The organism is Streptomyces sp. NPDC048106 (genome assembly GCF_040706415.1).
Lineage (GTDB): Bacteria > Actinomycetota > Actinomycetes > Streptomycetales > Streptomycetaceae > Streptomyces.
This window is the reverse complement of sequence record NZ_JBEZND010000020.1, coordinates 56108-144696: the sequence shown is the minus strand read 5'-3', so window position 1 is coordinate 144696 and position 88589 is coordinate 56108. Positions and strand designations below refer to the sequence as shown.

Sequence of the window (88589 nt, the reverse complement as noted above, 5' to 3'; positions counted from 1 at the left end):
CTGCTCATACGCCTCCGCCGTGACATTGGCGTGTGCGGCCAGGTCGGCGGGGGGCGCGAACCTGCGTTCTTCCTTCAGCAGGTTGGCCAGGCTCTCATTGCTCACGACATCCGCCTTTCGAGGGTGTCCGAAGTGTCCCCACGTCACAGCTCATCAGACGTGAGGGGCCGGTGACAAGGGTCGTCCGGGAAATTGGTTTAGACCTGTGTGTGGACGGGGTGCGGGGTCGGTGTAACGCCCCGTAAAGGATCAGTAATGCCACGTAAAGATCCTTCATGGCTTTTCAGGGCGAATGGCCCATCCGATCCCTCGCAGTGGTGAATAAATCATTTGATCGGCTTGTCGTATCTCATTCCTTCTCGGCTCCATGTGATCTTGGGCGGCACCGCCGGATCAAACCCGGCGGATCACCACAAAAGGCACTCATCGGCGTTCGCCTGAGAGAAGGAAGAAGGTGGGCGGAACATGGCCGCCACCCAGAGGATCGCCGCCACTCAGAGGATCACCGCCCCCCGGAGAATCGCCGTCGGCGTGGCAGCCGCGGCTTGTGCCGTGTCGCTCGCGGCGTGCGGGACCGGCCCCGACGGTGCGCAGGAAGGGACGTCCGGCCCGCGGAAGGGGGCGCCCGCGGCGCCCGCGCCCAAGAGCGTGCTCCGGCTGATCGGCGACGGATCGACCGCGTACACCGGTGCGCAGCCCCATCTGCCCCGGCCCGAGCGGCTGAAGCCCGGGCAGCGGCCCCCGCAGTTCGTCGTCTTCTCCTGGGACGGCGCGGGCGAGGACAGCCAGAAGCTGTTCTCGCACTTCCGCAAGGTCGCCAAGGAGAACAACGCCAACATGACCTTCTTCCTCAGCGGCGTCTATCTGCTGCCGGAGGACAAACGCGGCCTCTACAAGCCGCCGCAGCACACGCCGGGCAGCTCCGACATCGGCTTCAACGACCAGCAGGGGATCAGCGACACCGTCAAGCAGGCGCGGCTCGCCTGGCTGGAGGGCAACGAGATCGGCACCCACTTCAACGGCCACTTCTGCGGGCCCGACGGCGGGGTCGGCACCTGGTCGGTGGACGAGTGGAAGAGCGAGATCGCCCAGGCCAAGCAGTTCGTGGAGAACTGGAAGACGAACTCCGGCATGAAGAACGCCGCCCCGCTGCCCTTCGACTACGACAAGGAGCTGATCGGTGGCCGCACCCCCTGCCTGGAGGGCCGCGAGAACTTCGTGAAGGCGGCCCGCCAGCTGGGCTTCCGCTACGACTCCAGCGGGATCGACAACCAGCTCTGGCCGAAGAAGAAGGACGGCCTGTGGGACCTGTCGATGCAACTGGTCCCCTTCCCCGGGCACGACTACGAGCAGCTGACCATGGACTACAACTTCATGACCAGCCAGTCCGGCACCCAGACCCAGGGCGATCCCGACATGTTCGACTCCTGGGGCGACCAGGTGCGCGACGGCCTCCTCCAGGGCTTCGACCGGGCCTACGACGGCAACCGCGCGCCCCTGGTCATCGGCAACCACTTCGAGTCCTGGAACGGCGGCACCTACATGCGCGCCATCGAGGACGTGGTGAAGAAGGTCTGCGACAAGCCCGAGGTGCGCTGCGTCTCCTTCCACGAGCTGGCCGACTGGCTGGACGCCCAGGACCCCAAGACCCTGGAGAAACTGCGGAGCCTGAAGGTGGGCGAGGCGCCCAGGCAGGGCTGGGCGTCCCTCCTCTCCGGGCACCCGGCCCCGGCGCCCAAGGGGGTCCCCGGGGCGCCGGCCGTCAAGGGGTAGACGGACGCGGGGCGGGAGCCGTCCCGCGGGAGAAGCGCACAGGAGCCCTCACGCGGGCGTCGACACGCCCGCCTCGGCATCCGCTTCGACGCCCTCGCCGAGGACGAAGCCGGGGTCGACCTGCCCCGCGAGGTCGGCCCCGGTGCGCTCGTTGCCCCACGACTCGGCGTTCTTCAGGTGGAAGTGCACCATCTGGCGCATGTACCGCTCCGGGTCCCGCCGCTCGTACGTCGCGTCCGCCGTGGTCCGCAGGGTCGCGAGCGCACGCGCGTTGGCCTCTTCCAGGAGGTCGAACCGGGGCGGACGGCCCTTTTCCATGGCCCGCACCCAGTCCGAGCGCCCGACCGTGACGAGCAGGTCGTCCCCGACCTCGGCGCGCAGGAAGTCGATGTCGTCCTGCTCCTGGATCTTGTTGCCGACGACCTTCAGGGCGATGCCGAAGTCCCGGGCGTACTCCTTGTACTGACGGTAGACGGCGACCCCCTTACGGGTCGGCTCGGCGACGAGGAACGTCATGTCGAAGCGGGTGAACATGCCGGAGGCGAAGGAGTCCGAGCCCGCGGTCATGTCGACCACCACGTAGTCGTCGGGGCCGTCGACGAGGTGGTTCAGATACAGCTCCACCGCTCCCGTCTTGGAGTGGTAGCAGGCCACGCCCAGGTCGGCGTCGGTGAAGGGGCCGGTGACCATCAAACGGACGGCGCCGCCGTCGAGTTCCACCGGACGCGCGCAGGCGTCGTAGACCGGGTTGGGCTCGCGGACCCGCACCAGCCGCGAGCCCCGGCCCGGCGGGGTCGTCTTGATCATGGTGGCGGCGGAGGCGATGCGCGGGTTGCTGCCGCGCAGATAGTCCTTGATCAGCGGAAGCCGCTCGCCCATCGCGGGCAGCGCGGCCGCCTCGGTCTCGGCCAGGCCGAGCGCGGGGCCGAGGTGCTGGTTGATGTCCGCGTCGATCGCGACGACGGCGGCCCCGGCCGCGGCGAGATGGCGGATGAAGAGGGAGGAGAGAGTGGTCTTGCCGCTCCCGCCCTTCCCGACGAAAGCAATTTTCATGTTCACCAAGCGTAGTCGTGCGATAGCTTTCGGTGGCATGGCCGAGTGAAGAAGACCACTCCTTCGTGGGGTCTGCCGCTCGGGTGCGTAGGGTCGTACTCATGAGTACGACAGGCGCGACCGCCGATCCGCTCGCGGCCCTGGGCGCACTGCCCGGCGTGGCCGAGTCCGTGGAGTCCGTGCGCAAGGCCGTGGACCGGGTCTACGGACACCGGATCATGCGGCGCCGCAGCAACGCGATCACCTCCGAGGCGGCCCTGCGCGCCGCCCGTGGCTCGGCGGCGCTCTCCGGTGCCGACTGGGCGCTGGAGGAGGTGCGGCGGCGCACCGACTTCGGCACCGAGGACGAGGCGCGGGTCATGGGCGCGGCCCTCCGGCTGACGGCCGAGGCGGGCCAGTTGCTGTCCATCTGGCGGCAGTCGCCGCTGCGGGTGCTGGCCAGGCTGCACCTGGTGGCCGCGGCGAGCGACGAGGGCCAGGTCGGCAGGCCGCGCCAGGCCGGCGAGACGGTGGACGAGCCGCTGGTCGAGCTGCCGCTGCCCGACGCGCGGGAGGTCTCCGGCCGGCTGGACGGCCTCGCGGACCTGATCATCGCGGGAACCTCCGCCCCGGCCCTGGTGACGGCGGCCGTGGTGCACGGCGAACTGCTCGCGCTGCGCCCCTTCACCTCGCACAACGGGCTGGTCGCGCGCGCCGCCGAGCGGATCGTGCTGATCGGCAGCGGCCTGGATCCCAAGGCGATCTGCCCGGCCGAGGTCGGCCACGCCGAACAGGGGCGCGCCCAGTACCTGGCGGCCCTGGAGGGCTATGTCTCGGGCACCCCCGAGGGCATGGCGGCCTGGATCGCGCACTGCGGGCGCTCGGTCGAGCTCGGGGTGCGGGAGTCGACGGCGGTGTGCGAGGCGCTGCAGCGCGGCGCGGCCTGAGACACCGGGGCCGGGGGGGGGGCCTCAGGGGCCCGGACAGGGTTGCGGCGGTACGAGTTCTCGTACCGCCGCTGGCATGAACACCGGGTTACCAGGCGTCCTCGAGAACTCGCCCATCAGGTCGGGGACTTTGCCCGTACCTGGTGCGGCTGGCCCGTAATCGACGGGTCGACGTCGCGTGGGTGCCCCATGTTCATGCGGTGGTCCGTGGGCCAATGCGTCGTGATCGGAGATCCTCTCGGATGTCCTTGGTCGCGCGGGCCGCTGACTTCTTTGTACCCCGCGCCGGGGACAAGCGGAACCCCTGCCCGCACTTCTTTGCATTCGGGTGCGAACAGGGGTGAAACAGGCGTCACCGGGTGGGTGTCGCCGGGTGGATGGCGTCGGGCTCAGGCGGTGCTCCGGCGCCGGTTGGCGTACCAGACCAGGCCCGCCGTCGCGGCCGCCGCTCCCACGGCCGCCGCCGCGACCAGCGCCGGGCGCGGCGGCACGGAGAGGGTGGGCAGCCGCTTCTTGAGCGGGACGGGGCGGCGGAACGCCAGCACCGGCCAGCCCCGCGCGACGGCCTCGCGGCGCAGCGCCCGGTCCGGGTTGACGGCGTGCGGGTGCCCGACCGCCTGGAGCATCGGCAGGTCGGTCGCCGAGTCGCTGTAGGCGTAGCAGCGGTCCAGGTCGTAGCCCTCGGAGGCGGCCAGCTCGCGGATCGCCTCGGCCTTGGTGGGGCCGTAGGCGTAGTACTCCACCTCGCCGGTGAAGCAGCCGTCCTCGCCGACGACCATGCGGGTGGCCACCACCCGGTCCGCGCCCAGGAGCTCACCGACCGGCTCGACCACCTCGGCGCCCGAGGTGGACACGATCACCACGTCCCGGCCGGCCGTGTGGTGCTCCTCGATGAGCGAGGCGGCCTCGTCGTAGATGATCGGATCGATCAGGTCGTGCAGGGTCTCGGCGACGATCTCCCGCACCTGCTGCTGGTTCCAGCCCCGGACCATGTCCGACAGATAGGCGCGCATGCGCTCCATCTGGTCGTGGTCCATGCCGCCGACCAGGAACACGAACTGGGCATAGGCGGTGCGCAACGCGGCCCTGCGGTTGATCAGCCCGCCTTGGTAGAAGGACTTGCTGAAGGTGAGTGTGCTGGACTTCGCAATGACCGTCTTGTCCAGGTCGAAGAAGGCAGCCGCGCGGGGCAAGGAGTGGTTTTCCACGTCCCCGAGCATAGGCGCCCACCATTCGGCGTAAGGTGGGGCGCGTGGGTTTGCCTGAGAAGGCTCTCGGGTACACCATGGAAGTCACGGATCGTTCGCGACCGTGCTAACCCGGTCCGGCTCCTCCCCCCCCGAGTCGGCCGTGGGGACGACCCCCGCTCTCCCCCCCGGCGGGGGTCGTCGCATGTCCGGACGTGTTTTTCCGGCCCTCTTCCTCCCTCGTACGGCCGAGCGGCCGGCGCTTCCGCGTCGCGACCGCCGCTTCCGTGTGCCCGTGATCTGTTACTCCGGGTAATCGCAGGGCTGCGCTGTGGATGTCGTGCGGGGTCGGTACACGGGTCACCGGTTCGGGTGACGGAGTTATTCACAGGGCCTGAGTTGTCCCCGGTTTTCCACCAAGATCCACAAGATTTCACCGATCGCTGCACCGTGATTCCCGCGTGCTCCGTGGCGGCGAGTTCCTGGCCGTTCCGTTTGCGGGACGCGTATGGCCGATTCCCGTCGGCCGTTCATATGGAGGTCGCTCGCCGGCTCTCCAGATGCCGGGAAATCGCGTGGTCGCGGGGCCGCGCGGACCACGCAGCGAAGGGGGAACCCCGTGTCCGGAACCATCACCCATGACCCGCCGCCCGCCCGCGGAGGCAGTCCGCTCATCGTCACCGAGGACGCCGCGCTCCTGGACGACCTGCTGCGCCTGTGCGCGGCCGCCGGCGCGACACCCGAGGTGCGCCACGGCGTTCCCGACCACGGCGGCACCTGGGCCGCGGCCCCGCTCGTCCTGGTCGGGGACGACGCCGCACACCGGCTGCGCGGGGCCGCGCGCCGGCGCCAGGTGGTGCTGATCGGCCGGGACCGGGACGACCCGGACGTGTGGAGACGCGCCATGGAGATCGGCGCCGACCACGTCCTGATGCTCCCCGACGGCGAGCAGTGGCTGGTCGACCGGCTCGCCGACGTCGCCGAGGGGGTCGGCCGCCCGGCCCTCACGGTCGGCGTGATCGGCGGCCGGGGCGGGGCCGGTGCGTCCACCCTGTCCTGCGCGCTCGCCGTCACCTCCGCCCGCGAGGGCCTGCGCACCCTGCTCGTGGACGCCGATCCGCTCGGCGGCGGGCTCGACGTGCTGCTCGGCGGCGAGGCCACCGAAGGTCTGCGCTGGCCGGCCTTCGCGGCCTCCCGGGGCCGGGTCGGCGGCGGCGCCCTGGAGGAGTCGCTGCCCGCGCTGCACTCCCTGCGGGTGCTCAGCTGGGACCGGGGCGACTGCGTCGCCGTGCCGCCCCAGGCCGTGCGCGCGGTGCTCGCCGCCGCCCGGCGCCGCGGCGGCACCGTCGTGGTCGACCTGCCCCGCCGCCTGGACGACGGGGTCGGCGAGGTGCTCGCCCAGCTCGACCTCGCCCTCCTCGTCGTCCCCGCCGAACTGCGGGCGGTCGCCGCGGCCGGACGGGTCGCCCGCGCCCTCGGCCTGGTCGTCCGTGATCTGCGCGTCGCGGTGCGCGGGCCCTACGCGCCCGGCCTGGACGACCAGGAGGTGGCGCGCCTGCTCGGCCTGCCGCTGGCGGGAGAGGTGCCGGTGGAGCCCGCGCTGCTGCGGCCGAGGGGCGGCGGGAGACCGCCGGGCGCGAGCGGGCGCGGTCCGCTGGCCCGGTTCTGCGCGGAGTTCTGGGCGCGGGCGCTGGCGGAGACGGGAGGCGCGCGGTGAGCTTCCAAGGGCTTGACCAGGCCGCCCTGCTCGACGGTGTGCGCCGGCGGCTCGCCGAGAGCGGGGCCGAGCCCACCCCGGCGCGCGTCGCGCAGGCGCTGCGCGAACAGGGGCGGGTGCTCGGGGACGCCGAGATCCTCGGGGTGGCCGAGCGGCTGCGCTCCGAACTCGTCGGCACCGGGCCCCTGGAGCCGTTGCTCGCGGATCCCGAGGTCACCGACGTCCTGGTGTCGGCGCCGGACCGGGTGTGGGTGGACCGGGGCGGCGGCCTGGAGCTGACGCCGGTGACCTTCCCCGACGCGGCGGCGGTACGACGCCTCGCGCAGCGGCTGGCCGCGGTGGCCGGACGCCGGCTGGACGACGCCCGGCCGTGGGCGGACGCCCGGCTCCCCGACGGCACCCGGCTGCACGCCGTGCTGCCTCCGGTCGCCGTCGGCTGCACCTGCCTGGCCCTGCGGGTGGTACGGCCCCGGGCCTTCACCCTCGGCGAGCTGGTGGCGGCCGGCACCGTGCCGCCCGGCGGCGACCGGATCCTGCGCGCCCTGCTGGCCGCCCGGCTGTCCTTCCTGGTCAGCGGCGGCACCGGCAGCGGTAAGACCACGCTCCTCAGCGCCCTTCTGGGCCTGGTCGGCGCCGGTGAACGGATCGTGCTCGCCGAGGACTCCGCCGAGCTGAGACCCGACCACCCGCATGTCGTCCGGCTGGAGACCCGGCCCGCCAACCAGGAGGGCGCGGGGCTGGTCACCCTGGAGGACCTGGTGCGCCAGGCCCTGCGGATGCGGCCGGACCGGCTGGTGGTCGGAGAGGTGCGCGGCCCCGAGGTCGTCCATCTGCTCGCCGCGCTCAACACGGGCCATGAGGGCGGGTGTTGCACGGTCCACGCCAACACCGCCGGGGACGTCCCGGCCCGGCTGGAGGCGCTGGCCACGGCCGCCGGCCTCGACCGTGCCGCCCTCCACAGCCAGTTGGCGGCCGCCCTCTCCGTGGTGCTGCACCTGGTGCGGGACCGGTCCGGCCGGCGCCGGATCGCGGAGGTGCACGTCCTGGAGCGGGATGCCACCGGGCTGGTGCGCACGGTGCCCGCGCTGCGGTGGGGCGAGCGGGCGTTCGCGCGGGAGAAGGGCTGGGGGCGGCTGGCGCGGCTGCTGGAGGGATCGGGCGGGTTCCCGGACGGATTCGGGGGTGGCGAAGGTGATGGGTGAGATGTCGGCGGGTGCCGCGCTGATCTGCCTCGGCGCGCTGGGGTGGCTGCTGTGCGAGCGGCACCAGGGGACCCGGCGGGCGCGGCTGCTGCTGGCCGGGGCTGGAAGCACGGGGGCCGGGCCGTCGGCCCAGGACCGGCTCGTGTCGGTGGTACGGCGGTTGCGTGCCCGCTGGGGAGCCGAGTGGTGGGCCTTGGCCGCCGGGCTGCTGCTCGCCCTGCCGGGTGCCTCGGTGATCCCGGTCGTCGCGGGGGCGGCCGGGGTGCCGGTGCTGCGCCGGGTGCGGCTGGCCGGCGAGGCGAGACGCGCCCGGGAACGCCGGGTGGACCGGGTGATCGCCCTGTGCGGAGCGCTCGCAGGTGAGGTGCGGGCCGGACGGCAGCCCGGCGAGGCGCTGCTGCGGGCCGCGCGGGACTCGGGCGGGCTCGGCGACACACAGGCGGCCGTGGTGGCGGCGGCCCGCTTCGGCGGGGACGTGCCCGGTGCCCTCGCCGTGGCGGCCCGGCGGCCGGGCGCCGAGGGGCTGCTGGGGCTGGCCGCGTGCTGGCGGGTGGCCGTCGACCAGGGCGCGGGACTCGCGGCCGGTCTGGACCGGCTTGACGGCGCCCTGCGCGCCGAACGGGACCAGCGTGCCGATCTGCGCGCCCAGTTGGCGGGCGCCAGAGCCACCGCGGTACTGCTCGCCGCCCTCCCCGCCCTCGGCCTCCTCCTCGGCGCGGCCATGGGCGCCGCCCCGCTGCGGGTCCTCCTGCACAGCGGCCCCGGGCTCGGCTGCCTGCTGATCGGCGCGGCGTTCGAGACGGCCGGTCTGTGGTGGTCGGCGCGGATCGTGCGGGGAGCGGGGGCGGTGTGAGAAGGCGACGTGAGAAGGCGACGGACAGGCCGGTACGGGATGCGGAAGGAGACGTGAGGGTGTGAGCGGGGACGTTGTGCACAGGCTGGGGACAGTCGTGGCCGTGGCGGTGGCGCTCGGCTGGGGCGGCCGGCTGGCGGTGTCGGTCCAGCGGGGTCGGCGGGCACGGCAGCGGGCGGCCGGACTGCTGCGGCCCAAGGCGGTCGCGGGCAGGCCGAAGTCGGGGCTCACGGAGGCGATACGGCGTTGGCTTTCGCCCGTGGGCGCGGCGGGCGGGGTGTGGGTGATGGTCGGCGGTGTGGTCGGGGCGCTGCTCGGGCTCGGTGTCGGTGCCGTGCTCTGGCGGTGGCGGGCCCGCCAGACGGCCTCGGGCGGGACGGAGGCCGTCGATGCCGCCGGGGCCGCGCGTCAACTGCCGCTCGCCGCCGATCTGCTGGCGGCCTGCATCGCGGCCGGCGCCGGGCCGGTGGTCGCCGCGCAGGCGGTGGGGGAGGCCCTGGGCGGCCCCGTCGGACAGGCGCTGGCGCGGGGCGCGGCGGAGATACGGCTCGGCGGCACACCGACTGACGCCTGGCGCGGGCTGGCCGCGCTGCCCGGCGCCGGCGCCCTGGCGCGGCTGCTGGAACGGGCCGACGAGTCGGGACTGCCCGCGGCCGCTCCGGTGGCACGCATCGCCTCGGACACCCGCGCGGACTGGGGCCGCACCGCGACGGCACGGGCCCGGCGGGCGGCCGTACTGATCTCCGCACCGGTGGGGCTGTGCTTCCTGCCCGCCTTCGTCGCGATCGGCGTGCTGCCCGTGGTGATCGGGCTGGCGGGCGGGGTGATGGCGGGGAGGTGAGGAGACCGGGAAGACCGGCGAGACCGCGGTCGGCTGAGCACGACCGCTGAGCAGGAAATCACGCGAACATACCGAGACCTCATGGTGGTTGAAGTGAACAGGAAGATCGTCAAAGCGCTGGCGGGGCTGCGGCGGGTATGCCGCCGGGACGCCGGAATGGTGACCTCCGAGTACGCGATGGGCATCATCGCGGCCGTCGGATTCGCCCTGCTGCTCTACGAGGTCGTCACCAGCGGCCAGGTCCGGGCGGAGCTGCAGTCCATCGTGAAGAAGGCCCTCAGTGCCCGGATGTGAACGGGGGTCGGACCGCGGGTTCGTGACGGCGGAGGCGGCCATGGTGCTGTGCGTGCTGGTGGCGTTCACGATGGCGCTGGTCTGGGGCCTGCTCTTGGTGGCGGCGCAGATCCGGTGCGTGGGCGCGGCCCGCGCGGGCGCCCGGGCCGCCGCCCGTCAGGACCCGCCCGGCGCGGTGCTGTCGGTGACCCGTCAGGCGGCGCCGCGTGGAGCCCGGGTGACGGTCGGGCGAGAGGGCGACCAGGTCCGGGTGACGGTGGTGGCGAGAGCGCCGGTGCTCAGCGGGCTGCCCTTCGAACTCCGCGAGGACGCCGTGGCGTTGGCGGAGGAGACGGTCGGGGAGCAGGGGGTTGGGCGGTGAGGGGGCAGTTGGCGCCGGTGCGGGCGGGGGTTCGGGCTCAGGCTCAGGTTCGTGCTCGGGTGCGGGTTCCGATTCGGCGAGCGGCGGATCGGTTCGGCTCCGACCGGGGCTCCGCCTCCGTCTGGAGTCTCGGGGCGATAGCCGTGCTCTGCGTGGTGTTCGGCGCGGTGCTGGCGCTCGGGCAGGCCGTCACCGTCCGGCACCGGGCGGCCGGCGGCGCGGACTTGGCGGCGCTCGCGGCCGCGGACCATTGGGCCGAGGGCGGCGCGGCGGCCTGCGATCGGGCCGCTCGCGTGGCGGCGGCCCAGGGGGTACGGCTGGCGCGGTGCGCGGTCGAGGGCGAGATCGCGGACGTGACGGCGGCCTCGGGAAGCGGCCCGTTCACGGCGGAGGTCCGGTCCAGAGCGGGCCCACCGGATGCGGCGGCACCCGGCCTGCCGTCGCCGGGACTGTCATCTTCCGGCCTGGCGTCGCCCGGCCTGCCCTCCCCCGGCCCGGCGTCGCCCGGCTACTCGGGGTCAGGCCCGCCCTAACCCGCTTTCAGACCGGTGGTGTCCGCCCCTGCCCCTTCCTCCGGCTGGTCGCCCGCCGCCTCCTCCTTTTCCTCCGGCGGCGGTTCCGGTGCCCCGCGCAGCAGGACCGTGAGGAGGCGGACCGCGCCGCGTTTGTGCAGGGGGTCGTTGCCGTTGCCGCACTTGGGGGACTGGATGCAGGAGGGGCAGCCGGCCTCGCACTCGCAGGAGGCGATGGCCTCGCGGGTGGCGCTGAGCCAGGCGCGGGCGGTGTGGAAGGCGCGCTCGGCGAAGCCCGCGCCGCCCGGGTGGCCGTCGTACACGAAGACCGTCGGGAGGAGGGTGTCGGGATGCAGCGGGACGGAGACGCCGCCGATGTCCCAGCGGTCGCAGGTCGCGAAGAGCGGCAGCATGCCGATGGAGGCGTGCTCGGCGGCGTGCAGGGAGCCGCCGAGGATCTCCGGGGTGATCCGGGCCTCGTCCAACTGGTCCTCGGTGACCGTCCACCACACCGCGCGGGTGCGCAGCGTACGGGGAGGGAGGTCGAGTTTCGTCTCGCCCAGCACCTCTCCGGTGATCAGGCGCCGGCGCAGGAAGGAGACCACCTGGTTGGTGACCTCGACGGAGCCGTAGCAGAGCCGGCCCGCGCCCCAGGGGATCTCGGTGTCGGTCTCCAGGACGGAGATGGCGGTGGTGTCGCGGGCGACTGTCGAGTACGGCGGGTCGGCCTGCTCGACCAGGGCGACCGAGTCCTCCAGGTCGAGGGAGCGCACCAGATAGGTGCGGCCCTGGTGGAGGTGGACCGCGCCCTCGTGGACGGTGGAGTGCGCGGCGGCCTCGTCGACGGTGCCGAGCAGGCGTCCGGTGCCGGATTCCACGATCTGCACCGGCCGGCCGCCCGCACCGCGGATGTCGGTGAGGTCGGCGGCCCGTTCCCGGCGGGTCCAGTGCCAGGCCCGGGTCCGCCGGCGCAGCAGCTTCGCGGCCTCCAACTGCGGCAGCACGTCCGCGCACGCGGGACCGAACAGGCCGAGGTCCTCCTCGGTCAGCGGAAGTTCCGCGGCGGCGGCGCACAGGTGCGGCGCGAGGACGTAGGGGTTGTCGGGATCGAGGACGGTCGACTCCACCGGCTGGGCGAACAGGGCCTGCGGATGATGGACGAGGAAGGTGTCCAGCGGGTCGTCCCGGGCGACGAGGACCGCGAGGGCGCCCTGCCCGGAGCGGCCCGCGCGGCCCGCCTGCTGCCACAGGGAGGCCCGGGTGCCCGGGTAGCCGGAGATCACCACCGCGTCCAGCCCGGAGACGTCCACGCCCAGCTCCAGGGCCGTGGTGGCGGCGAGCCCGAGGAGTTCCCCCGAGTGCAGGGCGCGCTCCAGGGCGCGGCGCTCCTCGGGGAGGTAGCCGCCGCGGTAGGCCGCGACCCGCCGGACCAGGGAGCGGTCGACCTCGGCCAGTTTCTCCTGGGCGATCACCGAGATCAGCTCGGCGCCGCGCCGGGAGCGCACGAAGGCGACCGAGCGCACGCCCTGCACGGTCAGGTCGGTCAGCAGGTCGGCGGTCTCGGCGGTGGCGGTACGCCGCACGGGCGCGCCCTTCTCGCCGTGCAGGTCGGTGAGCGGGGGCTCCCACAGGGCGAAGACCAGTTCGCCGCGCGGAGAGGCGTCGTCGGCGACCTCCACCACCGGCAGTCCGGTCAGCCGGCGGGCGGCGACGGCGGGCTCGGCGGCGGTCGCGGAGGCCAGCAGGAAGACGGGGGAGGAGCCGTAGTGGGCGCAGACGCGGCGCAGCCGGCGCAGCACCTGGGCGACGTGCGAGCCGAAGACGCCCCGGTAGGTGTGGCACTCGTCGATGACGACGTACTTCAGCGACTTCAGGAAGGACGACCAGCGGGGGTGGGAGGGCAGTATGCCGCGGTGCAGCATGTCGGGGTTGGTGAGGACGTAGTTGGCGTACTGGCGGACCCACTCGCGTTCTTCGTACGGGGTGTCGCCGTCGTACACGGCTGGGCGTACCGCGGTGCCGAGAGGTTGTGAAAGTTCCTTCACCGATCGGCACTGATCCGCCGCGAGCGCCTTGGTGGGGGAGAGGTAGAGCGCGGTGGCCCCCCGGCCGCCCGTCCGCAGCCCACCGCCACTCGGCGCAATCGCTTCGCGCCGCTGTGCCCGCGGGGCGGGTGCCCCGGCGCCGTCCAGCAGGGTGGACAGCACGGGGACCAGATAGGCGAGGGACTTTCCGGACGCGGTGCCGGTGGCGACGATCACCGAGTCGCCGTCCAGGGCGTGCTCGGCGGCCAGCGCCTGGTGCGCCCAGGGATGCTCGATGCCGCACTCCTGTACGGCCGCGATCACTTCCGAGCGAATCCGATCAGGCCAGACGGCATGGCGGCCCGCGCGCGGGGGCAAGTGCTCCGTATGAGTGATGCGCGCGGCCCGGCTCGGTCCGGAGGCGAGTCGGCCCAGGACAGCGCCTGGCGACGGGCGGGACGCCGGGTCCGGCACGGGTCGATCGGATCGGTGATTCTTGGCCATCGGCACCGAGTGTGTCACTGACGTGACGGACAATGGAGTCAAGGCGTCGTGCACGCCCGCCGGTAAGTGATTGAATGCCATCGCGGCTGGCGTTGCGTCCCGGGGGCCGCAAGACGAGGTGCCCGAGGGACGACCGCTCGATAGCAAGGTGCTGGAGGATCCGTGGACCTGTCCCTGTCGACCCGTACCGTCGGCGATCGTACGGTCGTCGAGGTCGGTGGCGAAATCGATGTATACACCGCGCCCAAGCTGCGCGAGCAGCTGGTCGAGCTGGTGAACGACGGCAATTTCCACCTCGTCGTCGACATGGAGGGCGTGGACTTCCTCGACTCCACCGGTCTCGGCGTGCTGGTCGGCGGTCTGAAGCGAGTGCGGGCCCATGAGGGCTCGCTGCGCCTGGTCTGCAACCAGGAGCGCATTCTCAAGATCTTCCGCATCACCGGCCTCACCAAGGTGTTCCCCATCCACACCTCGGTCGACGAGGCGGTGGCGGCCACCGACTGATCCTGGCCGGCCGGTCCTGCCGTGGGTGCGTGCCTGGGGCAGGACCGGCCGGGGGGTTCCGTGTGGTTCCGGTCGGCCCGCCCCTCATGAGGCGTAGCGGGCCGTGCCGGGTGTGCCCGGGTGGATCCGGGTATCGAAGAGATGAGGGGCCGGCCCGGCGAGCCCGCCCGACCGCAGTCCCGTAGTCGTGAGGGGGATGCATGGCCACCGTCGAACTCCGCTTCAGCGCGCTGCCCGAGCACGTCCGGACCGCCCGGCTGGTGGCGGCCGCGGTGGCACGCAGGGCCGGAGTGGACGAGGCCGTCCTGGACGAGGTGCGGCTCGCCGTGGGCGAGGCCTGCTCCCGTGCCGTGGGGCTCCACCAGACCGGCGGCATCAGCGCACCCGTGAAGGTGGCGCTGATCGAAGAGGAGAAACAGTTCTCCATCGAGGTCGGCGACGAGGCCCCGCACGCGGTACCCGCCGAGCGGGTGTCCCGGGGTGCCGCCGCGGACGCGGACGTGGAGGCCGAGGAGGACGAGATGGGCCTCGCGGTCATCAGCGGCCTCGTGGACGACGTCGAGGTCACCACCGGGGAGAACGGCGGTCTGATCCGCATGACCTGGCCCGCCGCCCCGCCGGCCGTCACCGTCGGCTGAGACCGCCCGGCGTCGGCTGAAGCCGTCACCCGAAGAACACGAACGCACGATCAGGGCCCTGCCGAGCAGGGCCCTGATCGCGTTTCCGGCAGGTCTTTTCCAGCGGTCCCCGGAAATAGTGAAGGAATTCACGATCAATAGCCCGATCATTCGATCAAGATTCAATGAGATCGACGGTGGTCGTCAATGCCTTTGAGGCATTACCTCTTTCGGGTTCGCTGATCATAGCGTGCGGGCCAATTCTGTTTACCGTGCTCTTTTGGCATCACTCAGGGGTACCTACAATCCGTCCACATCTTGAGCTCAGCCCAAGCGTCAAGGAGGACGAATGGCGGGGCTTTCTTACCCCTCTGAGTTGGACCACCCCACATACCTCGCAGCCGCGGTGCTCACCAACGGCAACAGGGCCATCGTGGCCGTCATCGCGGCGGTAGCCCTCGCCGCGCTGGTGGTCGCGGGGATCCTGGTGCGCCAGGTACTCGCCGCGGGCGAGGGCACCGACAGCATGAAGAAGATCGCCGAAGCGGTACAGGAAGGCGCCAAGGCGTATCTCGCCCGGCAGTTGCGCACGCTCGGCGTATTCGCCGTCGTCGTCTTCTTCCTGCTTCTGCTGCTGCCCGCGGACGACTGGAATCAGCGTGCCGGGCGTTCGGTGTTCTTCCTGATCGGCGCGGTGTTCTCGGCCGCCACCGGTTATATCGGCATGTGGCTCGCCGTACGGAGCAATGTGCGGGTCGCAGCCGCGGCCCGGGAAGCGACCCCGGCCAAGGGCGAACCGGAAAAGGATCTCACCACCGTCTCGCACACCGCGATGAAGATCGCATTTCGCACGGGCGGCGTCGTCGGCATGTTCACGGTGGGCCTCGGCCTGCTGGGCGCCTCCTGTGTGGTGCTGGTCTACGCCGCCGACGCGCCGAAGGTCCTCGAGGGCTTCGGCCTCGGCGCAGCCCTGATCGCCATGTTCATGCGTGTCGGCGGAGGCATCTTCACCAAGGCCGCCGACGTCGGCGCCGACCTGGTCGGCAAGGTCGAGCAGGGCATTCCGGAGGACGACCCGCGCAATGCCGCCACCATCGCCGACAACGTGGGCGACAACGTCGGCGACTGCGCGGGCATGGCGGCCGACCTCTTCGAGTCGTACGCCGTCACCCTGGTGGCCGCGCTGATCCTCGGCAAGGCCGCCTTCGGCGACTCCGGGCTCGCCTTCCCGCTGCTGGTGCCCGCCATCGGCGTGATCACCGCGATGATCGGCATCTTCGCGGTCGCCCCCCGGCGCAGCGACCGCAGCGGCATGACCGCGATCAACCGCGGCTTCTTCGTCTCCGCGGTGATCTCCCTCGTGCTGGTCGCGATCGCGGTCTTCGTCTACCTGCCGTCGAGCTACGCCGGCCTCGGCGGGGTGACGGACACGGCGATCAAGGCCAAGAGCGGCGACCCGCGGATCCTCGCCCTGATCGCGGTGGCCATCGGCATCCTGCTGGCCGCCGTCATCCAGCAGTTGACCGGCTACTTCACCGAGACCACCCGGCGCCCGGTCCGCGACATCGGCAAGACGTCGCTCACCGGCCCCGCCACCGTCGTGCTCTCCGGCATCTCGGTCGGCCTGGAGTCCGCCGTCTACACCGCGCTGCTCATCGGGCTCGGCGTGTACGGCGCGTTCCTGCTCGGCGGCACGTCGATCATGCTCGCGCTGTTCGCGGTCGCGCTGGCCGGCACCGGCCTGCTGACCACGGTCGGCGTGATCGTCGCCATGGACACCTTCGGGCCGGTCTCCGACAACGCGCAGGGCATCGCCGAGATGTCCGGCGACGTGCAGGGCGCGGGCGCGCAGGTGCTCACCAACCTGGACGCCGTCGGCAACACCACCAAGGCGATCACCAAGGGCATCGCGATCGCCACCGCCGTGCTCGCGGCGTCGGCGCTCTTCGGGTCGTACCGCGACGCGATCACCACCAACGTGCAGGACGTCGGGGAGAAGCTCACCGGGCCCGGCGCGCCGCTGAGCCTGTCCCTGGACATCTCGCAGCCCAACAACCTGGTCGGCCTCATCGCGGGCGCCGCGGTCGTCTTCCTCTTCTCCGGACTGGCCATCAACGCCGTGTCGCGGTCGGCGGGATCGGTGGTGTTCGAGGTGCGGCGGCAGTTCCGCGAGAAGCCCGGGATCATGGACTTCACGGAGAAGCCCGAGTACGGCAAGGTCGTCGACATCTGCACCAAGGACGCCCTGCGGGAGCTGGCCACGCCCGGTCTGCTCGCGGTGATGGCGCCGATCTTCGTCGGGTTCACGCTCGGCGTCGGCTCGCTCGGTTCCTACCTCGCCGGCGCGATCGGCGCGGGCACGCTGATGGCGGTGTTCCTCGCCAACTCCGGCGGCGCCTGGGACAACGCCAAGAAGCTGGTGGAGGACGGCCATCACGGCGGCAAGGGCAGCGAGGCCCACGCGGCCACGGTGATCGGCGACACGGTCGGCGACCCCTTCAAGGACACCGCGGGACCGGCGATCAACCCGCTGCTGAAGGTCATGAACCTGGTCTCGCTGCTCATCGCGCCCGCGGTGATCAAGTTCTCCTACGGCCAGGACAAGAACCTCGGCGTGCGGATCGGGGTCGCGATCCTCGCCCTGCTGGTGATCGGCACGGCCGTGTACGTCTCCAAGCGGCGCGGCATCGCCGTCGGTGACGACGAGGAGAGCGCCGACCGGGTCGCCAACTCGGCTGACGCGGCGGTCGTTTCGTAGGTTTCGGGAGCCGCTTCGCGCGAAGGGCGGGCGGGCGGCGCGTCCGGGAGACGCGCCGCCCGCCCGTTCGCGTGTGCGGGGTACGGCCCAGTCGTGAGCCTTCTCTCGCGCAAAAGTAATAAAAGGTACCTACGGGGCGATCGGTGTGGGGAGGGTGTGCGTCCGCCGTGTAGGGTCCGGGGCCCGAGAGCCATGGAAGGGACCAATCCGGTGAACAAGAAGCTCGCGGCCGCACTGTCCGGCGGTGCGGTACTGGTGGTGGCGCTGTCGGGATGCAGCAGCAACAGCGCCCCCAAGGGGCCCGACCCCAAGCTGGTCGCGTGGGCCAAGTCGGTGTGCGACGCCGTGCCCGCGCAGGACGCGAAGATCAAGGCGGCGAACGCGGCGATCTCCACGACGGCCGCCGACACCGCCAAGCCCGAGACGCTCCAGAAGACCGACTCCAAGGCCTTCCAGGACATGGCCGACGGCTACAAGGCGATCGCGACCGCCGTCAACGAGGCCGGCGCGCCCCCCGGGGTCTCCGGCGGCGCCAAGCGGCTCAGCGATGTCGTGAAGAGCTTCAACAGCCTCTCGACCTCCTACGCCGACCTGAAGAAGCAGGTCGACGACCTGAACACCAAGGACCAGGCGAAGTTCGCCTCCGGGCTGCACGACGTCGCCCAGCAGATGACCGAGCTGGAGAAGAAGCACCAGAGCGGCACCGAGTCCCTGAAGAACCTCCAGCAGGGCGAGGTCCAGGACGCCATCGCCCAGCAGCCCAGCTGCAAGAAGGTCGCCTCCTCGGCGTCGTCGTCGCCGTCCGCGGGTTCCGCGGCGGGCTGACCAGCGCCTGACGCGTGACGGGGGCGGCTGTGTGCGGCCGTCCCCTGCGGCCCGTCCGGGACACAATGGGACAGTGACTGACTCCGGACCCGCGCCCCTGCCCGCCGCCGACCGTCCCGAGGCCGCCGCGCGGCTGCGGGACGCGCTGCTGGCCGCCTCCTTCACCGCCGACGGCCTGCTCGAACTGCTCGGCGCCCCCGCGTACGCGGCGCTGGCCCGCAGCGAGACCGTGCCCGCGCTGCGGGCGACCCGTGGCGACACGCCGCTGGAGACCCTCGTACGGCTCTTCCTGCTCCAGCAGCCCGTGCCGCGCGCGCGGGTGGCCGCCGTGCTCCCGGCCGAGGAGGCCGTCGAGGCCGGGTGGCTCGTGCGGGTGGGCGGCGACGAGGTGGCCGCCACCGTGGACGTACGGCCGTACGGCGGTCCCGGCGGCGAGGACTGGTTCATCGTGTCCGACCTGGGGTGCGCGGTCGGCGGCGCGGGCGGCATCGGCCAGCGCGCCGAGGGCGTCGTGCTGGGCGTCGGCGGCGCCTCCACCACGCTCGCCGGCATCACCGTGCGCACCCCCGTCGCCGCCGCCCTGGACCTCGGCACCGGCTCCGGCATCCAGGCGCTGCACGCCTCCCGGCACGCCACGCGCGTGACGGCGACCGACCTCAACCCCCGCGCGCTGCACATCACCGCGCTCACGCTGGCCCTCTCCGGCGCGCCCGCCGCCGAGCTGCGCGAGGGCTCGCTGTTCGAACCGGTGCGCGACGACGAGAAGTTCGACCTGATCGTCTCCAACCCGCCCTTCGTGATCTCTCCCGGCGCCCGGCTCACCTACCGCGACGGCGGCATGGGCGGGGACGATCTGTGCCGCTCGCTCGTTCAGCAGGCGGGGGAACGGCTGACCGAGGGCGGGTTCGCGCAGTTCCTCGCCAACTGGCAGCACGTGGCAGGGGAGGACTGGCAGGACAGACTCAGGTCGTGGGTGCCGCGCGGGTGCGATGCCTGGATCGTGCAGCGCGAGGTGCAGGACGTCACGCAGTACGCCGAGCTGTGGCTGAGGGACGCCGGGGACCACCGCGGGGACCCGGCGGAGTACCAGGCGCGGTACGACGCCTGGCTCGACGAGTTCGAGGCGCGCAAGGTCAAGGCGGTCGGCTTCGGCTGGATCACCCTGCGCCGGACGGGCTCCACCGAGCCCTCCATCACGGTGGAGGAGTGGCCGCACCCGGTCGAGCAGCCCCTCGGGGACACCATCCGGGCGCACTTCGAGCGCCTCGACTACCTCCGCGAGCACGACGACGCGGCGCTGCTCGGCCACCACTTCCGGCTGGTCGGCGAGGTGGTGCAGGAACAGGTCGGGCTGCCCGGCGCCGAGGACCCGGAGCACGTGGTGCTGCGCCAGCACCGCGGCATGCGCCGGGCCACCAAGGTGGACACGGTCGGCGCCGGGTTCGCGGGCGTGTGCGACGGCACGCTGAGCGCGGGCCGCATCCTGGACGCCATCGCCCAGCTGATGGGCGAGGACTCGGTACGCCTGCGCGACCAGACCCCCGCCCAGATCCGGCTGCTGGTGGAACAGGGCTTCCTGGAGCCGGTGGGCTGAGGAACGGGAGCGCCTGCGGACGCGGGGCGGGTGGCCGGGGCCTCCCCCAGCCACCCCCGATCGTTGCCCCGCCACACTTCCGCGCCCCCCGTATCGCAAAACGGCCGGAAAAATATGTGGACCGGTTCTTGGGCTGCCCGAGGCAGGGCCCCGCTTGCCTCGCCCGCGCCGGTCGCCGGGCCCCGGGGCTCTCGTTCATCTCGATGTCGTCCGGGCGTCGCCCGTGCGTGTCACTCTCGCCGCGCTGGGTGGAGCCGGAAGGGGCGGGGGACGATGGAACGAGGGCCGACGATCTTCGTGGGGGTGGTGTTCGCCCTGTTCGGAGGGGCCCTTCCGGGGTGGAATGGGACCCGGCTGCGGCGCGGCGCGGCGGTGGCCCTCGGTGTGAACCGGGTCGCATCGGCCACCCTCGCGAGCCTGGCCGAAGCCCTCGCGCCGGCCCTCGGCGGCTGCTGCCTCACCCGCCTCTGACGTCGGCGGGCGTCCTTTTGCGGGAGGGCCGCCGGAGTAAGAGGAGCACCGCGCTCCGGACAGCCCCGTAAGGGGTACCCGGTACTCCGGGCGGCAGGAATGCCGGTAGTCGGGTTACCGTTCGAGTGGCCGTTGTGGGCTTTTCCCGTTTGACACGGGGGCGGGATGTACCGTCACACTCCGCAGCGTCACACGTGCCAGCAGTACGCCTGCGACCCCGGGACCAAGGCCTGGGGAGGCCATAGCGTCGACCGGAGAGAAGAGCGAAGTTGTCCCCGACCAGCGAGACCGCACAGGGCGGCCGCCGACTCGTCATCGTCGAGTCGCCTGCCAAGGCGAAGACGATCAAGGGCTACCTCGGCCCCGGCTACGTAGTCGAAGCGAGCGTCGGGCACATCCGTGACCTTCCCAACGGCGCCGCCGAGGTGCCCGAGAAGTACACCGGCGAGGTGCGCCGCCTCGGCGTGGACGTCGAACACGACTTCCAGCCCGTCTACGTGGTCAACGCGGACAAGAAGGCACAGGTCAAGAAGCTCAAGGACCTGCTGAAGGACTCCGACGAACTCTTCCTGGCCACCGATGAGGACCGGGAGGGCGAGGCCATCGCCTGGCACCTCCAGGAGGTCCTGAAGCCGAAGATCCCGGTCAAGCGGATGGTCTTCCACGAGATCACCAAGGACGCGATCCGCGAGGCCGTCGCCAACCCGCGCCAGCTCAACCAGAAGCTGGTCGACGCCCAGGAGACCCGCCGCATCCTCGACCGCCTCTACGGCTACGAGGTCTCCCCGGTGCTGTGGAAGAAGGTCATGCCCCGGCTGTCGGCCGGCCGCGTGCAGTCCGTCGCGACCCGGCTCGTGGTCGAGCGGGAACGCGAGCGCATCGCCTTCCGCTCCGCCGAGTACTGGGACCTCACCGGCACCTTCGGCACCGGCCGCGCGGGCGACCCCTCGGACCCCTCCACGCTGGTCGCGCGCCTCCAGACCGTCGACGGACGGCGCGTCGCACAGGGCCGTGACTTCGACTCCCTGGGGCAGCCGAAGACCGCGAACATCCTGCACCTGGACGAGGCGACCGCCCGCGCGCTCGCCGCCGCCCTGGAGAACACCCGCTTCTCCGTCCGCTCGGTGGAGTCGAAGCCGTACCGCCGCTCGCCGTACGCGCCGTTCCGTACGACGACGCTCCAGCAGGAGGCCAGCCGCAAGCTCGGCTTCGGCGCCAAGGCGACCATGCAGATCGCCCAGAAGCTGTACGAGAACGGCTACATCACGTACATGCGTACGGACTCCACGACGCTGAGCGAGACCGCCATCACGGCCGCCCGCGCCCAGGTCACGCAGCTGTACGGCGCCGACTACCTGCCCCCGCAGCCGCGTACGTACGCGGCGAAGGTGAAGAACGCGCAGGAGGCGCACGAGGCGATCCGGCCCTCGGGTGACCGTTTCCGCACGCCCGCGGAGACCGGCCTGACCGGCGATCAGTTCAGGCTGTACGAGCTGATCTGGAAGCGGACCGTCGCCTCCCAGATGAAGGACGCGACCGGCAACAGCGTGACCGTGAAGATCGGCGGCGCCGCCGCCGACGGCCGGGACGTGGAGTTCAGCGCCTCCGGCAAGACGATCACCTTCCACGGCTTCCTCAAGGCCTACGTCGAGGGCGCCGACGACCCGAACGCCGAGCTGGACGACCGCGAGCGCCGGCTGCCGCAGGTCGCCGAGGGCGACGCGCTGTCCGCCGAGGAGATCACGGTCGACGGCCACGCCACCAAGCCGCCGGCCCGTTACACCGAGGCCTCCCTGGTCAAGGAGCTGGAAGAGCGCGAGATCGGCCGCCCGTCGACCTATGCGTCGATCATCGGCACCATCCTCGATCGCGGGTATGTCTTCAAGAAGGGCACGGCGCTCGTGCCGTCCTTCCTGTCCTTCGCCGTCGTAAACCTTCTGGAGAAGCACTTCGGCCGGCTGGTCGACTACGACTTCACCGCCAAGATGGAGGACGACCTCGACCGCATCGCCCGCGGCGAGGCCCAGGCCGTGCCGTGGCTGAAGCGCTTCTACTTCGGCGAGGGCAGCGTCACCGGCGCGGCGGCCGACGCGGGCAACGGCGACGGGGACCACCTCGGCGGCCTGAAGGAACTGGTCACCGACCTCGGCGCGATCGACGCCCGCGAGGTGTCCTCGTTCCCGGTGGGCGACGGCATCGTGCTGCGCGTCGGCCGCTACGGGCCGTACATCGAGCGCGGCGAGAAGGACAGCGAGCAGCACCAGCGCGCCGACATCCCGGAGGACCTGGCGCCGGACGAGCTGTCCGTCGAGCTGGCCGAGGAACTGCTGGCCAGGCCGAGCGGCGACTTCGAGCTGGGCACCGACCCGCAGAGCGGCCACCCCATCGTGGCCAAGGACGGCCGCTACGGCCCCTACGTCACCGAGATCCTCCCCGAGGGCACCCCGAAGACCGGCAAGAACGCGGTCAAGCCGCGCACCGCCTCCCTCTTCAAGTCCATGGCGCTGGACACGGTGACGCTGGAGGACGCGCTGAAGCTGATGTCCCTGCCGCGTGTCGTCGGCACCGACGCCGACGGCCAGGAGATCACCGCGCAGAACGGCCGGTACGGCCCGTACCTGAAGAAGGGCACGGACTCGCGCTCGCTCCAGGCCGAGGACCAGATCTTCACGATCACGCTGGAGGAGGCCCAGGCGATCTACGCCCAGCCGAAGCAGCGTGGGCGGGCCGCCGCCAAGCCGCCGCTGAAGGAACTGGGCGAGGACCCGGTCTCCCAGAAGCCGGTCGTGGTCAAGGACGGCCGCTTCGGGCCGTACGTCACCGACGGCGAGACCAACGCGACCCTGCGCTCCGGCGACAGTGTCGAGACGATCACCCCGGAGCGCGGCTTCGAGCTCCTCGCCGAGAAGCGCGCGAAGGCTCCGGCCAAGAAGACCGCGAAGAAGGCGGCGGCCAAGAAGACCGCCCCGGCCAAGAAGACCGCCGCCAAGAAGACCGCGGCGAAGAAGACGACGGCGAGCGCCGCCAAGAAGACGACGGCCAAGAAGACGACCGCCAAGAAGGCGACGGCGGCCAAGTCGGAGGACTGACGGCCGCCAGCCTTCGCGGAGAGCGCCACGCCACTCCCTTGCGCCCCACGCACGCCCCGGCATCACTTTGGTGTCGGGGCGTGCGCATGCCAGGAGTGCGGGGTGTGGTGTCGGTGGCTGCGGATAGGCTGAACGCATGACGCGAGCCGAGCAGCCAACGGCCCACACTCCAGAACCGGACGACGCCCTGGTCGCGGACTCCCGCGAGCGCGCCGTACGTTCCCTGTTGCGCCGACCGCAGTTGCGGCGCCTGTGGAGCGCGCAGCTGGTGAGCGGTGTCGGCGACACCCTCGCCCTCCTGGTCCTGGTCGTACTCGTCCTCCAGGCGGCGATCGCCCAGGGAGCGTTCGGCGGCGGCTACCGGGGCGTGGCGTTCGCGGTCGCGACGGTCTTCGCGGCCCGGGGCCTCGCCGCGCTGCTCTTCGGCGCGGTCCTGCTCGGCCCGCTGAACACGCTCACCGCCCCGGAGGGCCCGCTCGACCGCCGCTGGACCATGGTCGGCGCCGACGGTCTGCGTGCCGCGCTGCTGATCGTGGCCCCCCTGTGGATCGACTGGTCGCCGGCGAACGCGCCGGCCGTGCTGCTGGTCACCGCCTTCGTCACCGGTGTCGCCGAGCGGCTGTGGACGGTGTGCCGCGAGAGCGCCGCCCCGGCCCTGCTGCCCGCCCCGCCGCCGGAGGGCGCGACCGTGCGGCCGCTGCCGGACCACATGGACGCGCTGCGCCGCCTCGCGCTGCGCACCGGCTTCCTCGCCGTACCGCTGGCGGCCGCCGCCCTGGTCGTCGCCGCCCTGCTCAACAACCTGCTGGGCACCGGCGTGCCCTGGTTCGACCAGCACCACGCGGCCCTCGCGTCGTACGTGGCGGCGGGCCTGTTCGCCGCCTCGCTCTCCCTGCTGACCTTCCTGGAGCTGCCCGACACGCGCACCCCGCGCGCGCGGTCCCCGCTGGAGGGCCTGCGCCGCCCGCGCACCGGCGCCGGTGTCGACAAGGGGCGCACGGGCGCGATCCCGCTGCTCGTCCCCGCCTGCGCCGCCGTGGCCGGCGCCATCGCGGCCGCCGTCTCCGTGTGCGTGCTGCACGCGACCGACCTGGGCGGCGGCCCGGCCCTGTACGGCCTGCTGGTCCTGGGCCTGACCGGCGGCGTCGCCGTCGGCATCCGCACGGCCCCCGCGCTGCTGCCCTCGCTGTCCCGGCGCCGGCTGCTGTCCCTGGCGATCGCCTTCACCGGCGTCGCGCTGCTGGCCGCCGGGCTGGTCCCGGACGTCACCACGGTGCTGCTGATCGTCACCCTGGCGGGTCTCGCCGCGGGCATCGCGGCCAACACCGGGCACGCCCTGCTGGACCAGGAGACCGAGGACTACCGCAGGGCCCGCGTCACCGAGCACCTCCAGGCCGTCGTCCGCGTCTTCATAGCGTTCGGCGCGGTGATCGCCCCGGTGGTCGCCGGCCTCATCGGCCGGCACCGGCTGGAGAACGGCCGGTTCGTGTTCGCGCACGGCGGCGCCTCGTTCACGCTGATGCTGGTCGGCGCGCTGCTGCTGCCGGTGGCCGCGCTGGTGCTCGCCAAGGTCGACGACCGTTCCGGCATCCCGCTGCGCCAGGACCTCAAGGACGCGCTGCTCGGCGGCGACGACCCGGTCGAGACACCGGCCGCGAGCGGTTTCTTCATCGCCCTGGAGGGCGGCGACGGCGCCGGCAAGTCCACCCAGGCCGAGGCCCTCGCCGAGTGGATCCGCGCCAAGGGCCACGAGGTCGTGCTCACCCGCGAGCCGGGGGCCACCCCCGTGGGCAAGCGGCTGCGCTCGATCCTGCTGGACGTCTCCTCGGCGGGCCTGTCCCACCGCGCGGAGGCGCTGCTGTACGCCGCGGACCGCGCCGAGCACGTCGACACCGTCGTCCGCCCCGCCCTGGAGCGCGGCGCGGTGGTGATCTCCGACCGCTACATCGACTCCTCCGTCGCCTACCAGGGCGCGGGGCGCGATCTGTCCCCGACCGAGATCGCCCGCATCAACCGCTGGGCGACCGACGGGCTGGTGCCGCACCTCACCGTGCTGCTGGACGTCTCCCCGGAGGCCGCCCGCGAGCGGTTCACCGAGGCGCCGGACCGGCTCGAGTCGGAGCCCGCGGAGTTCCACGCGCGCGTGCGGGCCGGTTTCCTCACCCTCGCCGCCGCCGACCCCGGCCGCTACCTGGTGGTTGACGCCGGGCAGGAGCCCGAGGCCGTCACCACCGTCATCCGGCACCGCCTCGACACCGTGCTGCCGCTGTCCCAGGCCGAGATCGAGGCCCGGGAGGAGGCGCGCAGGAAGGCCGAGGAGGAGGCCCGCCGCAAGGCCGAGGAAGAGGCCGCGCGCAAGGCCGAGGAGGAGCGCCTGGAGCGCGAGCGCCAGGAGGAGCTGGCCCGGCTGCGCGCCGAGGAGGAGGAGCGCAAGCGCCGCGAGCTGGAGGAGGCGCAGCGCCGCGAGGCCGAGCGGCAGGCAGAGGAGGCCCGGCAGCGGGCGGCCGAGGCAGCCCGGCGCGCGGAGGAGGAGCGGCAGCGGCTGCTCGCCGAGGAGAAGGCCCGCGCCGAGGAGGAGGCGCGCCGCAAGGCCGAGGAGGAGCGCCGCCGCAAGCAGGCCGAGGAAGAGGCCCGGCTCCGCGCGGAGGAGGAGGCCCGCCAGGCCCGGCTCCGCGCCGAGGAGGAGGCCCGGCAGGCCAAGGCGCGGGCCGAGGAGGAGGCCCGGCGTCTGGAGGCGCAGCGCAAGGCGGAGGAGGCGCTGCTCCGTGCCGAGGAGGCCCGCCGTCAGGCGGCGGAGGCCGCGGCCGCGGCCGACGTGGCGGCCCGCAGGTCCGGCAGCCCCCAGCCGAAGGCCCCGGGTGTGACCTCGGACGCGGTCACCGTGGCCACTCCGGTGGTGTCGCCGGGGCCGGGTGCGGAGGAGACGGTGCCCACGCCGATCGTCTCGCCGGACCGGGACGAGCCGTCCGGCTGGGACACCCGGGACACCCGGGAACCCCAGGACGACCGCGACGCCCAGGACACCCGGGACGCCCGGGACACCCGGGACGCCCGGGACACCCGGAACTCCGTCTCCGAGGCCGAGACGACCGCCGAGCTGCCTCAGCCGCCCGCCGTCGCGGGCGCCGCGGACGAGACGGCGGTGCTGCCACAGGTGCCCTCCGGCGCCGCCGACGAGACCGCCGTACTGCCGCAGTTGAGCATGGACGAGACGGCCGTGCTGCCGCCCGTGCGCGACGAGGCCCCGGCGGACCGGATGCCGCGCGGCTTCTTCCGCGACGAGCGGACCGCGGGCCCCGACGGCTCCGAGGACCGCACCCGTGAGATGCCCCGGCCCGGCACCGACGGCGCCCGCCGCCGCCCGCGCCCGGACTGGGCGGAGGAGACCCCGCTGGACGACCTGCCGTCGCTGGCGGACGAACTGCTGGGGTCGTACGACGACGAGGACGGGCCCCGCGGAGGCCGCCGGGGCTGATCCCGGGTCCGTCCAGAGCGGCGCTCGCGTCCTGCCGGAGCAGGGACGGGCGCCGTTCGGCTTCGGGGGAGGCGTGGGGGTGGCGCTGGGGGAGGCGTGGGCGTGGCACCGGGGGTGGCGGCGGCGGCGGATGCCCCCGTTGTCGGACCCCACCCGCACAATGGAGGCCGGGACGCGGAATGTGACGGAAGGGCGGCGTGACCCATGAGCGTGTGGGACGACCTCGTCGGGCAGGAGAAGGTGAGCGCGGTGCTGGACGCCGCCGCCCGGGACGCCGACGCCCAGGTCACCGCCGCCGCGGCGGACGAACCGCTGCCGGAGGCGTCCCGGATGACGCACGCGTGGCTGTTCACCGGCCCGCCCGGCGCGGGCCGCAACCAGGCGGCGCGGTCCTTCGCCGCCGCCCTGCAGTGCGTGAGCCCCGACCGCGCCCTCGGCGGCGCTCCCGGCTGCGGATTCTGCGACGGCTGCCACACCGCGCTGCTCGGCACCCACGCGGACGTCACCACGGTCGCCGCGGTCGGCGCCGAGATCCTGGTGAAGGACATGCGCGACACGGTCCGCAAGTCGTACACCGCCCCGGCCACCGGCCGCTGGCAGATCATCCTGGTCGAGGACGCCGAGCGGCTGAACGAGAAGTCGGCGAACGCCGTGCTCAAGGCCGTCGAGGAGCCCGCCCCCCGCACGGTCTGGCTGCTGTGCGCCCCCTCCGTCGAGGACGTCCTGCCGACCATCCGCTCCCGCTGCCGCCACCTGAACCTGCGCACGCCCTCGGTGGAGGCGGTCGCCGACATGCTCGTACGACGCGACGGCGTCGAACCCGAGGCCGCGGCCGCCGCCGCCCGCGCCACCCAGGGGCACGTGGACCGTGCCCGGCGCCTGGCCACCGACCCGGCGGCGCGCGAGCGCCGCGCCGCCGTCCTGAAGCTCCCGCTGCGCCTGGACGAGGTCGGTGCCTGCCTCAAGGCCGCCCAGGACCTGGTCGACGCGGCCGCCGAGGACGCCAAGCAGCTCGCCGAGGAGATGGACGGCAGGGAGGCCGAGGAGCTGAAGGCGGCGCTCGGCGCGGTCCAGGGCGGCCGGCTGCCGCGCGGCACGGCGGGCGTGATGAAGGACCTGGAGGACATGCAGAAGCGCCGCAGGACCCGTACCCAGCGCGACAGCCTGGACGTGGCCCTCGGCGACCTCACCACCTTCTACCGCGACGTCCTCGCCCTCCAGCTCGGCTCCCGCGTGGCGATCGCCAACGCCGACGCGCAGGACGCGCTGGACCGGCTGGCCCGCGGCAGCTCCCCGGAGTCCACCCTGCGCCGCATCGAGGCGATCGCCGCGTGCCGCGAGGCCCTGGACCGCAACGTGGCGCCGCTGCTGGCGGTGGAGGCGATGACGATGGCGCTGCGGGCGGGCTGAGATGCCCTTCCGGACGCCGGTTCCCCGGCGCGTACCTCGTACGGGGCGACAATCCGAACTCGCCGCGTCCGGCGCGTCGCCCACCGTTACCCTCGCCTGATGCAGACCAGGACCTCTCCCTCCCGGCCCGGCGGCGGGCGCCCCGCGGCCCGCTCCCGGCTCGCGGCCGCCGCCCTGGTGACCGCAGCCCTCCTCGTGGCCGCGTGCTCCCCCGGCGGCTCGGCCGGTCCGTCGCCGGCGGCGTCGACGCGGACCGACGCGGCGGCCGCCCCCGTCCTGGCCCCGCTGCCGCGCGCGACCCCGGCGGCGCTGGCGCCGTACTACACGCAGCGGCTGACGTGGCGCGACTGCGGCGTACCGGGCTTCCAGTGCGCCACCATGAAGGCGCCACTGGACTACGACCGGCCGGGCGCGGGCGACGTACGGCTCGCGGTGACCCGCAAGGCCGCCACCGGCAGCGGCAAGCCGCTCGGTTCGCTGCTGGTCAACCCGGGCGGTCCGGGCGGCTCGGCGGTGGGCTACCTCCAGCAGTACGCCGGTGTCGGCTACCCCGCCGAGGTCCGCGCCCGCTACGACATGGTGGCGATGGACCCGCGCGGCGTCGCCCGCAGCGAGCCCGTCGAGTGCCTCGACGACGGCCTGATGGACACGTACACGGGGACCGACGTGACCCCGGACGACCAGGCCGAGCAGGACGCGGCGGTCGCGGCGGACAAGAAGTTCGCGCAGGCATGCGGGGCGCACTCGGCGCGGCTGCTGCGGCACGTCTCCACCGTCGAGGTGGCCCGGGACATGGACATCCTCCGCGCGGCGCTCGGCGACCCGAAGCTGAACTACGTGGGGGCCTCGTACGGCACCTTCCTCGGGGCGACCTACGCCGGCCTCTTCCCGGGCCGGGTGGGCCGCATGGTTTTGGACGGCGCCCTGGACCCCTCCCTGGACTCCCGCACGGTGAACCTGGAGCAGGCCGAGGGCTTCGAGACGGCGTTCCAGGCGTTCACCGCGGACTGCCTGCGCCGCGCGGACTGCCCGCTCGGCGGCAGGGGTACGACGCCGGGGCAGGCCGCCGGTCACCTCGAAGCCTTCTTCCACCGGCTGGACGGCCACCCCGTCCCGACGGGCGGCGACCGCGAACTGGGCGAGGCGCTGGCCACCACCGGGGTGATCGCGGCGATGTACGACGAGGGCGCCTGGGGCCGGCTGCGCGCGGCGCTGGCCGCGGCGATGAAGGGCGACGGCGCGGCGCTGCTCGCCCTCTCCGACAGCTACTACGAGCGCGACGCGAACGGCCACTACAGCAACCTGATGATGGCCAACAACGCCGTGAACTGCCTGGACCTGCCGCCCGCCTTCACCGGCCCCCGGCAGTTGCGGCAGGCGCAGCCCGCGTTCGAGAAGGCGTCCCCGGTCTTCGGCGAGGCCCTGGCCTGGACCTCGCTGAACTGCGCGTACTGGCCGGTGCGGGCCACGGGCGAGCCCCACCGCATCACGGCCCAGGGCGCGGCCCCGATCGTGGTCGTCGGCACCACCCGCGACCCGGCCACCCCCTACCGCTGGGCCCAGTCCCTGGCCCGCCAGCTCTCCTCCGGCCACCTGCTGACCTACGCCGGCGACGGCCACACCGCCTACCTCCGCGGCAGCACCTGCGTCGACTCCACCATCGACACCTACCTCCTCCACGGCACCCCACCGCCCGCCGGCAAGCGCTGCTCGTAGCCCCCTGCTTCGGTTCCGGCCCCCCTCCCCGGGGCCGGTACGAAGCACCCCCGGAAACTGTGTAGACTTACCGACGTTGCCGACCGCACCCTAGGTGCACGCAGCACGCCGCTTTAGCTCAGATGGCCAGAGCAACGCACTCGTAATGCGTAGGTCTCGGGTTCGAATCCCGAAAGCGGCTCAGCGAAACCCCAGGTCACATTGCCCGTGACCTGGGGTTTTCTGTTGCTCGGGGCGTGGCGGGGTACGTGGCTGGGGTGCCGTGACTTTGCTTGCGTGAGCGATGCGTGAGCGGAGCCGCTCGGGGACCTACCTCTTGGGCGCCCGGCGCTTGGCCTTCTTGTCCGCCTTGGCCTGGGCTTTCGCCTTGTCCGTCGGCTTGCGTCCCTTAGCCTTGCCGGAGTTCTTGGCTGTGGCCTTCTTGGCCTTCTCTTTCTTCGCCGCCTTGCGTGCGGCCTTTTCCGCCTCGGCCTTGCGCTGAAGGGGGACCAGCTTCGCGGTCGCCTCGGCGGCGCTCCTGCCGACCTGTGGCAGGACGCTCTGGTAGATGTCCCGCGTGATCCGGGTGTCGCTGTGCCCGAGCGTGTCCGACACGATCTTGATGTCGATGTCGGCAGCGAGCATGAGGGTGGCCGCGCCGTGGCGCAGATCGTGCAGGCGGATCGGCGGGAGGCCGGAGGCGGCGACAAGGCGCTCGAAGAGGTCGGTCACCTTGCCGGGGTGGAGCCAGGAGCCGTTTTCCTGTGTGAAGACGTGGCCGGTGTCCACCCAGGCCGAACCCCACTCCTCGCGGGCTGCGGTCTGGCGTTCACGGTGGCGCTTCAGGACGTTGACGGTGTCGTCGTCGAGCGCGACCACGCGGTAGCCGCTGTCGGTCTTGGGATCGGATGCCTCGATCTCCCAGCCGTCCTGAACGAGTTGGGATGAGACGGTGAGCGAGTGGGTGTCGAGGTTCGTCTCCGACCACGGCTGCCCGCACGCCTCGCCACGGCGCAGGCCGCGGAAGGCGATCAGGTGCCACATCGCGTACAGCCGGTCTTCGGCGACGAAGTCGAGGAAGGCACCGGCCTGCTGCGGCGTCCAGACCATCACGGGCGACGGTTTCTCGCCCGTCTGCTCCCACTTGGCGACCCGCTCGTCCGTCCACACGAGCGCCTTCGGCTTGCGCACGGGGTCGATCTCGACATGGGCGGCGGGGTTGAAGGTGATGACCTGCTGACCGATCGCGTCGTTCAGGGCCGCGCGAAGGGTCGCCTTGACGTGCTGACGAGTGGCGGGGCCGGTGATGCGCCGGAAGGGCGGCATCTCGTCGATCGCGGCCTTCATCGCCTTGCGTCGGGCTCGGTTCTCGACGCCCTTCCACGGCACGGTCGCCAACTCGTCGATCGCGGCTCGCCGCTGGGCGTTGTCCTCCAGGATCTGGGCGTTGGCGTCGCTGATGTCCGTGAACATCTCGCTGAGGTGGCTGACGCGCAGCCGGTCCAGACGCCGGTTGCCGATGCGCGGCTTCAGGTGGACGCGGATGTCGGTCTCGTAGCGGTTGAGGCCGGACTTGCGTATGCGCTTGCCGGACAGCCACCGATCGAGCCATTCGGCCACGGTCAGGCTGCCAATGAGGTCCTGGCCGGCGTTGAGACGCCGCCGCGTCTCTTCGACATCGGGCAGGGGCGAGCGTTCGCGGCTGACCTCGGCCAGCATCTCGGCGAGGAGTTCAGTGCCCTCAGGGTCGTCCGAGTCGGCGAGCCCGAGCAGGGCGCGTACGTGGTCAAGGTCGGCCTGGGCCGCCTTGAGGCTGCCGTACCCGCCCCGGGCGAAGGAGCGGCGGCTGCCGTCCTCTCGCGGTGAGAGCTCCTGGCGTATGGAGTAGGTGCAGTGGTTCCTGCTGTTGCGCTTGGGGCAGGAGGTGCCGAGTTCCTTGCCGGTTTTCGGGTCGCGGCAGGAGCAGCGGCGGTAGGTGGAGCCCTTCAAAGATCATTCTCCTCGGTCGTGTCGGGATCGCTCCCGGGCATTTCGACAGCGCTGACCACGTCGGGCCAGAGGAACGGGGGCGTGACGCCCTCTTCCTGGATGAAGGCGCGGATTCTGTGCAGGCGACTCTTGGCCTCGTCGGCCGCCTCGGCGGCGCGCGCTTGGGCGCGGAGGGCCTCGGCCTTCCGGCCGGTGTTCGGGGCGGTTGCGGCGTCGTAGCGGGCACGCTCCTCGTCGATCTGCGCGCTGCGCAGTCGCTCCTGGGCAGCGTGGTGGGCGCGGAAGTAGTGGAGCATGTCGTCGTCCGCTCCGAGGTCGGTCTCCTCCCCGGTGAACCGGCGCAGCGCGTCCAGCGACGTGGTGGGGTGCTGGAGCGGGAGTCGCTGCACGTCGTCGACGTAGCCGACGGGATAGACGAGGCAGATGGGCGGGGTGTTCAGTGCTTCGGCTAGCACGATGACGTCGACCAAGGGCAGGTTGGAGCGGCGTCCTGACTCCATATTGGCGATGACATTGCGAGGGATCGGGTGGCCGATCTCCTCGCACTTGTCGGCCAAGTCCTGTGCGCTCCAACCAAGTTCCTTCCGTCGTCTGCGGACCTCGCCGGCCACGGTGGACATGACCTGGTCCACCCACTCCGGGACGTCGTCCTCGTCGTCGGCCTTCTTTGATCCATGGTGACTACGGGGCTGTGTCATAGAGACACATTAGCTCGCTTAGGGTTGATTCCAAGACCTGGAGACGGGCGCGGAGGTCGCGTTCGCCGTGGGCTCAGTCATGGATGGAGTGCGCATGCGCGAGAACGAAGAGGCGGGCCGAGCGAAGGGGATGAGCCGCGAGGAGCTTCTGAGGCTCCCTGCTGCTGTTGACCTGGAGACCGGCAACCGGGCGCTGGGGCTCGGCCGGAGCAAGGGGTACGACCTGGCCAAGCGCGGCCAGTACCCGTGCAAGGTACTTCGGCTCGGGAATGCCTACCGGGTAGTGACCACAGACCTGTTGGCCCTGCTGGGCCTGGCAGCGTAAAGCGTCTGACGTACCGCAGGCGCTTCTGCGCTGAGCTGACACAGAAACGCTGGACTGTGGCACGGCGTGGACGTACTGTCCGTGGTCGCTCGCGGTGCCGAAACCCCCGTGAGAAGAGGGAGAGCCTCCGGCGGTGCAACGCCGGAGGCCCCGAGACTCCCCAGCAATCCCATGAGAACCGACCCGGCGGCAGGGGCGTGCAAGCCCGACACCGCCAGACGAGGAGCCGCCCAGTGCAACCCGAGAACCCCGACTTCTATTCCGCCCCTGCCCGAGCGGCCTGGCCCGCCACAGCCATCCCCGGCCAGCCCGGTACCTACCTGCGCACCGCGCGAGCCGACGGTGCCATAGCGGACCTGGACGACGGTACGGCCGACGGCAGGGGCAGCGAGGCAGATCCGGCGAGGGGCCTGGAGTCCATCCCCGACGCGGAGCCGACACCGGGCTCGGAGCTGCTGGGCGAACTTCGCGCCCAGATTGCCCAGTTCGTGATCCCGCCCTCATCCGAGGCGCTGGACGCGATCACCCTGTGGGTGGCGGCAACGCAGCTCCAGCCCTCGTGGCAGCACGCCCCACGGCTGGCAGTGGTGGGGCCTGCGAAGAGGTGCGGGAAGTCGCGGCTCCTGGACGTGCTGACCGAGACGGTCCACGAGCCGATGCTCACCATCAACACCACACCAGCGGCCATCTTCCGCTCGATCAACGAGGAAGAGCCGCCGACGCTGCTGGTGGACGAGGCCGACACCATCTTCGGCCCCAAGGTCGCGGAGAAGAACGAGGAGACACGTGGTCTCCTCAACGCCGGACACCAGCGCGGCCGGTACGTCACCCGGGTCGTGGGCAACGACCACACCCCGCACAAGTTCGCCACCTTCGCCATGGCGGCCATCGCGGGCATCGGAGACCTGCCGGACACGGTCATGGACCGGTCGGTCGTCATCCGCATGCGCCGCAGGGCCGAGGGTGAGAAGGTCAAACCCTTCCGCTCGCGACGCGACATCCCAGCCCTGCACGAGCTGCGCGACCGCATCCGTACCTGGGCCCTCCCGCTGCTGGAGGACGCCGCGAGCCTGGAGCCGGACATGCCGGTCGAGGACCGAGCTGCCGACACATGGGAACCCCTGGTGATCGTCGCCGACCTGGCAGGCGGTCGCTGGCCGCGGCTTGCGCGGATCGCGTGCGCGCGAATGGTCGACGCCGAGGTGGCGGCCGAGGGCGAGCACCCCAGCGGGGCGCGCATCCTCGCCGACATCCGACGGGTCTTCTTCGCCCAGCGGGAGGCGGACAGCCTCTCCACCGAGGACCTCCTGCACTACCTGAACGCCGACGCCGAAGCCCCGTGGGGAGAGCGGGGGCGCTACGGCCTGACCTCCCGGGAACTCAGCGGGATGCTGCGCGACTACGGCATCCGGCCCGGCAACGTGCGCATGGCCGACCGGTCGCAGCGCAAGGGCTACATGCGCAACAAGTTCCTCGACGCGTGGCGACGGTACTGCCCCACCGTCCACCCAGTCGACGCCCGTCGTGGCGAAGGCTGACCCCCACCTCCCAGGTTTGCCGTACTTGCCGTCCCTGCCGTGATCTCGCAGGTCAGGGCACACGCCGGCAAGACGGCAGCCGAGGGCAAGACGGCAACGCACGCGTCTCCGCACGTGTAGCCAGCCAAGGGGGCGGCGTCCAGATCCGTCTTGCCCCGTCCCTAGCGTCCTCGCCGTATCACCGCAGGTCACAGTCCTGCTCGCCGGGACGCTACCGCAACGCAGCCGTCCCGGCAGGTGCAGCCCCCACCGGACAGAACCGGACCGGAAGCTGCCGCTTCCCTGTCCCGAGTCGGGACAAGACGCTGGTGCTGCCCGCCGAGACGGCACTTCCCAAGCGTTGCCGTCCCGCGCTGACCTGCACGTGCAACGGCCGAGACGGCAAAGACGCCACATACAGCTACCCCCAGGAGCTTCCCGCTTGACCGCCCCGCACCTCACCACGCCATCACCGCAGCTACGAGATGACGCTCGCACCGAAGGGCAGCCGAAGAAACGTGTTGACGCCGAGCAGCTCGCACTCGGCCTGGCCGGCACCGTCATCGTCGCCCTGACAGCCGGAGCATTCTGGCTGTCCTACACGCACCTCGCCGACGTCGCCGGCCAGCACGGGCTCGGCGCATCCCCCATCCGCCGGTGGGCCTGGCCCGCCACACTGGACGCGTTCATCGTCGCGGGCGAACTCCTCATGCTTCGCGCTGCGCTGCGGCGTACAACCGACCTCTGGGCGATCGCCGTCACCGCTGCCGGATCGATCGGCTCCATCACATCGAACGTCGCCGGGGTCAGCGGCACGGACAACGCACGCAGCGTCCCGCTCCTCGACTACGTGGTCGCTGCCGTTCCTCCGGCCGCCGCGATGGTCGCCTTCGGCGTCCTGATGCGACAGATACACCAGCTCGTCGCACCGGCCGACGACTCAGCGGACACCGGTTCCGGACACGCGCGGAACCGGCCGGTCGGTGACGTCAGTGCCGGCCTATGGCAGGACGCCGCTGCCGACGACCCGCAAGCCTCCGGAGACGAGCGGACGGAACCCACGTCCCAGGTGCCCAAATCCAAACCGACCGGTGGCCGTCCGCCGAAAGCCACCATCGCCGAACTGGCGGACATCGGACGGGCCACCGGTCACCAGCACGGCAAACTCACGCGCGGCCTGCTCCGAGCGGCCGTGAAGGACCGAGACCTGACGATCGGCAGCGAGCGGCAGACCGAAGTGATGGAGCTGCTTCGGCCGGAGCTCGAAGCCACCGGCATCGAAGTCTCCAAGCGCTGACGCCGGGCCTGCTCGGGTGACCGGAACCCTTCCGGTCACCCGAGCACCCGCCAACCGCCCCGCAGATTTCCACACCTGTGGACAACGTGATGGCCGCGTTACGTAGACGCCGTAACCCTGTTCGCCGAGTCGTACCTGGAGCATCTTCCTTGCAGCACAGCCAGCCCCTACCTGACGACACCCCTGCTGCACCACCTGTCTCGCCGCAGTCCCCTACGCTGCTGTCACGTCTGCGGCGGGCGTTCGGACGGACGGCCCCTGGCGGAGCCAGTAGTACCCCGAGTCCGACTCAAGGCCGGTCCTCGGGGATCTCCGCCCCGGGGGTGGCGGAGACGGCCCAGCGCCAGGGGGCGCCGGACCGGGAGGTCGGAGCCGAGGGCGGCCCCGACTCGGACAAGCTTCACGCCGTACGGCAACAGATCCTCCGCCCCGCATCTGCCGTCGAGCCGACGGCTGGCGAGGGAGCGGTGCAGAGCGTGCAGCCGGCGATCCGCCGTTTCACCGGTACCAAGCGGACCGTCCGCGTCGGCCCGCTGCGCTTCACCGGCGACGAGAACGCCGCGCTCCAGGAGGCTGCCGCCGAACACGGCTACAAAGGGGAATCCGGCTTCGCCGCCGACATCGTTCTCGCCTTCATCGCCGGCAGGTTCACCGCCAACCTGCCGCTGTCCGAGGACCGCCGCCGCACCCACATGTTCCGCGCCCAGGTCCTGCGCGAACTCAACCGGATCGGTGTCAACGTCAACCAGATCGCCCGTGCCCTCAACAGCGACCTCACCCCGCCCGACATACGTGACCGTCTTGACGAGCTGCACCACCTGCTGGAGCTGATCGCCGAGGCCCTGCGCGAACCCGCAGAATTCAGGAAGGACCAGGCCGCGTGATCGCCGCCATCAAACCGGCCGGAGCCAACACCCGCGGGCTGCTCGCATACCTCTACGGCCCCGGCCGTCATGACGAACATCTCGACCCGCACATCGTCGCGGGCTTCGCCATGCTCGGCATGCCCGACCCCGGCCGCGACCCTGATGCCACCCTCACCCAGCTTGCCCGCCACCTCGACGAGCCCGTTCACCTTCGGAACAGCGAGTTCGGAAGGCAGGTCACCGACCACGTCTGGCACTGCCCCGTTCGCGCAGCCCCCGAGGACCGGCACCTCTCCGATGCCGAGTGGGCCGACATCGCCCAGCGGATCGTCGAAGCCGCTGGCATCGCCCCGCCCGGCGACGACCTGGCTTGCCGGTGGGTCGCCGTGCGCCACGCGGACGACCACATACACATCCTCGCCACCACCGTCCGTGAGGACGGCCGACGGCCCAAACTCCACGACAGCGGCATCCGGGTCGGCGACGCCTGCCGCCAGATCGAGACCGATTACGGCCTACGCCAACTGAAGAAGGGCGACCGCACCGCTGGACGCCGCCCCACTCAAGCGGAGATGCACAAGGCCGAACGCCTCGGCTGGAAGGAGACCAGCCGCGACTGGCTCCAGGACCGTATCCGCGCCGCCATCCCTCACACCGGCAGTGCCGAGGAACTCCTCGCCTATCTCGAAGCTGACGGCATCGCGGTCAAGCCGCGCCGCGGACCGTCCGGAGATCTCCTCGGCTACGCCGTCGGCCGCCCAGGCGACCTCAACAAGGACGGCGAACAGATCTTCCACCCCGGCGGAAAGATCGCTCCCGACCTCACCCTCCGCAAGCTCAAGGCCCGCCTGGAAACCACCGCGCCAGAGGAACACCCCACTGCCCGCCGAGAGAGGCCAACCACCCCCTGGCACCAGGCCACCGAAGCTCTCGACACCCTCCACTCCGACATGGCCGACGACACCCACGCCCAGGCCCACATCACGGCGCTCGGCGAACTCATCGAGGCCACCGCCCAGAAGGTCCCTGACCACTTCCGTGCCGACCTACGAGCCGCTTCACGGGCATTCGCCCGCGCGCAGCGCTCCCAGATTCGGGCCGGGAACCAGGTCGCCCACACCCTGCGTCGGGCGGCCCGCGACATCGCTCACACGGCCACCGGCCCCGACGGCAGTGCCTTGGCCGCTCTGCTCGCCGCTCTTGTCTGGGCCACGATTGTCGCCGCCCGTTGGCACGAGGCGAGGAGCCATGCCCACCAGGCCGAAGCCGCCCGCCAGACCCTCCACCACCTCCAGAACGCCGCCGATCACGCCCTCGCGCCTGTCGTCGACAAGCTCACCAGCCGCCACCCCACCGAACAGGCCCGACGGACCCTTGCCCATGACGTACGCGCCGCTGTCCCCGACCACGCCGACCGCATCCTCACCGACCCCGCCTGGCCAGCCCTCGCCACCGTCCTCGCCGACGCCGAAGCCGGCGGCTACAAACCCCTTCAGCTCCTGCGGGAAACCGCCGCCCAACGCGAACTGACCACCGCCCGCCAACCCGCCCGTGTCTTGCTCACCCGCATCCAGCACACCAGCCGCAACCCGGCCCCCAACCTTCGCGCCGAAGCCGCCCGCCGCCGCTCGACGCTGCTGAGTGGCTTGGAAAGCAGCCCCAGCTCCGTCGGGGGTATCTCAGCGGGTCCTGCGGCTCGCCGAGCGGGCCGCCCAGGGCGTTAGCGCATCGACCAAGCGTGAGCACCGGACTGTCTCCAGACCAAGCGACTGTCAGAGGCCGTCGATATCGTCGCCTTCGTGTACGGCTGGCAGCTGACGGGAGGCATGAAGTGATTGATGAGGGAGGGCCGACGTGAACACAGTCAACGCTCGGGTTTGGCGATTTGCACCGCGGTCAAGTGGACAAGGAGCTGCATGGATCGTCGGTCGTGGTCAACTGCCGGTTGGATTGGCTCGGCTGGTCCACATCAACGCACTGGCCTGCGACCTGCAAAGCGTCGTGGACCTTCAGACCAAGGAGCTCGAAGCCCGCCTTCTTCTCAGCTACGTCGATGCTCCAGCAGGGAGCCCCCTCCAGCTCGATCACCAGTCACTCATAGCGAGTTCTCGCCACATACGCAGCTTCGTCAGCGAATGCGCGGGCCTTGGGCTGCTGACCGCAGCAAGTGAAGCCTTGTTCTCGTGGACGGACGGAACCCACGAGCTGAATAGCTTTGATGCTCTTCCGCGACCTCTGTCGAAGTCGTATCAAAGCAGTGGCGTACGCCCTGATCTGCTGTTCCATGTGCCAGAGGGGCCAATCGCAGGAGAGGCTCGTGGACGGTATCGCAAGCAGAAGGCGCTGTTGCCCAAGCGCCTTCTCGCAGAACAACGACGGCGACTCGCGCAGCTCACGACCTGGTCTGCTGCGCACGGCGACCACTCCTATTTCATGAGCTGGGTCTACGTCGGTCCGGCGGGGGTGGCTGTGGACATCTTCATCCCCGAAGCCAGCGGATCGGGAGACACATGGCTGACCGACTGGGCAGACACGGAGGACGGGAACAGCCAGGAGCAGCCCTTCGGCGAGTCAGGAGCGGATGCAGCCTCTGGCCCAGGCGCTCTCCCGACGAATCAGAAGTCCCCGACGGGAGCGATGGCCAGCGGTGTTGCAGGCGAGGAGATCACGGGGCTCAAACCACTTGGGCTCATGGTGGAAGAACCCACACGGCCTCCACAGGAAATCGCGGAGGAAGCGATGAGCAGACTCTACGAGACCGCCCCCGAACCAACACAAGAGGCCACTCTCGCGGGAATCTCAGTACGTGGCCGATGGGTACCAGCGGATGCCTTGGGGGCCGCGAAGCACGAAGTCATGGTTGGAGTACTTGCTGAGAGGCCGCCCCGACAGGTGGCGATGCGAGAGAGAATGGCACGGTCGGAAGGACGGTTTGACGTGTGTCTCGACGGACGACTTCTCACTGTCGTACGACCAGTTGCTGCACCAAAGCCGGAGTGGCACCAGCTGGAGCGAACGCTGTTCGACCCGCGCTAGTGAGGTAGTGCTGGCGGAGCCAGTTCGTCCAGCTCCTCGGTGTCTGTGACGAGAGCGGTACCGCCCAGCATCTGACAGGCGGTGTGGTACATAAGGCTGCCCGTCTTCGGGTGAACGCGCTCGCCGAGCAGCTTCATCGCCGCCACGGTCGGCCCTGTCTCTTCCCGGGCCTCCCGTACGGCGGCGCCTCACGTTCCCCACCTGGCCCGACCTCTCTGGCTGGGAACTGCCGAGAGAGCTGGCCCCTCGCTGACCCGGCGGAGAACCATGAGCACACAGCCCTCGTGAACGACGGTGACGGCGGCGATGCTTGGCTGCTCACCCGTGTTCTTTTGCGTCACTGCTGTTCCTCCAGTATGGCCAGGATGGGCGGGAAGATCGTATCGACGGAGATGAAGCGGGCCGCCGCGTCTCTGGAGACTTCTCCCGTCTCCCCCGGGCGAACCGGAAGAGGTTAGGACGGACCGCACAGAGGGGGCCCGCTGCTACGGTCGCCTCATGACGCTCTCGGTTCCCACCGGTCATTCCGTCGATCTGCGAGTCCAGCCTGTCGACGACGCTCTTGATCATGTTGAGCGGTCGCTTCAGACGCACTTCGACCGGAATACCGTGGTACGCAAGCGCCGTTCCGTGGGTGCCCGGACGGACCGTGACACCTGGGTGCGGATCGAGCGCCGACTGCTGAGCAAGATCAGTGACCAGGGCTGGAACGGCACCGAGTGCGCCGCACGTCTGATGGGCGTCGCCCAACCCGTATGGCAGGGAAGCGTGGTGTGGCGGGACGCAGGCGAGCCGGCCATGTGGCGTGCCGACGAGACAGAGATCCTGCCCGGAAACCCCATCGGTACCGCCGTGCTGAGCGAGGACCCCAAGCTCCCGGACGAATGGTGGCGCGCGTTCAACTCCTCGCTGGACGCTCTCGCCGCACAGAGCACGAGCCGCGTCGCCTCACCGGACACCGAGTCCGTCACGCAGGCCCTCGTCACCGAGGCCATCCACAGCGCATTTCCCCGCTCCTTCGACACGACCATTGAGCAGTGGGTGCCTGCTCATGCCGATCTGAACTGGGCCAACATGAGTGCGCCGAGTTTCTGTCTCTTCGATTGGGAGGACTGGGGGAACGCGCCGCGTGGGTTGGATTCCGCATCGCTGTGGGCTAGTTCGCTCGCCGTCCCCGCTTTGGCAGACCGCGTGCTGCGAGAACGGCGCGCAGACTTCGCGAGCCGGGACGGCAAGCTGATGACGCTCTTCGTGTGCTCGAAGATCCTTGGCCCGGACGCTCACCCGCAGGACCCCCGGCTGGAGCCTGCGCGGCACATGGCGGAACAGATCGTCCAAGACCTTCAGACGGACTGAGTGCGCGGGCGGTCACGGAGCAGCGTGCGGTACTCGGCGACTGCCTGTTCGTCGGGGGTGGCGGCCAGGGCGCCGACGAGTTCTCCGAGGTGCGCGGGTTCGTCCGTCCCAACGGCTACGGCGCTGACGTTCGGCAGCTGGTAGGCCATCCGGAAGGCCGCTTGTGCACGGGAGTACCCGCTGCCGTCGCGGAGGAAGACGCGGGCGTCGGCCCGAGCCCACACCGGTGCCTTGGTGCTGCCGCCGAAAGGACTCATCCCCCACATCGCGCCCATGCTCAGGCCCCACGCTTCCATCAGGGCCTCGGCGGCATCGAGTGTTGCGGCACCCACCAGCAAGCCAGCCCGCACCATGAGCGTGGAGGGGGTCGGCGCGGATGCGTCGACCAGAGGTGGCAGCGCCGTAGGGTTCCAGGTCGCGATGCCCCACGCGCCACACAGCCCGCGTGATGTCGCACTGGCGAGGGCTGTGCACGCCTCGGCCAGGGCCTCGCGCGACCAGTCAGTGCCCGGCGTGAGCGAGTGTTCCGGGTTGTGCAGGAACACCAGGTCCGGCTCCCGCCCGAGAGCACGGGCCGCTTCCTCCACCGAGCTGTGCAGTCGTTCGGGGGCGAGGGAGTGTTCGGCCCCGCTGATGCCCGGGAAGTAGCCCACCTTGGTGGAGAGATGGAACTTCGGCAGCAGGTCGCCGGCGACCCGTGCCAGAACCTCGTGCGAACGGAAGCGGAGATAGTTGGTGCTGGTGTCGAGCGCGGTCAGACCGAGGTCCAACGCGCCGATCAAGATCCGACGTTCATGACGAGACCGGTGTAGCCCGAGGACAATTCGGGGGTCAGTGTCGCGCACAGTTCCTCCTTCACCAGGATCTCCGCCACTTCCGCCACCTCGGCCCCGACGAGGGCCGCCGCGCGCTCCAGGGAGACGGGTCGGCCGCTGAGCAGCAGCCGCAGCGCGGCCACGGCCTTGGCCGCGAGGGTGAGCCGCTTGCCCGAAGCCACGACAGTGACGGTCTCCCCGCTCTCGTGGATCTGGGGCGGGAAGTGGGTGGTGCACACCACGGTGTCGAGCGGGGCCAGGATGTCGAGATACGGGACGTGTCGGGGGAGCGTCGTCGCCTGCTCGTACGCGGCCAGGTAGTCGGCAGGGGAGCGCTCGCCGATCAGTCGGGTGGCGGCTTCGAGCAGGGCTTGGCCGCCGACCTGGTCTCGGCGGTCCAGGTCGTGCCGGAAGATCTCCTGCTCGCGGCACCAGTCACCCAGCCACGCCAGCCAGCTCGCTCCGGTGCGTTTGGTGATGCCGAACGTCACGTGGAGGCTCTTTCCCGAGCCGTTACCGGTCCGGGTCGCCTGATGCCAGTGGCCCCGCGGGATGTGCATGACGTCGCCGGTCCTCATCACGCCGGACCAGACGATCTCTTCGGTCGGCGTGCTGTTGGGGTCGGCGTCCCGGTACATCGGCGCCGGGCGAGAGGTGCCTCGCACCTCCCACTCCTTCTCGCCCGCGAGCTGGACGATCACCACGTCGTGATCGTCCCAGTGCAGAGGGAAGCCTGCCGCATCGTTCGTCGTCAGGTACGCGTTGACCTGAACCCGCTCGTGTGACCACCACTGCAACGCCCGGCAGGCGACCTCCATCGTCGGGTCGAAGACGTTGGCCTGGTCAAGGATGAGCGTCGCGCCTTCGTCCAGCAGTCGGCCCAGGCTGCGCATGTTGACCATGGGGATGCTCTGGCCACGGGGGCTGACGCTGTCGGTGTAGTAGACGGCGGGATGGACTTCGTCCCCCTTCTGGAAGCACCGGAACTGCGGGCGGCTGAGGCTCCTGCGCATGGCGATGTCGAGCAGGCGGTTCGGGGTGAGGATGCGGGAGACGAGGGCAGGGTCGCCCATGTTCCCGCGCGCGAAGCCCTTGCCGATCTCTTCCGGGCCACTCCATCCCAGTGCTCTCTCGATGGCGCTGATCAGTTGGTGTTCCATCACTGCCTCCTTGAGTGCGGTTACGTGAACGTGGACGCGGCGGGGGCGACACGAAAGGCCCTGTCGCCCCCGCCGCCTGGGTGCTACTCGGTGTCGGTCAGGTTTCCGTCACCGCCCGGCCACGGCGAGTCGCCGGAGCTTCCCTGGTTGTCGGACCGGAGGCTGTCGTACCGGTCGTGGACGGCAGTCAGTTCCTCCACCGCCACCAGGAGGCCACTCGGGGCCGGCGGCGTTGTCGTCGTACTCTGTGCCACCTCGTGCTCCTTCCTCTTCGGTTCTCCCGCCGGGGTTCCGGCGGGAAGTCCTTTTGGATCGCGCAGGCTCCGTCGGTGCCTGCGCGATGGCAAACGTGCGTACTGCAAGCCGTCCCCACGGCCGCAGGGGAACGGAGATGCGGGGACCGCGGAATCGTGAGGGGTGCTCTCAGCGCGAAGGTCTCGGTCCGTCAACCTGGGGGAGAGCAAGGTCCTGGCGCATGTTGGCTTGCAGGACGCGCTGGTCCAGCTCGTACAGGCAGGCGCGGCAGGAGTAGAGGGCCGCGTGCATGCCGCTGGAGAGGACAGGCCCGATCCACGTCACCTCGACGCCGTGACGTCCGCACCAGAGCCAGCACTCGCCGCTCGGCTCCCAGCTGTGGCGGTCCCAGAGCGCGTACGCAGTGAGCTCACCTGTGGCTGGGTCGATATCCCGACGCGTCGGCCTGAATACGACATCCGGTTCAGTCATCGTCGCCAGGCGTAACGTATGCCGCCCCATCAGGCGATAGCCAAAGCGAGCGACGACGGCACGGTTCGGCCGCGAGAACTCGGTGATCGAGCCCCAGAGAACTGGCTCAGGGCGGCAGCTTCATCGGCAGGATCCGACTTCGGAAGAGCGATCTCGGCCCACACGTGCTTCCCGCCTTGGACGCGCTTCCAACCCGACCGAGCCGCGAGGAAGTCCACCAGGACCAGACCACGACCACCCTCGTCCTCCGCCTCCAAGCAACCCGACTTCGGCACCTTGGAGTTGGTGTCGAGCACGTCGATCACCAAGCTGCCCGAACTGTGGGACAAGGTGACTGTGATAGGCCCGCTGCCATGGACCATGGCGTTGGTGATGAGCTCGGAGGCGACGAGGCGAATTGCGTCGGCTGTCTCGTCATCCAGAGGGACGCCCCATTCACGCACCTTGGCAACGATCCTGCGGCGAGCGGGCGATACCTCTTCCTTCGTGCCCGTGAGGGCCAAGTGAGACACGAGCGTGAGCATGGCGGACGCCTCCGAAGAGCTGGAGAGCGGCTCCATCCCCGATGGGGGGACACAGAGATGGAGCCGCCGATCTGAGGTGACCGTCCGGAACGGGCGCCGACGCGCTGCTCCTGAGCGGCTGATCTCAGTCAACGGCCGGAGCGGACAAGCCGGGAACGTTTCTAGGGGGTTTCTCTTGGGGACGCCCTTCCACGCACGTGCGTGGCGAGTAGCCTCCGAGCGACGCCGCAAGGGGATGACGGGAGAGCTGATGTGCCTGGTGAGCCCTTAGCAGTCCACCCACTGGCTTACGTCCGTCAGTCGCGTGGTTGGGGGAAGGCCGAGTTCGCGCGACTCATGCAGGCTCAGGGGAAGTCGCTCGGCGTCCCGCTCGCGACCAACCGCACCACCGTGTGGAAATGGGAGCAGGGCCAGGAGCCGGACGCCGATGCGCGACACGTCCTCGCCGACCTGTTGCGTGTGCCGCACGAAAGGGCGCAGGCTACGGCTTGGCCATACTGGCTTCCGGTATGGGAAGTGACCGGGCTCAGCACTCCTTGGAACGAGGCCGGGACCGTCGAGGCACTGACAGATCTGGTGGGGAGTGGATGCTTGGACCGCCGAGGCTTTCTCACGATCACCGGCGTCGCCCTGACGGGACTGGCGGCAAGTTGGGCCGAGGCCCCCTCCGCCTTCGCCTCGGCGCTCAACGGAGATCGCGTCACCAACACGATGGTCTCGACGATCGAGCAGCGCATCAGCACCCTCCGCGCGCTCGACGACGAACTCGGCGGAGCTCGGCTCCTGGAGCAAGCGCGGGGCGACCTCGCCCTGATCACGGGTCTCCTTGACGCTGGACGGTACACGGACACGATCCGCCTCCGTCTCTACGCACTAGCCGCCCGCGTGTCACATCTGACCGGCTGGATGGCCTATGACGCTGGGCTGCGCTCCGCAGGACAGCGGTATTACATCGGAGCCCTGCGCAGCGCCCGTACCGCTGGGGACGACGCCTTCGGCGCCTTCGTCCTGGCCGAGATGGGGGTCCAGGTCTCGGAGGCTGGCCGGACTGCCGAGCGGGTGGACCTCATCTCCACCGCCATCGACAACGCACCGCGAACGTTGTCGCCCTACACCCAGTCCTTCCTCTACTTGCACAAGGCCGAAGCGCTGTCCCGCGATGGCGACCACCAGAGAGCCGGCGTGGCGCTGAACCGCGCTACGTCTCACTGGGGGCGTCACACAGAAGGAGAAGGCCCCGACTGGCTTGACTGGTTCGGCGAGGCTCAGCTCAAGTCAACCGAGGGCAAGGTCTTGCTGCGCGCGGGCCAGGTGGAACGCGCGACGAGTGCATTGGAGACGTCTGTCAACAGGGCCGCACCCCGCGACATGGCCGTACGGACTGCGCGCCTGGCTGAAGCCCGGCTCGCCGGCAACGACCTGGAGGGGGCGCTCGAAGCGGCGAACCGCGGAGCGGAACTCCTGGAAGACAAGGTCAGCTCCATGCGAGCGCTGGGCCGCCTGAATGAGTTCTCCGCACGGCTTGAACCGAACACGTCTGTCCCAGCCGTTCGCGAGTTCCGCGAGCGTCTGAAGGCGCTGCCCATCGCTTCCTGACGCTGGTACGGCCCCGTACGCCGAGAGCCGGGCCGCCCACGGAAGCAGGCGTCGGGAGTGTCACGATGGACGGCATGACGGTGATCGGCGGTGAGGTCGCGGCCGGTTTCGAACCGGTGCGTGAGGCGTTCGCGGAGAACTTCGCCAGGCACGGAGACATCGGCGCGGCAGTGTGCGTGTACCGGGATGGCCACCCGGTAGTGGATTTGTGGGGCGGCATCGCAGACCCCCGCACCGGCCGACCATGGACGCGCGACACCCTGCAACTCGTCTACTCGGCGACCAAGGGAGTGACCGCGACCGTCGTACACCTGCTGGCCCAGCGAGACGAGCTGGACCTGGACGCTCCCGTCGCCACGTACTGGCCGGAGTTCGCCGCCAGCGGCAAGGCAGATATCCCGGTGCGCTGGCTCCTGTCCCACCAGGCTGGCCTGGTCGCTCTGGATCAACCGGTCCCGTTGAACGACGCGTTGGCCTGGCACCCGATGGCAGCGGCTCTGGCAGCGCAACAACCTGTGTGGACTCCGGGTACCGCTCATGGGTATCACGGCCGCACCTGGGGCTGGCTTGTCGGTGAGGTGATCCGCCGAGTCTCCGGCCGCACGCCGGGCCGCTTCCTCGCTGACGAAATCGCTGCCCCGCTGGGCCTCGACTTCTTCATCGGGCTGCCGCCGCATGAACGCGAACGGGTCAGTCACATGGTGCATAGCAAGCCTGCCGTGGACCTCACGACTGTGGCTCCGGAGCTTGTCCCCGAGGAACTACGTGATCAGGTCGCCGCCTGGAGCGACCCGGACTCGTTCAGCAACAGGGCGTACATGGTGACCGACCCTGCCGCGATCGACTTCAACTCACCCGAGGTGCAGGCCGCGGAACTCCCGGCTTCCAATGGCATCGGCACCGCGTGCGGGCTGGCCCGTATGTACGCCGCCTTGATCGGCGAGGTGGACGGCGCCCGTCTGCTCACGCCCGAAACCCTCGCTCTGGCGACCAAGGAGCAGGCAGCCGGAATGGATCAGGTGCTGGTGGCGCCAAGCCGGTTCAGCTCCGGATATCAACTGCCCACCGAAGACAACCCCCTGACGGGGCCGAGCGCCTTTGGCCACAACGGCCGAGGCGGCTCCCTCGGCTTCGCCGACCCGGAACAGGGCATCGCCTTCGGCTACGCCATGAATCACATCATCAGCGGCTCAGACGATGTCCGTGCAGTGTCGCTCGTCGACGCGGTGCGCCGGTCACTGACGTGATGGCTCCCTTCCCAGTGGTCAGTGCACAGATCCCACCCGGCATGTAGAAGTCACTCCTCGCTCGGAGTCTTCATCCTGCGGCTTCTGCGCTCATAGACTTGCGTCAGCTCGACACAAGAGCGTGCGTGGTTGGGAACGGCAGGATGCGGAGCGGGTGGGGGACATGGACGAGCGACTGCAGAAACTGGCTAAGTCTTCTCCGAACTTCGGCGTCCTCTACCCGCTGAAGCCCCTGCTGTCGCTCTACGGCGCCCAGGCCGAGGCCACGGTCTTCACGAACCCGAACTCCTCGCTCGTCCAGGCGGGCCAGTTCGGCGAAGTCCTCGCAGAGGAGCTCATCACTCGAATCGGCATGCGAGTGGAGGGTAACCGGCAGATCGACCGGCTGACCGCCCTGACTCGAGCTGGCGTCCTGATCCCTGAGACGCGTCAAGACTTTGACCAGCTGCGGGTAGACCGCAACAAGGCTGCCCATGCCCACCTGTTCGATACGGCACGCGCGCTGGACGCCGTCCGCGTCTGCCACAAGCTCGGCCTGTGGTTCCACGACGCGATCTCCGGGCGCCGCACGGTCGTGGAGTTCGTGCCGCCGACGGATCCGCAGGCGGTCGAGCGCCTCTCGGATCCAGACGAGGCCGCGGAACTGAATGAGGCTCTGGACGGCCACCGCCAGGCCCTGACCGATGCGCGTACGCGCCTCACGGAGTCCACGAGCGAGCTGGATGCGGAGCGGAAGGCCCGGGCCGAGGCGGAACGCCTCATCGCCAGTGCCAGCGCAAACAACGCGGAGCTCCTCGCCCAGATCGAGCAGTTGGCAGCGCAGGTTGCCGAGATGCGTGTTGCTCAGACGGCCGCCTACGAAGAGGCCCGCCAAGCCCCGCGCAAGGTCGATCCGGCGGCCCGTGACTTGATCATCCATCGTGCGCAGCGGCGTGCTCCGCTTAACGAGATCGAAGCCCGCAAGGAGATCGACAAGCTGCTGCGCGCCGCCGGCTGGGTAGTGCAGGACCGCAGCGAGGTCAACCCGATGGCTGGCCGGGGCGTGGCCGTGCGTGAGTTCACGCTCGCCACGGGACGAGCCGACTACGTCCTGTACGTGGACGGGCAGATCGCCGGCGTCATCGAGGCTAAGCGTGAGGGTACGCACCTGGCCAGCGCGGTCGCGCAGAACGACCGATACGCGGGCGGGGTGCTCAAAGAGCACCGGCTTGCCGTATGGCGTGAGGACGAGCCGTTCGCCTTCCGATATGCGACCACGGGGACCGAGACGTACTTCATCAACCGCTTGGACCCCGAGGCGCGCTCCCGTGAGGTGTTCGCCTTCCACAAGCCGGAGACCATCGCCGACTGGATGCGGCGTGCCGAGGAGCACCCGGCGGCCCTGACCTTCCGCGCCGCCTTGCGAAGGGTTCCGGAGCTGCACCGCAACGGTCTTCGTCCGGCGCAGATCGAGGCGATCAAGGGTCTAGAGAGCTCGCTCGCTCTGGACAAGCCGCGGGCACTGATTCAGATGGCGACCGGCGCGGGCAAGACCTACACCGCTGTCTCCCAGACGTACCGGCTGCTCAAGCACGCCCGCGCTCGCCGCGTGCTGTTCCTGGTGGACCGAAACAACCTCGGTAAGCAGGCGCTGGACGAGTTCCGGAAGTTCACGACCCCGGATGATGGCCGCAAATTCTCCGACATCTACAACGTCGAGCGCCTGGGTGCCGCAGGACTGCAGGACAGCAGCTCGGTGGTGATCTGCACGATCCAGAAGATGTACCGCCTGCTGACTGGCGAGCAGCTTGTCGATGACGACCCGGTAGACGAGGCGAGCGACGACACGGCGTACGAAGAGTCCTACGCTGCCGAGCGACCCATCGAGGTGGGCTACAACCCGGCCGTGCCGATTGAGTCCTTCGACCTGATCATCGTGGATGAGTGCCACCGCTCCATCTACGGCCTGTGGCGCGCGGTGCTGGAGTACTTCGATGCCCACCTCGTCGGGCTGACAGCCACTCCGACCCTGCAGACCCTCGGCTTCTTCGGCCGGAACCTGGTCTCCGAGTACACGTACCCCCAGGCTGTAGCCGACGGCGTCAACGTCGACTTCGACGTCATCCGCATCCATACAGATTTGCGGGAGAACGGCGGCGCGACCATAGAAGAGGGCACGACGGTCAAGATCCGTGACCGGAAGACCCGCTACCAGCGTTACGAGCAGTTGGCGGACGACTTCACCTACACCACTCGTCAGATCGGACGCTCGGTGGTGGCCGTCGATGAGATACGAGCTGTTCTCACCGCATATCGGGACAACTGGCAGCGGTGGTTCCCCGGCCGCAACGAAGTTCCCAAGACGCTGATCTTCGCGGTCGGTGAGGACCACGCCGAGGACGTTCTTGCTCAAGCCAAGGAGGTCTTCGGGCGAGGCGACGAGTTCGCCAAGAAGATCACGTACAAGAGCCGCAAGGCTGGCGAGGACCCTGACGAGCTGATCCGTGCCCTGCGAACGTCCCCGCGCATGCGGATCGCCGTGACCGTCGACATGATCGCGACCGGCACGGACGTGAAGGCGCTGGAGTGCGTGATCTTCCTGCGGGAGGTGCGCAGCGCGGTCCTCTTCGAGCAGATGAAGGGACGAGGCGCCCGCACGATCGACGCCACTGAGTTGCGGGAGGTGACCCCTGGCGGGGATGAGCGAGTGCGTAAGGAGCGCTTCGTCCTCGTGGACGCAGTCGGCGTTACCGACTCTCCACTCGTGGACGCACGGCCGCTCGTTCCGGCAGGGGAGCGCCAGGTCTCCCTGGCCAAGCTCCTCGACAAGGCCGGTACCAAGTCGATCAGCGCCTCGGAGGCGGAGATCCTTGCCGGTCGTCTCGCCCGCCTGAACCAGCAGCTCAACGATGGCGAGCGCGATCAGCTCACCAGGACTGCTGGCGGGCTTACCCTCTCGGATATCGCGGGCAAGATCGTCCAGGCTGCCGACCCCGACAGGCAGGACCGAGCCATGGCGGAGGGCGGCGAGAAGGCAGCCCACGCACTGATCGTTTCTGCCGTCGCCCCTCTCACCGCCAGCCCCGACCTACGCCGGCTGATCATCGAGATCCGCCGGGACAAGGACTACGTGATGGACGAGACCACTGCGGTCGCCGTCACCAACGTTCACGCGATTCCCCGCGAGGAGCGGGCACGCGAGCAGGTCGACCGCTGGAGCCGCTTGCTGGAGGACGAGCGCGACAAGATCGCCGCGATCTCTATCGCGCTCTCCAGCCCTCGCTCGGTCGGGCCGGCAGAGGCGTACGGAGCGCTCAAGGAGCTAGCCGACAAGATTCGGCGCCCCGACTTCGCCTGGACCCCGCAGGTCCTGTGGACGTACTACGAGGACCTCGGCCGCGCCACCGAGCAGCCGCGCAGGGAGGCCGGCGTGCCGGACCTCATCTCGCTTATCCGGTTCGAGCTCGGCGTGGATTCGGAGCTGAAGCCGTACCGTGAGACGGTAGAAGTGCGTTTCGAAGGCTGGCTGCTCCGGCAGCGGCAGGCCGGTGTGGAGTTCACGGAGGACCAGATGTGGTGGCTGGAGGCCATCCGCGACGTCGTTGCCAGCGACGTCGGCATCACTCCGCCGGATTTCCGAGCCGAACCGTTCATCAGCCGCGGCGGCGGTAGGGGCTTGGCCTTGGCTTTTCCGGGGCGCAACCCGCACGACTTCCTGAATGAGCTGAATCGAGAACTGGCTTGAGCAAGACGGAACTTCCGCCGGGTTGGTGCTCCGTACGCCTGGAGGAAATCGCCGAGGTGCGACTCGGGCGCCAGCGGTCTCCCAAGAACCACTCTGGCGAGCAGATGCGCCCTTACCTGCGTGCAGCCAATGTCGATTGGAATGGTCTCAAGCTCGACGATGTGAAGGAGATGAACTTCACCGACGCCGAACTTGAAACGTATCGGCTGCTCCCGGGGGATATCGTCTTGGGTGAGGCATCGGGATCTCCAAGAGAAGTGGGTAAGCCAGCGCTCTGGAACGGTCAGATCGACGATTGCTGCTTCCAAAACACCTTGATCCGCGTTCGGCCAGAGCCCGGAATCGATCCTCAATATCTGCTGCTGCTCCTGCGCTACGAAGCGCTGAGTGGGGCTTTTGCGAGAGGTGCCCGAGGGGTCGGAATTCATCACCTTGGTTCGGCGAAGCTCGCTTCTTGGTCGATTCCCTTGCCTCCGCTTGCCGAGCAGCGTCGAATTGTTGAGGTGCTTGACGATGTGATCTCCCGCCTCGACGCTGCGGAGAAAAGTATCAGTCGGAACATGAAGCGTTCCGGTCATGCCTGGTCATCTGTGCTAAATGCTGTGGCGCGCGGCGACCTTAATGGGCGGAGCGTCCAGGCGGACCTTCGCTTGGTCTCTGAAGTCGCCGAGGTGAGCGGCGGAATCCAGAAGCAGCAGAAACGTCGACCGGTAGATAATTCCTTCCCGTTCCTTCGCGTGGCGAACGTTGCCCGTGGAAAACTGCAGCTTGATGAGATTCACCAGATCGAACTGTTCGCTGGCGAGTTGGAGCGGCACAGGCTTGAGTGTGGCGACCTTCTTGTCGTTGAGGGTAACGGCAGTCCTGACCAGATTGGGAGGGCGGCCACATGGCGCGGAGAGGTTGACAATTCCGTTCACCAGAACCACCTGATTAGGGTTCGCCCCGGCGGGGAGATCCTGCCTCGCTACCTGGAGCTGGTCTGGAATTCTCCGCTTGTTGTCGACCAGTTGCGTGAGGTCGCGAGGTCGACGAGCGGGCTATATACCCTCAGCACGGCCAAGGTGAAGTCGGTTAAGATTCCCGTTCCGTCGATGTCCGATCAAAAATCTCTCGTAGAGGACGCCGACGCTTGGGAAACGTCCGTCGATTCTGTGCGGGATACTCTGCGAGCGGCCAAATTGCGCAGTCATCTCCTTCGGCAATCTATCCTTAGGCGAGCCTTCTCCGGTAGTCTAATTTCGCAAGATCCTGTCGACGAGCCAGCCAGCTCGATCCGAGAGAGGATTAGAAGTGCGCGCGAGCAGGCCGGTAAGCGCAAATCCAGTCGTGTTCGTCGCGTGCGAACAGTGAGGGAGAGTGCTGGCGTTATGCCTGCACCTTCATCCGCCATCGAATCAATCCCCAGCAATGCCATCCAGCAGGAGTTCGAGCTCTGATGAGCACCATTGAGACCGCTTCGACCGCCCCTGCCAAGGCTGCGGAAACCAACGCGCTCGTTGCCAAGCTGTGGAACTACTGCAACGTCCTGCGTGACAATGGCCTATCGACCATTGAGTACGTCGAACAGCTCTCATTCCTGCTCTTCCTCAAGATGGCCGACGAGCTGGCCGCTGATCCCTTCGCGGAGGAGACGGCAACCCCCATCGTTCCGTCCGCATTGGACTGGCAGTCGCTTGCCTCCAAGCGCGGTGAGGAGTTGGAGGCCCACTACCGCAAGGTGCTCACCGATCTTGGCAGGCGCCCCGGAACAACGCTCGGCACCGTCTTTGCCAAGGCTCAGAACCGGATCACGGAGCCCGCTCTCCTCGAAAAGCTGGTCGTTGAGCTGATCGGCAAGACAGACTGGGTGCTGGAGGGTACTGACCTCAAGGGCGACGCGTACGAGGGCTTGCTGGCCAAGGGGGCCGAAGACACCAAGACCGGTGCTGGCCAGTACTTCACACCGCGCCCTCTGATCGATGCCATGGTCCAGGTGATGCGGCCGGGCCCCCAGGACAAGATTACGGACCCGGCCTGCGGCACTGCGGGCTTCCTGATCGCGGCGCACAGCTACATCCGCGAGCGCCACCTCAAGGGCCTTTCCCGAGAGCAGCGCCTTGCGCTCGGACAAGGCACCATCTGGGGAAACGAGCTGGTTCCTGGTACCGCTCGCCTCGCTGCGATGAACATGTTGCTGCACGGCATTGGTGAGGCTGGAGGGAAGTCCCTCATCACCACTGGTGATGCGCTTGCCGATGCTCCCACCGAGCGGGCATCCCTCGTTCTCGCCAACCCGCCGTTCGGTAAGAAGTCGGCGATCACTGTGGTGGGGACGGACGGCAAGACTGACCGCGAGGACATCACGTACGACCGGTCTGACTTCCGGGCGACGACGACCAACAAGCAGCTGAACTTCCTGCAGCACATCATGTCGCTGCTGGAGATGGACGGTCGCGCGGCAGTTGTTTTGCCCGACAACGTCCTGTTTGAGGGTGGGGCTGGCGAGAAGATCCGGCGGCGCCTCCTCCAGGAGTTCAACCTGCACACGATCCTGCGCCTGCCCACGGGCATCTTCTATGCCGGCGGTGTGAAGGCGAACGTCCTGTTCTTCGAGAAGAAGCCCCCGCGGGCCGACGACGTACCCAACACGTCCGAGGTCTGGGTTTACGACTTCCGGACTGGGATGCACTTCACGCTCAAGCAGCGTCCCCTCCGCCTGGCCGACCTGACCGACTTCATCGAGGCGTACAAGGCGGACGACCGGTCTGCGCGCGAGGAGACCGAGGACGGCCGCTTCAAGCGGTTCACGTACGAGGAGCTCGTTGCCCGTGACAAGGTCAACCTCGACATCGCCTGGCTGAAGGACCCGGCGCTCGACGACGCCGACAGCCTGCTTCCTCCCGAGGTCATCGCCCAGGAGATCGTGGAGGACCTTCAGGCAGCCCTCGCCGAGTTCGAGGCGATCGCCGAGGCACTGGGTGGCGAGGTCAAGCCGGACGTCACAGCTGAGGAAGTCATCGCGGAGGCGTAGGTCCGGGGATCTTTCGCCTGTGCCGGTCTCGCCCAAGGCGCGAGGCCGGCACCAGCTCGGATTGGGTGCGCCTCGTGTGGGGGTTCCCGATTCTCCTCAGCGGGCTCCCCAGCCGCGGTGCGCTTCGGGGCCATGTGGGCTCCAGCCGTTCAGGTAGGGCGCGAGCTCCTCGGGCTTCGGTTCGCGAGTGGTGGGCATGTCGGGTAGAGGGGTCAGTGGGTCGAGGCTCTGAACGTATCCGCGTGCCCAGGCCAACCACCCGTGCGCCGAGGCCACCGCCGCCTCATCTTCCCCAGCCGCCTCTTCCAGTCGGCGCTCCAGGGCGTTGCAGTACGCGCTTAGGTCCGCTGCTTCCTGCCACTGGCGGGCCTGCGCGCGGAGTACCTCGGCATATTGCTCCTGGGCGGCCAGGTCTTTCGCCTTCTTCATGGCCGCCCGCCAGCGAACCTCGCGCTCGGCCTTCGCCCGCTCCTCGTCCGCCTTCCGCTGGGCGTCCTCTGCAGCGCGGGTCTCGATCTCCCGGAGCACGGCTCCCAGGATGTCCTCCAGCACCCAGCGCTTGCGATCAGCCCAGCGGGACTGCCGCCTGGCTTGGCTGTAGCCCAGTTCGATCACGAGGCTCTTGGAGCGCTCTGGTTCGGTGGACTGGGGAAACTCCTGCTGGATCGTGACGGTGTAGGTGAATCCGTCCACGACTAGGTCCAGTTCGCCCTCGCGGCGGGAGTAGCTGGAGGGGTAGTGCCGCCCGTTGTACGTGTAGGCATGGCTGCGGTGTCGGGAGGGGACTTCGTGCTCTTTTGCCTTGTGCCCGCGGCGTACTGCCTCGGCGGCGAGGCCCTGGAGAAGCAGCAACGATCGGCGGCGCAGTGGGGCGGGCATGACGAGGCGGCCCTCGTCGTCTCTCAATGCCGCCACTACCGGATGCGGAGAGCGCAACTGAGTGGGTACGTGGACAGGCGGTGCCTCATCCGGCCTCTGCCTCAGTGAGTTGGGGTGGGGCCCCTCGACCAGAGAGATCTGCAGGTCGCGATTCCACATGCGGAGGCTTTCGATGCGTTTGCCCTCAGGGACGAGGCTGTGGCGCTTCGCATAGTCGATCACGCGTCGCCACTCCGTCACCGTCGTGTCATTGGGCTCGGAGATGGTGACCCGCCTGTCCGTGGCGAGTCGCTCGATGAGTTCCTTCGCCTTGGTGCGACGGGCGAGTGCGACTGGCCTATCGGCGTAGCCCGCCGAGCGGGTGCTGTCTACCCCCTTCCCCTTGGCGGTCTGTTTTTCCCCGGCGTGTGCGGGGTCGTCCGGGTGGTGGCCGTGCTCGATGTAGAAGGTGCCTGCCTCGGTGGCCTGGGCATCCACCTCACTCCCGTTGCGCTTGATCGTCACGAGCCCTCGGTCGCGCAGCGCGTAGGCAGTACGGAACTCGCCGGGATCCCAGGGCTCCTCGGACTGCTCGCCGTCCGCGAGCCGGCCGAGCAGGGCGAGCTGTCGTTCATTCAGGGGAGACCAGCGATGCATGGAAACAGCTCACCCCGGAGCCGGGCCTGGGGCAATGACTCGTACGGGTGGTCGCTTCCGACAGCACCGGAGACCTGCGGGTTTGCGGTTGTCGGACGACCTGTTTGCGTGAGCGCTGCGTGAGCGGACTGGGCGGCACGGGGGTGGACCAGCTGTCACGACGATCGCGCCTATAAGTCCCTGATCAGCGAAAACGGGATTCTGCGACATCGTCTAGCACCACCCGGGATGATCTTGCAGGCCCTCGTAATGCGTAGGTCTCGGGTTCGAATCCCGAAAGCGGCTCCATTGGAACCCCAGGTCAGATATTCGCTGACCTGGGGTTTTCTCGTTCGGCGAAGACAAAGGGCGGGGCGCACGCCGCGAGGCGCCTCGTGTTCGTACAACCTTCGCCCGCCGTTGGCGATCTGAGTGGGCGATCGGACTACCGGTCCGCCGCAACGCGAATCCGCCGAAGGAACACCGTGCCGAGACCCCTGCCCCGCAACGCCCTCCGGGCCAGTGCCACCGCCCTCGCGGCGGGCCTGCTGACCTTGGGCGCGTCCTTCCCCGGCCAGGCCGCGGAGAGCGCGCAGACACTGGAGTTCACCGTCTCCGAGGGCGGTAACCCGCTACAGGTGGAGCCGTACCAGGGTGACTACGCCTCCGCCTACCTGCACGCGCGCAACACCGGGTCGCAGCAGCTGACGGACTTCACGGTGACAGTCGATGCCACGGCCGTCAAAGGCCAGATGAGCCTGATCCCTCCTGACGCCTGCGTCGAGAAGCAGCAGCTCCTGTACGTGTGCGACGGCGAGAAGCTGAACTACGGCAAACCGCTTCAGCCGGGCGGTGTCCTGGATAACCTCACCCTGCAATTCCGGGACCTCTCGACCGCGCGACCCGGTTTCACGGGCGATGTCCGGATCTCCGCCGAAGCCGGTGACACCACGCTCGGCGGGACGACGTTCAAGGCGGAGGTGCCGGACAAGGGCCCGCTCCTCGACCGGAGCACCCCCCGCGACACCTGGCAGAAGACCGGCGAGACGGTGCGTCCCGAACTCGGCTTCACGAACTTCAGTGCCAGGCCATTGAACGGCGTCTACATCGCCCTGCGGGTCAGCCAGGGCCTCTCGTTCGGCGAGGAGTTCGGCAACTGCGAGTACGGCCGCATCGGAGACGCCGGCGTCGGGGCTCGCTGCTACGTCGAGACCCCGGTCGCGGCGGGCGGCGCCTATGACCTCGACGGCTTCTCGGTGAAGGTCCGCAGCACCGCGCTGCGCGAATCGTGGTCCGTGGCCGTGTACGGCACGGCCGACGGATACGACTACAAGCACCTGAACCTGACCGACGTCCACCGCGGCACCGGGCGTGCGCTGGCCGTCACCCCCCGGGCCGACGGCCCCAAGCCGTTCGACCGGGACTACGGGACCGGCTGGGTCCTCACGGACAACCCCTTCGACCTCGAAGCGCTGGGCACCACCGTCCACGGCACGGCCGGCCAGGTGGTGGAGGCGAAGCTGGGCGTCCGGAACAACGGGCCCGCCTCCATCGAGCAGTACGACCGCGCCGAGGGTCCCGGCGACGGGCCGTCCTCCGAGGCCCACGTGACGATCCCGCCCGGCACGACGGCGGTGAAGGTCCCGAAGCTCTGCCGCTCGGACGACGACTGGAAGCAGGGCGAGCCCGGCGCCAGGCATTACACCTGTTTCCAGGACGAGAACGACGCGTACTTCGACGCCGGACAGCTCACGCCGTTCGTGTTCGGCCTCCGCATCGACAAGCCCGCCGACCTCGCACCCGGTTCCATCAAGGTGACGCTGCCGTCCCAGGACAGCAACGCCAAGGACAACACCGCGGCGATCACGGTGACCGCCGACGGCTCCCAGGGCCACGGCTCCGGCTCCTCCTCCGGGGGCGACTCCGCCGGCGGCTCCGGGGGCGGCTCCGGAGCCGGCGGCGGCTCGGCCTCCGGCGGGACCTCCGGCTCCGCCTCGGCCGGCTCCGGCACCGCGGCTTCGGGCGGTACCGGGCAGGGTTCGATGGCCGACACGGGCACCGGCGCGCTGCCCTGGTACGCGGCCGGGGCGGCCCTGGTCGCCCTGATCACGGGCGGCACCCTGTTCGCCGTCGCGCGGCGCCGCGGGAACTGAGTCGAGGGCGGGGCCCGGACTCCAGTGGAGTCCGGGCCGCCGCTGCCGCCGAGTCGTTCGAGTCGTTGCGGGATCGGACGGAAGAGGTCCGATGCATTGACAGTGCACGGCCAAAGTAGTTGTCATGTGTGGGAGCGCTCCCACGTTTTGGCCGCGGTATCCCTCCCAACCCCCGTATCGGAGGCACCATGCGCACACTCGTCACACGATTACGGCACCGGCCCTGGGTGGTGGCGGCCCTGGCGGCCTTCTCGGTCGTCGGGCTGCTGCTGTCCGCCTTCATCGCGGCACCCCCCAGCAGCGCCGCGGACTCCGGCTGTCGGGTCGACTACACCGTCAACCAGTGGTCCGGCGGATACACCGCGGCGATCAAGGTCACCAACCTCGGCCCGGCGATCACCAGTTGGCGTCTGACCTGGACGTACGGCGGCGACCAGCAGGTGACGTCGGCCTGGAACGCCACCGTCTCCCAGAGCGGCAAGGCCGTCACCGCCACGGACGCCGGGTGGAACGGCGGCCTGGCGACGGGCGGTTCCGCCGACTTCGGCGTCCAGGGCACCTACCAGTCCGCCAACCCCACGCCGACCGACTTCGCGGTCAACGGCGTGGCCTGCGGCGGCACCACGACGCCGACCGATCCGGGCACCCCGACCACGCCGCCCCCGACCACCCCGCCCCCGACGGACCCGCCGTCCAGTGGTGACTGCGGCGGCGCCGTGGTGTGCTCCGGGTTCGAGGACCAGAGCGGTGCCACGCCCTCCGGCGCCTGGCAGTTCGTGGCGCCCGACTGCCAGGGCTCCGGCACGGTCACGGTCGACACCTCCGTCGCGCACACCGGAGCCAAGTCGATGCGGGTGGACGGCAAGGCCGGTTACTGCAACCACGCCTTCGTCGGCACGACGGCGAACCTGTCGTCGGTGAGTCCCGTGTACATCCGCATGTGGGTACGGCACACCACCGCGCTCCCCGCCGGGCACGTCGCCTTCGTCTCCATGCCCGACACCTCCCAGGGCGGCAAGGCCCTGCGCATCGGCGGCCAGAACGGCGCCCTCCAGTGGAACCGGGAGATCGACGACGCCACCCTGCCCGCGCAGAGCCCGGCCGGCGTGGCGCAGAGCAGACCGCTGCCGACCGGGAGCTGGCAGTGCCTGCGATTCATGATCAACACGTCGAACGGCAACCTCGACACCTGGCTGGGCGACGAGCAGGTGCCCGGCCTGCACGCGGACGGGGTCCCCACCGCGGACATCGACCAGCAGTGGCTGTCCCGCACCACCGCACCGCGCCCCACCGCCCTGCGCCTCGGCTGGGAGAGCTACGGCGGCGGTGACGACACCCTGTGGTTCGACGACGTGGCTGTCGGCTCCTCGCCGATCGGCTGCTGACCCAGGGCAGTACCGACAGCAGCACACCCGTGCCGCCCGCCGGGTCCCGACCGGGACACGGCGGGCGGCATCGTGTTTCCGCACGCCCCGCCCGGCGAGCCGCCCCCCCCCACCAGGCGACGCCGATGGCGCCGATGACACCGGTGACGCCAGTGACCCAGTGCCGCGGCGTCGCACGGTGATCCCGCGGTCGGCGCGAACGCTCCGCGCGCCGCGCGACAAGTACAGGGTGAGACCGCCGTCGGGCGGTCGGAGACGGAGACTCCGTGGAACCGGATCACGAGCATCAGAGCGGATGTGACCATGACGCTCTGCTGACGCGCGCCGCCGGCGACCCGGCCGCGTTCGCACCCCTGGTGGAACAGTTCTCGACCGCCCTGCACGGCTACTTCGCCCGGCGAGCGCCCGGCGCGGCCGACGACCTGCTGGCCGACGCCTGGCTCCAGGCCTTCTCGGCGCGGCGCACCTTCGACGCCGCGCGCGGGTCGGCCCGGGGCTGGCTGTTCGGGGTGGCCCGCAACGTCCTGGCCGGGCACATCCGGCGGGCCGAGCGGAACATGACCCTGCCCGAAGCCACCGCCGTCGACCCGTGGCAGGCCGTGGACCAGCGGCTGGACGCCGCCGCCCTGGCCCCCCGGCTGCGCCGGGCGCTGGCCGAACTACCTGCCGAGGAACGGGAGTTGCTGCTGCTGGTGTCCTGGGAGCAGCTGACTCCGACGGAGGCCGCCGCCGTGGTGGGAGTCCCGGCCGGCACGGCTCGTTCCCGCCTGCATCGCGCCCGCGGCCGGCTGCGCGCCTGCCTCGCCCCCGGACACCCCCTGACAGCGGCGCGAACCGCTCCGGCACGTATGGACCGAAAGGAACCGGCATGACCCAGCGACAGGACTTCCTCGACTTCCCGGGCGCCGAGGCGCTCCAGGACGCGGGCCGCGTCGAACCCCCGGCCCCGCGGGTCCTCGCCCACGCGCTGGCGGCCGTCGACGCCGCCGCACGCCAGGAGACCGCGCGGCACCCGGTGGAGGTCCCCCGCCGGCGGCGCTCCTTCGCCCACGGCCGGCGGATCCTCGCGACGGCGGTGGCGGCCGCCGCCGTCGCGGCCGGCGTGGTGGCGTACGGCTCCACGGGCGGCGGGCCGGGCACGGGCCACCCCGCGCCGTCGGCGCGGCAGCCCGTCACCGCCGCCGCCTTCCTGGACCACACCGCCGACGTGGCCTACGCCAGTTCGGTCTCCTCCGGCGCGCGGTACTGGAAGGTGCGCGAGAAGGTCGGCCACACGGGAGCGAAGCCGAATCCCGCGTACGACCTCTACTACGCGCGCTCGATGGACGCCGTCTACATCGTCGCGGACGGCCGGCAGTACAAGAAGTCCGGTCTCTTCGGCTGGCGCCTCGGCCCCAAGGAGCTGAACAACTGGAGTGACCTGGACCGGCTGCCCACCGACCCGGCGAAGCTGGCCGCGTTGATGAACGGCTCCAAGGAGTACGGCGGCCAGTCCGCCTTCCTCCAGGCCGGCTCCCTCCTCGGCGCGTCCCCCGCGAGCCCCGGACTGCGCGCCGGGCTCTACCGGGCGCTCTCCCGCCTGCACGGGGTCAAGCTCGTCGGCACGGTGAAGGACAGCGCCGGCCGCACCGGCACCGAGCTGGTCTTCGACGGCGTCGCCAGCAGCGACCGCATGGTGATCGATCCCAAGACCAGCATGCTGTTGGAGACGACCAGCGTCAGCACGAAGGGCAGCGACCGCGGCACCGCCACGCACGTCACCTATCTGGCCGTCGGCCCCGTCGACAAGATCGGCTGACCGGCACCCCGTCGTGCCGTGAACGGACGCCCCGGGGCCCTGACGGCCCACGGGGCGCCGTCCCGCCGGCCGGTACGGGAACGTTCGTTCGTAGAATCTCGGCCATGACGGAATCCCCCCTGCGATGGGGCATTCTCGGCACCGGATGGATAGCCCAGCGGTTCACCGAGGATCTCCTCCTTCTCCCCGGCCACACGGTCTCCGCCGTCGGCTCCCGTGAACGGCGAACCGCCGAGACCTTCGCCCGGCAGTACGGCGTCGAGCGGGCATGGGACTCGTACGAGCGGCTCGTCGCCGACGACGAGGTCGACGTGGTCTACGTGGCGACGCCGCACACCTACCACCTCGCCCACGCGACCCTCGCGCTCGAAGCCGGCCGGGCGGTGCTGGTGGAGAAGCCGTTCACCGGGAACGCCGCCGACGCACGACGGCTGGTCGAACTCGCGCGCGCCCGGAACCTGTTCGCCATGGAGGCGATGTGGACCCGGTTCAACCCGCTGATCGGCAGGCTGCGGGAGCTGGTGGCCGACGGGGCGATCGGTGACGTCACCGCCGTCCAGGCCGACTTCGGGACCAGCTCGCCGTACGACCCGGCGCACCGCCTGTGGTCCCCCGAACTGGGCGGCGGCGCCCTGCTCGACCTCGGCGTCTACCCGCTGTACTTCGCCTGGATGCTGCTCGGCGCGCCCGCGTCGGTCCAGGCGACCGCCGCCGTCGCGCCGAGCGGCGTCGACGCCAACACCGGGATGCTGCTCGGGTACGACTCCGGTGCCGTCGCGCTGCTGCACTGCGCGCTCACGTCTCAGTCGTCGTGGACCGCGATGGTGACCGGGACCAAGGGCCGCATCGAGGTGCCCTCGCCGTTCTTCGCGCCGCACACCCTGGTGCTGCACCGCGCGGGCGAGGAGCCGGAGACCTTCCGCGCCGACCTGCGCGGCAACGGCTACGTCTACCAGGCGGAGGAGGTCGCCCGTTGTCTGCGGGCCGGTGAGCGGGAGTCGCCGCTGATGCCGCTCGACGAGACCCTCGCCATCCACGGCACCCTCGACACGGTCTTCGCCCAGCTCGCACGGCAGTCCGCGACACCGATCCCCACCCCCAGGTGACAGAGGGCGGTGGGGTCCGTCGAGGACGCCGGACCCCACCGCCCGGGGAACGGGGAAGGGGAGGGCGAACGAACCCGCGGACCTGAGGCAACATCGTGGTGAACGATGGGCGGCGCGCGGTCAGGTCGCGCCGCCGCCGGCCGGATGGGGTGAGGGACGTGGCGGAGCCGAGGATCGCCGTTGCCGTGGTGACGATGGGCAATCGGCCCGCGGAGGTCGACGCCCTGCTGGAGTCCGTGGCCAAGCAGGACCTCGCCCCCGCCCGGATCGTGATCGTCGGCAATGGCTGCCGGCTCCCCGAGTTCGCCCGTCGCCTCTCCCTGCCCGGCGAGGTCACCGCCATCGACGTGGCGGAGAACCTGGGCTGTCCGGGCGGCCGCAACGTCGCCCTCGCCCGGCTGCGCGAGTTCGGGGACGTCGACGTCGTCGTGGAACTGGACGACGACGGGCTGCTTGTCGACGCCGACGTGCTGCGCCGGGTACGGGACCTGTACGCCGCCGACCCGCGCCTCGGCATCGTCGGCTTCCGCATCGCCGACGAACACGGCGAGACGCAGCAGCGGCACGTGCCGAGGATCGGCAAATCCGATCCGATGCGCGGCGGGTACGTCACCGGGTTCCTGGGCGGCGGCCACGCCCTGCGCATGGCCATGCTGGCCGAGACCGGGGACTGGCCGGCCGAGTTCTTCTTCGCGCACGAGGAGACCGACCTCGCCTGGCGGGCCGCCGACGCCGGCTGGAAGATCCGTTACGTGCCCGAACTGCTGCTCCAGCACCCCAAGACCTCCCCGGCCCGGCACGCCATCTACTACCGCGTCAACGCCCGCAATCGCGTCTGGCTCGTCCGGCGCCGGCTGCCGCTCGCGCTCATCCCGGTGCACCTCGGGGTGTGGACGCTGCTCACCCTCGCCCGCGTCCGTTCCGCGGCCGGGCTCAGGGCGTGGTTCGGCGGGTTCGTGGAGGGGGTGCGGGAGCCGGCCGGTGAGCGCCGCGCGATGCGCTGGCGGACGGTGCTGCGTCTCACGAGGCTGGGGCGCCCGCCCGTGCTCTGACGGGCGCGCGGGCCGGCGTGCGAAGGCGGGACGGGGCCCCGGCCGTTCACCTCCGCCGACCGGGACCACCCACGTCCCCGGATCCGACCTGCGGCGACACTCCCCCGAGTTACGCGTTTGACGCGCGCGCCGTCGGGCCGGTTCCGATGGAATGATCACATCAACTCTCACCAACGGATCGCTAACATGTGGCCAATGGTTCCTCGGCGGGCCACGGTCCAGATGGCCGGAACTCGCCAGGTGACAGCGGCAGCAGAAGGAAGGGCGGTCCGCCAACTGGTCCTCCGACCAGCAGTTGACCAGGACCGGCCGCCACGTGGACGGCAGTAGGGCCGGTCACGGAAGGTGGCGGGAAATCGTCAGCCGCGGGATGGATTTCCGCCAGAGTACGGCGGGCGTGCGCCCGCCGCGGAGCACGGTCGGCCCCGACCGCGCGGGAAGGCAGTGGAGCGGCGTGAAAGGGCGGCGCGAGCTGCGGTTCGGACTGCTGGGTCCGCCGGTCCTCTATGACTTCCCGTCGTACGGCGACCCGGCCGACCCGCGCGGGACCCGGCCGCACGAGATGTCCTACGACGCCCTCGACGGCGCGGTCCGTGCCATCGGCAGCCCCAAGATGCGCGTCCTGCTCACCGTGCTGCTGCTGGAGCCCGGCCGGGTCGTGTCGGTCGAGTCGCTGAAGGACGCGCTGTGGGGCGGGGCGCCGCCGGCCTCCGCGCAGGCGTCCCTGCACAACCACGTCACCCGGCTGCGCCGGCTGCTGGACGACCCCGACCGGCTCAGATCCGTACCGCCGGGCTATCTGCTGCGCGTCGACCAGGGCGAGTTGGACGTGCACGTGTTCGATGCCCTGGTCGCCGACGCCCGCGTCGCGCACGCCCGGCGCGACTGGCCGAGTGTCGTGAAGGCCTGCACGAGCGCGCTCGCCCTGTGGCGCGGCACCCCGCTCAGCGGACTGCCCGACCTCAGCGGCCGCATCCTGGTGTCGCGCCTACAGGAGGCGCGGCTGCTGCTGTTGGAATGGCGCTACGACGCCGAACTCGCCCTCGGCGGTGCGCGACCGGCGGCGCTCGTCCCCGAGCTGGCGGCCCTCGTCGCCGAGCATCCGCTCCGCGAGCGGTACCACCGCCAGCTGATGCTCGCCCTGCACCGCACCGGCCGCCAGGCCGAGGCCCTCGCCGTCCACCGCGATCTGCGCGCCCGCCTGATCGAGGAACTCGGCGTCGAACCCGGCCCCGCCATCCGCGAGGCGCACGTCGAGGTGCTGCGGGGGAGCGGCGAGCGGCCCTCGGGCGACGAGACCGGGAAGCCGTGGGAACCGGCCGGGGAGGACGCGGCCACTGCCGTGGTTTCACGCGAGGACGAGCGCGAAGGCGACCGCGGGTGCGCGCACAAGGACGAGCGTGGCTGCGCGTACAAGGACGACCTCGGGCGTGCGGACAAGGGTGACCACGACGGCGGCCACCAGGACGAACACGACAGCGAGCACGAAGGCGAACACGACCGCGAACACCCCCGCGACGGCGAACACGATGGCCGCGACCGCGACGGCGAACACCATGGCCGCGATCGCGATCGCGATCGCGACCGGGACCGCGACCGGGACCGCGACCGGGACCGCGAAGGTGACGCGGCCCCACCGCAGCCCCCGCACACCCCCCACCTCCCCCCGCCCCCCGCGCAACTGCCGTCCCCGCCCGCCCACTTCACCGGTCGTGCCGACGCCCACCGCGCCCTGCGGCACGCGCTGACCGAGTCGGCCGGGTCGGCGCCGGCCGTCGCCGTGGTCTCCGGCATGGCGGGCGTCGGCAAGAGCGCGCTCGCCCTCCAGGTCGCCCATGAGCTGCGGGGACGCTTTCCAGGCGGCCAGCTCTACGTCAACCTCCACGGCGCCACGCCCGGCATGCCCCCGCTGAGCCCCGCGCACGCGCTCGCCACGCTGCTGCGGGATCTCGGGGTCGAGCCCCGCAACGTGCCCGAACACCCGGACGCGGCCGCCGCCCTGCTCCGCTCCCTGCTCGCCCCCGCCCGCATCCTGCTGGTCCTGGACGACGCGGCCGACGCCGCCCAGGTGCGGCCCCTGCTCCCGGCCGGCCCCGGCTGCTCGGTGATCGTCACCAGCCGCTCGCCGCTGACCACCCTCGACGGCGCCCGGCGCTTCCCGCTCGCGCCCCTGACCGGTGAGGACAGCGCGGCCCTGCTGCGCGCGTTGAGCGGTCGCGCGGTACTGGACGCCGGGCACCCCCTGGTCGAGCTGACCGGCGGGCTGCCGCTGGCCCTGCGCGTGGTCGCGGCCCGGCTCGCCGCCCGGCGCGCGCTCACCCCGGACGCGCTCGCCGGCCAACTGGCCGCCAGCGGAGGCCGGCTGCGGCACCTGGAGTACGACGACCTCAGCGTCCGGCGCTCCCTCGCCGTCGCCCATGACGCCCTCGCCGTCGCCGCACGCGAGGCCGACCGGGACGCGGCCCTCGTCCTGCGCCGCGTCGGCGCGCTCGACCTGCCGACCTACGGTGCCCCCCTCATCGCCCGCCTCGCCGGCATCGACGCGCGCCGCGCCGAGGCCGCCCTGGACCGCCTCGTGGACGTGGCCCTCCTGGAGGAGACGGCCTACGGCCGCTACACCCCGCACGACCTGGTCCGCGAGTACGCCCGTGAACTGGCCGAAGGCGAGGGCGAGTTCCGTGCGGCCGCGGTCCCGGCCCGGTCCGCTCCCGTCGCGGGTCCGGCGCACGCGCGTACCCGGCACGGCACACCCCCCGACCTCACCGCCCTTTGCTGGTACGCCGCCGTGGCCGAGCGCGTGCTCGTCGCCATCGTGGAACCCGGCCTCGATCTGGACGACCGGCGGCGGCCGACCTCCGCGCAGCCGGCGGAGCACGCCGCCGCCGTGGCCGGGATGTGCTCCTTCGAGTCGGCCGCGCACGCGTGCGCCTGGGGCGAGACGGAACTGGAGAACGTGGTCGCGCTGGTGGCGCGCAACGCCGACTCGGCCGATCCGCGCAGGCTGGCCCACCTCTCGGTGCTGGGGCGCCTGCTCTTTCCGTATGTGCAGCGCAGCGGCCGGGTCACCGAGATGGAGGTGCTCGGGCGGGCCGCGCTCGGCGCGGCGCGGCGACTCGGGGACGAGGCGGCGCAGGCGTACGCGCTTGGGGATCTCGCGGGCCTGCACTTCCTGACCGGCCGGCACAACGACGCCCTCGCGCTGACCGACCGCTGCCTGGAAAGCTGGCGCCGGCTCGGCGTGCCCAGCCGCATCCGGCGCTGTCTGAACAACCGGGGGCTGCTGCTGGAGGGGCTCGGCCGGTTCGCGGAGTCCGAGGAGGCGCTGCGGCAGAGCCTGTCCTACTCGCGGCTGCTGGACGACACCTTCGGCGAGGCCGTCACCCACAGCCATCTCGGCAACCTCTACGAACACACCGACCCGCGCGCCGCCATCGAGCAGCACCGGCGCTCGCTGGCGATCGGGGAGTCGACCGATGCCGTCATCCTGCGCTACACCGCGCACTGCAACATCGGATACGCCCACCTCAGGCTCGACGAACCGGCCGCCGCCGCCCGGCACTTCGAGCAGAGCCTGCGCATCCTCGGCGGGCACAGCGACTGGCACGGCGAGTCCCAGATCCGGCTCGGGCTGGTCCGCGCGCTGCGGCGGCTGGGGGAGAGCGAGCGGGCGTACACCGAGTGCGGCGAGCTGCTGCGCCGCGCCGATGTCCGTGCCGACCGCTACACGGGCGGTCTGGCCCGCCACCAGCACGGCCTCCTGCTGCACGCACGCGGCCGGCACCCGGAGGCCCACGCCGCCTGGCGCACCGCCCTCGCCGCGCTGACCGGCACGGACGAGCAGGCGGTGGTGACCGAACTGCGCGAACTGCTGGCCGGCTGAACCGGCCGGCAGCGGGCGGCCGTCCGGCGCCGGCCCGCGCCGGTCGCGCGCGCCGGCCTACTTGGCGTCCGCATAACACTCCACCACCGCCGTCGTGAACGGGAACCGCACCGGCGTCTCGCCGAAGGTCAGCCGGCCGGCGAGGGCGGCCGCGTCGCGGATGGCCGCCACGACGAGGCCGGCCTCCTCGGCGGGGCAGTGCACGATCACCTCGTCGTGCTGGAAGAAGACCAGCTCGGCCCGGAGGCCGGCGCAGGCCTGGCGCAGCGCGGCGAGCAGCAGCAGGGCCCAGTCGGCGGCGCTGCCCTGGACGACGAAGTTGCGCGCGAAACGGCCCCGCGCGCGGGAGTTGGCCGAGGCGTAGCCCGGAACCCAGGCCGCCTGGCCGCCGGCCGGGGACTCTCCTTCGTCCTCCCCGAGCTCCATGGGGATGCCCGCCTCCTCCGCCGCGTCCTCGGCGGAGCCCGCGGCCGGCGGGCAGGTGCGGCCCAGCCAGGTGCGCACCAGCCGGCCCTCCTCACCCGCCCGCGCCGCGTCGTCGACGTAGGCGACGGCCTTCGGGAAGCGGCGGCGCAGCGCGGCGAGGTTCTTCAGGCCGTCACCGGAGGTCTGGCCGTAGACCGCGCCGAGCACGGCCAGTTTGGCCTGGTCGCGGTCGCCGGAGAAGGCGCGGTCGGAGACCGCCTGGTAGAGGTCGCTCTCGCGGCCCGCGACCTCCATCAGGCCGGGGTCACGGGAGATCGCGGCCAGCACCCGCGGCTCCATCTGGTCGGCGTCGGCCACCACCAGCCGCCAGCCGGGGTCGGCGACCACGGCCCGGCGGATCACCTTGGGGATCTGCAGGGCGCCCCCGCCGTGGGTCACCCAGCGCCCGGTGACCGTACCGCCGGCCTGGAACTCCGGGCGGAAGCGGCCCTCGCGCACCCAGTCCTGGAGCCAGGACCAGCCGTGGGCCACCCAGATGCGGTACAGCCTCTTGTACGCGAGGAGCGGGGCGACGGCCGGGTGGTCGAGGGACTGGATCTCCCAGCGGCGGGTGGACCTCACCTTGATCCCGGCCTCCGCGAAGGCCTTGACCACGTCGGCTGGCAGGTCGGGACGGACCCGGCGGCCGAACGCGGCGGAGACCTCGTCCGCCAGTTCCGCGAGGCGGCGCGGCTCGCCCCCGCCCGCGTACCGCTCGCCGAGCAGGTCGCGCAGGAGCTCGCGGTGGACCTCGGCGCTCCAGGGCAGCCCGGAGTGGTTCATCTCGGCGGCCACCAGCGTGCCGGCCGACTCGGCGGCGGTCAGCAGCCGCATCCGGCCGGGGTCGGCCGTCTTCTCGTGCCGTCGCTGCTGCTCCGCGTAGACGGTGAGGAGGTCGGCCAGGGGGAGCTGGGTGCCGGTGGGTTCGAACAGCGGGGACTGGGCGCCCGGTGCGGCCGCCCGCTGGGGTGGGTCGGGGGGTACGGGGCCGCCCCGGAGGCGGGCCAGGGCGGCGGCGGCCGAGCGTGGTTCGCCGTACCGCCCCTCGTGGCCCAGCAGGAGGGTCTCGGCGACCTCGATGTCGTAGCACCGCTCCACTCGCACCCCCGTGGCGAGCAGACGCGGGTAGACGTCGGCGGTCGACCGCCACACCCAACGCGTCACCTCCGGGCGGCTCCGCACCGCCCCGGCGGGATCCCGCTCCCGCCGCACCGGTCCGGCGGGCAGCCCGTCCGGGCCGAGGGGGGCGACGTCCACGCCACCGTCCTCGGCCGGAGCGAGTGCCCACCGGTCGGCCATGACGTGAGTGTGGCAGGCGGCACTGACAATCGCCGTGACCTGCGGTTTCAGTCCTCGGTGGGGGTTTCCGAGTGCTTCTCCAGGAGCAGCGCGAGGACCTTGGCCAGGTACTCCTCGGCCGCGGGCTTGGTGATGCCGAGCCCGCTGAGGACGCCCGCGCCGTTCTCGTGCTCCAGCAGGGCCAGCAGGAGGTGCTCGGTGCCGATGTAGTTGTGCCCGAGCCGGAGGGCCTCGCGGAAGGTGAGTTCGAGGACCTTCTTGGCCTCGGGGCCGTAGGGGATGAGGTCGGGGACCTGTTCGGCCGCGGGCGGCAGCGCGGCGGTCGCGGCCTGGCGTACGGCGTCCAGCGGGACGTCCTGCGCGGTGATCGCCTTCGCGGCGAGGCCCTCCGGCTCGGACAGCAGCCCGAGGACCAGGTGCTCGGGGCGGCCCTCCGGAGTGTGGGCGGCCACCGCCTCGTTGTGCGCGGCCATCACCACGTTCCGCGCGCGGGGGGTGTAACGGCTGAAGGCCTGGGAGGGGTCGAGGTCGGCGGACTCCTTCGGCACGAACCGCTTCTGGGCCGCCTGCCGGGTCACGCCCATGCTCTTGCCGATCTCGGTCCAGGACGCGCCGGAACGGCGGGCCTGGTCCACGAAGTGCCCGATCAGATGGTCCGCCACGTCGCCGAGGTGATCGGCCGCGATCACCGCGCCCTGTAGCTGGTCGAGGGGTTCGGGATGAACCTTCTTGATGGCCTCGATGAGGTCGTCGAGGCGCACGGAAGCCGTGATGTTCGGATTGGTCGCCATGTGTCAACCGTAGGTTGCGCCCTGGGCAGTGTCAACCAACGGTTGACAGTCCGCCGAAGTTCGGCCGGACTCCGCGCGGCGCAGGTCCGGAGTTTTATCCACAGGCTGTGGACAGCGCCGGGCGTGCTGTCGGCGGGGCATGGCACGATCGGCGGTGTGACCAGTTCTGCCAGCACGGTCGAGCGGGCCTTCAGGGCCGCGCTCTACGACGACACCGACACCGGCCTCGACACGGGCGCCTCCCTGCTCGCCGCCGACCCCGCCGCGGACGCCGAACTCGCCCTGCGGGGCGAGGAGTTCGTGGCGACCGCGTGGCGGCGCGGCTGGCAGCCCGCCGACGTCATACGGCTGGTGCGGCGCGAGCTGGAGCCGTCGCACGCACACCTGGCCGCCGCGCTGATCCGGGCGCAGTCCGGCCGGGACCGGCCGCGCGGGCGCCGCTGGACCGCCCAGTTCGCCGAGCTGCCCGAGGGACCCGCGCGCGGAGCCGACCGCTTCTCCCATGCCTCCGCCGTTCTGGAGCTGTACCGCCTGCTGCTGCGCCTGCCCTCCCTCGAACCCCTGGAGGAGGAGACCCGCCGCGCCCACGACCCCGCCGCCGCCCGGCTGCTCGGCCGCATCCGCGCGCTGCTCGCCAAGGCCGAGGCGACCGGCTACCCGGAGGAGGCCGAGGCGCTGACCGCCAAGGCGCAGGAGCTGATGGCCCGGCACAGCGTGGACGAGGCGTTGCTGGCCGCCGCGGCGCCCGCGCCGGACGCGCCCGGCGCCTGCCGGATAGGCGTCGAGCCGCCCTACGAACAGGCCAAGGCCGTGCTGCTGGACGCCGTGGCCACCGCCAACCACTGCCGCGCGGTGTGGAACGAACCGTTCTGCTTCTCCACCGTCGTCGGCTTCGAGGGGGACCTGGAGGCGGTCGAACTCCTCTACACCTCGCTGCTGGTGCAGGCCACGCACGCCATGACCAGGGCCGAGGCGGGCCAGCGGGCCGCCGGACGCAAGCGCACCAAGACCTTCCGGCAGTCCTTCCTCGCCGCCTACGCCCACCGGGTCGGCGCCCGGCTCGCGGCCGCCGCCGAGAGTCAGGTCACCCAGGATCTGCTGCCGGTGCTGGCCACGCGGGAGACGGCCGTCGCCGGCCGACTGGAGCGGATGTTCCCGGAGACCACCACCACCCGGCTGCGCGGGGTGAGTGACGCGGCGGGCTGGACGGAGGGCGCGGCCGCCGCGGACCGAGCCCAGGTCAGGGCGCGGCCACGGCTGGAGTGAGGCGCGGCCCGGATGCTCCCGGAAGTCAGTCGCCGGCCTGCTGGAAGGTGCTGACGGAGGCGTTCGGCTTGGTCCGGGCGCCCTGGCCGGCGATCGGGCCGTACTTCCAGGGGAAGCTCTGCACCGTGTCGCCGCCCGGCAGGGTGATCTTCAGCTCGGTGGCCGCGAGGCTGGTGGCGTCTCCGTCCTTGCCGCGCACGTAGCCGATGGTGAAGGTCGCGGCGTCGCCCTTGGCGAGCTTCAGCGTCTGCGCGTTCGCGCCCTTCTGCGCGGGCAGCTTCGCGCTCACGCCGTCCTCGCTCAGGGTGACGCCGGGGAAGTTCGCCAGCGTGCAGGTCTTGCTCTGGTTGGTGATGCTGACCGGCACCTCGCCGGCGTCACCCGCCGCCGGTGCCACGCTCGCCGCCCCGACCTGGAGGGACACCCCGCCGCCGAGCCGGCAGGCCGAGCTGTCCTTGCCGCCGCTGCCGCCGCTCCCCCCGCCGTTGCAGGCGGTCAGCAGCAGGGCGGCGGCAACGGCGGTGACGGTGAGCGGAATGGCGCGCATGAGCAGTCCCATCGAGGTCGTGACGGTGCCCCAGCATCATCGCGCCTGGACGACCACCCCGTTCGCGCGCCCCTCGCAAATCACCGCTTCAGGTGCTTCCCGGCGAAAACGCACCTCGGCGAAAGGGGCGTCGCCGCGCTGAAAGGAGCGTCACCGCGGCGAATGGGGCGTCACCGTAGTGAAAGAGGCGTCACCGTAGTGAAAGACGTGTCACTGCGCCGCGGCGGTCGGCAGCCCGGACGGCAGCTTGCCGCCCTCCGCCTTGGTGTACGTCTCCTGGCCCACCTTGCCCGACCAGGTCACCTTCATGGAGGTGCCGTCGACCGAGTCGACCATCCCGGTGGTGCGGTCCTTGCCGCCCTTCGCGCAGGTCAGGTGGATCATCTGCATGCCGGACTCGGTGCCCGCGGTGCCGCTGCACACCGTCCCGCCGGTCGCGAAGATCCCGGCCTGCTTGCCGGTGATCACCAGGGCCACGATGGTGCCGCCGTTGGTGGCCAGCCAGCTGCCCTGGAGCTTGTCGGAGGCGCCGCTCACGCCGGAGCCGCCCGCGGTCGAGGACGGCGCGGGGTCGGCGGTCGCCGTGTTCGACGGGGTCGTCAAGTGCTGGTCGCCGGCGCTGTCGCCGCCACCGCCGCCGCACGCCGTCAGCGCCAGAGCGCCCGCCAGCCCCGCGGCCAGGGCCGCGATCCGCACCCGTGTACTGGTCGAAGCAGTCGCCGAAGTCACGTCAGGCTCCCCAAGCTGTAGCGTCCGTCCGCCGCCCTCGGCCGGACGGCCCGCAGCAAGCTATCAGCCGCCGTCGCCGGGGGACTTCCACGAGCCGGGACTTCCCTGTCCGGGACCGAAAATCGGCGTGGAGCCCGGACGCTGGAACAGTAAGGGCCCGGAACGCGTCTCTTACTTGGCGTGTACTGCCCGCTTCGGGGCAGACGCTGAACGGCTTCGGTGAAACGGCGGCATACGGCCGCACATCGTCAGGTAAAGCGCGCGTCAAGGCTGTAACCGAGAGAACACCCCGCGTGCACGTGCATTTGCTCGTGCAGTTGCACGTGACGTGGGGGTTATGATCCAGGTCAGTTGACCACCGCATCTATGGCCTCACCAGCCAGTGCACCACCGGGGAGCGACCTGTGGACCGCGACGTTGACGGCGTGTTCGGGGGGTACGACGTGTACAACGGCATGGCTGCCACGCAGCTGGACGGAGTGGCCTGGCAGAAGAGCAGGCACAGCAACTCGCAGGGGTCGTGCGTGGAGTTCGCGCGGTTGCCGGGCGGTGATGTGGCCGTACGCAACTCACGCTTCCCGGACGGGCCGGCGCTGGTCTACACGCGCGCCGAGATAGAGGCGATGCTGCTCGGGGTCAAGGACGGCGAGTTCGACCACCTGATCGCGAGCTGACGTCGCCCTCCGGCGGTCCGGCCGGAGGGCGACGGGTCTGGGACCGGCCGGGTGACCGGGATGGAGTGACGCGCGTAGACGGGCAGCCCGACGGCGCCGGGAGGTCAGGCCGGCGGGTTCACGCGGAACATGGCCCAGACGAGCTTCCCCTCCAGCGGCCCGGCCAGCGGATGCCAGCCCCAGCCGTCCGCGAAGGAGTCGACCAGGAAGAGGCCCCGGCCGGACTCGGCGGCGAAGTCGTCGGAGTCCCGCGGTACCGGCGTCTCGTGGCTCGGGTCGCGCACCGCGCAGACCAGCCGCTCGGCCCACCGCATCAGGTGCAGCCGTACCGGCGCGGTGTGCTCGTCCGGACCCGCGTGCTCGCCGGGCAGCGCGTGCCGCAGCGCGTTGGTGACCAGTTCGGAGACGACCAGACAGATGTCGTCGAAGCGGTCGCCCACGCCCCACTGGTCGAGGGTGTCCCGGGTGAATCGCCGCGCCTCGCGCACCGCTTCGTACCGCGCCGGCAGAGCGCAGGACGCGGCACTGGACACGGCCGCGGGGTCCAACGGCGGAAGGCCCTGCCGTAACGGCTTGAGCATGGTCGATCCATTCGTCCCCATGCGAGGCACTCCCGGGAATTCGCGGTCGTTGCGATGCAGCGGTGGCGCGCCACCATGGTTTCGGATGGGAAGAGCAGATGCAAGGGCAGATGCACGTGCACGCGACCGAAATGGACAGTCCCGTACCGCTTCTTGGCCATTTTTTCTGCCACCTTCATGACGGTCCCCGCCAGTGGTCCGGTCCTCCGCCCCTTTCCCGCCTGCCGCGAACGGCCCCGCGCTCTCCGTTTCCGTAATCGAACGAGTACTGCCTGGAGCGTTTTAGTGGCAGACTTCGGGCCCTGAAGACGGTTGGGGAGGCTGGCGAACGTGAGCGCGGGAGAGCCCGGATCGGTGGTGCGGCGGATGCTGCTCGGCTCGCAACTCAGGCGACTGCGTGAAGCTCGGGGGATCACGCGCGAGGCGGCGGGGTATTCGATCCGGGCGTCCGAGTCGAAGATCAGCCGGATGGAGCTGGGCCGGGTGAGCTTCAAGACGAGGGACGTCGAAGACCTGCTGACGCTGTACGGCATCACGGACGAGGCGGAGCGCCAGTCGCTGCTGTCCCTCGCCCGCGAGGCCAACGTGGCGGGCTGGTGGCACAGCTACAGCGACGTCCTGCCCAACTGGTTCCCCACCTACGTGGGCCTGGAGGGCGCCGCCGCGCTGATCCGCGTCTACGAGGTGCAGTTCGTGCACGGTCTGCTCCAGACCGAGGAGTACGCCCGCGCGGTGGTCCGGCGCGGCATGAAGGGCGCGAGCACCGAGGACGTCGAACGGCGGGTCGCGCTGCGCCTGGAGCGCCAGAAGTACCTGTTCTCCGACAACGCCCCCGAGTTCCACATCGTCCTGGACGAGGCCGCCCTGCGCCGCCCCTACGGCGACCGCGGGGTGATGCGCGGCCAGCTCCAGCACCTCATCGACGTCTCCGAGCGGCCCAACGTGCGGCTCCAGGTGATGCCGTTCAGCTTCGGCGGGCACTCCGGCGAGAGCGGTGCCTTCACCATCCTCAGCTTCCCCGAGTCCGACCTCTCCGACGTCGTCTACCTGGAGCAGCTGACCAGTGCCCTGTACCTCGACAAGCGCGAGGACGTGGCCCAGTACGAGCAGGCGCTGAAGGAGTTGCAGCAGGACAGCCCGGGCCCCGACGAGAGCCGCGATCTTCTGCGGGGACTGCTTCAACTCTCTTAACTGACAAGTAGTATGACGCATGATCAGACTCAGACCGTGGCCGGGATCCGGCTCCGCTAGTGATTGAGGGATCACATGTCGTCCTACTTCAGCGACCTTGCCCAGCAGTACATCGACGGCGAATGGCGACCGGGCAGCGGTTCCTGGGACGTCATCGACTTCAACCCCTACGACAACGAGAAGCTGGCCTCGATCACGGTGGCCACCGTCGAGGAGGTCGACCAGGCCTACCAGGCCGCCGCGCGCGCCCAGAAGGCATGGGCCGACACCAACCCGTACGCCCGGCGCGCGGTGTTCGAGCGGGTGCTGAGACTCGTGGAGGACCGCGAGCAGGAGATAGCCGACCTGATCATCGCGGAGCTCGGCGGCACCCGGGTGAAGGCCGGCTTCGAGCTGCACCTCGCCAAGGAGTTCCTGCGCGAGTCCATCCACCTGGCGCTGCGCCCCGAGGGCAGGATCCTGCCGTCCCCGGGTGAGGGCAAGGAGAACCGCGTCTACCGGGTGCCGGTGGGCGTCGTGGGCGTGATCAGCCCCTTCAACTTCCCCTTCCTGCTGTCGCTGAAGTCCGTGGCCCCGGCGCTCGCGCTCGGCAACGCCGTGGTGCTCAAGCCGCACCAGAACACCCCGATCGCCGGCGGCACGCTGATCGCCCGGCTCTTCGAGGACGCCGGGCTTCCCGGCGGGCTGCTCAACGTCGTCGTCACCGACATCGCCGAGATCGGCGACGCGTTCATCGAGCACCCCGTCCCGAAGGTCATCTCCTTCACCGGCTCCGACCAGGTGGGCCGGCACGTCGCCACCGTCTGCGCCGCCAACTTCAAGCGCTCGGTGCTCGAACTGGGCGGCAACAGCGCGCTGGTGGTGCTGGACGACGCCGACCTCGACTACGCGGTGGACGCGGCGGTCTTCAGCCGGTTCGTGCACCAGGGGCAGGTCTGCATGGCCGCCAACCGGGTCCTCGTGGACCGGTCGGTCGCCGACGAGTTCACCGAGAAGTTCGTCGCCAAGGTGCGCACGCTCAAGGTGGGCGACCCGCGCGACCCGGAGACCGTCATCGGCCCGGTGATCAACTCCGCGCAGGCGAACGCCGTTTCGGGCGTGGTCGAGCAGGCGCTCGCGGAGGGCGCGACGGCCCTGGTGCACGGCGGTACGACCGACAACCTGGTCGAGCCCTCGGTGCTCACCGGGGTCCCGGCCGACTCCCCGCTGCTCCAGCAGGAGGTGTTCGGGCCGGTCGTCTTCCTCGTCCCGTTCGACGGCGAGGAGGAGGCGGTGCGGCTCGTCAACGACACTCCGTACGGCCTCAGCGGCGCCGTCCACACCGGGAACATCGAGCGGGGCGTCGCCTTCGCCCAGCGGATCGACACCGGCATGTTCCACGTGAACGACGGCACCGTGCACGACGAGCCGATCGTGCCGTTCGGCGGCGAGAAGCACTCCGGGGTCGGCCGGCTCAACGGTGAGACCACGCTGGAGGCGTTCACCACGGTCAAGTGGATCTCGGTCCAGCACGGGCGCAGCGGCTTCCCGTTCTGAGCCCTGCCCGTCCCCCTGATTTTCGCCTGATGCCCGCCGGGCCCTTTAGGACACGATCTGACCTAAAGGGCCCGTAGCTTTTCCGGTGTCGGGGCGGACGCCCCGGCGAACCGAGGGAGAGGCGGCCGGTCATGGTCACGCATGTGTCCGCGGAGGCGAAGGGCGACGAGCGGGGAGCGCTGCTCGCGTTCATCGAGGAGCAGCGCGGGGGGATCCGCCGGGCGGTGCTCGGGCTGACCGAGGAGCAGGCCCGCACCCGGCCGAGCGCGAGCGAGCTGTCGCTGGGCGGGCTGCTCAAGCATGTCGCCGAGGTCGAGGAGACCTGGCTCGCGCGGGCCAGGCAGGAGCCGCCGGCGGTGCGGCGGGACGAGTCCAACTGGCACGAGAGCTTCCAGCTGGTCGGCGAGGAGACGGTGGCCTCCCGGCTGGCCTACTGGGAGCAGGTCGCCGCCGGGACCGAGAAGTTCATCCGCTCCGCCCCCAGCCTGGACGACACCTTCCCCCTCCCGCCGGACCCCTGGTTCCCGCCGGAGGGCCGCGTCTCCCTCCGCTGGCTCTGCCTCCACCTGATCCGCGAGACCGCCCGCCACGCCGGCCACGCCGACATCCTCCGCGAGTCCCTCGACGGCAGGACCGCGTTCGAACTGGTGGCCCTGGACCGCTCGGCGGGCTGACCGCCGAGGCGTCCGAGAGAGTGGCCCTAATGGTGGAAGCTCGTCGCCGCCTCCCTGTCGTGGGTCAGCGGATGGGGCTGGCGGCGCAGCTCCGGCAGGAGGCGGGTCAGGTCGGCCAGGAAGAGGTCGGCCAGGTCGTGCGAGAAGCCGTTGCGGCAGACGACGCGGAGGACGGAGAGGTCCTCGCGGTTGGCGGGGAAGGTGTAGGCGGGGAGCAGCCAGCCGCTCTCGCGCATGCGGCGGGAGACGTCGAAGACGTCGTACGCCGTGACATGGCCGGCCGTGGTGAAGGCGAACACCGGGAGCTGGTCGCCGCGGGTCAGCAGGCGGAAGTCGCCGAGGGCCTCGATGCGGTCGGCCAGGGAGCGGGCCACGTCACGGGTGGACTGCTGGACCGCGCGGTAGCCCTCGCGGCCGAGGCGCAGGAAGGAGTAGTACTGCGCGACGACCTGGGCGCCGGGGCGGGAGAAGTTGAGGGCGAAGGTCGGCATGTCGCCGCCCAGGTAGTTGACCCGGAAGACCAACTCCTCGGGCAGCGCCTCCGCGTCCCGCCACAGGGCCCAGCCGACGCCCGGGTACACCAGCCCGTACTTGTGCCCCGAGGTGTTGATGGAGGCCACGCGGGGCAGCCGGAAGTCCCACACCAGGTCCTCGTCCAGGAACGGGGCCACCATCGCGCCGGACGCCCCGTCCACATGCACCGGGATGTCCAGGCCGGTGCGCTCCTGCAAGGCGTCCAGGGCCGCGCACAGGTCGGCGATCGGCTCGTAGGAACCGTCGAAGGTCGAGCCGAGGATGCCGACGACCCCGATGGTGTTCTCGTCGCACAGCTCGGCCGCCGCCCGCGGGTCCAGATGGAAGCGGTCGCCCTCCATGGGCACCTGCCGCGCCTCCACCTCCCAGAAGTTGCAGAACTTCTCCCAGCACACCTGGACATTGACCCCCATCACCAGGTTGGGCCGGGCGCCCGGATACCGGTCGGCGTTGCGCTGCGTCCAGCGGCGCTTCAGCGCCATCCCGGCCAGCATGCACGCCTCGCTCGACCCCGTGGTCGAACAGCCCACCGCGGCCGCCGGGTCCGGCGCGTTCCACAGGTCCGCGAGCATCGCCACGCAGCGCCGCTCCAGCTCGGCGGTGCGCGGGTACTCGTCCTTGTCGATCATGTTCTTGTCCCGGCACTCCGCCATCAGCGTCCCGGCCTGCGGCTCCATCCAGGTGCTCACGAACGTGGCCAGGTTCAGCCGGGAGTTGCCGTCCAGCATCAGTTCGTCGTGCACGAGCTGGTACGCCGTCGTGGGGGACATCGGGGCGTCCGGAAGCCGGTGCGTGGGCGGGGCCTCGGTCATACCGGCGACCGGGTTCGCCTCCCCGAAGAACGGGTTGACGGACAACACCCGCTCCTGATGCTTCTGCGGACCTTTGTGCAGGGCCATGGCTGCCTCCTCGCCGCCACCCTATGCAAGGCCGCACCACCCCGACATCCGGAATGACCCGGACGCCTACCCTGACCCGCGTGCCCCGGCATCAGGGACGCCGCGGACTTGCACCTCACGTGGCGTGAGGCCGCAGGCTGACCGTCGTACCGACGAACGAGCGGAAGGGAGCGGGCGGTTGGGCTACTCCGTGGGACAGGTCGCGGGGTTCGCCGGCGTCACGGTGCGCACCCTGCACCACTACGACGAGATCGGCCTCCTGGTACCCGGCGGGCGCACCCACGCGGGGCACCGCCGCTACACCGACGCCGACCTCGACCGGCTCCAGCGGATCCTCTTCTACCGGGAGCTCGGCTTCCCGCTCGACGAGATCGCGGTGCTGCTCGACGACCCGGACGCGGACCCGCGCGCGCACCTGCGCCGCCGGCACGCCCTGCTGACCGCCCGGATCGAGAAGCTGCGCCGGATGACCGAGGCCGTGGAACACGCCATGGAGGCACGCGAGATGGGCATCAAGCTGACACCCGAGGAGCGGTTCGAGGTGTTCGGGGACAAGGACCCCGAGCAGTACGCCGAGGAGGCGGAGGCCCGCTGGGGCGGCACGGCAGAGTACGCCGAGTCCCAGCGCCGCGCCGCCGCCTACGGCAAGGAGGACTGGAAGCGGATGCAGGCGGAGGTGGACGACTGGAGCGAGCGCTACGCCCGCCTGGTGGCCGCCGGCGAGCCCCCGGCGGGGGAGGCCGCCCGCGGCATGGCCGAGGAGCACCGGCGGCACATCAGCCGGTGGTTCTACGCATGCCCGTACGAGATGCACCGGAGCCTCGCCGCGATGTACCTCGCCGACGAGCGCTTCAAGGCGTTCTACGACGCGATGCACCCCGGTCTCGCCGAACACCTGCACGACGCGATCCTGGCCAACGCCGACCGCCGGACCTCCTGACCGGCGTGCGTCACCTCACTCCCGGACCAGCACCACCGCGGTGCCGTACGCGCACACCTCGGTGCCCACGTCCGCCGCCTCCGTCACGTCGAACCGGAACGCCAGCACCCCGTTGGCGCCCCGCGCCCGTGCCTGCTCCACCAGGCGCTCCATGGCCTGGTTGCGGGTCTGCACCAGAGTCTTGGTGAGCCCCTTCAGCTCGCCGCCGATCATCGACTTCAGCCCGGCGCCGATCTGGCTGCCCAGATGCCGGGAGCGCACGGTGAGCCCGAAGACCTCGCCGATCACGCGCTCCACCCGGTGGCCCGGGACGTCGTTCGTCGTCACGACCAGTACGTCCGTCTGGGGCCCCTGCCCGCCGCCGTAGTCGTCGAGTTCCATGGATCACCGCTTTCTTCCCGTCGTCCCGGGGTCCGTCGGGGGAACCCGGGGCGGTCACGTCACGTTGATAGCTTTGTGCGGCCCTACCCGGTCACCGTAGCCGCCCCTTCTCCCCCTTCAGGAGCCCGGACCCGTGATGACACTCGCCCTCGGCCCGAGCTGGCTCGATCCCAACTACCTGCTCGACACGTACAGCATCTGGGGTCTGCTGCTCATAGTCTTCGCCGAGTCCGGCCTGCTGATCGGCTTCTTCCTGCCCGGCGACTCGCTGCTGTTCACCTGCGGCCTGCTGATCACGTCCCACCAGATGGACTTCCCGCTGTGGGGCGCGATCGCCCTGATCTGCCTCGCCGCGATCCTCGGCGACCAGGCGGGCTACATGTTCGGCAAGAAGGTCGGCCCGTCCCTGTTCAACCGGTCCGACTCGCGCCTGTTCAAACAGGAGAACGTCACCAAGGCGCACGAGTTCTTCGAGAAGTACGGCCCCAAGTCGCTGATCCTGGCCCGCTTCGTGCCGGTGGTGCGCACCTTCACGCCGATCATCGCGGGCGTCAGCGGCATGCGCTACCGCTCCTTCCTGATCTTCAACGTCATCGGCGGCTCCCTGTGGGGCGCGGGCGTCACCCTGCTCGGCTCCTGGCTCGGCAACATCGGCGTCGTCAAGAACAACATCGAGGCGATCCTCATCCTGATCGTCCTCGTCTCGGTGGTCCCGCTCGCGATCGAGTACCTCAGGGCCCGCGGCAAGAGCAAGAAGGCCCCGAAGGAGCAGCCCCGCCCCGCCGAGGCGCCCCGGTACCAGCAGCAGCCGCCCCTCATGGACGACGCCACGACCCGGCTGCGCCGCATCGAGCCGGACGAGCGGTACGGGCAGCAGCAGGGGGGCCGGCAGCACGGCGGGCAGGGGTACGACGGGCAGGAGTACGGCGGGCAGGGGTACGGCGGGCAGGGGTACGGCGGGCAGGGGTACGACCAGGGCTACGGCGGCCAGGCGTACGGCGACCAGGGTTACGGCAATCACGGCTACGGCCGGCAGCCGCAGCAGCCGCAGCAGCCGCAGTACCAGCAGCAGAACTGGAACCACCAGCAGCCCCAGCAGCCGGACTGGAACCAGCAGCCCTACCACGACCCGCGGCAGTACCCGGGGCAGCAGGACCAGGACCAGAACCAGTACCCGTACGGCCACCCCAACCAGTGAGCCAGGGGGCTCAGAACCCCCTGGTCCGCTTGGCCGCCCGCCGCTTCCCGGGGGAGCCCACCCTCAGGAACAGCCGGAAGACCTCCGACCCCAGATTGACCCCGATCGCGATCGCCATGGCCAGCGACGCCGCGTTGGCCAGCGACACCAGCCCCTTGTCCACCTCGTTCTGGGCCATGTTCAGCAGCCCGAAGTAGGTGGCGGAACCGGGTAGCAGCGGACCGATCGCCGCCGTGGTGTAGGGCAGCGCGGAGGCGAACCGGTAGCGGGACAGCAACTGCCCGAACAGCCCGACCAGGCCCGCGGCGACGGCCGTGGAGGCCACCGGCGAGATGTCGGCGACATAGTGCATCGCGCCGTACACGCTCCAGGCGACGCCGCCGTTGAGGGTCACCCAGAGCACGGTGGACCGTTCCTGCTGGAGCAGCACCGCGAAGGTCAGTGACAGCAGCATGGAGGCCGTGATCTGGATCAGCGGCCGCGCGGAGATGTGCAGCGCCGCCTCCGGGTTGAGTTTGCCGCCCACCTTCACGCCGAAGTACAGGACGAGCAGCACACCGGTGACGATGCCCACGAAGAAGTAGAGGACCTCCAGGAGGCGGGCCGAGGCGGTGATGTAGAAGCCCGTCAGGCCGTCCTGGACGCCCGCCACCAGCGCCCGCCCGGGCAGCAGCGCGAAGAGCCCACCGGTGATCACCGCGGACGCCTTCACGTCCACGTGGGCCAGCGCGAACGCCACCCCGATCGCCGCGGGCGGCATCGCGGCCACCGTGAACTGGTAGAACTCCGGCAGCCCGCGCCCCGCGCACAGCCAGGCCAGCCGGTCGCCGAGCATCGCGCCGACCGCCGCCGCGAAGAACACGATCAGATCGCCGCCGACGAGCATCGAGGCGGCGCCCGCCAGCAGCCCGCTGGCCAGGGTCAGCGCCCAGCCGGGATAGGGGTGCCGGTTGCGGCGGATCTCCGCGAGACGCCGGTACGCCTCCTCCAGGGAGACATGGGTCTCGGGGTCGGTCAGGTCGTCCACCAGGCGGAAGACGGCCGCCAGGCGGGTGTAGTCGGTGCCCCGGCGCCGTACCGTCCGCGACGCCGTCACCGGGTCCTCGACCAGGGACGGCTGGTGCGAGATGGACAGCAGGGTGAAGGTGACGTTGGGCTCGCAGCGGTCCAGGCCGTAGGACCGGCACACCGCGAACATCGCGGCCTCCACGTCCTCCGCGCCCTCGCCGCCCGCCAGCAGCAGCTCACCGATACGCAGCGTCAGGTCCAGCACGCGCGGGACGGCGGGGCCGCTCTCCTCCTCGTGCTGCACCGGCTCGGGCGCGGGCCGGTCGGCCACCGACATGCGCAGCATGGTGCGCATCCGGTCCTGCCAGGGCGCGTCCTTGATCAGGCTGACCAGCGGCACCCCGGTGGCCGGCGTGAACGCGGCCACGCCGCTCGGTGTGCTGAACGCCGACCCCTCGGGCTCCCCGCCCGGCGGTTGCGGCGTGACAAGCCCCTGCGGCACCTGGAACTCGGAGGTCGTCTCCGGCTCGCTCACCGTCTTCGGGACATCGAGTCCCTTGGGGATGGCGAACTCCGATGTGATCTCCGGGTCGTACCGCGCCTCGTCCGACCGGGGCTTGCGGTCGTCCGCCTCCGTCACCTCGCACCGTCCCTGAACGACACCTTCCGCTGGCCTCAGTATGCGCATGCACCGTGTGCGGGCATGCAAACGGGCCGCACACGATCGCGTGCGGCCCGTCGGGTGAACAGCGGGTCAGTGACCGCCCTGCTCCTTGAAACGCTTGTAGGACCGCTCGATCTCCTGCTCGGCGTCCGCACGGCCCACCCAGTTGGCGCCCTCGACCGACTTGCCGGGCTCCAGGTCCTTGTAGACCTCGAAGAAGTGCTGGATCTCCAGGCGGTCGAACTCCGACACGTGGTGGATGTCCCGCAGGTGCTCCACGCGCGGGTCGGTGGCGGGCACGCACAGCAGCTTGTCGTCGCCGCCGGCCTCGTCCGTCATCCGGAACATGCCGATCGCGCGGCACTTGATCAGGCAGCCCGGGAAGGTCGGCTCGTCCAGGATGACCAGCGCGTCCAGCGGGTCGCCGTCCTCGCCGAGGGTGTTCTCGACGAAGCCGTAGTCGGTCGGGTAGGCGGTCGAGGTGAAGAGGCGACGGTCCAGGCGGATCCGACCGGTCTCGTGGTCCACCTCGTACTTGTTGCGCGAACCCTTCGGGATCTCGATCGTGACGTCGAACTCCACCGGTGGCTCCTTCATGATCAGCACATAGTTCTGGTGATTAAGTGTCCCTCACGCAGGTGTGTGATCGCGAAAGGGGCTGGTGGTCATGCCGGAGCTCGGGCCTTGGCGGGCCGCGGGACCGCGGGTGAGGCGGATCGCGAGCGCCGTACGACCGCGACTCGCGCATGCCGTGAGAACGACGAAACCGCAGGTCACGCGTCTGATTTCCACGGTACGACCGCTGCTCGCCGACCTCCCCCGTCCGCGTACCTTCAGCACCTTGCAGTACACCGCGGGCGCCGCCACCGCCGGCCTGGTGCTCGCCGCCGGCGTGGTGACCCTGTCGGGTCCGTGGGACGCCACGGGTCAGCGTACGGCCGAGCGGGACCGTGCGACCGCCCTGGAGCACGCACGTGGCGCAGATCACGGACCGGGCCCGGCGGCGGGCGGGCTGCGGCCCGCGCCGAGCGCACCGGCCGTCCTGGCGGGCCTGGGCGCCGCCGGCAGCCCCGTGGACACCCGGCAGGCCCCGGCGGCCGGGGGAACGGCCCTGGCGGACGTCCTGGGGCCCCTCCTGGGCTCGCCCGCGCTCGGGGACGGTCATGCGGCGGTGGTGGTCGACGCGGCCACCGGCAGGCGGCTGTACGGCGTCGACCCCGACAAGGGGCTCACGCCGGCCTCGACGACCAAGCTCGCCACCGCCGCCGCCGCGCTGAACGCGCTCGGCCCGGACCACCGCCTCACCACCCGCGCCGTGCTCCGGGGCGGCACGCACGAACTCGTCCTCGTCGGCGGCGGCGACCCCACCCTCACGGCGCACGCCAGGCCCGACGGATGGGCGAGCCTGCGGACACTGGCCACGCGGACGGCACAGGCGCTGCGGGGGCGCGGCATCCACAGCGTCACGCTGTCGTACGACACGACGCTCTACACCGGCCCCGCCCTGCACCCCATCGGGGTCAACGAGAACCTCGCGCCGGTCAGCGCCCTGACGACCGACGAGGGCCGTACCGACGACTCCGCCAGCGGGCCCGCGCCCCGGGTCGCCGACCCGGCGCGGGACACGGCGCAGAAGTTCGCGGGCTTCCTCAAGGCCGCCGGCGTCAGCGCCTCCCGGCCCGGCCCGGCCAAGGCCACGGGGCGCACCGAGACCCTCGCGAGCGTCTCCTCGCCGCCGCTGTCCGCCCTGGTCGAACGCATGCTGACCAACAGCGACAACGACATCGCCGAGGCCCTCGCCCGGCAGACGGCCCTCGCGAGCGGGCAGCCCGCCGGTTTCGACGGGGGCGCGAAGGCGATCGCCGGGCAGCTCCGGAAGCTGGGGCTGCCGCTGGCCGGCACGTCCTTCCACGACGGCAGCGGTCTGGACCGCGCCGACCGGCTCACGGCCGACCTCCTGACCGCCGTCCTGGTCAAGGCCGGCGCCCCCGACCACCCCGGCCTGCGCCCCGTCCTCACCGGCCTGCCCATCGCCCACTTCACCGGCACGCTGAGCACCCGGTACGCCGGCGGCGCCGCCGGCCTGGTGCACGCCAAGACCGGCACCCTGACCGGCGTCAACACCCTGGCGGGCACGGTCGTGGACCGGGACGGCCGCCTGCTGGCCTTCGCCTTCCTGGCCTCCGGCACGACCGACCCGACGGCCGCCCAGTCGGCCCTGGACGAGACGGCGACGGCCCTGTCGGCCTGCGGCTGCGGCTGACGGGCCCGGAGCCGCCGACCGGGCCGGATCCGCGACAGGCCCGAGGCGCTCCCGGCGCCCCGCACCCGCCGGCCGCCGCCCCGGAACCCGGCGCCCACGGCCTGCCCCAAGTGGTAACGCTCACGTACCGTTGACGCATGACAGGCTTCGGAGGCACCGCATCCCCCGGGATGGTCGACTGGAACCTCGCGGTGGCGACCGCGACTCGGCTCGTACGGCCCGGCCCCGACGTCACCCGTGACGAGGCCCGGTCCGTCGTCGCGGAGCTGCGCCGGCACGCGAAGGCCTCGGAGGAGCACGTCCGGGGCTTCACCCGGCTGGCGACCGAGCAGAGCCACGACACCCCCGTCCTGGTCGTCGACCGCCCCGGCTGGGTCCGGGCCAACGTCGCCGGCTTCCGGGAGATCCTCAGGCCGCTCCTGGACAAGATGCAGGAACGCCGCGGCGCCAGCCCCGGCGGCGCCGTCCTCGGCGCCGTCGGCGGCAAGGTCACCGGCGTGGAACTGGGCATGCTGCTGTCGTTCCTCTCCTCCCGGGTCCTCGGCCAGTACGAGACCTTCGCCCCCTCCTCCCGCGACCTGCCCGCGGGCGAGAACGGCGGCGGCCGCCTGCTCCTCGTCGCCCCCAACATCGTCCACGTCGAACGCGAACTCGACGTCGAGCCGCACGACTTCCGCCTGTGGGTGTGCCTGCACGAGGAGACGCACCGCACGCAGTTCACGGCCGTGCCCTGGCTGCGGGACCACCTGGAGGGCGAAATCCAGTCTTTCCTGGCGGAGACGGACGTCGATCCCATGACCTTCCTGGAGCGCGTGCGGGAAGCCGCCCAGTCCCTCGTCGGCGGCCGTCCCGAGGCCGAGGAGGACGACGGCGGCCGCTCCTTCGTGGAGCTGGTGCAGACCCCCGCCCAGCGCGAGATCCTCGGCCGCCTCACCGCCGTGATGTCCCTCCTGGAGGGGCACGCCGACTACGTGATGGACGGGGTCGGCCCGAGCGTCGTACCGTCCGTGGCCGAGATCCGCGAGAAGTTCCAGCAGCGGCGGGCCAAGGGCGCCTCCCGGCTCGACCAGGCGCTGCGCAAGCTGCTGGGCCTGGACGCCAAACTCAGGCAGTACCGGGACGGCGAACGCTTCGTGCGGGCCGTCGTGGACGAGGTCGGCGTCGACGGCTTCAACCGCGTGTGGACCTCGCCCAACACCCTGCCCACCAAGGCGGAGATCGCCAAACCGGCGGACTGGGTCGCGCGGGTGCACCGCAAGGCGGAGTCGTGAAACGCGCGCCCTGGTCGTGAATCGAATCCGGCCGACGGCAGTCGAACGCCCCTCCAATCACCCGTCCGAGGGACCGTGAGTCATGCGTAGGCGTGCGATGCTCGGGGAACGGCCCGGTTCTGTCACCATCTACACACTCTGAGTGATTGAAATCGGGCTCACCCCCCGGAAACTTCATGAAGGGAACCGGACAATGGGTCCCCATCCTGCGGTCGCGGCGATACGCCTGGCGGTCCGCCACGTCCTGCACGACATCCTGAACACCCTCCCGGCCTCCGGCGAGCGCCCGGACCGGGTGACCGAGCGGCTCCCCTCCCCGCTCGGATCCACCCTCGTGTCCCCGCCCGCGAGCCCCCTCGTGCTCGTCGCGTGCTCCGGCGGCGCCGACTCCATGGCCCTCGCCTCCGCCCTCGCCTTCGAAGCCCCCCGGCTCGGCCTGCGCGCCGGCGGCGTCACCGTCGACCACGGGCTCCAGCCCGGCTCCGACGTCCGCGCCGACGAGGTCGCCCTGCGGATGCGCGGCCTCGGCCTCAACCCCGTCGAGTCCGTCTCCGTCGACGTCGGCCGCGACGGCGGCCCCGAGGCCGCCGCCCGCGACGCCCGCTACGCCGCCCTGGACGCCGCGCTCGACCGGCACGGCGCCACCGCGATCCTGCTCGGCCACACCCGCGACGACCAGGCCGAGACCGTCCTGCTGGGCCTCGCCCGCGGCTCCGGCATCCGCTCCCTGTCCGGAATGGCCGCGGTCTCGGGGGCCGGCGGCCGTTACCGGCGCCCCTTCCTCCGCCTCGACCGGCAGACCGCCCGCAAGGCCTGCATGGTCCAGTCCCTGCCCGTCTGGGACGATCCTCACAACACCGACCCCGCCTACACCCGCTCCCGGCTGCGCCACGAGGGCCTGCCCGCCCTGGAGAAGGCCCTCGGCAAGGGCGTCGTCGAGGCGCTCGCCCGTACCGCCCAGCTCTCGCGCGACGACGCCGACGCCCTCGACTCCTGGGCCAGCCAGGCCGAGGCCTCCGTACGGGACGACGCGGGACTGCTGGAGTGCGCCAAGCTCTACGCCCTGCCGCCCGCCGTGCGCCGCCGGATCCTGCGCCGCGCCGCCATCGAGGCGGGCGCCCCGGCCGGTTCCCTGTTCGCCCGCCACATCGAGGAAGTCGACCGCCTGATCACCGGCTGGCGCGGCCAGGGGGCCATCAATCTCCCGGGCCGGGTCGTCGCCCAGCGGCAGGGTGGCAGACTGGTGATTCGGCAAGGCTGAATCCCGACCGTCCGGAGCGACCCTCCGGTGGCCGGCCGGGGCAGCCGGAGGCCGTGAACGGGGCCGTAAGTGCGGGACGACCGAAAGTGATGCGGGTGGACGCGAAAGACATGGGTGCCGACCTCGAGAAGGTACTCATCACCAAGGAAGAGATCGACGCCAAGCTGGCCGAGCTGGCCGCGAAGATCGACGCGGAGTACGCGGGCAAGGACCTGCTGATCGTCGGCGTCCTCAAGGGCGCGGTGATGGTCATGGCCGACCTCGCGCGTGCGCTGTCCACCCCCGTCACGATGGACTGGATGGCCGTGTCCTCGTACGGCGCGGGCACCCAGTCCTCCGGTGTCGTGCGCATCCTCAAGGACCTGGACACCGACATCAAGGGCCGCGACGTCCTGATCGTCGAGGACATCATCGACTCGGGCCTGACCCTCTCCTGGCTGATCAACAACCTCGGTTCGCGCGAGCCCTCCTCCCTCAAGGTGTGCACGCTGCTGCGCAAGCCGGACGCCGCCAAGGTCGCCATCGACGTGGAATGGGTCGGCTTCGACATTCCGAACGAGTTCGTCGTCGGTTACGGCCTGGACTACGCCGAGAAGTACCGCAACCTGCCGTTCGTCGGTACGCTCGCGCCGCACGTCTACGGCGGCTGAAACCGAACCGGGCCGGGGCTGAGCCAGTCGGCCCAAGCCCGGTGAGGCGATCGGGAACCCCGGCGGGGCCCGTGCCGTTGAAGCATGCAGAGACGGGTTTCCCAGCCCTCGAATCGGCTTCACGCGGCTTCGGGCACCAAGGCTGGGGTACCGTCGGAAGAACTGTCTTATCAAACTCACTATGGCAGGAGGGACGGGGCGGCACCGCTCCGTATGGATGGACGTGAAGCGATACTTCCGTGGGCCGGTCATGTGGATCGTGCTGGCCGTCCTTGCCGTGGTCGTGTTGATGCAGGTCGTCGGCTCGTCCGGCGGCTACAAGTCGGTGGACACCGGCCAGGTCGTCGCGGCGATCAATGACAACAGGGTCCAGTCGGCCAAGCTGACCACCGGCGACGAGCAGACCATCAAGGTCACGCTCAAGAACGGCCAGAAGGTCGAGGGCAGCTCCAAGATCCAGGCGAGCTATATCGGCGACCAGGGCGTCCAGCTCGCCACCAATCTGCAGACCAAGTACGAGGCCAAGCAGATCCCGGACGGCTACACCGTGGCGCCGTCCAAGCAGAACCCGTTCCTCGGCGTCCTGCTCTCCCTGCTGCCCTTCGTCCTCATCGTCGTCGTCTTCCTGTTCCTGATGAACCAGATGCAGGGCGGCGGCTCCCGGGTGATGAACTTCGGGAAGTCCAAGGCCAAGCTCATCACCAAGGACACCCCGAAGACGACCTTCTCCGACGTCGCCGGCTGCGACGAGGCCGTCGAGGAGCTCCACGAGATCAAGGAGTTCCTCCAGGAGCCGGCCAAGTTCCAGGCCGTCGGCGCCAAGATCCCCAAGGGCGTGCTGCTCTACGGCCGCCCGGGTACCGGCAAGACCCTGCTGGCGCGTGCCGTCGCGGGCGAGGCCGGGGTCCCCTTCTACTCGATCTCCGGTTCCGACTTCGTCGAGATGTTCGTCGGCGTCGGCGCCTCCCGCGTCCGCGACCTGTTCGAGCAGGCCAAGGCGAACGCCCCGGCGATCGTCTTCGTCGACGAGATCGACGCGGTCGGCCGCCACCGCGGCGCCGGCCTCGGCGGTGGTCACGACGAGCGCGAGCAGACCCTCAACCAGCTCCTGGTCGAGATGGACGGCTTCGACGTCAAGGGCGGCGTGATCCTGATCGCGGCCACCAACCGGCCCGACATCCTCGACCCGGCGCTGCTGCGGCCCGGCCGCTTCGACCGCCAGATCGCCGTCGACCCGCCGGACCTCCAGGGCCGCCTGGAGATCCTCAAGGTCCACCAGAAGGGCAAGCCGGTCGCGCCCGACGTCGACCTGGCCGCCGTCGCTC

The 88589-nt window shown here is 70.9% G+C and carries 69 protein-coding genes, 1 tRNA gene and 1 pseudogene (1 of these 71 cut by a window edge); 51 read left to right on the top strand and 20 right to left on the bottom strand.

Annotated features, from left to right (window positions below; genetic code table 11):
* Nucleotides 1-501: 501 nt before the first annotated feature.
* Complete coding sequence (locus AB0927_RS21515) at nt 502-1773, top strand: hypothetical protein (RefSeq protein WP_366669272.1); 1272 nt, start codon at nt 502-504, stop codon at nt 1771-1773.
* 48 nt (nt 1774-1821) lie between these two features.
* Here the strand turns inward: AB0927_RS21515 and AB0927_RS21510 are convergent, their stop codons facing one another.
* Nucleotides 1822-2826, bottom strand: a complete 1005-nt coding sequence (locus tag AB0927_RS21510; protein WP_366669259.1) for an ATP-binding protein — start codon at nt 2824-2826, stop codon at nt 1822-1824.
* Between the two features lie 101 nt (nt 2827-2927).
* On the opposite strand from AB0927_RS21510, the gene AB0927_RS21505 reads away from it, so the two are divergent.
* The gene (locus AB0927_RS21505) at nt 2928-3752 is read left to right on the top strand and encodes an oxidoreductase (RefSeq protein ID WP_366669258.1); all 825 of its coding nucleotides are present in this window, start codon (nt 2928-2930) and stop codon (nt 3750-3752) included.
* 389 nt (nt 3753-4141) lie between these two features.
* On the opposite strand, the gene AB0927_RS21500 is transcribed toward AB0927_RS21505, so the two are convergent.
* The gene (locus AB0927_RS21500; RefSeq protein ID WP_366669257.1) at nt 4142-4972 is read right to left on the bottom strand and encodes an HAD-IB family hydrolase; all 831 of its coding nucleotides are present in this window, start codon (nt 4970-4972) and stop codon (nt 4142-4144) included.
* A 586-nt stretch (nt 4973-5558) separates the two neighbouring features.
* Here AB0927_RS21500 and ssd point away from each other — a divergent pair.
* From ssd to AB0927_RS21465, 7 genes are all read left to right on the top strand, one after another.
* Nucleotides 5559-6656 (top strand): septum site-determining protein Ssd, encoded by a 1098-nt coding sequence (gene ssd, locus AB0927_RS21495; protein ID WP_366669256.1) that lies wholly within the window; start codon nt 5559-5561, stop codon nt 6654-6656.
* The gene (locus AB0927_RS21490) at nt 6653-7858 is read left to right on the top strand and encodes a TadA family conjugal transfer-associated ATPase (RefSeq protein ID WP_366669255.1); all 1206 of its coding nucleotides are present in this window, start codon (nt 6653-6655) and stop codon (nt 7856-7858) included. Before ssd ends, AB0927_RS21490 begins: the two co-directional genes overlap by 4 nt.
* A gap of 1 nt (nt 7859) precedes the next feature.
* Nucleotides 7860-8711, top strand: coding sequence for a type II secretion system F family protein (locus AB0927_RS21485; protein WP_366669271.1), 852 nt, complete (start codon nt 7860-7862; stop codon nt 8709-8711).
* Nucleotides 8712-8772: 61 nt separating this feature from the next.
* Nucleotides 8773-9552 (top strand): type II secretion system F family protein, encoded by a 780-nt coding sequence (locus AB0927_RS21480; protein ID WP_366669254.1) that lies wholly within the window; start codon nt 8773-8775, stop codon nt 9550-9552.
* A gap of 84 nt (nt 9553-9636) precedes the next feature.
* Complete coding sequence (locus AB0927_RS21475; RefSeq protein WP_366669269.1) at nt 9637-9846, top strand: DUF4244 domain-containing protein; 210 nt, start codon at nt 9637-9639, stop codon at nt 9844-9846.
* Nucleotides 9847-9868: 22 nt separating this feature from the next.
* Nucleotides 9869-10207 carry a TadE family type IV pilus minor pilin gene (locus AB0927_RS21470; protein ID WP_366669253.1) on the top strand — a complete coding sequence of 113 codons (339 nt, stop codon included), beginning with the start codon at nt 9869-9871 and terminating at the stop codon, nt 10205-10207.
* A gap of 59 nt (nt 10208-10266) precedes the next feature.
* Nucleotides 10267-10740, top strand: a complete 474-nt coding sequence (locus AB0927_RS21465) for an Rv3654c family TadE-like protein (protein ID WP_366669252.1) — start codon at nt 10267-10269, stop codon at nt 10738-10740.
* Here AB0927_RS21465 and AB0927_RS21460 read toward each other — a convergent pair.
* Complete coding sequence (locus AB0927_RS21460) at nt 10737-13328, bottom strand: DEAD/DEAH box helicase (protein WP_366669251.1); 2592 nt, start codon at nt 13326-13328, stop codon at nt 10737-10739. The two genes, AB0927_RS21465 and AB0927_RS21460, sit on opposite strands and share 4 nt — an antisense overlap.
* A gap of 81 nt (nt 13329-13409) precedes the next feature.
* Here AB0927_RS21460 and bldG point away from each other — a divergent pair, with 81 nt between their 5' ends.
* The 11 genes from bldG to AB0927_RS21405 all read left to right on the top strand — a co-directional run bounded on the left by bldG (nt 13410) and on the right by AB0927_RS21405 (nt 29887).
* Nucleotides 13410-13751 (top strand): anti-sigma factor antagonist BldG, encoded by a 342-nt coding sequence (gene bldG / locus AB0927_RS21455; protein WP_009189842.1) that lies wholly within the window; start codon nt 13410-13412, stop codon nt 13749-13751.
* A gap of 200 nt (nt 13752-13951) precedes the next feature.
* Nucleotides 13952-14389, top strand: a complete 438-nt coding sequence (locus tag AB0927_RS21450; protein ID WP_366669250.1) for an ATP-binding protein — start codon at nt 13952-13954, stop codon at nt 14387-14389.
* A 328-nt stretch (nt 14390-14717) separates the two neighbouring features.
* On the top strand, nt 14718-17126 hold the full coding sequence (locus AB0927_RS21445; RefSeq protein ID WP_366669249.1) for a sodium-translocating pyrophosphatase: 2409 nt from the start codon (nt 14718-14720) through the stop codon (nt 17124-17126).
* Between the two features lie 192 nt (nt 17127-17318).
* Entirely contained in the window at nt 17319-17951 is a 633-nt protein-coding gene (locus AB0927_RS21440; protein ID WP_366669248.1) for a small secreted protein, read from the top strand.
* Nucleotides 17952-18024: 73 nt separating this feature from the next.
* Nucleotides 18025-19545, top strand: coding sequence for a class I SAM-dependent methyltransferase (locus AB0927_RS21435; protein WP_366669247.1), 1521 nt, complete (start codon nt 18025-18027; stop codon nt 19543-19545).
* 273 nt (nt 19546-19818) lie between these two features.
* Complete coding sequence (locus AB0927_RS21430) at nt 19819-20016, top strand: hypothetical protein (RefSeq protein WP_366669246.1); 198 nt, start codon at nt 19819-19821, stop codon at nt 20014-20016.
* 269 nt (nt 20017-20285) lie between these two features.
* On the top strand, nt 20286-23105 hold the full coding sequence (gene topA, locus AB0927_RS21425; RefSeq protein WP_366669245.1) for a type I DNA topoisomerase: 2820 nt from the start codon (nt 20286-20288) through the stop codon (nt 23103-23105).
* 136 nt (nt 23106-23241) lie between these two features.
* Complete coding sequence (tmk, locus tag AB0927_RS21420) at nt 23242-26580, top strand: dTMP kinase (protein ID WP_366669244.1); 3339 nt, start codon at nt 23242-23244, stop codon at nt 26578-26580.
* A gap of 204 nt (nt 26581-26784) precedes the next feature.
* Nucleotides 26785-27990 carry a DNA polymerase III subunit delta' gene (locus AB0927_RS21415; protein WP_366669243.1) on the top strand — a complete coding sequence of 402 codons (1206 nt, stop codon included), beginning with the start codon at nt 26785-26787 and terminating at the stop codon, nt 27988-27990.
* Between the two features lie 99 nt (nt 27991-28089).
* Nucleotides 28090-29706, top strand: a complete 1617-nt coding sequence (locus AB0927_RS21410) for an alpha/beta hydrolase (protein ID WP_366669242.1) — start codon at nt 28090-28092, stop codon at nt 29704-29706.
* Nucleotides 29707-29813: 107 nt separating this feature from the next.
* Nucleotides 29814-29887 (top strand) — tRNA-Thr (locus AB0927_RS21405).
* A 128-nt stretch (nt 29888-30015) separates the two neighbouring features.
* On the opposite strand, the gene AB0927_RS21400 is transcribed toward AB0927_RS21405, so the two are convergent.
* Together AB0927_RS21400 and AB0927_RS21395 are read right to left on the bottom strand one after the other, a co-directional pair.
* Nucleotides 30016-31674, bottom strand: coding sequence for a tyrosine-type recombinase/integrase (locus tag AB0927_RS21400; protein ID WP_366669241.1), 1659 nt, complete (start codon nt 31672-31674; stop codon nt 30016-30018).
* On the bottom strand, nt 31671-32372 hold the full coding sequence (locus tag AB0927_RS21395; protein ID WP_366669240.1) for a helix-turn-helix transcriptional regulator: 702 nt from the start codon (nt 32370-32372) through the stop codon (nt 31671-31673). The genes AB0927_RS21400 and AB0927_RS21395 overlap by 4 nt, the downstream gene beginning before the upstream one ends.
* A gap of 94 nt (nt 32373-32466) precedes the next feature.
* On the opposite strand from AB0927_RS21395, the gene AB0927_RS21390 reads away from it, so the two are divergent.
* The 6 genes from AB0927_RS21390 (at nt 32467) to AB0927_RS21365 (ending at nt 39413) form a co-directional block, all read left to right on the top strand.
* On the top strand, nt 32467-32697 hold the full coding sequence (locus tag AB0927_RS21390; protein ID WP_366669239.1) for a hypothetical protein: 231 nt from the start codon (nt 32467-32469) through the stop codon (nt 32695-32697).
* A 233-nt stretch (nt 32698-32930) separates the two neighbouring features.
* Nucleotides 32931-34235 carry a DUF3631 domain-containing protein gene (locus AB0927_RS21385; RefSeq protein WP_366669238.1) on the top strand — a complete coding sequence of 435 codons (1305 nt, stop codon included), beginning with the start codon at nt 32931-32933 and terminating at the stop codon, nt 34233-34235.
* Between the two features lie 421 nt (nt 34236-34656).
* A complete protein-coding gene (locus AB0927_RS21380; RefSeq protein ID WP_366669237.1) occupies nt 34657-35511 on the top strand; it encodes a DUF2637 domain-containing protein in 855 nt (284 codons plus the stop codon).
* 323 nt (nt 35512-35834) lie between these two features.
* Nucleotides 35835-36395: a MobC family plasmid mobilization relaxosome protein gene (locus AB0927_RS21375; RefSeq protein ID WP_366669236.1), complete on the top strand. Its 561-nt coding sequence runs from the start codon at nt 35835-35837 to the stop codon at nt 36393-36395.
* Nucleotides 36392-38101, top strand: coding sequence for a mobilization protein (locus AB0927_RS21370; protein ID WP_366669235.1), 1710 nt, complete (start codon nt 36392-36394; stop codon nt 38099-38101). Before AB0927_RS21375 ends, AB0927_RS21370 begins: the two co-directional genes overlap by 4 nt.
* Before the next feature lie 130 nt (nt 38102-38231).
* Nucleotides 38232-39413 carry a hypothetical protein gene (locus AB0927_RS21365; RefSeq protein WP_366669234.1) on the top strand — a complete coding sequence of 394 codons (1182 nt, stop codon included), beginning with the start codon at nt 38232-38234 and terminating at the stop codon, nt 39411-39413.
* 17 nt (nt 39414-39430) lie between these two features.
* Here AB0927_RS21365 and AB0927_RS21360 read toward each other — a convergent pair.
* A pseudogene (locus tag AB0927_RS21360) lies at nt 39431-39754 on the bottom strand (NUDIX domain-containing protein); the annotation flags it as partial.
* 157 nt (nt 39755-39911) lie between these two features.
* Between AB0927_RS21360 and AB0927_RS21355 the strand changes: the two are divergent.
* The gene (locus AB0927_RS21355; RefSeq protein WP_366669233.1) at nt 39912-40769 is read left to right on the top strand and encodes a hypothetical protein; all 858 of its coding nucleotides are present in this window, start codon (nt 39912-39914) and stop codon (nt 40767-40769) included.
* Here AB0927_RS21355 and AB0927_RS21350 read toward each other — a convergent pair.
* The 4 genes from AB0927_RS21350 to AB0927_RS21335 form a co-directional block, all read right to left on the bottom strand.
* Complete coding sequence (locus AB0927_RS21350) at nt 40757-41554, bottom strand: aldo/keto reductase (RefSeq protein ID WP_366669268.1); 798 nt, start codon at nt 41552-41554, stop codon at nt 40757-40759. The two genes, AB0927_RS21355 and AB0927_RS21350, sit on opposite strands and share 13 nt — an antisense overlap.
* On the bottom strand, nt 41548-42744 hold the full coding sequence (locus AB0927_RS21345) for a cupin domain-containing protein (protein ID WP_366669232.1): 1197 nt from the start codon (nt 42742-42744) through the stop codon (nt 41548-41550). Before AB0927_RS21345 ends, AB0927_RS21350 begins: the two co-directional genes overlap by 7 nt.
* Nucleotides 42745-42827: 83 nt before the next feature.
* A complete protein-coding gene (locus AB0927_RS21340; protein ID WP_015507450.1) occupies nt 42828-42998 on the bottom strand; it encodes a hypothetical protein in 171 nt (56 codons plus the stop codon).
* A gap of 501 nt (nt 42999-43499) precedes the next feature.
* Nucleotides 43500-43994, bottom strand: a complete 495-nt coding sequence (locus AB0927_RS21335; protein WP_366669231.1) for an ATP-binding protein — start codon at nt 43992-43994, stop codon at nt 43500-43502.
* A gap of 252 nt (nt 43995-44246) precedes the next feature.
* Here AB0927_RS21335 and AB0927_RS21330 point away from each other — a divergent pair, with 252 nt between their 5' ends.
* From AB0927_RS21330 to AB0927_RS21310, 5 genes are all read left to right on the top strand, one after another.
* On the top strand, nt 44247-45590 hold the full coding sequence (locus AB0927_RS21330; protein WP_366669230.1) for a transcriptional regulator: 1344 nt from the start codon (nt 44247-44249) through the stop codon (nt 45588-45590).
* A gap of 74 nt (nt 45591-45664) precedes the next feature.
* Nucleotides 45665-46837 (top strand): serine hydrolase domain-containing protein, encoded by a 1173-nt coding sequence (locus AB0927_RS21325; RefSeq protein ID WP_366669266.1) that lies wholly within the window; start codon nt 45665-45667, stop codon nt 46835-46837.
* Nucleotides 46838-47000: 163 nt separating this feature from the next.
* On the top strand, nt 47001-50561 hold the full coding sequence (locus AB0927_RS21320) for a DEAD/DEAH box helicase family protein (RefSeq protein ID WP_366669229.1): 3561 nt from the start codon (nt 47001-47003) through the stop codon (nt 50559-50561).
* Nucleotides 50558-52000 carry a restriction endonuclease subunit S gene (locus tag AB0927_RS21315; RefSeq protein ID WP_366669228.1) on the top strand — a complete coding sequence of 481 codons (1443 nt, stop codon included), beginning with the start codon at nt 50558-50560 and terminating at the stop codon, nt 51998-52000. Before AB0927_RS21320 ends, AB0927_RS21315 begins: the two co-directional genes overlap by 4 nt.
* Complete coding sequence (locus AB0927_RS21310) at nt 52000-53574, top strand: class I SAM-dependent DNA methyltransferase (protein WP_366669227.1); 1575 nt, start codon at nt 52000-52002, stop codon at nt 53572-53574. Before AB0927_RS21315 ends, AB0927_RS21310 begins: the two co-directional genes overlap by 1 nt.
* A 96-nt stretch (nt 53575-53670) precedes the next feature.
* Here AB0927_RS21310 and AB0927_RS21305 read toward each other — a convergent pair whose 3' ends face one another.
* On the bottom strand, nt 53671-55089 hold the full coding sequence (locus tag AB0927_RS21305) for a hypothetical protein (protein ID WP_366669226.1): 1419 nt from the start codon (nt 55087-55089) through the stop codon (nt 53671-53673).
* Between the two features lie 464 nt (nt 55090-55553).
* Between AB0927_RS21305 and AB0927_RS21300 the strand changes: the two genes are divergently transcribed.
* The 7 genes from AB0927_RS21300 to AB0927_RS21270 all read left to right on the top strand — a co-directional run bounded on the left by AB0927_RS21300 (nt 55554) and on the right by AB0927_RS21270 (nt 66442).
* The gene (locus AB0927_RS21300) at nt 55554-57221 is read left to right on the top strand and encodes a hypothetical protein (RefSeq protein WP_366669225.1); all 1668 of its coding nucleotides are present in this window, start codon (nt 55554-55556) and stop codon (nt 57219-57221) included.
* 188 nt (nt 57222-57409) lie between these two features.
* On the top strand, nt 57410-58606 hold the full coding sequence (locus AB0927_RS21295; RefSeq protein WP_366669224.1) for a cellulose-binding domain-containing protein: 1197 nt from the start codon (nt 57410-57412) through the stop codon (nt 58604-58606).
* 266 nt (nt 58607-58872) lie between these two features.
* Nucleotides 58873-59478 carry an RNA polymerase sigma factor gene (locus AB0927_RS21290; protein ID WP_366669223.1) on the top strand — a complete coding sequence of 202 codons (606 nt, stop codon included), beginning with the start codon at nt 58873-58875 and terminating at the stop codon, nt 59476-59478.
* Nucleotides 59475-60404: a CU044_5270 family protein gene (locus tag AB0927_RS21285; RefSeq protein WP_366669222.1), complete on the top strand. Its 930-nt coding sequence runs from the start codon at nt 59475-59477 to the stop codon at nt 60402-60404. Before AB0927_RS21290 ends, AB0927_RS21285 begins: the two co-directional genes overlap by 4 nt.
* 104 nt (nt 60405-60508) lie before the next feature.
* Nucleotides 60509-61510: a Gfo/Idh/MocA family oxidoreductase gene (locus AB0927_RS21280; protein ID WP_366669221.1), complete on the top strand. Its 1002-nt coding sequence runs from the start codon at nt 60509-60511 to the stop codon at nt 61508-61510.
* Nucleotides 61511-61668: 158 nt separating this feature from the next.
* On the top strand, nt 61669-62562 hold the full coding sequence (locus tag AB0927_RS21275; protein WP_366669220.1) for a glycosyltransferase: 894 nt from the start codon (nt 61669-61671) through the stop codon (nt 62560-62562).
* A 562-nt stretch (nt 62563-63124) separates the two neighbouring features.
* Nucleotides 63125-66442 carry a BTAD domain-containing putative transcriptional regulator gene (locus AB0927_RS21270; protein ID WP_366669265.1) on the top strand — a complete coding sequence of 1106 codons (3318 nt, stop codon included), beginning with the start codon at nt 63125-63127 and terminating at the stop codon, nt 66440-66442.
* A gap of 57 nt (nt 66443-66499) precedes the next feature.
* On the opposite strand, the gene AB0927_RS21265 is transcribed toward AB0927_RS21270, so the two are convergent.
* The gene (locus AB0927_RS21265; protein WP_366669219.1) at nt 66500-68206 is read right to left on the bottom strand and encodes a bifunctional 3'-5' exonuclease/DNA polymerase; all 1707 of its coding nucleotides are present in this window, start codon (nt 68204-68206) and stop codon (nt 66500-66502) included.
* A gap of 47 nt (nt 68207-68253) precedes the next feature.
* Nucleotides 68254-68997 (bottom strand): Clp protease N-terminal domain-containing protein, encoded by a 744-nt coding sequence (locus AB0927_RS21260; RefSeq protein WP_366669218.1) that lies wholly within the window; start codon nt 68995-68997, stop codon nt 68254-68256.
* A gap of 156 nt (nt 68998-69153) precedes the next feature.
* Here AB0927_RS21260 and AB0927_RS21255 point away from each other — a divergent pair, with 156 nt between their 5' ends.
* Nucleotides 69154-70263: a DUF2786 domain-containing protein gene (locus AB0927_RS21255; protein ID WP_366669217.1), complete on the top strand. Its 1110-nt coding sequence runs from the start codon at nt 69154-69156 to the stop codon at nt 70261-70263.
* Nucleotides 70264-70288: 25 nt separating this feature from the next.
* Here the strand turns inward: AB0927_RS21255 and AB0927_RS21250 are convergent, their stop codons facing one another.
* Both AB0927_RS21250 and AB0927_RS21245 read right to left on the bottom strand, forming a co-directional pair.
* Nucleotides 70289-70810 carry a DUF4232 domain-containing protein gene (locus tag AB0927_RS21250; protein WP_366669264.1) on the bottom strand — a complete coding sequence of 174 codons (522 nt, stop codon included), beginning with the start codon at nt 70808-70810 and terminating at the stop codon, nt 70289-70291.
* A 210-nt stretch (nt 70811-71020) separates the two neighbouring features.
* On the bottom strand, nt 71021-71539 hold the full coding sequence (locus tag AB0927_RS21245) for a hypothetical protein (protein ID WP_366669215.1): 519 nt from the start codon (nt 71537-71539) through the stop codon (nt 71021-71023).
* 404 nt (nt 71540-71943) lie between these two features.
* Between AB0927_RS21245 and AB0927_RS21240 the strand changes: the two genes are divergently transcribed.
* Nucleotides 71944-72213, top strand: a complete 270-nt coding sequence (locus tag AB0927_RS21240) for a DUF397 domain-containing protein (protein ID WP_366669214.1) — start codon at nt 71944-71946, stop codon at nt 72211-72213.
* Between the two features lie 104 nt (nt 72214-72317).
* On the opposite strand, the gene AB0927_RS21235 is transcribed toward AB0927_RS21240, so the two are convergent.
* The gene (locus AB0927_RS21235; RefSeq protein ID WP_366669213.1) at nt 72318-72815 is read right to left on the bottom strand and encodes an ATP-binding protein; all 498 of its coding nucleotides are present in this window, start codon (nt 72813-72815) and stop codon (nt 72318-72320) included.
* 345 nt (nt 72816-73160) lie between these two features.
* Here AB0927_RS21235 and AB0927_RS21230 point away from each other — a divergent pair, with 345 nt between their 5' ends.
* The 3 genes from AB0927_RS21230 (at nt 73161) to AB0927_RS21220 (ending at nt 76195) form a co-directional block, all read left to right on the top strand.
* Nucleotides 73161-73985, top strand: coding sequence for a helix-turn-helix transcriptional regulator (locus tag AB0927_RS21230; RefSeq protein WP_366669263.1), 825 nt, complete (start codon nt 73161-73163; stop codon nt 73983-73985).
* Nucleotides 73986-74060: 75 nt separating this feature from the next.
* Complete coding sequence (locus AB0927_RS21225) at nt 74061-75521, top strand: aldehyde dehydrogenase family protein (RefSeq protein ID WP_366669212.1); 1461 nt, start codon at nt 74061-74063, stop codon at nt 75519-75521.
* Between the two features lie 131 nt (nt 75522-75652).
* Nucleotides 75653-76195 carry a DinB family protein gene (locus AB0927_RS21220; protein WP_366669211.1) on the top strand — a complete coding sequence of 181 codons (543 nt, stop codon included), beginning with the start codon at nt 75653-75655 and terminating at the stop codon, nt 76193-76195.
* Between the two features lie 26 nt (nt 76196-76221).
* On the opposite strand, the gene AB0927_RS21215 is transcribed toward AB0927_RS21220, so the two are convergent.
* Complete coding sequence (locus tag AB0927_RS21215; RefSeq protein ID WP_366669210.1) at nt 76222-77628, bottom strand: glutamate decarboxylase; 1407 nt, start codon at nt 77626-77628, stop codon at nt 76222-76224.
* A gap of 178 nt (nt 77629-77806) precedes the next feature.
* Here AB0927_RS21215 and AB0927_RS21210 point away from each other — a divergent pair, with 178 nt between their 5' ends.
* Nucleotides 77807-78568, top strand: a complete 762-nt coding sequence (locus AB0927_RS21210; RefSeq protein ID WP_366669209.1) for a MerR family transcriptional regulator — start codon at nt 77807-77809, stop codon at nt 78566-78568.
* Between the two features lie 15 nt (nt 78569-78583).
* Here the strand turns inward: AB0927_RS21210 and AB0927_RS21205 are convergent, their stop codons facing one another.
* Entirely contained in the window at nt 78584-78949 is a 366-nt protein-coding gene (locus tag AB0927_RS21205) for a YbjQ family protein (RefSeq protein ID WP_366669208.1), read from the bottom strand.
* Between the two features lie 133 nt (nt 78950-79082).
* Here AB0927_RS21205 and AB0927_RS21200 point away from each other — a divergent pair, with 133 nt between their 5' ends.
* Nucleotides 79083-80147: a VTT domain-containing protein gene (locus tag AB0927_RS21200; RefSeq protein ID WP_366669207.1), complete on the top strand. Its 1065-nt coding sequence runs from the start codon at nt 79083-79085 to the stop codon at nt 80145-80147.
* A 10-nt stretch (nt 80148-80157) separates the two neighbouring features.
* Here AB0927_RS21200 and AB0927_RS21195 read toward each other — a convergent pair whose 3' ends face one another.
* Together AB0927_RS21195 and AB0927_RS21190 are read right to left on the bottom strand one after the other, a co-directional pair.
* Nucleotides 80158-81795 (bottom strand): threonine/serine exporter family protein, encoded by a 1638-nt coding sequence (locus AB0927_RS21195; protein WP_366669206.1) that lies wholly within the window; start codon nt 81793-81795, stop codon nt 80158-80160.
* Nucleotides 81796-81909: 114 nt separating this feature from the next.
* Entirely contained in the window at nt 81910-82401 is a 492-nt protein-coding gene (locus AB0927_RS21190; RefSeq protein ID WP_070022518.1) for an inorganic diphosphatase, read from the bottom strand.
* 85 nt (nt 82402-82486) lie between these two features.
* Between AB0927_RS21190 and dacB the strand changes: the two genes are divergently transcribed.
* The 5 genes from dacB to ftsH form a co-directional block, all read left to right on the top strand.
* Nucleotides 82487-84082 carry a D-alanyl-D-alanine carboxypeptidase/D-alanyl-D-alanine-endopeptidase gene (dacB, locus tag AB0927_RS21185; protein WP_366669205.1) on the top strand — a complete coding sequence of 532 codons (1596 nt, stop codon included), beginning with the start codon at nt 82487-82489 and terminating at the stop codon, nt 84080-84082.
* 170 nt (nt 84083-84252) lie between these two features.
* The gene (locus tag AB0927_RS21180) at nt 84253-85353 is read left to right on the top strand and encodes a zinc-dependent metalloprotease (protein WP_366669261.1); all 1101 of its coding nucleotides are present in this window, start codon (nt 84253-84255) and stop codon (nt 85351-85353) included.
* A 193-nt stretch (nt 85354-85546) separates the two neighbouring features.
* The gene (tilS, locus tag AB0927_RS21175; protein ID WP_366669204.1) at nt 85547-86614 is read left to right on the top strand and encodes a tRNA lysidine(34) synthetase TilS; all 1068 of its coding nucleotides are present in this window, start codon (nt 85547-85549) and stop codon (nt 86612-86614) included.
* Between the two features lie 89 nt (nt 86615-86703).
* Nucleotides 86704-87264, top strand: coding sequence for a hypoxanthine phosphoribosyltransferase (gene hpt, locus AB0927_RS21170; protein WP_366669203.1), 561 nt, complete (start codon nt 86704-86706; stop codon nt 87262-87264).
* Nucleotides 87265-87481: 217 nt separating this feature from the next.
* On the top strand, nt 87482-88589 hold the 5' portion of the coding sequence (ftsH, locus tag AB0927_RS21165) for an ATP-dependent zinc metalloprotease FtsH (protein WP_366669202.1). It continues 932 nt past the right edge of the window; only the first 1108 of its 2040 coding nucleotides appear in the window; its start codon is at nt 87482-87484; its stop codon lies beyond the right edge, outside the window.

Coding starts and splice junctions, on each gene's coding strand:
- AB0927_RS21505 (WP_366669258.1), top strand. CDS start 2,928: ATGAGTACGACAGGCGCGACCGCCGATCCGCTCGCGGCCCTGGGCGCA.
- AB0927_RS21310 (WP_366669227.1), top strand. CDS start 52,000: ATGAGCACCATTGAGACCGCTTCGACCGCCCCTGCCAAGGCTGCGGAA.
- AB0927_RS21445 (WP_366669249.1), top strand. CDS start 14,718: ATGGCGGGGCTTTCTTACCCCTCTGAGTTGGACCACCCCACATACCTC.
- AB0927_RS21460 (WP_366669251.1), bottom strand. CDS start 13,328: ATGGCATTCAATCACTTACCGGCGGGCGTGCACGACGCCTTGACTCCA.
- AB0927_RS21305 (WP_366669226.1), bottom strand. CDS start 55,089: ATGCATCGCTGGTCTCCCCTGAATGAACGACAGCTCGCCCTGCTCGGC.
- AB0927_RS21415 (WP_366669243.1), top strand. CDS start 26,785: ATGAGCGTGTGGGACGACCTCGTCGGGCAGGAGAAGGTGAGCGCGGTG.
- AB0927_RS21220 (WP_366669211.1), top strand. CDS start 75,653: ATGGTCACGCATGTGTCCGCGGAGGCGAAGGGCGACGAGCGGGGAGCG.
- AB0927_RS21215 (WP_366669210.1), bottom strand. CDS start 77,628: ATGGCCCTGCACAAAGGTCCGCAGAAGCATCAGGAGCGGGTGTTGTCC.
- AB0927_RS21335 (WP_366669231.1), bottom strand. CDS start 43,994: ATGCTCACGCTCGTGTCTCACTTGGCCCTCACGGGCACGAAGGAAGAG.
- tmk (WP_366669244.1), top strand. CDS start 23,242: ATGACGCGAGCCGAGCAGCCAACGGCCCACACTCCAGAACCGGACGAC.
- AB0927_RS21235 (WP_366669213.1), bottom strand. CDS start 72,815: ATGGGGACGAATGGATCGACCATGCTCAAGCCGTTACGGCAGGGCCTT.
- AB0927_RS21225 (WP_366669212.1), top strand. CDS start 74,061: ATGTCGTCCTACTTCAGCGACCTTGCCCAGCAGTACATCGACGGCGAA.
- AB0927_RS21230 (WP_366669263.1), top strand. CDS start 73,161: ATGCTGCTCGGCTCGCAACTCAGGCGACTGCGTGAAGCTCGGGGGATC.
- AB0927_RS21260 (WP_366669218.1), bottom strand. CDS start 68,997: ATGGCGACCAATCCGAACATCACGGCTTCCGTGCGCCTCGACGACCTC.
- AB0927_RS21205 (WP_366669208.1), bottom strand. CDS start 78,949: ATGGAACTCGACGACTACGGCGGCGGGCAGGGGCCCCAGACGGACGTA.
- AB0927_RS21390 (WP_366669239.1), top strand. CDS start 32,467: ATGCGCGAGAACGAAGAGGCGGGCCGAGCGAAGGGGATGAGCCGCGAG.
- AB0927_RS21265 (WP_366669219.1), bottom strand. CDS start 68,206: ATGGCCGACCGGTGGGCACTCGCTCCGGCCGAGGACGGTGGCGTGGAC.
- AB0927_RS21320 (WP_366669229.1), top strand. CDS start 47,001: ATGGACGAGCGACTGCAGAAACTGGCTAAGTCTTCTCCGAACTTCGGC.
- AB0927_RS21345 (WP_366669232.1), bottom strand. CDS start 42,744: ATGGAACACCAACTGATCAGCGCCATCGAGAGAGCACTGGGATGGAGT.
- AB0927_RS21430 (WP_366669246.1), top strand. CDS start 19,819: ATGGAACGAGGGCCGACGATCTTCGTGGGGGTGGTGTTCGCCCTGTTC.
- dacB (WP_366669205.1), top strand. CDS start 82,487: ATGCCGGAGCTCGGGCCTTGGCGGGCCGCGGGACCGCGGGTGAGGCGG.
- AB0927_RS21280 (WP_366669221.1), top strand. CDS start 60,509: ATGACGGAATCCCCCCTGCGATGGGGCATTCTCGGCACCGGATGGATA.
- AB0927_RS21325 (WP_366669266.1), top strand. CDS start 45,665: ATGACGGTGATCGGCGGTGAGGTCGCGGCCGGTTTCGAACCGGTGCGT.
- AB0927_RS21295 (WP_366669224.1), top strand. CDS start 57,410: ATGCGCACACTCGTCACACGATTACGGCACCGGCCCTGGGTGGTGGCG.
- AB0927_RS21285 (WP_366669222.1), top strand. CDS start 59,475: ATGACCCAGCGACAGGACTTCCTCGACTTCCCGGGCGCCGAGGCGCTC.
- AB0927_RS21410 (WP_366669242.1), top strand. CDS start 28,090: ATGCAGACCAGGACCTCTCCCTCCCGGCCCGGCGGCGGGCGCCCCGCG.
- hpt (WP_366669203.1), top strand. CDS start 86,704: ATGCGGGTGGACGCGAAAGACATGGGTGCCGACCTCGAGAAGGTACTC.
- AB0927_RS21355 (WP_366669233.1), top strand. CDS start 39,912: ATGACGCTCTCGGTTCCCACCGGTCATTCCGTCGATCTGCGAGTCCAG.
- AB0927_RS21485 (WP_366669271.1), top strand. CDS start 7,860: ATGTCGGCGGGTGCCGCGCTGATCTGCCTCGGCGCGCTGGGGTGGCTG.
- AB0927_RS21440 (WP_366669248.1), top strand. CDS start 17,319: ATGGAAGGGACCAATCCGGTGAACAAGAAGCTCGCGGCCGCACTGTCC.
- AB0927_RS21395 (WP_366669240.1), bottom strand. CDS start 32,372: ATGACACAGCCCCGTAGTCACCATGGATCAAAGAAGGCCGACGACGAG.
- AB0927_RS21270 (WP_366669265.1), top strand. CDS start 63,125: ATGTCCTACGACGCCCTCGACGGCGCGGTCCGTGCCATCGGCAGCCCC.
- AB0927_RS21180 (WP_366669261.1), top strand. CDS start 84,253: ATGGTCGACTGGAACCTCGCGGTGGCGACCGCGACTCGGCTCGTACGG.
- AB0927_RS21510 (WP_366669259.1), bottom strand. CDS start 2,826: ATGAAAATTGCTTTCGTCGGGAAGGGCGGGAGCGGCAAGACCACTCTC.
- tilS (WP_366669204.1), top strand. CDS start 85,547: ATGGGTCCCCATCCTGCGGTCGCGGCGATACGCCTGGCGGTCCGCCAC.
- AB0927_RS21500 (WP_366669257.1), bottom strand. CDS start 4,972: ATGCTCGGGGACGTGGAAAACCACTCCTTGCCCCGCGCGGCTGCCTTC.
- AB0927_RS21450 (WP_366669250.1), top strand. CDS start 13,952: ATGGCCACCGTCGAACTCCGCTTCAGCGCGCTGCCCGAGCACGTCCGG.
- AB0927_RS21250 (WP_366669264.1), bottom strand. CDS start 70,810: ATGCGCGCCATTCCGCTCACCGTCACCGCCGTTGCCGCCGCCCTGCTG.